The 115,343-nt window shown below is 28.3% G+C and carries 100 protein-coding genes and 1 other annotated feature (2 of these 101 cut by a window edge); of the genes, 81 read left to right on the top strand and 19 right to left on the bottom strand.

Features of this window, described 5'->3' with window-relative positions; all coding sequences use genetic code 11:
• The 4 genes from ACTG44_RS04935 to ACTG44_RS04950 all read left to right on the top strand — a co-directional run.
• On the top strand, positions 1–38 hold the 3' portion of the coding sequence (locus ACTG44_RS04935; RefSeq protein WP_479921405.1) for a 6-phospho-alpha-glucosidase. It extends 1,291 nt beyond the left edge of the window; 38 of the gene's 1,329 nt are visible here — the last part of the coding sequence; its start codon lies beyond the left edge, outside the window; its stop codon occupies positions 36–38.
• A gap of 294 nt (positions 39–332) precedes the next feature.
• Positions 333–1,187 (top strand): protein-ADP-ribose hydrolase, encoded by an 855-nt coding sequence (locus ACTG44_RS04940; protein ID WP_021383563.1) that lies wholly within the window; start codon positions 333–335, stop codon positions 1,185–1,187.
• Positions 1,188–1,362: 175 nt separating this feature from the next.
• Positions 1,363–2,343 carry an alpha/beta hydrolase gene (locus tag ACTG44_RS04945; RefSeq protein WP_479921406.1) on the top strand — a complete coding sequence of 327 codons (981 nt, stop codon included), beginning with the start codon at positions 1,363–1,365 and terminating at the stop codon, positions 2,341–2,343.
• Between the two features lie 201 nt (positions 2,344–2,544).
• Positions 2,545–2,988, top strand: a complete 444-nt coding sequence (locus ACTG44_RS04950; protein WP_479921407.1) for a hypothetical protein — start codon at positions 2,545–2,547, stop codon at positions 2,986–2,988.
• A gap of 164 nt (positions 2,989–3,152) precedes the next feature.
• Here ACTG44_RS04950 and ACTG44_RS04955 read toward each other — a convergent pair whose 3' ends face one another.
• Positions 3,153–4,082: a substrate-binding domain-containing protein gene (locus tag ACTG44_RS04955; protein WP_479921408.1), complete on the bottom strand. Its 930-nt coding sequence runs from the start codon at positions 4,080–4,082 to the stop codon at positions 3,153–3,155.
• A gap of 192 nt (positions 4,083–4,274) precedes the next feature.
• Between ACTG44_RS04955 and modA the strand changes: the two genes are divergently transcribed.
• From modA to ACTG44_RS04975, 4 genes are all read left to right on the top strand, one after another.
• Entirely contained in the window at positions 4,275–5,087 is an 813-nt protein-coding gene (modA, locus tag ACTG44_RS04960; RefSeq protein WP_479921409.1) for a molybdate ABC transporter substrate-binding protein, read from the top strand.
• 148 nt (positions 5,088–5,235) lie between these two features.
• The gene (gene modB / locus ACTG44_RS04965; protein ID WP_021383675.1) at positions 5,236–5,919 is read left to right on the top strand and encodes a molybdate ABC transporter permease subunit; all 684 of its coding nucleotides are present in this window, start codon (positions 5,236–5,238) and stop codon (positions 5,917–5,919) included.
• Positions 5,920–6,996, top strand: coding sequence for a sulfate/molybdate ABC transporter ATP-binding protein (locus tag ACTG44_RS04970; RefSeq protein ID WP_021383641.1), 1,077 nt, complete (start codon positions 5,920–5,922; stop codon positions 6,994–6,996). It begins immediately after the preceding gene.
• Positions 6,997–7,001: 5 nt separating this feature from the next.
• Positions 7,002–7,559 (top strand): sugar O-acetyltransferase, encoded by a 558-nt coding sequence (locus tag ACTG44_RS04975; RefSeq protein WP_479918286.1) that lies wholly within the window; start codon positions 7,002–7,004, stop codon positions 7,557–7,559.
• A gap of 211 nt (positions 7,560–7,770) precedes the next feature.
• On the opposite strand, the gene ACTG44_RS04980 is transcribed toward ACTG44_RS04975, so the two are convergent.
• From ACTG44_RS04980 to ACTG44_RS05010, 7 genes are all read right to left on the bottom strand, one after another.
• Positions 7,771–8,787, bottom strand: a complete 1,017-nt coding sequence (locus ACTG44_RS04980) for an ABC transporter substrate-binding protein (RefSeq protein ID WP_479921410.1) — start codon at positions 8,785–8,787, stop codon at positions 7,771–7,773.
• 31 nt (positions 8,788–8,818) lie between these two features.
• Complete coding sequence (locus tag ACTG44_RS04985) at positions 8,819–9,841, bottom strand: CD0873 family tyrosine ABC transporter substrate-binding lipoprotein (RefSeq protein WP_479921411.1); 1,023 nt, start codon at positions 9,839–9,841, stop codon at positions 8,819–8,821.
• A 139-nt stretch (positions 9,842–9,980) separates the two neighbouring features.
• On the bottom strand, positions 9,981–10,736 hold the full coding sequence (locus ACTG44_RS04990) for an ABC transporter ATP-binding protein (protein ID WP_021383597.1): 756 nt from the start codon (positions 10,734–10,736) through the stop codon (positions 9,981–9,983).
• Positions 10,723–11,625 carry an ABC transporter permease gene (locus ACTG44_RS04995; RefSeq protein WP_479918289.1) on the bottom strand — a complete coding sequence of 301 codons (903 nt, stop codon included), beginning with the start codon at positions 11,623–11,625 and terminating at the stop codon, positions 10,723–10,725. The genes ACTG44_RS04990 and ACTG44_RS04995 overlap by 14 nt, the downstream gene beginning before the upstream one ends.
• 792 nt (positions 11,626–12,417) lie before the next feature.
• Positions 12,418–13,455, bottom strand: a complete 1,038-nt coding sequence (locus ACTG44_RS05000; RefSeq protein ID WP_479918290.1) for an ABC transporter substrate-binding protein — start codon at positions 13,453–13,455, stop codon at positions 12,418–12,420.
• A 97-nt stretch (positions 13,456–13,552) separates the two neighbouring features.
• Positions 13,553–14,308: an ABC transporter ATP-binding protein gene (locus ACTG44_RS05005; protein WP_021383681.1), complete on the bottom strand. Its 756-nt coding sequence runs from the start codon at positions 14,306–14,308 to the stop codon at positions 13,553–13,555.
• Positions 14,295–15,197, bottom strand: a complete 903-nt coding sequence (locus ACTG44_RS05010; RefSeq protein WP_479918291.1) for an ABC transporter permease — start codon at positions 15,195–15,197, stop codon at positions 14,295–14,297. The genes ACTG44_RS05005 and ACTG44_RS05010 overlap by 14 nt, the downstream gene beginning before the upstream one ends.
• A gap of 801 nt (positions 15,198–15,998) precedes the next feature.
• On the opposite strand from ACTG44_RS05010, the gene ACTG44_RS05015 reads away from it, so the two are divergent.
• The 11 genes from ACTG44_RS05015 (at position 15,999) to ACTG44_RS05065 (ending at position 31,382) form a co-directional block, all read left to right on the top strand.
• The gene (locus ACTG44_RS05015) at positions 15,999–17,585 is read left to right on the top strand and encodes an NAD(P)H-hydrate dehydratase (protein ID WP_479918292.1); all 1,587 of its coding nucleotides are present in this window, start codon (positions 15,999–16,001) and stop codon (positions 17,583–17,585) included.
• Positions 17,586–17,766: 181 nt separating this feature from the next.
• Positions 17,767–18,213 carry an NfeD family protein gene (locus ACTG44_RS05020; protein WP_479919944.1) on the top strand — a complete coding sequence of 149 codons (447 nt, stop codon included), beginning with the start codon at positions 17,767–17,769 and terminating at the stop codon, positions 18,211–18,213.
• Between the two features lie 20 nt (positions 18,214–18,233).
• The gene (locus tag ACTG44_RS05025) at positions 18,234–19,277 is read left to right on the top strand and encodes an SPFH domain-containing protein (protein WP_021383684.1); all 1,044 of its coding nucleotides are present in this window, start codon (positions 18,234–18,236) and stop codon (positions 19,275–19,277) included.
• 771 nt (positions 19,278–20,048) lie between these two features.
• Positions 20,049–21,209 (top strand): glucose-1-phosphate adenylyltransferase, encoded by a 1,161-nt coding sequence (locus ACTG44_RS05030; protein ID WP_021383694.1) that lies wholly within the window; start codon positions 20,049–20,051, stop codon positions 21,207–21,209.
• 1 nt (position 21,210) lies between these two features.
• The gene (gene glgD, locus ACTG44_RS05035) at positions 21,211–22,341 is read left to right on the top strand and encodes a glucose-1-phosphate adenylyltransferase subunit GlgD (RefSeq protein WP_021383704.1); all 1,131 of its coding nucleotides are present in this window, start codon (positions 21,211–21,213) and stop codon (positions 22,339–22,341) included.
• 28 nt (positions 22,342–22,369) lie between these two features.
• The gene (glgA, locus tag ACTG44_RS05040; protein WP_479921412.1) at positions 22,370–23,812 is read left to right on the top strand and encodes a glycogen synthase GlgA; all 1,443 of its coding nucleotides are present in this window, start codon (positions 22,370–22,372) and stop codon (positions 23,810–23,812) included.
• 13 nt (positions 23,813–23,825) lie between these two features.
• Positions 23,826–26,246 (top strand): glycogen/starch/alpha-glucan phosphorylase, encoded by a 2,421-nt coding sequence (locus tag ACTG44_RS05045; RefSeq protein WP_479919945.1) that lies wholly within the window; start codon positions 23,826–23,828, stop codon positions 26,244–26,246.
• 4 nt (positions 26,247–26,250) lie between these two features.
• A complete protein-coding gene (locus ACTG44_RS05050; RefSeq protein WP_479921413.1) occupies positions 26,251–28,116 on the top strand; it encodes a glycoside hydrolase family 13 protein in 1,866 nt (621 codons plus the stop codon).
• Positions 28,117–28,356: 240 nt separating this feature from the next.
• Positions 28,357–28,995, top strand: coding sequence for a GntR family transcriptional regulator (locus ACTG44_RS05055; protein ID WP_021383687.1), 639 nt, complete (start codon positions 28,357–28,359; stop codon positions 28,993–28,995).
• 190 nt (positions 28,996–29,185) lie between these two features.
• Entirely contained in the window at positions 29,186–29,980 is a 795-nt protein-coding gene (locus tag ACTG44_RS05060; RefSeq protein WP_479918775.1) for a MerR family transcriptional regulator, read from the top strand.
• 97 nt (positions 29,981–30,077) lie between these two features.
• On the top strand, positions 30,078–31,382 hold the full coding sequence (locus ACTG44_RS05065; RefSeq protein ID WP_021383691.1) for an MATE family efflux transporter: 1,305 nt from the start codon (positions 30,078–30,080) through the stop codon (positions 31,380–31,382).
• 146 nt (positions 31,383–31,528) lie between these two features.
• On the opposite strand, the gene ACTG44_RS05070 is transcribed toward ACTG44_RS05065, so the two are convergent.
• Positions 31,529–32,860: an MATE family efflux transporter gene (locus tag ACTG44_RS05070; RefSeq protein WP_479921414.1), complete on the bottom strand. Its 1,332-nt coding sequence runs from the start codon at positions 32,858–32,860 to the stop codon at positions 31,529–31,531.
• The gene (locus ACTG44_RS05075) at positions 32,853–33,287 is read right to left on the bottom strand and encodes a MarR family winged helix-turn-helix transcriptional regulator (RefSeq protein ID WP_479921415.1); all 435 of its coding nucleotides are present in this window, start codon (positions 33,285–33,287) and stop codon (positions 32,853–32,855) included. The genes ACTG44_RS05070 and ACTG44_RS05075 overlap by 8 nt, the downstream gene beginning before the upstream one ends.
• Before the next feature lie 711 nt (positions 33,288–33,998).
• Between ACTG44_RS05075 and ACTG44_RS05080 the strand changes: the two genes are divergently transcribed.
• Genes ACTG44_RS05080 through speB form a run of 4 tightly spaced genes read left to right on the top strand, consistent with a single transcriptional unit; the run spans position 33,999 to position 37,701 of the window.
• On the top strand, positions 33,999–35,474 hold the full coding sequence (locus ACTG44_RS05080) for an aminotransferase class I/II-fold pyridoxal phosphate-dependent enzyme (RefSeq protein WP_479921416.1): 1,476 nt from the start codon (positions 33,999–34,001) through the stop codon (positions 35,472–35,474).
• Positions 35,475–35,532: 58 nt separating this feature from the next.
• Complete coding sequence (gene speD / locus ACTG44_RS05085) at positions 35,533–35,946, top strand: adenosylmethionine decarboxylase (RefSeq protein ID WP_003418655.1); 414 nt, start codon at positions 35,533–35,535, stop codon at positions 35,944–35,946.
• A 35-nt stretch (positions 35,947–35,981) separates the two neighbouring features.
• Positions 35,982–36,833: a polyamine aminopropyltransferase gene (gene speE, locus ACTG44_RS05090; RefSeq protein ID WP_479919949.1), complete on the top strand. Its 852-nt coding sequence runs from the start codon at positions 35,982–35,984 to the stop codon at positions 36,831–36,833.
• Positions 36,823–37,701, top strand: a complete 879-nt coding sequence (gene speB, locus ACTG44_RS05095; protein WP_479921417.1) for an agmatinase — start codon at positions 36,823–36,825, stop codon at positions 37,699–37,701. Before speE ends, speB begins: the two co-directional genes overlap by 11 nt.
• A gap of 173 nt (positions 37,702–37,874) precedes the next feature.
• Here speB and ACTG44_RS05100 read toward each other — a convergent pair whose 3' ends face one another.
• Positions 37,875–38,075, bottom strand: a complete 201-nt coding sequence (locus ACTG44_RS05100; RefSeq protein WP_003418660.1) for a cold-shock protein — start codon at positions 38,073–38,075, stop codon at positions 37,875–37,877.
• 466 nt (positions 38,076–38,541) lie between these two features.
• On the opposite strand from ACTG44_RS05100, the gene ACTG44_RS05105 reads away from it, so the two are divergent.
• The 37 genes from ACTG44_RS05105 to ACTG44_RS05285 all read left to right on the top strand — a co-directional run bounded on the left by ACTG44_RS05105 (position 38,542) and on the right by ACTG44_RS05285 (position 83,082).
• Complete coding sequence (locus tag ACTG44_RS05105; protein ID WP_479918300.1) at positions 38,542–40,032, top strand: 4Fe-4S dicluster domain-containing protein; 1,491 nt, start codon at positions 38,542–38,544, stop codon at positions 40,030–40,032.
• A gap of 267 nt (positions 40,033–40,299) precedes the next feature.
• Positions 40,300–41,796, top strand: coding sequence for a 4Fe-4S dicluster domain-containing protein (locus tag ACTG44_RS05110; RefSeq protein ID WP_021383683.1), 1,497 nt, complete (start codon positions 40,300–40,302; stop codon positions 41,794–41,796).
• A 162-nt stretch (positions 41,797–41,958) separates the two neighbouring features.
• Complete coding sequence (blaAHM, locus tag ACTG44_RS05115; RefSeq protein ID WP_479921418.1) at positions 41,959–42,873, top strand: AHM family subclass B3-like metallo-beta-lactamase; 915 nt, start codon at positions 41,959–41,961, stop codon at positions 42,871–42,873.
• A 119-nt stretch (positions 42,874–42,992) separates the two neighbouring features.
• On the top strand, positions 42,993–43,184 hold the full coding sequence (locus tag ACTG44_RS05120; protein WP_021383686.1) for a hypothetical protein: 192 nt from the start codon (positions 42,993–42,995) through the stop codon (positions 43,182–43,184).
• A 222-nt stretch (positions 43,185–43,406) separates the two neighbouring features.
• Complete coding sequence (locus tag ACTG44_RS05125; RefSeq protein ID WP_021383697.1) at positions 43,407–43,757, top strand: DUF6483 family protein; 351 nt, start codon at positions 43,407–43,409, stop codon at positions 43,755–43,757.
• 261 nt (positions 43,758–44,018) lie between these two features.
• Positions 44,019–45,524: a DUF1846 domain-containing protein gene (locus ACTG44_RS05130; protein WP_021383690.1), complete on the top strand. Its 1,506-nt coding sequence runs from the start codon at positions 44,019–44,021 to the stop codon at positions 45,522–45,524.
• Positions 45,525–45,914: 390 nt separating this feature from the next.
• Complete coding sequence (gene dinB / locus ACTG44_RS05135; protein WP_021383701.1) at positions 45,915–47,012, top strand: DNA polymerase IV; 1,098 nt, start codon at positions 45,915–45,917, stop codon at positions 47,010–47,012.
• A gap of 340 nt (positions 47,013–47,352) precedes the next feature.
• A complete protein-coding gene (locus tag ACTG44_RS05140; RefSeq protein ID WP_479919951.1) occupies positions 47,353–48,489 on the top strand; it encodes an ABC transporter ATP-binding protein in 1,137 nt (378 codons plus the stop codon).
• A complete protein-coding gene (locus ACTG44_RS05145) occupies positions 48,482–50,029 on the top strand; it encodes an ABC transporter permease/substrate-binding protein (RefSeq protein WP_021383707.1) in 1,548 nt (515 codons plus the stop codon). Before ACTG44_RS05140 ends, ACTG44_RS05145 begins: the two co-directional genes overlap by 8 nt.
• Positions 50,030–50,281: 252 nt before the next feature.
• Entirely contained in the window at positions 50,282–51,148 is an 867-nt protein-coding gene (locus ACTG44_RS05150; protein ID WP_021383688.1) for a cation diffusion facilitator family transporter, read from the top strand.
• Positions 51,149–51,288: 140 nt separating this feature from the next.
• Positions 51,289–52,431, top strand: a complete 1,143-nt coding sequence (locus ACTG44_RS05155) for an aldo/keto reductase (protein WP_479921419.1) — start codon at positions 51,289–51,291, stop codon at positions 52,429–52,431.
• A gap of 305 nt (positions 52,432–52,736) precedes the next feature.
• Entirely contained in the window at positions 52,737–53,957 is a 1,221-nt protein-coding gene (locus ACTG44_RS05160) for a DUF6080 domain-containing protein (protein WP_234781101.1), read from the top strand.
• A gap of 28 nt (positions 53,958–53,985) precedes the next feature.
• Positions 53,986–54,873 carry a decaprenyl-phosphate phosphoribosyltransferase gene (locus ACTG44_RS05165; protein WP_479918304.1) on the top strand — a complete coding sequence of 296 codons (888 nt, stop codon included), beginning with the start codon at positions 53,986–53,988 and terminating at the stop codon, positions 54,871–54,873.
• A 21-nt stretch (positions 54,874–54,894) separates the two neighbouring features.
• On the top strand, positions 54,895–55,524 hold the full coding sequence (locus tag ACTG44_RS05170) for an HAD family hydrolase (RefSeq protein ID WP_479921420.1): 630 nt from the start codon (positions 54,895–54,897) through the stop codon (positions 55,522–55,524).
• Positions 55,525–55,555: 31 nt separating this feature from the next.
• Entirely contained in the window at positions 55,556–55,993 is a 438-nt protein-coding gene (locus tag ACTG44_RS05175; RefSeq protein ID WP_021383745.1) for a COG2426 family protein, read from the top strand.
• A gap of 253 nt (positions 55,994–56,246) precedes the next feature.
• On the top strand, positions 56,247–57,614 hold the full coding sequence (locus ACTG44_RS05180) for an MATE family efflux transporter (protein WP_021383746.1): 1,368 nt from the start codon (positions 56,247–56,249) through the stop codon (positions 57,612–57,614).
• 210 nt (positions 57,615–57,824) lie between these two features.
• Positions 57,825–59,090 (top strand): 30S ribosomal protein S1, encoded by a 1,266-nt coding sequence (locus ACTG44_RS05185; RefSeq protein ID WP_021383773.1) that lies wholly within the window; start codon positions 57,825–57,827, stop codon positions 59,088–59,090.
• A gap of 117 nt (positions 59,091–59,207) precedes the next feature.
• Positions 59,208–59,927 carry a phosphatase gene (locus tag ACTG44_RS05190; protein WP_021383759.1) on the top strand — a complete coding sequence of 240 codons (720 nt, stop codon included), beginning with the start codon at positions 59,208–59,210 and terminating at the stop codon, positions 59,925–59,927.
• 20 nt (positions 59,928–59,947) lie between these two features.
• Complete coding sequence (locus tag ACTG44_RS05195) at positions 59,948–60,394, top strand: hypothetical protein (protein ID WP_021383765.1); 447 nt, start codon at positions 59,948–59,950, stop codon at positions 60,392–60,394.
• 156 nt (positions 60,395–60,550) lie between these two features.
• Positions 60,551–60,795: a binding site (T-box leader), on the top strand.
• 128 nt (positions 60,796–60,923) lie between these two features.
• The gene (leuA, locus tag ACTG44_RS05200) at positions 60,924–62,666 is read left to right on the top strand and encodes a 2-isopropylmalate synthase (RefSeq protein WP_021383762.1); all 1,743 of its coding nucleotides are present in this window, start codon (positions 60,924–60,926) and stop codon (positions 62,664–62,666) included.
• Positions 62,623–63,900, top strand: a complete 1,278-nt coding sequence (leuC, locus tag ACTG44_RS05205) for a 3-isopropylmalate dehydratase large subunit (protein ID WP_021383794.1) — start codon at positions 62,623–62,625, stop codon at positions 63,898–63,900. The genes leuA and leuC overlap by 44 nt, the downstream gene beginning before the upstream one ends.
• Positions 63,901–63,914: 14 nt before the next feature.
• Positions 63,915–64,406 carry a 3-isopropylmalate dehydratase small subunit gene (gene leuD, locus ACTG44_RS05210; RefSeq protein WP_021383791.1) on the top strand — a complete coding sequence of 164 codons (492 nt, stop codon included), beginning with the start codon at positions 63,915–63,917 and terminating at the stop codon, positions 64,404–64,406.
• A gap of 6 nt (positions 64,407–64,412) precedes the next feature.
• Positions 64,413–65,483, top strand: a complete 1,071-nt coding sequence (leuB, locus tag ACTG44_RS05215) for a 3-isopropylmalate dehydrogenase (protein WP_479919956.1) — start codon at positions 64,413–64,415, stop codon at positions 65,481–65,483.
• 282 nt (positions 65,484–65,765) lie between these two features.
• Complete coding sequence (locus tag ACTG44_RS05220; RefSeq protein WP_044212935.1) at positions 65,766–66,281, top strand: PaaI family thioesterase; 516 nt, start codon at positions 65,766–65,768, stop codon at positions 66,279–66,281.
• A gap of 351 nt (positions 66,282–66,632) precedes the next feature.
• Positions 66,633–67,709: a pyridoxal-phosphate-dependent aminotransferase family protein gene (locus ACTG44_RS05225; RefSeq protein WP_021383755.1), complete on the top strand. Its 1,077-nt coding sequence runs from the start codon at positions 66,633–66,635 to the stop codon at positions 67,707–67,709.
• Between the two features lie 226 nt (positions 67,710–67,935).
• Positions 67,936–68,877 carry a D-2-hydroxyacid dehydrogenase gene (locus tag ACTG44_RS05230; protein ID WP_479918310.1) on the top strand — a complete coding sequence of 314 codons (942 nt, stop codon included), beginning with the start codon at positions 67,936–67,938 and terminating at the stop codon, positions 68,875–68,877.
• Positions 68,878–68,907: 30 nt separating this feature from the next.
• Positions 68,908–70,158 carry a DUF1015 domain-containing protein gene (locus ACTG44_RS05235; protein WP_021383787.1) on the top strand — a complete coding sequence of 417 codons (1,251 nt, stop codon included), beginning with the start codon at positions 68,908–68,910 and terminating at the stop codon, positions 70,156–70,158.
• Positions 70,159–70,835: 677 nt separating this feature from the next.
• Positions 70,836–74,384: a sensor domain-containing diguanylate cyclase gene (locus ACTG44_RS05240; RefSeq protein ID WP_479921421.1), complete on the top strand. Its 3,549-nt coding sequence runs from the start codon at positions 70,836–70,838 to the stop codon at positions 74,382–74,384.
• 183 nt (positions 74,385–74,567) lie between these two features.
• On the top strand, positions 74,568–76,502 hold the full coding sequence (locus ACTG44_RS05245) for a YgiQ family radical SAM protein (RefSeq protein WP_479921422.1): 1,935 nt from the start codon (positions 74,568–74,570) through the stop codon (positions 76,500–76,502).
• 106 nt (positions 76,503–76,608) lie between these two features.
• A complete protein-coding gene (locus ACTG44_RS05250; RefSeq protein WP_479919959.1) occupies positions 76,609–77,604 on the top strand; it encodes an ABC transporter substrate-binding protein in 996 nt (331 codons plus the stop codon).
• Positions 77,576–78,361: an ABC transporter permease gene (locus ACTG44_RS05255; RefSeq protein ID WP_479919960.1), complete on the top strand. Its 786-nt coding sequence runs from the start codon at positions 77,576–77,578 to the stop codon at positions 78,359–78,361. Before ACTG44_RS05250 ends, ACTG44_RS05255 begins: the two co-directional genes overlap by 29 nt.
• On the top strand, positions 78,349–79,047 hold the full coding sequence (locus tag ACTG44_RS05260; RefSeq protein ID WP_479921423.1) for an ABC transporter ATP-binding protein: 699 nt from the start codon (positions 78,349–78,351) through the stop codon (positions 79,045–79,047). The genes ACTG44_RS05255 and ACTG44_RS05260 overlap by 13 nt, the downstream gene beginning before the upstream one ends.
• A gap of 121 nt (positions 79,048–79,168) precedes the next feature.
• Positions 79,169–79,639, top strand: coding sequence for a Cys-tRNA(Pro) deacylase (ybaK, locus tag ACTG44_RS05265; protein WP_021383743.1), 471 nt, complete (start codon positions 79,169–79,171; stop codon positions 79,637–79,639).
• Between the two features lie 198 nt (positions 79,640–79,837).
• Positions 79,838–80,677, top strand: a complete 840-nt coding sequence (locus tag ACTG44_RS05270) for a fumarate hydratase (protein WP_479921424.1) — start codon at positions 79,838–79,840, stop codon at positions 80,675–80,677.
• Positions 80,678–80,689: 12 nt separating this feature from the next.
• The gene (locus ACTG44_RS05275) at positions 80,690–81,238 is read left to right on the top strand and encodes a Fe-S-containing hydro-lyase (RefSeq protein WP_021383770.1); all 549 of its coding nucleotides are present in this window, start codon (positions 80,690–80,692) and stop codon (positions 81,236–81,238) included.
• Positions 81,239–81,304: 66 nt separating this feature from the next.
• Positions 81,305–82,486: an NAD(P)-dependent malic enzyme gene (locus tag ACTG44_RS05280; RefSeq protein ID WP_479918318.1), complete on the top strand. Its 1,182-nt coding sequence runs from the start codon at positions 81,305–81,307 to the stop codon at positions 82,484–82,486.
• A 215-nt stretch (positions 82,487–82,701) separates the two neighbouring features.
• The gene (locus ACTG44_RS05285; protein ID WP_479919962.1) at positions 82,702–83,082 is read left to right on the top strand and encodes a GNAT family N-acetyltransferase; all 381 of its coding nucleotides are present in this window, start codon (positions 82,702–82,704) and stop codon (positions 83,080–83,082) included.
• Between the two features lie 102 nt (positions 83,083–83,184).
• Here ACTG44_RS05285 and ACTG44_RS05290 read toward each other — a convergent pair whose 3' ends face one another.
• Positions 83,185–83,964 (bottom strand): class I SAM-dependent methyltransferase, encoded by a 780-nt coding sequence (locus ACTG44_RS05290; protein ID WP_021383800.1) that lies wholly within the window; start codon positions 83,962–83,964, stop codon positions 83,185–83,187.
• 295 nt (positions 83,965–84,259) lie between these two features.
• Between ACTG44_RS05290 and ACTG44_RS05295 the strand changes: the two genes are divergently transcribed.
• The 3 genes from ACTG44_RS05295 to ACTG44_RS05305 all read left to right on the top strand — a co-directional run bounded on the left by ACTG44_RS05295 (position 84,260) and on the right by ACTG44_RS05305 (position 85,844).
• Complete coding sequence (locus ACTG44_RS05295) at positions 84,260–85,144, top strand: AraC family transcriptional regulator (RefSeq protein ID WP_479919963.1); 885 nt, start codon at positions 84,260–84,262, stop codon at positions 85,142–85,144.
• A 124-nt stretch (positions 85,145–85,268) separates the two neighbouring features.
• On the top strand, positions 85,269–85,532 hold the full coding sequence (locus ACTG44_RS05300) for a zinc ribbon domain-containing protein (protein ID WP_021383769.1): 264 nt from the start codon (positions 85,269–85,271) through the stop codon (positions 85,530–85,532).
• 165 nt (positions 85,533–85,697) lie between these two features.
• On the top strand, positions 85,698–85,844 hold the full coding sequence (locus ACTG44_RS05305; RefSeq protein ID WP_479921425.1) for a hypothetical protein: 147 nt from the start codon (positions 85,698–85,700) through the stop codon (positions 85,842–85,844).
• Between the two features lie 97 nt (positions 85,845–85,941).
• On the opposite strand, the gene ACTG44_RS05310 is transcribed toward ACTG44_RS05305, so the two are convergent.
• The gene (locus ACTG44_RS05310; RefSeq protein ID WP_479921426.1) at positions 85,942–86,784 is read right to left on the bottom strand and encodes a CvfB family protein; all 843 of its coding nucleotides are present in this window, start codon (positions 86,782–86,784) and stop codon (positions 85,942–85,944) included.
• Positions 86,785–87,077: 293 nt separating this feature from the next.
• Here ACTG44_RS05310 and ACTG44_RS05315 point away from each other — a divergent pair, with 293 nt between their 5' ends.
• The 7 genes from ACTG44_RS05315 to ACTG44_RS05345 all read left to right on the top strand — a co-directional run bounded on the left by ACTG44_RS05315 (position 87,078) and on the right by ACTG44_RS05345 (position 94,818).
• Positions 87,078–87,812 carry a GntR family transcriptional regulator gene (locus ACTG44_RS05315; RefSeq protein ID WP_479921427.1) on the top strand — a complete coding sequence of 245 codons (735 nt, stop codon included), beginning with the start codon at positions 87,078–87,080 and terminating at the stop codon, positions 87,810–87,812.
• A 9-nt stretch (positions 87,813–87,821) separates the two neighbouring features.
• A complete protein-coding gene (gene nagA, locus ACTG44_RS05320) occupies positions 87,822–88,955 on the top strand; it encodes an N-acetylglucosamine-6-phosphate deacetylase (protein ID WP_479921428.1) in 1,134 nt (377 codons plus the stop codon).
• Positions 88,956–89,053: 98 nt separating this feature from the next.
• On the top strand, positions 89,054–89,803 hold the full coding sequence (gene nagB, locus ACTG44_RS05325; RefSeq protein ID WP_479918325.1) for a glucosamine-6-phosphate deaminase: 750 nt from the start codon (positions 89,054–89,056) through the stop codon (positions 89,801–89,803).
• A gap of 175 nt (positions 89,804–89,978) precedes the next feature.
• Positions 89,979–90,218, top strand: a complete 240-nt coding sequence (locus ACTG44_RS05330) for a hypothetical protein (protein ID WP_479921429.1) — start codon at positions 89,979–89,981, stop codon at positions 90,216–90,218.
• 575 nt (positions 90,219–90,793) lie between these two features.
• On the top strand, positions 90,794–91,510 hold the full coding sequence (locus tag ACTG44_RS05335) for a response regulator transcription factor (protein ID WP_021383749.1): 717 nt from the start codon (positions 90,794–90,796) through the stop codon (positions 91,508–91,510).
• Positions 91,500–92,987 carry a HAMP domain-containing sensor histidine kinase gene (locus ACTG44_RS05340; RefSeq protein ID WP_479921430.1) on the top strand — a complete coding sequence of 496 codons (1,488 nt, stop codon included), beginning with the start codon at positions 91,500–91,502 and terminating at the stop codon, positions 92,985–92,987. Before ACTG44_RS05335 ends, ACTG44_RS05340 begins: the two co-directional genes overlap by 11 nt.
• A gap of 217 nt (positions 92,988–93,204) precedes the next feature.
• Entirely contained in the window at positions 93,205–94,818 is a 1,614-nt protein-coding gene (locus tag ACTG44_RS05345) for a sensor domain-containing diguanylate cyclase (protein WP_479921431.1), read from the top strand.
• Between the two features lie 189 nt (positions 94,819–95,007).
• Here the strand turns inward: ACTG44_RS05345 and ACTG44_RS05350 are convergent, their stop codons facing one another.
• Positions 95,008–96,090, bottom strand: a complete 1,083-nt coding sequence (locus ACTG44_RS05350) for an immunity protein Imm33 domain-containing protein (RefSeq protein ID WP_479919969.1) — start codon at positions 96,088–96,090, stop codon at positions 95,008–95,010.
• 72 nt (positions 96,091–96,162) lie between these two features.
• Positions 96,163–97,719: a PucR family transcriptional regulator gene (locus ACTG44_RS05355; protein ID WP_479921432.1), complete on the bottom strand. Its 1,557-nt coding sequence runs from the start codon at positions 97,717–97,719 to the stop codon at positions 96,163–96,165.
• A 205-nt stretch (positions 97,720–97,924) separates the two neighbouring features.
• Between ACTG44_RS05355 and ACTG44_RS05360 the strand changes: the two genes are divergently transcribed.
• Complete coding sequence (locus ACTG44_RS05360) at positions 97,925–99,004, top strand: amidohydrolase family protein (RefSeq protein ID WP_021383780.1); 1,080 nt, start codon at positions 97,925–97,927, stop codon at positions 99,002–99,004.
• Positions 99,005–99,058: 54 nt separating this feature from the next.
• A complete protein-coding gene (locus tag ACTG44_RS05365; RefSeq protein ID WP_479918330.1) occupies positions 99,059–99,682 on the top strand; it encodes a hypothetical protein in 624 nt (207 codons plus the stop codon).
• A gap of 207 nt (positions 99,683–99,889) precedes the next feature.
• On the opposite strand, the gene ACTG44_RS05370 is transcribed toward ACTG44_RS05365, so the two are convergent.
• Positions 99,890–100,867, bottom strand: a complete 978-nt coding sequence (locus ACTG44_RS05370) for a CPBP family intramembrane glutamic endopeptidase (RefSeq protein ID WP_479918331.1) — start codon at positions 100,865–100,867, stop codon at positions 99,890–99,892.
• Between the two features lie 16 nt (positions 100,868–100,883).
• Positions 100,884–101,714: a MerR family transcriptional regulator gene (locus ACTG44_RS05375; RefSeq protein ID WP_479918332.1), complete on the bottom strand. Its 831-nt coding sequence runs from the start codon at positions 101,712–101,714 to the stop codon at positions 100,884–100,886.
• A 72-nt stretch (positions 101,715–101,786) separates the two neighbouring features.
• Between ACTG44_RS05375 and ACTG44_RS05380 the strand changes: the two genes are divergently transcribed.
• Together ACTG44_RS05380 and ACTG44_RS05385 are read left to right on the top strand one after the other, a co-directional pair.
• Complete coding sequence (locus ACTG44_RS05380; protein ID WP_479921433.1) at positions 101,787–103,514, top strand: ABC transporter ATP-binding protein; 1,728 nt, start codon at positions 101,787–101,789, stop codon at positions 103,512–103,514.
• 35 nt (positions 103,515–103,549) lie between these two features.
• Positions 103,550–105,412, top strand: a complete 1,863-nt coding sequence (locus ACTG44_RS05385; protein ID WP_479921434.1) for an ABC transporter ATP-binding protein — start codon at positions 103,550–103,552, stop codon at positions 105,410–105,412.
• A gap of 233 nt (positions 105,413–105,645) precedes the next feature.
• Here ACTG44_RS05385 and ACTG44_RS05390 read toward each other — a convergent pair whose 3' ends face one another.
• Positions 105,646–107,184: an amidase family protein gene (locus ACTG44_RS05390; RefSeq protein WP_479918335.1), complete on the bottom strand. Its 1,539-nt coding sequence runs from the start codon at positions 107,182–107,184 to the stop codon at positions 105,646–105,648.
• A 98-nt stretch (positions 107,185–107,282) separates the two neighbouring features.
• Complete coding sequence (locus ACTG44_RS05395) at positions 107,283–108,170, bottom strand: LysR family transcriptional regulator (protein WP_021383775.1); 888 nt, start codon at positions 108,168–108,170, stop codon at positions 107,283–107,285.
• Positions 108,171–108,276: 106 nt separating this feature from the next.
• On the opposite strand from ACTG44_RS05395, the gene ACTG44_RS05400 reads away from it, so the two are divergent.
• The 7 genes from ACTG44_RS05400 to ACTG44_RS05430 form a co-directional block, all read left to right on the top strand.
• On the top strand, positions 108,277–108,864 hold the full coding sequence (locus ACTG44_RS05400) for a LysE family transporter (RefSeq protein WP_479918336.1): 588 nt from the start codon (positions 108,277–108,279) through the stop codon (positions 108,862–108,864).
• A 398-nt stretch (positions 108,865–109,262) separates the two neighbouring features.
• Entirely contained in the window at positions 109,263–109,952 is a 690-nt protein-coding gene (locus tag ACTG44_RS05405) for a polyphosphate polymerase domain-containing protein (protein ID WP_021383737.1), read from the top strand.
• Between the two features lie 77 nt (positions 109,953–110,029).
• Complete coding sequence (locus ACTG44_RS05410) at positions 110,030–110,704, top strand: DUF4956 domain-containing protein (protein ID WP_021383793.1); 675 nt, start codon at positions 110,030–110,032, stop codon at positions 110,702–110,704.
• 16 nt (positions 110,705–110,720) lie between these two features.
• On the top strand, positions 110,721–112,661 hold the full coding sequence (locus ACTG44_RS05415) for a CotH kinase family protein (RefSeq protein WP_479921435.1): 1,941 nt from the start codon (positions 110,721–110,723) through the stop codon (positions 112,659–112,661).
• Between the two features lie 418 nt (positions 112,662–113,079).
• Positions 113,080–113,880, top strand: a complete 801-nt coding sequence (locus ACTG44_RS05420) for a transporter substrate-binding domain-containing protein (protein WP_479918338.1) — start codon at positions 113,080–113,082, stop codon at positions 113,878–113,880.
• A 9-nt stretch (positions 113,881–113,889) separates the two neighbouring features.
• The gene (locus ACTG44_RS05425) at positions 113,890–114,555 is read left to right on the top strand and encodes an amino acid ABC transporter permease (protein WP_021383742.1); all 666 of its coding nucleotides are present in this window, start codon (positions 113,890–113,892) and stop codon (positions 114,553–114,555) included.
• A 331-nt stretch (positions 114,556–114,886) separates the two neighbouring features.
• A protein-coding gene (locus ACTG44_RS05430; RefSeq protein WP_021383736.1) for a YczE/YyaS/YitT family protein crosses the window boundary here: on the top strand, positions 114,887–115,343 show its 5' portion. Its footprint extends 233 nt past the window's final position; only the first 457 of its 690 coding nucleotides appear in the window; it begins with the start codon at positions 114,887–114,889; the stop codon falls past the right edge of the window.

Consider the following 115,343-nt stretch of genomic DNA (forward strand, 5'->3'; position numbering starts at 1 on the left):
TAAAAGCAAATAAAAATTATTGGCCAGAACTTAACTAATAATAATATATGTTTTTTTAGAATATTTAATTTATAAAGGTGTTAGCTTTAGAAGCTTTCACCTTTATTATTATTTAAAAATTTTACTATTAAAGTAATAACAAGTTGCATATTATTTTTATAAAGGTTTCTATAAAATACTTAAAATAATTCTATATTTTGTCTTTAAATATAATAATATTAAAAAATTTACACTTTTAACAGGATTTATGTAAGTGTTTATAGAAATAAATAAATATGTACATAATACATAATTATTTTATAATCCTAAAATATGAGAATGGAGAGATGGCTATGAAGTGGAGAGATTATGCTGATGATGTAAATTTATTTGAGGATTTTGATAAAAGTATCAAGCCTCTAACTGACGAACAAAGAAAGAAAAATATAAACACTTTAATTGCATATTTTTCAAAAGAAGTTCCTTCTAAAATATACAATTTATCAAATGATGAAATTAAGCCTAGAGATATACTTAGAGGACTTTTGAATGTATATCCACCAAAAGAAATTGCTCCAGAAATACTTAGTATGTTACATAATTTATTATTAATTGAATGTGAAGAAAGAGAGTTAGTAGATGTAAATGATATAGAAGAAGTAGAGGAAGGGATTGCCATATGGAGAGGTAATATAACAAATTTAAAAGCAGATGCAATAGTAAATGCTGCAAATAATAAGTTATTAGGGTGTCTACAACCTCTGCATTTATGTGTGGATAACGAGATACATTCATGTGCAGGTCCTAGACTTAGAGAAGATTGTGATAAAATAATAAAAAAACAAGGCCATTTAGAATATACTGGAGACGCTAAAATAACAAGAGGTTATTGTCTGCCTTCAAAATTTGTAGTACATACTGTTGGTCCTATTGTATCTGGTGGTCAGCCAAGCAAAGAACAGGAAAAACAACTGCTTCATTGTTACAAATCATGCCTAAATACTATAAAAGAAATTGATGAAATAAAAAACATTGTTTTTTGTGGAATTTCTACAGGAGTGTTTGGTTATCCAAAAAAAGAAGCAGCTAATCTTGCTGTAAGCAGAGTGAGACTATGGCTAAAAGAAAATCCTGAGAAAAATTTGAAAGTTGTATTTAATGTTTTTACTGAAGAGGAAGAAGAAAAATACAGAAGAATATTTAAATAATATTATATAATAAAATTCTAAGAATATTTATTACATAATATAATAGTTTATTAAAATTAAATAAAGTTTGTAAATTTAGTATGTTAATAGGTATAATAGAAATGATAAGAGTAGTATAAGTAGTTATTCTATTACTTAAAAAATATAATATAGGAAAATTGTATGGTAAATAAAGATGAAAAATAATTTTAAAAATTATGTTAGTTTAAGGAGTAAGATTATAATTATATCAGTTGTATTTCTGTTAATTCTATTAATTGTATCTTATATATTTGGTAAATTAGTTTATGATAGTTCAGTTGGTTCAGAACAACTAATAAAAAAAGAAGATGTGATAAAAGTATTTTCTGAGAGAAAAGATAAACCACTAGAGAAATTAAAAAACTATAAGACAGATGAATTAATGATACAGAGTTCTAATAATTACAAACTTGAAAGTATTTTTATAACTTCAAATATAAAGACAAAAGATACTATTATACTTGTTCATGGAATAGGAAGTTGTCACTATGAAATGCTAAAGGTAGCATATGGATACTTAGATAAAGGTTATAATGTATTAATCTACAATCAAAGAAATACTGGTAATAGTGGAGGCGATAATTATACATTTGGACTTTATGAAAGGTATGATTTAGATAGTTTAGTTAAATTTGTAAAAAATAAATTTCCAGAGGGAAGACTAGGGATACATGGGTTTTCTATGGGGGCAGGAACAGCTGCTATGCATACAGAGATAAACCTTAGAAATAGAGACGTTGATTTTTATATACTGGATTCTCCTTATTCTAAAATGAGAGAAGCGATTAGAATGGGAGTAATAGAAAAGCGCATACCAAAGGTATTAGTCAACTATGTAATAACATGTGGAGATTTATATAATAAGTTCAAATCTGGATTTTGGTACAGTGATGTAAGACCAGATGAGGCAGTTAAAAAGTCTAATGCTCCTATACTATTTATACATGGAACAAATGATAATGTCTGTGATTATCAAAACAGCCAAAAAATGTATAATTTAGTTAAACACGATAAAAAAGAGATATGGCTTATAGAAGGTGTTGGTCATGTTGATGGATATGAGCATGATAAAACGGTATATTTCAATAAAATCTTTAAATTTATAGATAGTAATGTTGTTAATGATAAAAATTAGTTGTATATTAATAGCTTATTTATTTTGGCATTTAGCAAAAATAGATAAGCTATTTTTATGTTTAAATATAAATAATATTTAGTAATGTGAATTAATTTCTAGTAAAAATGAAAATAACTACCAATTAAATTCATTTATACCTCAAATGAAAGAGTTAGTATTATATTACAATAAAATCTAAAGAAAAGAGAGGTAATATATATGAAAAACAAAAATAATAAAGAAATGTTGAATATGAAGGTATTAAGAGTTTTAGGATTACTATTAATACTTTTTGATTATACAGGAGATACTTTAAATTTTTATAATTTCTTTGCTAAACCGTTGGTATCGGGGAGTTTATATCAGGTAGGGGGTACTGATTATATTGTATTTTTATTATTTATTGTAGAATGTATATACCTAGTTGGAAGATATATCTTAAAAGTTAAAATAAATTGGTGTAAAGTTACTGAAAATGAAAAGGATACCTTTATAAATAGCTTATTAGTTGAAAAAATACAAGAAGAAAGCAACATTGTATATAATGTATTAAATTCATACATATTGCCACATATATATAACCAAGGAAGAGTGTTGCTTGTTAGAGTACATCATATGTTAATCTATGTTAAGGAAAAGTACTATTATGTAAATATCTATTAATATAATAGTACTATAAAATTTACTATATTGAAATTTGTATTAGGTGTTAAAATAAATAAGGTGAATATTTTCAAAAATACACCAAAATCGCAATTTATTTTGTCCTCGAGTTATAAATTTTGCAAAAAATTATAAATCTTATAAAATAGATTGCGATTTTAATTCTATACTTCTGCTATGATTTTACCTGCATCAGTTAAATCATATCCACCAAGACCTTGAAGTTCAGCCTTAAACTCAGCTGAGTTTATTATGTTAATTATAGTTTGGTAGACTGGATTTTGTAAGTCTTCTTTTTTAATAACTAAATCATAACGTTCCTTGTGAAGAGGAATAAAGTCAATATTATTTACTTGTAACGCTGCTTTTTCATTCCCTAAACCAACATCAGCTATTCCACGAGAAACAGTACTTGCAACTCCAAGATGTGATAACTCTTCATTGTCATAACCCTTTATATGGTTACCATTAAAATTTAGAAGTCTAAGCTTACCATCAAGTAGAACCCTAGTACCAGCCCCCTTTTCTCTGTTGACAAGAGTTATGTTTGGTCTAGTTAAATCCTCCCAAGTTTTTATTTCTTTAGGATTGCCTTTAGCAACATAAAAACCTTGCATTCTATAAGCCAAATTTATAAGTACACATGGGATTCCTGGTAATAGTTTTTTAACAAAAGTGCTATTATATTCATCTGTTTCAAAATCCCATAGATGAGATGATGCTATAGAAACTCTACCATTATATAATTCATATAAAGCATTATAACTACCTATATAAGAGCGAAATGTATTTACTCCATCTAATTTTTTTTCAACAGACCTAGCTAAAATATCTAATATTACATCTTGACCAGAAATAATAACTTTAAAATTATTATTTATAGACATATTTTTATTGTTAAAATGTGTATCTTTTATTTTACCAGTCTTTTGACTGTTGATATATTCTTCAACATCTTTAATATCAACTCTTATTTTTTTTCCTACTTTATAAGAAGGAAGTTCACCTCTTTTGATTAATTCATATACAGTATTTTTTGTTATCTTTAATAATTCAGCTACCTCAACAGGCGTCAAAGATGATAATGAGTCCATAATACACCTCCATATAAGGTTATTTTAACATTAAAAAAAGAAAAATGTAGGAAAATATTTAAAAGTAATATAAATAATTTACTTGAAAATTTATTAGTAGGTATATATAATTAAGTTATACGTAACAAAACATGATAAAACATGATAAAACATATTAAAATGTGTATTAAATTTATAAAAAGGGAGATTGGTATGAAAAGAATATTGGGAATATTAGGGCTAGTTGCATGTTTAACTTTGGGGACAGTTGGATGCAATAGTAATGAAAGCAAGAAAGAGGATGAAAGACAAGAAAAAACAAATAAAAGTAGTGATGCAGTAGAGTTAAACATATCGGCTGCTGCAAGTTTAAAAGAAGCAATGGCAAAGCTTGAAGAAGAATACAAAAAAGTTGATTCAAATGTAAAACTTACAGTTAATTATGGAGCATCAGGTTCATTACAACAACAGATAGAACAAGGAGCACCATGTGATTTATTCATTTCAGCAGGTCAAAAACAAATGAAAGCTTTGGATGAAGAAAAGCTACTGGTTTCTGATACTATGAAAGACTTAGTAAAAAATGATTTAGTTCTTATTTCTTCTACTGACAGTGATGTGTCTAGTATGAAAGATTTGACATCGGATAAAGTAAAGAAAATTGCTGTTGGTGAAGCTGAAAGTGTTCCAGCAGGGAAATATGCAGATGAAGTATTAACTAATTTAGATTTAAAAGATAAATTAAAAGACAAGTTAGTATTTGCAAAGGATGTAAAAGAAGTTCTAGCATGGGTGCAATCAGGAAATGCTGATGTTGGATTCGTTTACTTTAGTGATACTGTTAATAATGATAAGATAAAAGTGGTTGAAAAAACAGATGAAAAAACTCATTCACCTATTACATATCCAGTTTCAGTAATTAAAGCTAGTAAAAATGTAGATGCTGCTAAGAAATTTGAAGAGTTTTTGTTAAGTGATGCAGGTCAAAAGATTTTTGAAGAATTTGGGTACAAAAAAGTAGAATAAGTTTACAAATAAGTTATGTATATTTAAGTATAAATTATATATAAATAAATGAAAATTGAAAATAATTGTATATTATAATAAAATGGAAATAGTGAAATTAATAGACATATTAATTTCACTATTTCCATTTAAGATTAAGGAGGGAAAGATGGGAACAGATTGGTCACCTTTATGGATATCACTTAAGACATCTTTTTTGTCAACAGTGATAACTTTTATAATAGGAATATTTGTGTCATATATTATGGCTAACTATAGAGGTAAATGGAAAGGTCTTATAGATGGGGTATTTACACTTCCATTAATTTTGCCACCAACAGTTGTAGGATTCTTTTTATTATTGTTATGTGGTAAAAATGGGTTTGTAGGTAAGTTTTTATTAAACTTTGATAAGACCTTGATATTTAGTTGGACAGCAACTGTAATTTCAGCAGTAGTGGTGTCTTTTCCTATGATGTATAGAACTTCAAGGTCGGCATTTGAGCAGATTGACAATAATATGTTGTCAGCTGCTAGGACGTTAGGTCTTAATGAATGGAACATATTTTTTAAGATTGCAGTTCCATTAGCATGGCCTGGAATAATTGGTGGATTGGTGCTGTCATTTGCTAGAGCTCTTGGAGAATTTGGTGCTACACTTATGATAGCTGGAAATATACCTGGAAAAACTCAAACTATGCCAATAGCTATATTTTTTGCAGTTGAGGGCGGAGATATGAATAAGGCTATGATGTGGGTTATGATTATTGTAGCAATATCCATAGCGATGATTTTATTATTAAATTATTGGTCTGAATTTCAGCAGAAAATTATAGGAAAGAGGTGTAGATAATTGAGCTTATATGTAGATATTGAAAAAGATTTATCCTCTTTTAAATTAAAGGTAAAAATTGAACAAGAAAAAGGAATTTTAGGTTTTCTAGGAGAATCTGGTTCTGGAAAAAGTATGACATTAAAATGTATAGCAGGGCTTGAGAAACCAACAAAAGGTAAGATTGTATTAAACGATATAGTATTGTTTGATTCTGAAAAAAAGATAAATTTGTCAACACAAGAGAGAAAAGTCGGCTTTCTATTTCAAAACTATGCTTTATTTCCACATATGACTGTAAGCCAAAATATTGAGCTTGGGCTTTTAAAACTGAGTAAGAGTGAAAAAAAAGAAATAGTAGAAAGATACCTGGACATACTTAAATTAAATGGATTTGAGGGGAGATATCCTTGGCAATTATCTGGTGGTCAACAACAAAGAGTGGCACTAGCTAGAGCATTAGCTACATCTCCAAATATATTACTTCTAGATGAGCCTTTTTCAGCACTAGACCATCATTTAAGAAGTAACATGGAAAAAGAACTTATGAATATGCTAAAAGACTACAAAGGAGATATATTATTTGTTACTCATGATATTGAGGAAGCTTATAGAGTTTGTGATGATATTATGGTATATAACAAAGGAGAAGGTCTTCCCAAAAGACCTAAAAAAGAATTGTTTGAATCTCCAAAGTATCTTATGGAAGCAAAGATAACAGGATGTAAAAATATATCTAAATTAAATAGGATAGATAAAAATACTGTTTATGCTACAGATTGGGGATGTGAGTTGACATTAAATAGAGTAATAGGTGATAATATAGAATATGTGGGAATCAGAGAGCATCATATTAATGTCTTGGATTCTAATGAAGATTTAAGTGGAAAGCTATGTTTTGAATTGATTAACATTATAGAAAATCCATTTACATATACTATATACGTTAGAAAACACGATTTATCTAACCAGTGTATGCCTATTCAAATAGAATTAGAAAAGAGTAAAATGAGATTTAAGAAGGGAGACAGCATTTATTTAGATTTTCCACAGGAATATTTATTTTGCTTTAGATACAATTATAACGAAAAGGAGTAAATTATATGACTGAAAAAGAAAAAATGTTGTCAGGGAAAGGTTACTATGCAAGTGATAAAATTCTAGTAAAAGAAAGAGAGAAATGTAAAAGATTAACTAGACTATTTAATAACACTTTAGAGGATGAATATGAGAAAAGAGAAGAAATTCTAAGCGAACTATTTGGTTCAGTAGGTAGTAAAATAAATGTAGAACAAAATATAAGATGTGATTATGGATATAACATCCATGTAGGTGAAAATTTTTTTGCAAATTATGATTGTATATTCTTGGATGTATGTAAAATAGAAATCGGTGATAATGTAATGCTAGCACCAAATGTTCAAATCTATACAGCCTATCATCCAATGGATGCACAACTTAGAAATTCTGGTATAGAGTATGGTTCTCCTGTGAAAATAGGTAATAATGTATGGATAGGTGGTGGAGTAATCATAACTCCAGGTATTACTATAGGTGATAATGTAGTAATAGGTGCAGGAAGTGTAGTGACAAAAGATATTCCATCAGATACTGTGGCTGTTGGAAATCCATGCAGAGTAATAAAGAAAATAGAGGAATAAATATTGATTATATAAATCTTGTAAAAATGAAGTCTATAAAAAGAAAGCTTATAAAAATAAATTAAGAGTGTTTACACATAATTTTAAATAGAAAATATATTAAAGTAAAAATATATGCCTGTTTCTTGGTTTAAAAAACTTATAGAAACAGGCATAGTAATTATAGAGAAAATATATTTAATTTTATATCGTTCAAACTAGAGTAGTCAAATTATTTATTTTCAGTCTTAACGTAAACTATATTATTGTCAGAAGGTTTATCTATAGAAAGTGCTTTTAATGTATCTTCATTAATAATTAAATTAGTTTCATCTAAACTTGTTATAGGCATATCTGAAACTTTAGATTCTCCTTTTAGCACTTTAACAGCCATCTCACCAGTTTTATATCCCAATTTTTCGTAATTTATACCTTGGCAAGCCAACGCTCCTCCTTTTACCATTCCTTCCTCTGCTGCTATTATAGGGACTTTATTTTTAGTAGCAAGTTGAGATACTATAGGCATGGAAGAAGCAAGTAAATTGTCTGTAGGAGCATAAATAACATCAACATTTCCCATTAAACTAGAAGCTGCTTGATTTATTTCACTAGAAGAACTAATTCCCTTTTCAACAATCTTAAGTCCTTTTTTATCAGCATATTTTTTCAGATTATCAACTTGAACTTTAGAATTTACTTCACTAGTATTATATATGACACCTATAGTTTTCGCCTTTGGAACGAGTACATCAAGAGCTTCCATACTTTTTTCAATTGGTGTAAAGTTAGAAGTTCCCGAAACATTTTTACTTGGCTTATCTAAAGAATCTGCAAACCCAGCAGAAACAGGGTCAGTTACAGCAGTGATAAGTATAGGTATATCTTTAGTTGCATTATATGCAGCTTGAGCAGATGGTGTAGATATAGCAAATATCAAGTCTTTTTTATCAGATACGAATTTACTTGCTATAGTCTGTGTAGTAGGCATATCATTTTGTGCATTTTGGTAATCTATTTCTATATTTTTACCATCCTTAAATCCATTATCTTCTAAAGCTTTAACAAAGCCTTCTTTAGATGCATCTAAAGCTTGGTGTTCAACTAATTGTGTAATACCAATTTTTTTTATATCATTGTTTTTGCTGGATGATTCATCTGAATCACCTTCATTATTCTTAGAGCAACCTGTAATGGTAGATATACTAAGAACACCAATCAAAGTTAAATTTATTAGTTTACTTCGTTTCATTTTGACCACTCCCTCAAAAAATCTATTATATCTATTCTTGCTTAGTTTTTACATAAGAAATATTATCATTAGAAGGTTTTTCCATGCCTAAAGCTTTTAATATATCTTCATTAACTATGATATCCGTATCATCCAATGTAGCTACAGGCATATCAGAAACAGATTCTCCATTTAAAATTTTAACAGCCATTTCACCTGTTTTGTAACCTAATTTTTCATAGTTGATACCTTGACAAGCAAGAGCACCTTTTTCGACTGGTCCAGATTCAGCAGCTATAACAGGAATTTTATTTTCAGTAGCTATTTTAGAAACTATAGGCATAGAAGAAGCTACTAAGTTATCTGTAGGAACATATAAGACATCTATTTTACCAACTAAACTAGAAATTCCTTGGTTGACTTCATTTGAAGTAGTTACACCCTTTTCAACAACTTTAAAACCATTTTTAGATGCATATTCTTTTAAGGCATCTACTTGAACTTTTGAATTAACCTCACTAGTATTGTACATAACTCCTATAGTTTTTGCATTAGGAGCAAATATTTTAAGAAGTTCTAAGCCTTTGTCTACAGAAACAAAATCTGATGTTCCAGATACATTTCCACCTGGTTTTTCAAGTGTTTTAACTAATCCAGCAGCAACAGGGTCGCTTACAGCAGTCATAAGTATAGGTATATCTTTAGTAGCATTGAAAGCTGCCTGAGCTGATGGAGTAGATATAGCAAATATTAAATCTTTCTTGTCAGATGCAAATTTACTTGCAATACTTTGTGTAGTGGGCATATCATTTTGAGCATTTTGGAAGTCTATATCAATATTTTCTCCATCTTTAAATCCATTCTTTTCTAATGCTTTTACAAATCCTGCTTTGGTAGCATCTAATGCTGGATGTTCAACCAATTGAGTTATTCCAATTTTTTTAACTTCTTTATTTTTAGAAGTACTTTCTTGTTTTGAATTACCAGAATGTCCACCTTGTGAACATCCTGTAAGCATAGACACACTAAGTGCACCAGCTAAAACTAAACTTGCCAATCTTTTTTTATTAATCATTTTTATATCCCCCTCAAGAATTTTGTTATTATATATGTTCATATATTCATATGAATTGTTGTAAAGTTAGCATAATTATTATATTTTTGAGTTTATTTTTAGAAATAAACTAAACTTAAATTAGTATAATAGATATATTTTAAACTGCATATTCAAATTTTTCTAAGATTTCTTCAACTGTTAATTGCTCTTTTTCTTTACCCTTTACATCTAAGACAACTTCACCTTTATGAAGCATTATTAGCCTATCACCATATTGAAGAGCGTGTTTTAAGTTGTGAGTAACCATAAGTGTAGTTATATTTTTTTCTCTTACAATTTTATTAGTCAACTCAATAACTTCATTTGATGTTTTAGGGTCAAGTGCTGCTGTATGTTCATCAAGTAATAAGACAGAAGGATTTGTCAAGCATGACATAATTAGTGATAGTGATTGTCTTTGACCTCCTGATAAAAACTGTACTTGAACATCAAGATATTTTTTTAAATCAAGAGATACTCCTTCTAATAAGTTTTCTAAGAAATCTCTTTTGTAACGAAGACATTTTCTTAAGTTTAATAATTTTCCCTTATTAAGAGCTAGAGAGAGGTTTTCTCTAACTGTCATAGAAGGACAAGTTCCTAGACTTGGGTCTTGGAAAACCCTACTTACTATTTGAGTTCTTCTATGTTCAGCTAAGTTAGATAAATTATGTTTATTTAATAATACTTGCCCAGAAGATTCTTTTATAAGTCCAGATATTATGTTTAGTAAAGTAGATTTACCAGTTCCATTACTGCCTATTATACTTACAAATTCGCCATCTTCTATATCAATTGATAAATTCTCAAATATAGTATTAGGTTGACCGTATGGATTAGGGAAACTTTTTGAAAGATTTTTAATTTGTAACATCTATAACACCTCTTTTTTCGGATTTATTTTTGGTACTAGCTTTGTGGTTGTTTTTTTTTAGTGAAATATTTAAGTTACCAGTAGCTAAGAAAGCTATTATAACTATAGCAGTTATCAGTTTTAAGTCGGTTGATAACATTCCTAAACTCATTGCAAAGTATATAGTGAATTGGTATATAAAAGAGCCAACGATTATTGCAGTAGTATCTTTAATAAAAGTGAATTTCTTAAATAATGTAATACCAATTATGATAGATGCAATTCCAAGAACTAAAGTTCCTATACCCATATTTACATCTGAGAATCCTAAGAACTGAGCCATAAGGCTACCAGATAAAGCTATAAGTCCATTTGAAATCATAAGTCCTAGTATCTTTATAGAGCCGATATTTATACCCAAAGATTTAATCATTTGAGAGTTATCGCCAACACCTTTTAAAGTGTATCCAAGACCTGTCTTTAAGAATAAGTCTAAGAAGACTTTACAGATAAATACAAACACCAAGGCTAAAACTATAGGCGATACTTCTCCATTGAATAAGTGCTTGAAACTAAATAGAGGGATATTTGATTTTCCCATTATTCTTAAATTGATAGAGTATAGCATCCCCATAACCAAAATACCAGAAAGCAAATTAGAAATCTTAAACTTAATGTGAAGAATTCCAGTAACAAGACCAGCAGTGCAACCGCATAAGATAGCCATTAGTGTTGCCACTACAGGGGAAATACCATTAGTAAGAGAAAATGCTACGATAGAAGCACCCATTGTGTAGCTACCATCAGCAGACATATCTGGAAAATCTAAGATTTTGTAAGTTATATAAACCCCCAGTGCCATAATCGATAAAATTAAACTTTGCGCCATTACAGATATAATACCTGACATAAATAAAACACTCCTTTGAAAATATTTTTATAATTTTAATTATTTGCTAATTTTGTGTATAAAAAAACCACATAGTATACAAAACTATGTGGTGAAAAACACGAATAAGCCACATAGTTTAATCTATGTGGCTCTTATATAGTTAAATGAAAACTCTATAAACAATATAGCCAACATAGATACAATCCCAAAATGTTAATAGTCTTAAGGGGCCTGTATCTATGTTAAAACGTAGGTACAAACCCTAAAAATAGTGGCTATAATAATAATATTTTTTATTGTTTAATAAAGTATTCATAATTATCTCTCCCTTTTAATATTTTAATTAGTCAGAAAATTATATGTATTCTCGACTTGTTATAAATTATAAATTATACAATAATAAAAGTCAACTGCTAAATTTAATTAAAATACTAAATAATGTATGCTTAGATAACTTTTAAATTAATGTAGTAATTGAAAGAAACGTTATCCTAGCTTTGGATTAATGTGGAAAATTTGTGAAAATATTTACTAAGCATAGAGTCTATATGTATATACATCCATACAATTTTATAAAAAAAAGCTGTCTAAAGAATATTAAAATTCTTTTGGACAGCTCAAGTTGTGATTAGAAAGTTATGTAACTTTCATAATCAGTCGTCAATATAGACGACTTTTATGGAAAATGAATAACTTTATATGCAATACTTAAATTGCTAAAATAAGCACAATTTTCAAAGGGTTAGGGTGGATAAGAGTACTTATTATATAAAGTTTTCATATTACCTACTTTGTTGAAATTAATAAGTGTTATTCTGCAGATTTTGTATTTTCATCTGACTTTATATACTTTATATTATCTGCTGATAACTTTTGCATGTCAAGTGCTTTTAGTGTATCTTCATTAATTATTATTTCAGTTTCATCTAACATAGTAACTGGTATATCACCAACAGATTTTCCTTCTAACACTTCAATAGCAAGTTCTCCAGCTTTGTAGCCTAGCTTTTCATAGTCTATTCCACAACAAGCTAAAGCACCAGAAGATACAGAGCCTTCTTCAGAAGCTATTATAGGAATTTTGTTTTCATTAGCAACTTTAGAAACTATTGGCATAGAAGAAACTATTAAATTGTCAGTAGGAACATATAAAACATCTATCTTGCCAACTAGGCTAGAAATAGCTTGATTGACTTCACTTGAAGAGCTAATTCCTTTTTCGACAACTTCATAATTATTTTTCTTAGCATAATCATGTAGAGAATCAACTTGAGTTTTTGAATTAACTTCACTAGTATTGTATATAACACCTATTTTTTTTGCTTTTGGAGCTAGTGTTTTAACTAATTCCAATGTTTTATCAATTGAAAGATAGTCTGATGTACCAGAAACATTTCCACCTGGTTTTTCAATAGATTTAACAAGCCCAGCTTCTACAGGGTCTGTAACAGCAGTCATGATTATAGGTATATCTTTAGTAGCATTATAAGCTGCTTGAGCAGATGGAGTAGATATAGCGTATATCAAATCTTTTTTATCAGATACGAATTTACTTGCAATACTTTGTGTAGTAGGCATATCATTTTGTGCATTTTGGAAGTCTATTTTTATATTATCTCCATCCTTATAGCCTTTGTCTTCAAGTGCTTTTATGAATCCTTTCTTTGCCTTATCTAGAGATGGATGTTCTACTAATTGAGTGATACCTATATTTTTTTGTTTATTGCTATCTGTTTTGCTCTTTTCATTAGAGGCACTAGAGTCACCATTTTGAGAACATCCAGTAAGCATTGATACACCAAGTACTCCTGCTATAATTAAACTTAATATTTTTTTACTTTTTATCATTTTATTTTCCTCCCTCAAAATTTAAATAATTATATTTGTTCATATATTCATATAAAAGATTATAAGTATACTTGCTTAAGACTAAGTTTCTTATTTCTTAAACTGCATATTCGAATTTTTCTAAGATTTCTTCAACTGTTAATTGTTCTTTTTCCTTATCTCTTACATCTAAGACAACTTCACCTTTATGAAGCATTATCAACCTATCACCATATTGAAGAGCATGTTTTAAGTTGTGAGTAACCATAAGTGTAGTTATATTTTTTTCTCTTACTATTTTGTCTGTTAACCCAATAACTTCATTTGATGTTTTAGGGTCAAGTGCTGCTGTATGCTCATCTAGCAAGAGAACTTTAGGACTTGATAAACTAGACATAATTAATGATAGTGATTGTCTTTGACCTCCTGAAAGATATTGTACTTTTATATCTAAGTATTTTTTTAAGTCTAAAGAAATTCCTTCAAGTAAATGTTCTAAGTCATTCGTTTTATGACGAAGACATCTTTTTAGGTTCAATAATTTCCCTTTATTAAGAGCTAAAGATAAGTTTTCTCTAACTGTCATAGAAGGACAAGTTCCAAGGCTTGGGTCTTGAAAAACTCTACTTACTATCTGAGTCCTTTTGTATTCGGCTAAATTTGTTATAGTATTATTGTCTAAAGTAATTTCACCAGAAGATTCTTTTATAAGCCCAGATATTATATTTAATAAAGTAGATTTACCAGTTCCATTACTGCCTATGATACTTACAAATTCACCATCTTCTATATCAATTGATAAATTCTCAAATATAGTATTAGGTTGACCGTATGGATTAGGGAAACTTTTTGAAAGATTTTTAATTTGTAACATCTATAACACCTCTTTTTTCGGATTTATTTTTGGTACTAGTTTTGTGGTTGTTTTTTTTTAGTGAAATATTTAAGTTACCAGTAGCTAAGAAAGCTATTATAACTATAGCAGTTATTAGTTTTAAGTCGGTTGATAACATTCCTAAACTCATTGCAAAGTATATAGTGAATTGGTATATAAAAGAGCCAACGATTATTGCAGTAGTATCTTTAATAAAAGTGAATTTCTTAAATAAAGTAATACCAATTATGATAGATGCAATTCCAAGAACTAAAGTTCCTATACCCATATTTACATCTGAGAATCCTAAGAACTGAGCCATAAGGCTACCAGATAAAGCTATAAGTCCATTTGAAATCATAAGTCCTAGTATCTTTATAGAACCGATATTTATACCCAAAGATTTAATCATTTGAGAGTTATCACCAACACCTTTTAAAGTGTATCCAAGACCTGTCTTTAAGAATAAGTCTAAGAAGACTTTACAGATAAAAACGAATACTAAGGCTAAAACTATAGGAGATACTTCTCCATTGAATAAGTGCTTGAAACTAAATAGAGGGATATTTGATTTTCCCATTATTCTTAAATTGATAGAGTATAGCATCCCCATAACTAAAATACCAGAAAGCAAGTTAGAAATCTTAAACTTAATGTGAAGAATTCCAGTAACAAGACCAGCAGTGCAACCACATAATATAGCCATTAGTGTTGCCACTACAGGGGAAATACCATTAGTAAGAGAAAATGCTACGATAGAAGCACCCATTGTGTAGCTACCATCGGCAGACATATCTGGAAAATCTAAGATTTTGTAAGTTATATAAACCCCCAGTGCCATGATTGATAAAATTAAACTTTGCGTCATTACAGATATAATACCTGACATAAATAAAACACCCCTTTGAAAAATATTTTTAAATAATTTTTTAAATTTAATTTTAAAATTGAATTTTGGTATAAAAAAACCACACAGTACATATAACTGTATGGCAAAAACACGAATGAGCCACACAGTATAATCCATGTGGCTCTATATTATGATGATAAAATAAAAACTTTAACAACAATTACTATAGCCAACACAGATACAATCCTTAAAAATCATAATCCTAAGGGGTTTGTATCTATGTCATGACAATTTGTCTTAACTTAGCTACAAACCCTAACTAAATTGGCTATTAAAAAATCGTACTTGTTTGTTTAATAAAGTCTTCATGTTTATCTCTCCTTTTAATTTAATAATTTTGAAAATTTTGTTTTCTATTTTGTATAGTAATTAGTTTAATACAGTAAAAAATAAAAGTCAACTATAAATTTTGAAAAATTGTTAAATTATCAGAAAATTTGATTTAAATAAAAAAATTTTTATGTGTGGAATATAGTAATATTCTTGATTACTATTTTCTAAATAAAAATAAAAAATATCAATAAGCAATAAAAGATTATAAAAAGTAAAAAATCTTTAGATGATTAGTTCAAATAGGCTTTAAACCAACATAATAACTCAAATTATGTGATATAATAAAATTAAATAATTATTTTAATTCAAAATTTTTTGTTATTTTAAATTGCTTTAAAATTTTAGCTTTAGTAATTTTATTATGACATTTATGATATTAAAAAGACTTCAATAGATATTTATCTGTGGATATTTAAGAAGTCTTTAACTTTATAGGAGTGATGATTTATGCTGATAGGTACATCTAATTTAAGTAAAAATGTTGATGCTGCATGTGTGGAAGAGTTGGGAATTCCAATGGTTGTATTAATGGAAAACGCTGTGATGTCTGCAATGAAAAATATGGATATAGATATATATAATAGTTATGTTGTTGTATGTGGTGTTGGAAATAATGGCGGAGATGGTCTTGGAATAGCAAGACATTTAAATACAAAAGGAAAAGATATAGAAGTATTTTTAGTTGGTAATCTTGAAAAACTAAGTGAATGTTCTAAAATAAACTACAACATACTTTTAAATATGGGAATTAATATTATAAATATTAATAAAAATGATTTAAATGAAAAAGAAGCTGGAAATACAAATGAAAAAGAAGTTGATAAAATTATTAAGGTTGAGAAAGAAAATATTATAAAAAATAAAAATTTAACAATATTTAAAAATACAATATCTAAAAGTGATGTTGTAGTAGATGCTATATTTGGGATTGGATTAAAACGAGATATAACTGGTATTTTTAAAGAAGTAATTGATATAGTAAATGATAACAGTAAAAATACATATTCTATAGATATTCCATCTGGTATAGATAGTGATAAAGGATATGTATTAGGAACTTGTATTAAAGCAAATAAGACAATTAGTTTTGAGTTTTATAAGAGAGGTTTTTTAAACTATGATACTAGTTCACTTATAGGTGATGTAATTGTAGAAAAAATCGGCGTTCCAGATTTTATTACAAGAAAATACCATGAAGATGAGTTCATAACTGATGAGAATTTTGTGAAAAATAGTATTAGAAGAAGAGATATACATGGCTTTAAAAGCGATTTTGGAAAAGTATCTATAGTTGCAGGTTCAAAAGGATTTTATGGTGCAAGTTTTATAGCAACTGAATCTGCTGTTAAGAGTGGAAGTGGACTTGTAACGTTAATTAGTGAAGAAGATGTACAAAACAAGGCATCTATTAGGCTTACAGAAGCAATGACTGCAAATTTTGAAGAAGAAAGATTAGATAAACTATTGAGTTCTAGTGATGCAATTGGTTTTGGTCCGGGAATGGGAGATAATAATCAAACATTTGATAAATTACTCAAAATAGTAGAAAATTCTAATTGCCCAATTGTATTAGATGCTGATGGATTAAACATTATGAAAGATAGATGTTATAGCTTTTTAGAATGGAAAAATAGATTCGTGATTACACCTCATCTGGGAGAAATGGCCAGGTTGACAGGAGACTCAATTGGGTATATAAGAGAACATAGAGTAGATGTAGCAAAAGAATTTGCTCAAAAATATAATGTTGTTGTACTTTTAAAAGGATATCAAACTGTCATAACAGATGGTAAAAAAACATATATAAATCCTACAGGAAATAGCTGTATGGCAACTGGTGGGATGGGAGATTGTTTGCTTGGTATGATTACTTCATTTATAGGTCAAGGTATGGATATATTTGAAGCTACAGTTAGTGGAGCATATATACATGGCTATATAGGAGATAAATTAAGTAAAAAGATGTATACAATAAATGCCACAGATTTAATAAGTAACATTTCGTTAACAATGAAGGAGTTTTTGCTTGGATAACAAATTATATTTGATACTACTTTGTAACAACTTTAACAAAGTATGTTGATATAATACTATTAAATTAATTTAAAATTAATTTATTTTATTGATTTAGAGTTTAAATTTATAGTTAAAAGCATTGTATAAACATAATATTTATATAGGGTTATATAATTCATATGAGAAGAGGGTAGATAGTATGAAGTTAATATGGTTGATAGTAGCAATCTTATTTGGAATAGCAGAAATGTTGACACCAAGCTTGACACTAATATGGTTTAGTGTAGGAGCGGTAATTCTTATATTTTTAAGTAGCTTTATAGAGAGTATATTATTACAAATTTTAATATTTGCAGTAATCTCTATAGCAATGTTGGTTGTAGCTACTAAAAAAATTGTAAAAAAAGATAAAGGATATAAGTCTAATACTAATTTACAAGCAATGATGTCTAAGAAAGGTATTGTTACAGAAGAGATTTCTCCAAATAACACAGGTCTAGTTGTAGTTGAACATGAAACATGGACGGCTATTTCTATAGATGGTGAAAAGATAGAAAAAGATGCCACAGTAGAAGTATTGAAAATAGAAGGGGTAAAACTAGTTGTTAAAAAAGTAAATGCTACAACTAGTGTTACGAATCAATAGAATAGAGGAGGATTTATAGTATGGGTACTAAAATTGTTTTAAGTATTGTATTAATTGTAGTAGTCGTAGCAATAAGTTTAACCTGCATAAGAGTTATAAAACAATCTAAAGTAGGTATAATAATGAGACTTGGTAAGTTTCAGAAAGTAGCAGAGACAGGTGTACATTTCTTAATACCATTTCTAGATAAAATGGCATATGTAATTGACTTGAGAGAAATCGTAATAGATTTCCCACCTCAGCCAGTTATAACTAAAGATAATGTAACTATGCAGATTGATACAGTTGTGTATTATAAAGTTACAGACCCAGTTAGATATGTATTTGAGATAGCAAATCCAATAGCTGCTATTGAAAACTTAACAGCTACAACATTAAGAAATATAATTGGTGAACTTGACTTAGATGAAACATTAACATCAAGAGATATAATAAATGTAAAAATGAGAACTATCCTAGATGAAGCAACAGATAAATGGGGAATAAAAGTAAACAGAGTAGAGTTAAAAAATATAATGCCTCCTCATGATATTCAAGTTGCTATGGAAAAACAAATGAGAGCAGAAAGAGAAAGAAGAGAAGCAATACTTCAAGCAGAAGGTAATAAATCAGCTGCAATATTACAAGCAGAAGGAGAAAAACAATCTGCAATATTAACAGCAGAGGCTAGAAAAGAAGCTATGGTACGTGTAGCAGAAGGTGAAAAAGAATCTGCTATATTGGTTGCAGAAGGTGAAGCTGAAGCTATAAGACAGACAGCTATTGCTAAGGCACAAGGTGAAGCTGAAATGATAAAGAGAACTCAAATGGCAACAGCAGAAGGTTTAAAACTAGTATTTTCAGCAATGAAAGAGTCTGATATTGATAATAATATTTTAGCATTAAAATCTATGGAAGCACTTGAAAAAATGGCTGAAGGTAAGTCAACAAAACTTGTTTTACCTTCAGAAGCAGTTAATTTCTTAGGAACATTTAAAGGTATAAAAGAAGTTATGAGTGATGATAACAAAGATATATTAGATGTAAAAGAAGTTCTAGGTGACAATGAGTCATTAAAAAAATAAAAGAGTTTTGTTATCGAAGGAAGGAAATGGAAATTAAAGGTCGAATTAATTAAATATAGCACAAAAATGCACGTTGAAAAGAAGAAGACTTATAGCTTTTTAAGTCTTCTTCTTTGTTTTTATTTAAAAAATGGTATTATAAAAATAAATTAACAGAATCTTTATACAATTTATACTTTACTAATATAAAAAGTGTTATATAATAATATATAAAACATGTAGGTAATGAGAATGATTTTAACTAATCATTTGTACTATTAGCATACATAGTTATAAAAGTATCAATGATACTACTAAGAAAACTAATAATTGAGTTGGAATTTCATAATTTATTGTTTAGATGACAAGAAAATAAATATTAATATAAAGATAAAATTGACTAGTGGTTATTTAAAAATTTTTATATAATTATTTTACAAAATTAGAATTATGTTTTACTATTATGAATTTAATAAATAAAAAATAAGTATGTTTATACAATATAAAAGATTTATAAAAAATGTTTTTTATGTCTATAAAATAAAATTTGTATTATTTTTTAACTGAGAATTGAATATTAATAAATACTATAGTCTTTATGGAAAATAATGTATACGTAGATAAGTCCATTATGGGGTATACATTATATCAATTGTATAGTTGGTATTATTTTATTTTTATTAAAGTATCGTTTTAGCAAGATTTATACACAGCATTTATTGACTGATAGAGTTTATAAAAGTAAAAATGCAATTATAAATATTAATTACTAGATGAGGGGAGTGTCATTAAATGAAAAAAGAGATGTTAGCTATGATTTTGGCAGGAGGTCAAGGTTCAAGGTTAGGAGTTTTTACAAAGAGAATTGCCAAGCCAGCTGTGTCATTTGGAGGCAAGTATAGAATTATTGATTTTGTGTTAAGTAATTGTTCAAACTCTGGTATTGATACAGTTGGTGTTTTAACTCAATATAGACCATTGATATTAAATTCACATATAGGTATGGGAAGTCACTGGGATTTGGACAGAATAAATGGTGGTGTATATGTTTTACAACCATTTATGAATGAAAAAGAGGGAAATTGGTATAATGGTACAGCACATGCAATATATCAAAATATGGATTTTGTAGATACTTATAATCCAGAATATGTATTGATATTATCTGGTGACCATATATACAAAATGGATTATAGCAAGATGTTAAAGTTTCATAAAGAAAAAGGCTCTAAAGCTACAATAGCAGTAATTGAAGTTCCTTGGGATGAGGCTTCTAGATTTGGAATAATGAATACAAATGAAGATTCAAGTGTCTATGAATTTGAAGAAAAACCAAGCGAACCTAAGAGTAATTTGGCATCTATGGGAGTGTACATATTTGATTGGAAAATGTTGAGAAGTTACTTTAAAGAAGCAGAAAAAAATTCAGAAATAAATTATGATGATTTTGGAAAAAATTTAATACCTAAAATGTTAGAGGATAATGTTGGAATGTATGCTTATCCATTTAAAGGCTATTGGAGAGATGTAGGGACTATACAAAGTTTATGGGATGCCAATATGGATATAATAAAATCTCCAGAAACACTTGATTTAGCAGACCCTAAGTGGAAGATATATACAAATACTATGGCGATGCCTCCACAATATATAGGTAAAAATGCAAATGTTCATAGATCAATGATAGCAGATGGTTGTAGGATTTTAGGTGAAGTAGGGAACTCTGTATTATCACATGGAGTTGTTGTTGGTAAAGGAAGTAAAGTAATTGATTCAGTAATAATGCCAAATGTTGTAATAGGTGAAAATGTAACTATAGAAAAAGCTATGATAGGTGAGTGTGCAACTATAAATGATAATGTTCAGATAAAAAATGTAAATAATGAAATAAATGTAGTTTCTGAGTATGAAAATATCGAACCTAGATGCGTATTAATAGAAGGAGGTCTTTAAGATGAGAAATGAATGTTTAGGTATAATAAATTTAAACAAAAAAGGAGACCCAGCAATAAACAAACTTAATTATGGAAGACCAATAGCATCTACACCAATAGCTGGAAGATATAGAATAATAGACTTTGCTTTATCTAATATGATAAATTCAGGAATCACTAAAGTTGGAATATTCGCAAAGGAAAAATACAGATCATTGACAGACCACATAGGTAGTGGGAAAGATTGGGATTTAAGTAGAAAAAAAGGTGGCTTATCAATTTTTAGTCCAGAAAACACTAAGTACAGAAATACTTATTCACATAGAGAAGGTGATATATACACTATCTTAGCAAATCTAGATTATATAGAAAAGAGTGAAGAAGAATATATTTTAATAGCTCCTAGTTATATGCTATGCAATTTAGATTATTCTCAGGCATTAGAATACCATAAAAAATCTCATAATGATATAACTATAGTATATAAAAATGTAAATAATGCAAATAAAGATTTTGCTGGTAATTTAACTTTAAATTTAGACAGTAACAATAGGGTAATAAATGTCGGAAATAATTTGGGTAAATTCCCTAGAGCAAATATATGTATGGAAACTTATATTATGAAACGTGAAGATTTTGTAGAATGTATATATAATATTGTAAATAAAGGCAATTATTGTTATCTAGAAGAATTCATTATTGAAGAAGCAGAAAATATGAAAGTAGGAGCTTATGAGTATACAGGATATCTAAAATGTGTAAATTCTGTTGAATCATATTTTGAAATGAGCAAAGATTTATTAAATTTAGAAATTGCTGATGAATTATTGTATTCTGAAAGAAAGATATTTACAAAAGAAAAGAATGAATCTCCTACAATTTATACAGATAGTGCTAAAGTAGAAAATAGTTTTATAGCATCAGGTTGCCTAATTGAAGGGACTGTAAAAGATAGTATTATATTTAGAAAGGTCAATGTTGAAAAGGGAACAGTTATAGAAAACTCAATAGTAATGCAAAATTGTGTAATAAAGTCAAATGTAAAATTATATAATGCAATATTAGATAAAAATACAAATATATCAAATGGAAAAGAGTTAAGAGGAGATGAAAAATATCCTCTTGTAGTAGAAAAGAATACAAGTATATAAATATATTTTTTAGAAGGGGGAATGACTAGTGAAGGTTTTTTATGTAACAGCAGAGTGTTGGCCCTTTGCAAAAACTGGAGGATTAGGAGATGTTTCTTATGCATTGCCTAAAGAATTAAAAAAAGAAGGTGTAGATGTAAGGGTTATAATGCCTAAATATTCAACTATACCAAGTTATTTAAAAGATCAACTAAAAGAAATAGCTGTGTTTAGTGTACGTGTTGGATGGAGAAATCAATATTGTGGACTTTTAGAAATGGAACTGGATGGTGTCAAATTTTACTTTATAGATAATGAATTTTATTTTAGAAGGGAAGACGAAAGAAAGAGTATATATGGATATGGAGATGATGCAGAAAGATATACTTTCTTTACAAATGCTGTTTTAGAAGCTATACGTAGAATTGACTTTTATCCAGATGTAATACATATAAATGATTGGCATACAGGCATGTTACCATTGATTTTAAAAGAGAGATATGCAACCCTTGAGGGGTATAAAAATATAAAAACTATGTATACTATACATAATCTGCAATATCAAGGTGTGTTTGATAAGTTTGTTTTAGATGATATATTGGACTTACCTCAAAAATACTTTGATAATGGAGATATAGAATATTATGGCTCAATAAACTTTATGAAAGCTGGAATAAATTTTGCAGATAAAATTATAACTGTTAGTCCTACTTATGCTAATGAAATACAAACACCATTTTATGGTGAACAATTAGATGGTTTGCTTAGAAAAGAATCAGGAAAATTAAAAGGTATATTAAATGGTATAGACTACGATTTAAACGACCCTGCAAAAGATAAAGACATATTTGTTCACTATGATGTAGATTCTATTGATAAAAAGGTAGAAAATAAATTGAAGTTACAAGATATTTTAGGGTTGAAAAAAGATTCGTCTATTCCATTGATAGGAATAGTTTCAAGATTAGTTTCTCAAAAAGGATTTGATTTAATAGCGTATATGATGCCTGAACTTATGAGAGAAGACTTACAAATTGTTGTTTTAGGAACAGGAGAACATCAATATCAATCAATGTTCAATTATTATGACTCTAATTTTTCAGATAAAGTATCAGCTAGAATTACTTTTAATACATCATTAGCTCAACAGATATATGCTGCAAGTGATATATTCTTAATGCCATCGCTATTTGAGCCTTGTGGTATAGGGCAAATGTTGGCTATGAGATATGGTTCTTTACCAATAGTTAGAGAGACCGGAGGACTTAAGGATACTGTAATACCTTACAATAAATTTACTGGTGAAGGTAATGGATTTAGTTTTAAAAATTACAATGCTCATGAGATGTTTTTCTGTTTGCAAAATGCAATCAAAGTGTTTAGAGATAAAGAAGAATGGACTAAATTAGTTGAAAATGCAATGAACACAGATAATAGTTGGAAAAAATCAGCTAAGGAGTATATAGAAACATATAGAGACATATGTGATTAAAGGAGTGGTTTTTTTGGTAACAATAAGCAAAAAGAAATTCAAGCAAAAATTTGAAGTGAAAATGTATAGCTTATATGCACAATCTATCAAGGAAGCTACTGATGAACAATTGTTAAATGCACTATGTAGTTTACTGAAAGATGAAATAGCAAAAAAATGGGTTGCTACAAAGTTAGACAAGAAAAAAGAAGTTTATTATTTTAGTCTTGAATTTTTGATAGGAAGACAATTAAAATCCAATTTACTAAATTTGAATATTGAAGAAGAAGTTAGAGAAGGTTTATCAGAATTAGGAATTAATTTGGATAGTTTAATTGAAGCTGAAACAGACCCAGCCTTAGGAAATGGTGGTCTTGGTAGACTAGCAGCTTGCTTTTTAGATTCTATGGCATCCTTGAATATAAGTGGTCAAGGGTATGGAATAAGATATAAATACGGTTTGTTTGAACAAAAATTTATAAATGGTTATCAGGTAGAAGTACCTGATAACTGGCTTACAGAAGGACGATATGCTTGGGAAACTGTAAGACCAAATGAAGCAACAATGGTGAAGTTTGGTGGAGAGGTGGAATTAGTTAAGGAAGGTAGTCATTTAAAAGTAATCCATAAAAACTACCTTCCTGTAATGGCAATGCCTTATGATATACCGATAATTGGGTATCAAAATCAATGTATAAATACTTTAAGATTGTTTAAAAGTGAGATACCAAAGAGAGATTTTGGTGAACTTACTTCAAATGCTCTAAATTATTCTGGTAGTTATGAAGAGGCTTTAAAACATAAGTATTATACTGAGGAAATATCACAGGTGCTATATCCAGATGATTCAAATTATGCAGGAAAGTTATTGAGATTAAAACAAGAATACTTTTTTGTGAGTGCAGGTATACAAGATATAATAAGAAAATATAAAAAGAACAAATTGGATATCAACAATTTATTTGATAAGGTAGCAATTCATATAAATGATACACATCCTACCTTATGTATACCAGAACTCATGAGAATTTTGCTTGATGAAGAAGATTTATCTTGGGATGAGGCATGGCAAATAACTAAAAAAACAGTATCTTATACTAATCATACTATAATGTCAGAAGCTATGGAAAAATGGCCTGTAAGTATGATGAAAGAGCTATTACCAAGAATTTATATGATAATAGAAGAAATAAACAGAAGATATGTAGAGGAATTAAATAATAAAGGATATGACCAAGATAGAATAAATAGAATGAGTATAATACACTGGGATAACATCAACATGGCAAACTTATGTATTGTCACAAGTCATAGTGTAAATGGAGTTGCTAAGCTTCATACTCAGATTCTTGAAACTGAGGTATTGAAAGATTTCTATCAAGATGAACCAAATAAATTTAATAATAAGACTAATGGAATTGCACATAGACGATGGCTTATAAGTTCAAATCCTCAACTTAGTAATTTAATTACAGATTTAATTGGTGATTCGTGGAAGAAGGATACTTTACAATTAAAGAATATTGAAAAATTTAAAAATGATTCTTCTGTTTTACAGAGACTTGATGATATAAAATACGATAATAAAGCAAATTTAGCAAAGTTTATAAAAGGTAAATATGATTTAAATATCGACCCAAGTTCAATATTTGATGTTCAAGTTAAGAGATTACATGCTTATAAAAGACAGTTGTTGAATATATTTAATGTCCTTCATATGTATCATGAGTTGCTTGATAATCCTAATTTAAATATTGACCCGAGAACTTTTATATTTGGTGCAAAAGCTGCACCAGGATATTATTTAGCTAAGTGTATAATTAAATTTATAAATTCTGTTGCAAGTACTATAAACAATGATGTTAGAGTAAGGGACAAGTTAAAAGTAGTATTTTTAGAGAATTATGGAGTATCATTAGCAGAGATAATAATACCAGCAGCAAATGTTAGTGAGCAAATTTCAACTACAACAAAGGAAGCATCTGGAACAAGTAATATGAAGTTTATGATGAATGGTGCTATAACTTTGGCTACACTTGATGGTGCAAATGTAGAAATATGTGAACAAGTGGGTAAAGAAAACATGTTTTTATTTGGGCTTAGTGCAGAACAAGTATTGAATTATAATAAGTATGGTGGATATTCTTCACTTGATTTATATCATTCTAATATGAATATAAAAAGAGTCGTAGATGATTTAATAAATGGATTTATTCCTAATCTAGGTGAAGAAGGAAGAAGTATTTATAATTCACTTACTACTTACAATGATGAATATTTTGTATTGAGAGATTTTGAAAATTATGGTCAAGCTCAGGCTGATATAAATAGATTATATAGAGATAAAGAAAAATGGAATACAATGTCTTTGATTAACATAGCTAACTCGGGATTTTTCTCTTCAGACAGAACAATTTCTGAATATGCAAAAGACATTTGGTTTAAAAGGGTGTGATTAGATGCAAGATATAATAGAATATAACTCTTGGGATAAAAATTTTAAGGCTCCGTTTGGAGCTTTAAAATTTGATGAGGAATTGACAATTTATGTTAAAGTAAATGAAGACTATAATGTCGATTCTATTTCCCTAGAAATAAATAAAGAAGAAGAAATGAGAACAATAACTTTAAATGAAGAATTCGGTAATGACAAACTTGGAAAGTGTTTTTGTTGCAAGATGGAAAGACTTGAAGAGACAGGTATTTATTTTTATTATTTTAAAGTTGATGTTGAAGTGGATGGTAATAAAAAAACTGTATTTTATGGAAAGAATAGAGAAAATGGATACTCTTGTGAGTATAATTATAATGATATTAATAAATATCAAATCACTGTTTATAAAGATTTCAAAGTGCCAACATGGTATAAAGAAGGAATACTTTATCATATATTTGTAGACCGATTTAATAATGGTAACCGAAATGGTAAGGTTGATAATCCTAAAAAGAATAGCTTTATATATGGTAATTGGGAAGATACACCTATGTACATAAAGGATAGTGAAGGTGATATTGTAAGATGGGACTTCCATGGTGGTAATTTAAAAGGTATAATTAATAAGCTTGGCTACCTAAAAAAACTAGGAGTAAGTATATTATATTTAAGCCCTATATTTGAAGCATCTAGTAATCATAAGTATGATACTGGAGATTACAAAAAGATTGACCCAATGTTTGGAGATGAGGATATATTTAAGGAGCTTATCAATAAAGCAAAAGAAAAAGATATATCAATAGTATTAGATGGCGTTTTTAGTCATACTGGAGCAGATAGTAAATACTTTAATATGTATGGAAACTATAATAGTCTAGGAGCATACCAATCAAAAGAATCTCCATATTATTCATGGTACATGTTTGAAGAATTTCCTCAAAAGTATAAAAGTTGGTGGGGTGTCAAGACATTACCAAATATAAATGAATTAGAAAATACCTATATGGATTATATAATATATGACAAAGATAGTGTTATAAATAAGTGGATAGATATGGGTGTTAAGGGTTGGAGATTGGATGTTGCAGACGAATTACCAACTAAGTTTATAAGAGAGTTAAAAAAGGAACTAAAAAAAGCTGACGATGATTCAATTCTTATAGGAGAAGTTTGGGAAGATGCATCAAATAAGATTAGTTATGGTCAAAGAAGAAGTTATCTATTAGGAGAAGAATTAGATTCTGTTATGGGATATCCTTTCAGAAACAACATGTTTTCTTTTCTAAAAGGAGAAATTAACTCATATGAACTTTGTAATAGATATATGGAGATTAAGGAGCATTATCCAAAAGAATCATTTAAGTCTAATTTAAATTTAATTGGTACACATGATGTTACAAGAGCTAAAACTGAATTAGGTGATGATGTGGATTTAATGAAGCTTGCAGTAGCTATACAGATGACATTTGAGGGTGTACCATATATATACTATGGAGATGAAGCAGGTCTTTGTGGAGGCGTTGACCCAGATAATAGAAGGACATATCCATGGAAAAATGAAGATGAAGATATACTTAGTTTTTATAAGGATATTATAAAAATTAGAAATAAAAATAAACTTTTAAACTCAGGAGATACAGAATTTATATATACTGGAAATGATTCTGTATTCGCTTTTATTAGATTTAATGAAAATAATGATAGAATATTAATTTTGGTAAATAGAAGTGAGAACACTGAAAGAATATCATTAAATATAGATGGTAGTTTTATTGAAGAAATAACAATAAAATATAGCCCTAAAAATGTAAATGATACAATAAATATTGAAAGTAATGAATTGAAAGTTGATTTAGAAGCTAAATCATTTGGAGTTTTTAGTGTAAATTAAATATGTGAGTTAAAATATAAATAGAAAGTAAAAATGTAGAAAAAGTTTTGATAAATCAAAACTTTTTCTACATTTTTTGTTTAAATTATTATAAAAATTTTAGTATTTTAAAATCTTACAAAGAAGTATAAAAAAATTGATAATTGTGATATTATATAAATTAGTAAGATAAAACGTAACCTCTCTACCAAAGTTGTAGGGAGATTTAACTTTTATAATCTTAATATGGAGGAACGTCTTATGAAGGTAGATCCACTTACAACTCAAGTATATGACTATATATCAAAGAAAATCCAAAATGGAGAGTATGAAGCTAATCAGAGAATTACTGAATCAGAGATTTGTAACTCTATAGGAGTTAGTAGAACACCAGCAAGGGAAGCACTAACGAGGTTGGCAGGTGAAAATTTACTAGAAAAGATACCTAATAAAGGGTTTGTGGTAAAAGAATTTCAAGAAAAGGAAAAACTAGATACCTACTCTGTAATTGGAGCATTGGATGCGTTAGCAGGTTCTTCAGCATTACAAAATTTAACTGAATCAGACTTAGTAAAAATGGAAGAATTAACAGAAATGATGACAATATCTATAAAGTATAAAAATTACAGTAACTATTTAAAATTAAGTAATGAATTTCATGATATATACATAGCTAAATCAGAAAATCAAGTGTTAATAAACTTATTGAATTCTTTAAGATATAATTTTATGTCAAAGTCATATACTAGTAATAATGAAGATGAGTTATATAAAATGTTGATATACAGTAATAATCAACATATTGAGGTAGTCAAATTTATGAGAGAAAATGATTTAGAAAATGTTGAAAGAATTTTGAGGGAACATTGGAAAACGATACCGATATCAGAGATGGAATAAAGAGAAGCTTTTACAAAGCTTCTCTTTATTTTTTATAGTATTTTACTGTTTCTTAAGTAATTATTAATGAAAAAATAAGCATAAAATTAATTAAAGATATAATTAATTTTATATTGCTGTTTGTATAGTAATATAGTATTATTTTAATGCAAAATATAAAGGGGGAGATTATATAAAAACATATTTTTCAATAGGTGAAGTATCTAAGCTTTTTGAATTATCAATAAAAACTTTGAGATATTACGATAAAATAGGTATACTAAAACCAGCATATGTAAATCAAGAAAATAAATATAGATATTATTCAAGAGAGCAGTTTATGAGTATAGATGTAATTAAGTACTGCAAGATTATGGGGATGACTCTTGAAGATATAAAAAAATTGATTGACTCAGATGGTTCAATAGAATCTATGTTGAATACAATTAATGAACAGAAAAAAATGATAGAAAACAAAATAAAAGAATTGTCATATGTAAAAAAATACTTAAATGATATAGAATCTAATGTAAATGAATTATTGGAATACGGTTTAAATCAGGTGTTTATAAAGTACAATAAAGAAAGAAAAGTAAGTGTATATAAGTGTGATTCAAAAGATGAAGTTGAGTTTGAGATGTATCTTAGACGTGTTATTTTACATATTCAAGATAAGTATAACGATGTCTATCCTATAATATCAGGTAGTATTTCTTATGAAAAAGTAATTAAGGAAGGAGATACATTATTGTATGATAACATAGTAGATTTTACAAGGAGAGACAATTATGAAAATGAATATATTTTGCCAGAAGGAGAATATCTAACTATCTTATATGATGATAATTGGAATAATGCATATGATTATTATCAAAAAATAATAGATTATACTAAGGATAACAATATAGAAATTGTTGGTGATTTTAATGAAATATGGATACTCTCTAGAGTAGACTCAGATTCAAAAGAAAAGACATTAGTTCAGTTAGAAATAAGAAAAAAATAGTATACAAAAAAACTTGACTCTCCCCTCAGAGGATATATTAATATTTTATATAGTGGAATAATAATTATCATAATAATATATAGAGGGGAGATTTATAATGATAAAAAAATTTTTAGAATATGCTGTACCATCAGCTCTTGCTATGTTTGTATCGTCATTTAATACTATATTAGATGGAATATTTTTGGGTAAAGGACTAGGTGATGCAGCACTTACAGCTGTTAGTATAGTGGTACCTCTTGTTATGGTATTTTTAGGGTTATCCAGTTTAATGGCAGTTGGAGGAGGAGCATTAGTATCAAAAAACTTTGGTTCTGGAGATGATGAAAGGGCTATAAATATATTTAGGCAAGTTATAAAAGTTTTAATATTGGGTAGTGTATCTCTTACAATATTTTGTATACTTTTTTCAAATCATATTGTTAGATTTATGGGAGCAACTGAAAGTTTGGTTGGATTATCTGCTGAGTACTTAACCTTTTATGCTGTTTTTTGTCTTCCAAACTTATTAGGACTTGTTTTCTGTAGCTTTTTAAGAAATGATGGAAGACCAAAACTTGCAATGATAGCCACTTTGTCAGGAACAATTTTTCATATAGCTTTGAATTATATATTTATATTTAAACTTGGATTTGGTATAAAGAGTGCAGCAATCGCAAGTGGATTAGGTCAGTTATCAACACTAATGATAATGCTACCTCATTTTGTATTTAAGAAAGGTAAATTGTCTTTTGGTTCAGTTAAAATAGAAAAAGATGTTTTAAAAGAACTATTTACAATAGGATTTCCTTCATTTTTTGCAGAATGTGCTTTTTCAATTATAATACTTGCACACAATATAGTTTTAACAAGAGTAGTTGGAGAGGTAGGTCTTTCAGCTTATGCTGTAGTAAACTATATAACTACAAATATTTATAATCTCCTAATGGGGATAACTTTGGGTGTTCAACCACTTATAAGCTATAATTTTGGTTCTAAAGAAAGTAATAAAATGTTAAGTTATTATAGTATGGCAACGAAGATGAGTATTTTTGTGTCTGTAATATTTACAATAGTGTGCTTCTTGTTTGGAAGAGATATTATAAAAATATTTACAAGTGATGAAGAAATTATTTTAATGGCATATATTGCACTTAATATGGCTAATATAGCTTACCTTATGATTGGAAAAAATTTAACAACAACTATGTATTATCAAGCAATAGAAATGCCAATACATTCTAATATTATAGGGGCTTTGCGTTCAATTTTGCTTTTACCTATTATATTAATTATTTTTTCTAAATTATTTGGAGTAAATGGAATATGGGTAAGTATGGCTATTTCAGAGCTTTTAACAGTTTTGATTATAAGTAAAGCAGTGAATATAAAGGAATGTACAAAAAATGCTATAAGTTTATAGCATTTAATATTATAAATTATATGAGTAAGAGTTGTCTTAAAGCTGACCTTTTTAATCAAATTTTAAGTTCAACTCTTTTATATTTTTTATAAAAAATTTCCTAATTCATACAACACTCAACAGGAATGTGTTATTTGATGATATATTTAAAGATAAGTATAGGTATCCTTTTTCTTAAATATATAAAATACTGCCACAATGAATCCAAGAACTTCTGCTACAGGAACTGCCATCCAAACACCAAATTCTCCAAATATATTAGGAAGAATAAGAATAGCACCTACAATAAAAATGAAAGTTCTTGAAAATGATATAATGGCTGATGTCTTTCCATCTGAAAATGCGGTAAACATTGCAGAAGCAAAAACTCCTAATCCCATAATAATAAAAGATAGGGAGTAAATAGAAAATCCATGAAGTGTAATATCATAAACACTACTATTTACTGGAGTGAAAATTGTGATTGCTTTTGTTACTGTCAAATGAATCAAAAAGTTTGCTAATACTGTACTTATAAGCAAAAAAACAATACTGTTTTTAAATATACTCTGTAACTGCTCTTTGTCATCATTTCCATATTTGAAACTTATGACAGGTGCAATTCCATTAGAATATCCAAAATAAAGAGCAGTGAATATATATTGAAAATAAAGTATGATTGTAATGGAAGCTACACCATCTTCTCCATAAAATTTTAATAGAACATAATTAAACAAAAAAGTTGTTACAGCATTTGCTAAATTTGTTACCATCTCAGATGAACCGTTTGTACAAGATTTTATAAGTACTTGCCAATCCATTTTAGGTTTTACAAAGCATAATGAATTTTTTTTAGATGTAAAGAAAAATAACAAGCCCACGATTGCAGGAATACAATAACTTATTCCTGTAGCAATTGCTGCACCATTTACACCTAGATTCAAGGGTGCCATAAAAATATAATCTAAGACAATATTTGTAATACCAGCTAATAAAGTAACGGCTAATCCTAATGTTGGTTTTCCTACTGTAACAAAGAAAGTTTGAAAAGCCGTTTGAAGAAAGAAAGCTGGAGCAAATGAAAATATAATTTTTGCGTAACAGATAGTTAAGGGAGACTGAATGGGACTTACACCTAAAAGTGAAATAATTTCATCAATGAAAACATTCCCTAGAATCGCAATCAAAATTCCTATCAAAACCTCTATAACAATTAAAAAACTAAGATTTTCCTGTGCCTCTTTTTGTTTACCTTCGCCTAATTTTCTTGCAACTATTGCACTACCGCCAGTTGCAATCATAATTGCGATTGCCATTTCAAAGCATATTGCAGGATAAAACATATTAACAGCAGATAAAGCAGTTGTGCCAATTAATTGTGATACAAACATTCCATCAACAATAATATACATAGATAAACTAATCATCATCACAATGTTAGGTATTGCAAATTGTAATAATGAACAAAAGGAAAACTTTTTAGCCAAAACATTATTCATTATCGATTTCCTCCTTGAGTAATTCATAATATTTTGTGTTACTCACAATTAGCTGATTTATCAATTCTTCACCTAATTCTTCCATTACATTTTCTTCCATTTGAAGTAATGGTTTTAATATTTCGCAAGCGAAATCACTTCCTTTAGGTGTAAATGTAATCAATCGTTCCCTTTTATTTTCTTCATTTGGAGTAATTAAAATATAGCCCTTTTTTTCAAAATCAAATAAAATTCCATGAACTGTTTGTTTAGGTAAAGCCCACCAATCACATATTTGTTTTTGAGTGCATGTCTTAAAATCGTACAAGGTATATAAAACAACCAAAGAATTGTAATTCAACTTATTCTTTTTCGCCCATATCCTATATAAATCCAATGTACTGCTTAAAGCAGAGTTTATAAGTCTGATTTGTTTTCTAATATCCATAACATCCTCCTAATAGTACTAATCGGTACTTTATGTAGTATAGTACTAATTAGTACTATTGTCAATAAGAAATAAAAAGAAACAAAAAATATCTTCCTTGACTATTTGTCATTCTAAATAAGGTTGTTTTGTCATATCAAGACACTTTTATTCGTTGTAAATCTTTCTTTTATGTTTCGTTGTTTTCCTAGTAAGTGTAGTACATATGTGAATAATCTTAATTTTGTATCTGTTTTTGTTTATAAGAATAGAATTTATTTCATCAAATAAAAAAAATTTAATAAATTTTAACAGCAAATAAAAATACAAAAATAGGAAATTTATTTAGTCTAACTAAACTAGAAATTTTGACATGTGAAATCAGAATAATATAAAAGTTTAGTAATAAAATACTTACAACTTAAAAATATTAAACTCAAAAGCTTAGTAAATCTCAAAAAAATAGAAATGCTAAAAAAATAAAAAACAAAAAAGTTTATAAATACTAATTTTTAAAAAAATTAATATAAACAATAAAAAATAAAAAAGTTTAAAAATATTGACATTACTAATGTGTGAGTTTTTGGATAGAGCCAAAAAAACACTTGTAAAAAGTCTTGGATATTAATATAATAAATATCATGAGTTTAATAAAAGTAAAAATAAAAAATAGAAATAATAAATAAAAATACAATAATTATTTTAATATAGAGAGGGGATGAATTCAAAATCATGGATAGTGAGTTTGCAAATGCGGTTGAATTAAGCTATGAATGTGCTCCATTATTAGAGTCTTTAAAGGAATACTCAGAAAAAAATATAGCTTGTTTTGATGTGCCTGGACATGTAAAAAATAGAGGTGTAGATATATTAAATAAATATCTAGGTGAAAATCTCATGAAAATGGATATAAATTCATCACCAACTATGGACAATGTATCTGCTCCAAATGGTGTTATAAAAAATGCACAGGATTTGTTGGCACAAGCATATACCGCTGATGAAGCATTCTTTATAACCAATGGTACAACTCAGGCAATACATGCAATGATTTTAAGTGTGATAAAACCAGGTGAAAAAGTATTACTTCCAAGGAATATACATAAATCAGTGATAAATGCACTAATACTCTGTGGAGGAATACCAATATTTATACAGCCAGAGTTTGATGAACAGTTAGGCATAAGTTTAAATATTACTCTTAAAAAAATTAAAGTAGAGATAGAAAAAAATTGTGATATAAAAGCATTGTTTTTCCTTAATCCAACTTATTATGGTGTTTGTGCGGACATTGAAAATATCATAGAGCTATGTCATAAAAATAATATTTTGGTGCTAGTGGATGAAGCTCATGGAGCTCATTTTCCATTCCATTTAGATTTACCTCCTTCTGCAATAGGCTTGGGAGCTGATATGGTAGCCGTAAGCATACATAAAACTGGAGGAGCATTGACACAATCTTCAGCACTTTTATTGAATAGAGATAATGTAAAGTTCGAAAAAGTTCTTCAATCAATAAACATGCTACAGTCAACATCTGCATCTTATTTGCTTATGGCAAGTATAGATGGTGCTAGAGCAAATCTAGTTGAGAATGGGGAAAAGCAACTATCAAAAGCATTAAACTTATCTAGGTATGCAAAATCTAGATTAAACAAAATTGATGGAATAAAAGTCTTATCTACTGAAATGTTAAAGCAAAAAGGTGCTAAATTTATAGACGAAACAAAACTATGTATAAACGTGAAAGAATTAAATTTAACAGGATTTGAAGTCTATGACTTATTGTATAAAAATTTTTCAATTCAAGTGGAATTAGGAGATTCATACAATATTCTTGCACTTGTGTCTATTGGAACGAACAAGTCTGATATTGATAGATTAGTGAAAGCACTTTCAATAATTGCAAAGGTCTATAGAAAGGAAACTGCATTAAATGAGTTTAATATGGTTCAAATAAACCCAACCATTAAGCTTAATCCAAGAGACGCTTTTTATGCACCAAAAGAAAGTGTAGAAATTGATTCGTGTATAAATAGAATTTGCGGAGAATCAATAATGGCATATCCACCAGGTATACCAATTGTTGCTCCAGGAGAATTGATAACAAAAGAAATTATGGAATATATTATCTTCTTAAAAAATAGTAATGCATATCTAACAGATGTGCAAGATAAAAACTTAGATAGAATACTTGTAATAAAATAAATTGATTTATTTAGAAAAGATAAGAATAGATTAAATATGTAGAGGAGTTGGGATTGAAATGAAATTTGAAACACTAGGAAGACATATACTAGTAGAATATTATAATTGTGATGAGAATGTACTCAAAGACCCACGTCTTATAGAAAATTTTATGAATGATTCAGCATTAAATGCAAAAGCTACAATCGTTGATTCTGTATTTCACCATTTTAATCCTTGGGGTGTTTCAGGTGCCGTTATAATTGCAGAATCTCATTTAACAATACATACTTGGCCTGAATATGGTTATGCAGCAGCGGATTTTTTCACTTGTGGTGATATAGACCCATGGAAAAGTTTTGAATTGTTAGAACAGCTTTTAAAGTCAGAAAGAAGTGAGTCTACAGAAATTCCAAGAGGTTTGACTACAAAAATAAAAAAATATTCAAAAAAAGATTTAGGTAAGATTACTCATAAACCAGAAGCAGTATAAATGCAGAATATATGAGAGAAAGTGAGGATTATTATATGGAACTTTGGTATACAGAAGAATGGACAGAGAATGTAAGATTTTCTATAAAAGTAAATAAACATTTGTTTGAGGGGAAGTCTCAATTTCAGAGAATAGATGTATTTGAGAGTGATGAATTTGGAAAGTTTCTAACAATAGATGGGTTAATGATGGTAACAGATAAAGATGAATTTATATACCATGAGATGATAACTCATGTTCCTATGTCTACAAATTTAAACATAAAAAAAGTATTAGTAATAGGTGGGGGTGATGGCGGAACTGTAAGAGAATTAAGCCGTTATCCACAAATAGAAAAGATTGATATGGTCGAAATAGATAAAATGGTTGTAGATGTATCTAAAGAGTATATGGATATATGTTCATGCAAATTAGATGATGAAAGAGTAAATTTATATTTTGAAGATGGTGTTAATTTTGTTAAATGTGCCTCTGATAAATCTTATGATTTGATAATAGTAGATTCAACTGACCCAATAGGACCAGGAGAAGGTCTTTTTTCAACTGATTTTTATAGAGATTGCCATAGAATACTGAGTGATGATGGAATTTTGGTAAATCAAAGTGAAAGTCCTTATTTTGATTTTAATGCTAGGGAAATGAAAAGAGCTAATAAGAAGTTAAAAGAGATATTTCCAATATCTGAAGTCTATCAAGCACATATACCAACATACCCATCTGGTCATTGGTTGTTTGGTTTTGCTTCGAAAAAATTTAGTCCAATAAAAAATCAAGATAGGGATGGATGGGAAAAATTAAATTTAAAAACTAAATATTATAATAGTAATATACATTTAGGTTCGTTTATGTTACCTCAATATGTAAAGGAGATGTTAGATGAACAATAATTTCTATTACATGAATACCTTTATGAGTATGGACAAAAATTATGAAGAATCTAATCTTATAGTATTTGGTGTTGGATTCGATGGAACTACTTCAAATAGACCAGGAGCTAGATTTGCAAGTGGTTCTATGAGAAAAGAATTTTATGGTCTTGAAACATATAGCCCGTTTTTAGATTTGGACTTGGAAGATTACAGTATATGTGATTATGGAGACTTAGAAATAAGTGTAGGAAGTACAGAAAAGGTATTAGAAGAAATATATATAGAAACATCTAAGATTGTTAGAGATTCAAAAGTTCCATTTATGATTGGAGGAGAGCATTTAGTTACACTACCAGCTTTTAAAGCAGTGTATGAAAAGTATAATGATATATATGTAATTCATTTTGATGCTCATGCAGATTTAAGAGAAGAGTATAATAATAGCAAAAATTCTCATGCAACAGTAATTAAAAGGGTATGGGATGTTGTAGGAGATAATAAAATATTTCAATTTGGTATAAGGTCTGGTACAAAAGAAGAATTTAAGTTTGCGACAGAACAAAAGCATACATATATGGAAATTGGAGGAATAAACACTTTTGAAAATATAATTAATATGTTGAATGGAAAGAACGTTTATTTAACTGTAGATTTAGATATACTAGATGCATCTGTATTTCCAGGAACAGGTACACCAGAACCTGGTGGTATAAATTATAGAGAATTTCAAGAAGTTTTTAGAATCATAAAAAACTCTAATATAAATATCGTTGGTTGTGATATTGTAGAGTTAAGTCCTGATTATGATATTACAGGTGTATCAACAGTTATAGCCTGTAAAATTTTAAGAGAGTTATGCCTAATAATATCTGATAAAATTAAATAGAGTAGTTTTTGATAGTAATATATTATAATAAAAGAAGTTATTTTAAAAAGATGTTTTGAATTGTCTTTTTTAAAGTAACTTCTTGTTTTTGTAATGTACTATAAGTATAATGAACAACAAAAAAGAGCCTACTATAGCTCCTTTTCTAAAATATATATATTTAAATTAAATAATTATATTCTATTCACGTTTTCAGCTTGAGGTCCTCTATTACCTTGAGTTATATCAAAGCTAACCTTTTCGCCTTCTTCTAAAGTTTTGTATCCATCATTTTGTATAGCTGAGAAATGTACGAAAACATCGTCTTCTCCTTCTACAGATATGAATCCAAATCCTTTTTCATTGTTAAACCATTTTACTATTCCGTTTTTCATTATAAGAAAACCTCCGCTTTATTAAAAAATACAAACTAAAAAAATAAGTCTGTTCTATTAATATAGCATAAATTTAAAATAAAAGCAACTAAAAATTTTAAAAAGATTAATTAATTTTAGAATTTAAAAAAAATTGTTAAATGATGCAAAAACAAGTAGTATAAAATCGTACAAAAATATGAATATAAGGAATAAATTTAATATCAAAAAATGTAATAAAAAGGAATGTGAGTAAAAAACAGAATTAAATTTTATAATAAAAAATATTATATATTCGATTGAAAATTTGAAATAAAAATAGTGAAATTTCAGAAATATCAATATTATTATATAATCAAATGAAAAAACGTTGTATATATTCGATAAAATAAAATTTAAACATATAATATTTTATGTATATATTAATAAAAGGAAATATTATGTTATAATGGTATCGTATAAAATCATTTACGGGGGTGGTATTAAAATGTTTCAATTTGAAACACAAATACACAAATTAAGACATGATGTTTTAACTGCAATAGCTAGACTTGGAAAAGATGATAACCTTACAAGAGAAGCAATGGATAATATTCAATATGAAATAATAAAAGGTGAGAAACCTACATACAGATGCTGTGTTTATAAAGAAAGAGCTATAATATCTGAGAGAGTAAATGTAAGTATGGGATTAGAGCCAGGTCAAGATAAGATAGATTTAGATACAATGGATATAGGAGAAGATGAACAAATTATATATATTTTGGAGGCTGCATGTGATAGTTGTCCAATAAATGAATTCACAGTAACTGATATTTGCAGAGGCTGTCTAGCGCATAGATGCAAAGAAGCTTGTAAATTTGGTGCTATAACACATGTCGGAGGAATGGCTTACATAAATCATGAATTATGTAAGGCTTGTGGAATGTGTAAAAAAGCTTGTCAATATGATGCCATCTCAGAGGTTGTTAGACCATGCAAGAGTGTATGCCCAACTAATGCCTTAGGATTTGATAGAGAGAATATGAAAGCTATGATACATGAAGATAAGTGTTTAAACTGTGGTGCATGTATGTCAGCATGCCCATTTGGAGCAATATCTGATAAAAGTTTGATAGCTCCTGTAGCTAGAAAATTAGTTCAAAACGAAAAAATGTATGCAGTAGTAGCACCTGCTATAACAGGTCAAGTTGAAGCCAATGTTACATATGGTCAAATAAAGAATGCTATAAAATCATTAGGATTTGTCGATGTACTAGAAGCAGCTTGTGGAGCAGATGCAGTTACAGTTCATGAAAGTTTAGAGTTTGCTGAAAGAATGGAAAAAGGAGAAGCTTTTATGACAAATTCTTGCTGTCCAGGATTTGTTGGTTACATAGAAAAGACATTCCCAAATCATGTAGGGAAAATATCTTCTACAGTATCTCCTATGATAGCTAGTGGAAGATTTATAAAAAGTTTTGAGCCAGATGCTAAAGTTGTATTTATAGGACCATGTACAGCTAAAAAAAGTGAGGCAGCTAAGAAAGAATTAAAAGGAGCAGTGGATTATGTACTGACTTTTGAAGAAATAATGGCATTATTTGAAGCATTTGATATAGACTTAGCTAAGTGTTCAAATGAAGATATAGATGATGCATCAATATTTGGAAGAGGTTTTGGAGCTGCTGGTGGTCTTACAAAAGCTATAGAGAATTATCTTGCTGAAAAAGGTATAGGTGTTAATTTTGAACCTGTAAAGATTTCTGGTTCAAGAGAAATCAAGAAAACTATGACTATGGCTAATTTAGGAAAATTAGAAGGTAATTTTATAGAAGGAATGATGTGTGAAGGTGGATGTATAAATGGTTCTGGTAAGTTCTTATCAGGTGCAAAGGTTAAAGCCACTTTTGATAGAAAAAATTCTCAATCAACTAAGAAGAGCGTTTTAGCAAATACAAAGATAAAAGATTTTAGTAAAATAAATTTAGAAAAATAAAAAGAGAAATACATATTATTAATAGAGTTGTTCTAAGTTGCAGTTTAACTTTTGGACGACTCTATTTTTATTTATATATTTGATTATTTAGTAATTTAAAACAAAAACTATATGCACTTAAAATAAAAATTACATATATAATATTTTGTATATAACTTAACAAAGTATATGCCTGTGTTATAATAATTTATGGAAATGAATAAAAATACAATATACATAATAGTAGAAATATAGCGAAAAAGATGTGATTTATGGGGAGGATTACTTATGTTTGAGTTCGAAACGCAACTAAAAAGGTTGAAGCATGAAGTTTTAACGGCAGTAGCAAGATTAGCGATTGAAGAAAAATTAACAAAAGAAAATATAGAAAAAATTCCATATGAAATAATTAAAGGAGAAAAGGCCAGATATAGATGCTGTGTCTATAAGGAGAGAGAAGTAGTTCTTGAAAGAGCACAACTTGCATTAAGTTTAACACCAAATAGTAAATATGGAGATATAAATCCTGATTTAGTTAATTTAGATACGGATGAGCAAATTATATATATAGTAGAAGCAGCATGTGATAGATGTCCAATAAATGAATTTACAGTTACAGAACTTTGTAGGGGATGTCTAGCTCATAGATGTAAAGAAGCATGTAAGTTTGGGGCAATTTCTTACATAAATGGAAGAGCATATATAAATCATGATTTATGCAAAGCTTGTGGAATGTGTAAAAGTTCATGTCAATACGATGCTATATCTGAAGTTGTAAGACCTTGTAAGAGTGTCTGTCCAACAGGAGCATTGGATTTTAATAGAAATACTATGAAAGCCATGATACATGAAGATAATTGTATAAATTGTGGAGCCTGTATGTCAGCATGTCCATTTGGAGCAATATCTGACAAAAGTTTGATAGCACCTGTTGCAAAAAAACTTGCAAAGAAGGAAAATATGTATGCAATAGTAGCTCCAGCTATAACAGGTCAAATTGATAGCAATATTACATATGGACAGTTAAAAAATGCTATAAAGTCGTTGGGGTTTGTAGATATGATAGAAGCTTCTTGTGGGGCAGATGCGGTTACAGTTCATGAAAGTAATGAATTTATTGAGAGAATAAAATCTGGAGATGATTACATGACAAATTCATGTTGCCCTGGATTTTTTAAGTACATAGAGAAGATGTTCCCTGATGAAAAAGATAAAATATCATCTACAGTATCTCCTATGATAGCAACAGGAAGATTAGTAAAAAAATTTGATTCTGATGCTAAAGTTGTATTTATAGGACCATGTACAGCCAAAAAGAGTGAGGCAACAGAGACATACTTAAAAGATGCAGTAGATTATGTGCTTACTTTTGAAGAGTTAATGGCATTATTTGAATCATTTAATATAGATTTATCAAAATGTTCAAATGAAGATATAAATGATGGGTCAATTTTTGGAAGAGGATTTGGAGCATCTGGAGGTCTTACTAAATCAATACAGAACTATATTACTGAGAAGGGAATTAGTTTTGATTTTGAACCTATAAAAGTATCTGGTCCAAGACAAATTAAAAAAACAATGACAATGGCTAAATTGAATAGACTAGAAGGTAATTTTATAGAAGGAATGATGTGTGAAGAAGGTTGTATTAATGGAGCTGGTAAGTTTTTATCAGGTGCTAAAGCTAAGAATACCTTTGATAGAAAAAATGGACAATCAACTAAAAAAAGTGTTTTATCTAATGATAAAATTAAAGAATTTGAAGATGTAACTTTAGAAAGATAGACTTAATTTTTATAAAAAGAGCAGTACAGTTTATAACTATATTGTTCTTTTTTTTAATGCCACAAATATGCCTAGAATTTGCCCTGTTTATATGTGTATTTTACTAAGTCAGGATTGTTATACTATAAATATGAAATAAATAAAATTTATAGGAGACTTTGGATGAAGAGAATAATATTAAGAGACATCATGTTTTTTGTTACTACATTATCTGTAATTGCAATATTATTGATTGTAGTAAATGTAACTACTAATGGTAAGATAAAATCAACAAGTGAATCTTATTTAAAGAGTGACAAAAATAGTGTAAGTCAAAATAATATTAAGAGTAGCACAAAAAATACTGCATTTAAGACTACTATACTAAGCACTGGTAAGTCAGACTGCATACTAATTGAGATAGGTGATAAAGTCATAATGATTGATACAGGAGAAGATAAAAATGGAAAACAAATAGTCGATAAATTAAAAGAAAAAGAAATAAACACACTTGATTATTTGATTTTAACTCATTTAGATAAGGACCATATAGGTGGAGTCGATAGTGTACTATCTAGTGTCAAAGTAAAGAATCTGATACAAGCAAATTATAAGAAAGACAGTAAACAGTATGATGAGTATACAGATTCACTTAAACAAGCTGATGTAGAACCAGTAGTACTGAAGGAAAAGATGAATCTTGAAATCAATAATGCAAAAATAAGCATACAACCAGCTTCAAAAAGTGATTATGAAAGTTCGAATGATTATTCAATAATGACTAGTATAAATTATGGAGAACACAAATTTTTGTTTGCAGGAGATGCAGAGGAAAAAAGGTTGGCAGAATTTATAAGTGAAAATACTTTGAAATATGATTTTGTTAAAATCCCTCATCATGGGAGATATGACAAATTAACTGAAGCATTTTTAGACTCTATATCCCCAGAATATGCTGTTATAACTTGTTCAGAGAAAAAAGCTCCAGAAGAGGATGTCTTAAAAATATTAGAAAAACTGAATATAAAAACATTTTTGACTTCTAATGGAGATGTAGTCATCAATAGTGATGGCAAGGTATTGAGTGTTAGACAATAATTTTTTTTAGAAAATCTTTGAAAAAATTTAAAAAAATCATTAGCAAATATTACCCCTTAAACATAGTATATTTTAGGAGCTGAAACTCCACATACAAAATAACTAGGAGGTAACATATTATGTTGGATAGATTTTTTGGTGAAGGCGGATTTGGCGGATGTGCTTGGTGGATAATAATATTATTCTTCTTATTCTTAGCATTCCAAGACTGTTGGGCTGAGATGGACTTATGTGCATGGATACCTTTCTTAATAGTATTATTAATACTTTGTGAATGCGGTGACGTTTTTGATGGAGGATGTGGATGCTAGAAAAATCAATTTAGATGATTTAACGAAGCTTATGGTGGGTATAAGTAAAATACCAAACCAATCACAATCTAGTGTTTGAAGGTAGTCGGAAATCCCCCGCTACCTTCTTTTTTTTATGTTTAAAATCTATTTTTGAATTATTTCATTTACATATAATAATTTTTACTATAAAGTCTGATATAATTAAAAAGAAAATAAATTTTATTTATAGGAGATGTAAAAATGGCTATAGTGGATAAGATTTTCAATGAGATAAAACTTATGGTCGCAAGACTTTTATTGGGAAAAAAATACAGTGAATATGAAGAAAAAGATTTAGTGTATAATACAGAAGAAGAAGTTATACTTATAACATTGAAGCGACTAGTTTTTCAAGGAAAAGTGAATGAAGCAGAAGAGATTTTATTTGATAAGGCTAACACTGTAAATACTGAAAATATGCAGTATATAGCAATAGAATTTTATACTATGCTTATGGAAAAAACTGATGAAGAATTAGAGGCTATGAATTTCTCTAAACAAGAAGTTTATCAAGGAATAGAAGATATTAGAAAAGTATTGAACTTAGAATAAAAGATATATGAGAATATTGAAATAAATTAATGATAAGGTGAGAATATTATATTTAGATATGTAGAATATAATATTCTTATTTTATTAGTTATATAGGTATATCTAAATTACAATAAAACTATCTTGAAAAAAATTAATCTTAATTGTATAATATTACTTTGAGTGAAAAAGTATTAACATTTTTTTATAAGATGTTTTACTAAAAAAATATATATAAATATACTGTTATCAATAAGAAATTTAATTTAGTGAGGTGTTAAGATGAAAGTAGGATTTGACCACAAAAAATATTTAGAAGAGCAGTCTAAATATATCTTAGAAAGAGTAAACAATTTTGACAAGCTTTATTTAGAGTTTGGAGGAAAATTGATGGGAGACCTTCATGCAAAAAGAGTACTTCCAGGATTTGATGAAAATGCAAAAATAAAAGTGCTACAACATATGAAAGAAAAAGTTGAAGTTGTAATCTGTGTATATGCAGGAGATATAGAAAGAAATAAAATAAGAGGAGACTTTGGTATCACTTATGATATGGAAGTTTTAAGATTAATAGATGATTTAAGAGGTTACGAGTTAGATGTAAACAGTGTAGTAATTACTAGATTTGAAGGACAACCTGCTACAACTGTATTTATAAATAAATTGGAACGTAGAGGAATTAAAGTCTATAAGCATTATCCAACAAAGGGATATCCGTCAGATGTTGAGACTATAGTTAGTGATGAAGGGTATGGGGCAAATGAGTATATAGAAACTACAAAACCAATAGTAGTAGTAACAGCGCCAGGTCCTAATAGTGGAAAACTTGGTACTTGTTTAAGCCAGTTATACCATGAAAACAAAAGAGGAAATGTAGTTGGATATTCTAAGTTTGAGACATTCCCAGTTTGGAATGTACCTGTGAAGCATCCTTTAAATATAGCTTATGAAGCAGCTACGGTTGATTTAAAAGATGTAAATATGATAGACTCATTCCATCTTGAAACTTATGGTGAAATGTCAGTAAACTACAATAGAGACTTAGAATTATTCCCAGTGCTTAAGAAAATAATAGAAAAGATAACTGGAAAAGAATCAATTTTCCAATCTCCGACTGATATGGGTGTTAATAGAGTTGGATTTGGAATAATAGATGATGAAGTAATAAGAAGAGCATCTATAGAAGAAATAATAAGAAGATACTTTAAAACTGCTTGTGAATATAAAAAAGGACAAGTTGACAAAGGTGCTTATGATAGAATGAAAATGATTATGGAAGAACTTAACCTAAAGCCAGAAGATAGAAAAGTTGTCTTACCTGCTAGAAATTACAGTAATAAATTAAAAGAAAATGCTGATAAGAATGATACTTGCCCTGTAGTAGCATTAGAGTTAGAGGATGGAACAATATTAACTGGTAAGGGTTCTGACTTAATGAATGGAACAGCAGCTGCAATATTAAATGCAATTAAACACTTAGCTAATATATCTGATGATATGCACTTAATATCACCTGTAATATTAGAACCTATTATAAATTTAAAAACAAAAACTTTAGCTAGTAGAAATGTGTCACTTAGTTGCCAAGAGGTTTTAACTGCACTTAGCATTTGTGCTGTAACTAATCCAACTGCACAATTTGCTATGGAAAAATTGGCACTATTAAAAGGGTGTCAAGCTCATTCTACTACTATACTAAATAGAGATGATGAACAAACATTTAGAAAACTTGGTATAGATGTAACTTGTGACCCAGAGTATCCTTCACAAAATCTTTACTATAGCTAAAATTATATAAAAAAATATGGGCTGTTTTAAAGTAATAGTTTGAGCAGTCCATTACAATTATAATAAAATCAGTAGGCTGTCTTATATAAGGCAGTCTTTTGTTTTTAAAACATCCCATTTAAATTAATATATATACTGTTATCCATAAGGAATTTTAAATTTAGTTCCTTGGAATACCTATTGTAAAGCTTTTATATAGTTTTTGCAAGTGTTTTTAAGGATTTTTTATAAATTATATTAAATTGGTTGATTATAGGATGCTTTATATATGGAAAATGTCAATCTATAAAGAGAATTATAAAAAAAAGAGCATAAAGAAACATAAGTTTGGTATAATTAAAAAGTAATCTAAATAAAATTAATATGTTTATATTTTAAAAGGTGATAAGGATGGAACTTCATAGAAAAATAATTCATATAGATATGGATGCTTTTTATGCATCTATAGAACAAAGAGATAATAAAAAATTAAAAGGAAGACCTGTTATTGTTGGTGGAAATCCACAAAGTAGAGGTGTAGTTGCAACCTGTTCTTATGAAGCTAGAAAATTTGGCGTACATTCAGCTATGCCATCAGCTGTAGCTTATAATAGATGTCCTTATGCAGTTTTTATAAGGCCTAGATTTGAAGTGTATAAAAATGTATCAAATCAAATAAGAGACATCTTTTATAGATATACTGATTTGGTAGAGCCGTTGTCTTTAGATGAAGCTTACTTAGATGTAACAAAAAATAAAAAAAATATTGATTCATCAATTGAGTTAGCAAAGCAAATAAAAAGAGATATACTTAGAGAAGTTGGTCTTACTTCTTCAGCTGGTGTTTCGTACAATAAGTTTCTTGCTAAAATTGCATCAGATTTAAAAAAGCCCAATGGGTTGACTGTAATAAATGAAAAAAATGCTCAAGAATTTTTAGATAAATTACCTGTAAATAAATTTTTTGGTGTTGGAAAAGTCACTTCAAATACTCTTAAAAATTTAGGTATAAAAACAGGATACGATTTAAGGTGTTTAAATTTATTTGAACTTGAAAATATATTCAAGAAAAAAGGTTATGAATTGTATAAATTTGCAAGAGGAATAGATGATAGACCTGTAGAGCCAAATAGAGTTAGAAAATCTGTTGGAGCTGAGACTACATTAAGTCATAATTTGGATATTGATGAAGAAGAAACACGCAATATCCTTGATGAACTTTGTGAAGAGGTATGTCATAGATTAAAAAACTCTGAAAAATTTGGAAAGACACTTACATTAAAAATTAAATATGAGGATTTCACACAGATAACTAGAAGCCTTAGCGTAGAACATTATATTGATGAATATAATGATATAAGAAGTTGTGTAGATAATTTATTAAGAAATGTTGAGATGAATAGAAAACAAATTCGGTTATTGGGAGTTACAATTTCAAACTTAAGTGATAAAAAAGAAACTTATAAAGATATTACATTATTTGAGTATATGGATAGTATTCAACCATAATTTTCTATTTAAATAAATTAATAGGCTATCTCAAAATAGAGATAAGCCTCTTTTTTATTGTTAAATGATGAAAATACATTTGATTTCATACAAAAAAGAGTACATCATGAACTGAAACATTCATTTTAAGACCCTCTTATGTTATTTTATGAGTATTTTTATTCTTTTTTTGTTTTTTAGATTATATAATACATAAATACGTTGCATCTGTAGCAATATTCAGACATATATTGACCTAAAAGTTGTACTTAGTTTACATAAAGCGAATAATATGATATAATTAAAAAAACAACTTATAGTATTGGTGAAGGTTGCTTGTCGATAGAGGGGATGATAAATTATGATAGAAATAAGAAATGTGACCAAGAAGATAGGAAATAATGTTATATTAGATGATATTTCTCTAACTGTAGAAACAGGTACACTGGTAGTTTTGATTGGTTCAAGTGGTTGTGGGAAGACTACAACTTTGAAGCTTATAAACAAATTAATAAAACCTACATCTGGTGAAATATATATTAATGGCAAACCAATTTCTCAGGAAAATGAAATAGAGCTTAGAAGAAAAATAGGATATGTTATACAGAACACAGGCCTATTTCCTCACCTTACAATAAAAGAAAATATAGAGTTAATTCCACGCCTAAAAAAGGAAAAGTCCGTTGAAGAAATTGAGAAAAGAACATTGCAACTACTTGAGATGGTAGGTCTTAATAGTGATGATTTTTTAAATAAGTATCCTTCAGAACTTAGTGGTGGTCAACAACAAAGAATTGGTGTTGCAAGGGCCATTGCGACTGATGCTGAAATAATATTAATGGATGAGCCTTTTAGTGCGTTAGATCCAATAACAAGGACATCTTTACAAGAGCAATTATTTTCTCTTCAAGATGAATTGAAAAAAACTATAATATTTGTAACTCATGATATGGATGAGGCTTTAAAGATAGCTGATAAAATTTGTATTATGAAGGATGGAAGAGTAGCACAATATGATACTCCAGAAAATATACTTAGAAAACCTGCAAATGATTTTGTAAAAGATTTTATTGGAGAAGATAGAGTTTGGGATAATCCAGAATATATAAAAGCAAGAGATATTATGATAAAAAATCCTATTGCCGTTACTTCAACGAGAACTGTAACTCAAGGGATAGAAATTATGAGAACAAGTAAGGTTGACAGTTTACTAATTATAGACAGAGCTAAAACATTAAAAGGCATTGTTACTGTAAAGGATATGAAAGACATTAATGATAAATCAATATTACTTTCTGATATTATGTCAAGAGAGCCTTTACATGTAAATGAAGGCGATAATTTAGTTGAGATACTGAATGTAATGAATCGTAATTCGGTTGGATATATTCCGGTTATTTCTGATGAGAATAAACTTGTAGGGCTAATTACTAGAAGTAGTTTACTTTCTGTTTTAAGTGAACAATTCCTAGAAATGGAGGTGAGTGTCCTTGGATAATTTTTTAAACTTTATACTATTACAAAAAGATAAGATTATAGAGCTTTTAATACAACATATGAGTTTAACAGTTACATCTATTCTGATAGCTATAATAGTTGGGGTTCCTCTTGGAATCATTATTTCAAGAGTCTCATCTCTTAGAAAAATAATACTTGGATTTGTAAACTTAGTCCAAGCAGTTCCATCTATGGCACTTTTGGGTCTTCTTGTACCCATACTTGGGATAGGAAGTAGACCAGCCATATTTATGGTAGTAGTTTACTCATTACTGCCAATTGTAAAAAATACGTATATAGGTATAACCAGTATTGACCCAGTGGTATTAGAATCGGCTAAAGGGATTGGTCTTACAAGAAATCAGACCTTATTTAAAATACAATTTCCTTTAGCGCTTCCTATAATAATGGGTGGGGTTAGAATCTCTGCAGTTACAGCTGTTGGTTTGATGACTCTTGCGGCGTTTATAGGTGCAGGTGGTTTAGGATATTTAGTATTTTCAGGTGTTCAAACTGTAAACAATAATATGATTTTGGCAGGGGCAATTCCATCATGTATAATTGCACTACTAGTTGATTATTTATTTAGTAAAATTGAAGTTGCAGTTACTCCAAAAGGATTAAATCCAAAAGCACCAAAGAAAAATTATATAGCACTTAAAGTAATATCTGTTGTAGTTGTAGTTTCAATGTTGTTTGTTGTTTTTAGTTCAAGTTTTTCAGGAAAGAAAGATACAATAACTATTGGTTCTAAAGATTATACAGAACAACTTATACTTGGTAATGTTTTTGCTGAATTAATAGAAAAAAATACAAATCTTAAAGTTAAGAAGAATTTAAATCTAGGTGGTTCGTCTGTTGCATTTAATGCAATTAAGTCTGGAGAGCTAGATATGTATGTAGACTATACAGGTACACTTTTGGTAAATGTAATGAAACATGCTCCAATTAAAGATGCTGATGAAGCATATAAGGTTGTAAAAGATACTATGGAAAAAGAAAATCAGTTAACTTTACTTGACCCTCTTGGGTTCAATAATACTTACACATTAGCCATGATGCCTGAGACTGCTGATAAGTATGGAATAAGCACTATATCTGATTTAACTAAATATAGTAAAGACCTTACTTTCTCACCAACTCTAGAGTTTGAAAATAGAGAAGATGGTCTTATAGGAATTGCTAGAGATTATGGCTTAAAATTCAAAGATGTAAAAGCAATGAATGGAAGTTTAAGATATACAGCTTTAGATAATAATGAATCTCAAGTTATAGATGCATTCTTAACTGATGGTCTTATTAAAAAGTTCAATCTTAAGATATTAGAAGATGATAAAAACTTCTTTGTACCATATTATGCAGCTCCATTAGTAAGAGAAGATACTTTAAAGAAATATCCTGATTTAGAAAAAGTAATGAATATGCTTTCAGGTAAAATAAATGAAGAAACTATGAGAGAACTTAACTATCAAGTTGATGAACTTGGTAAATCACCAGAAGATGTTGCTCATTCATTCTTAGTTAAAGAAGGATTAGTATAAAAAATTAATAGTTTATATCAAAACTTTAAGTTATAGATAATATTTTATATATTATCTATAACTTATTTTTATTTGTATCAAAATTATAACAATACTTTTTATTTATAATTAAGTTTCAAATTGAGTGAACAAGTACAACCAATTTTGAATATAAATATAGTAAATGTGCTTATATACAATTTTATTGTCTAGTTAATTAATATTGATACATAGTCTTTTTTCGATTAAATCGGAGGGAGGAGGTAGATTATTATGGATAATTATAAGAAAGTGAAGCAAGTATTATGGATAATTTTATTTGCTAATTTTGCAGTAGCGTTATTAAAAATCATTATTGGTAATCAAATCAAAAGTTATAGTATGACAGCTGATGGATTCCATTCTCTGTCAGATGGAGCATCAAATATAGTAGGTATCATAGGCATTTTCTTTGCATCTAAGCCAAAAGATAAAAATCATCCTTATGGACATAAAAAATTCGAAATTATAACTAGCTTATTTATTAGTGGTATGTTATTTGTTATAGCGATTAAGATAATTCTTAGTGCAGTATCAAGAATATCCAATCCAATTACACCTTCTATAACTATAGAAAGTCTAATTGCTCTAATCATTACACTTTTTATAAATATTTTTGTCTGTATATATGAATATAGGATTGGAACTAAATTAAATAGTTATGTTTTGATTTCAGATTCATTGCATACAAGAAGTGATATTTTTGTATCTTTAGGAGTGTTGATTACTTTAGTTGGTGTAAAATTAGGATTTCCAGTAATAATAGAATCTATAGTTCCTATTATTATTTCTGCATTTATAATTTACTCAGCTTATGGGATATTTAGACCATCTATTGGAATCTTAGTAGATAGAGTAGCTGTAGATGAGGATTATATAAGAGAAATTGTGTTTGAATTTAATGAAGTAAGAGATGTTCACAATATCAGAAGTAGGGGAAGTAAAAGCTCTATATATATTGATATGCATGTAATGGTTGACCCATTTATAAGTATAGAGCAATCTCATGCTTTAACACATAAAATCGAGAAACAAATACAAGAAGAGATTAATGAAAATGCGCAAGTAATAGTTCATATTGAACCTTTTTATAGCTTTTAATTTGATTAGAAAAGGTCAATTGTAAAAAATTATAATTTATAAAAAAAATATTATACCATAAATAATTTATAAAAAATATTTATGGTATAATATTTTTTATAAAGAAATTAAGTCTTAATATATCTAAGGAGGAATTTATAATGAGATACGTTGAATATGGCAAGACGGGGAAAATGGTTTCAGTAGTTGGTTATGGAGGATTAAGGTTTGATTTAGAGAAAAGCAACCAAGAAAATGCTGATTTAGTTAAATACGCATATGAAAAAGGTATTAATTATTTCGATACAGCACCAGGATATTGTGATGACAGAAGTGAAGATATATTTGGACTAGCTTTTAGACAAATGATAGATGAAGGTAAGACCGATTTTTATGTATCAACTAAAGAAAAACCGAAAGTATGCGATACATCAGAAAAAGCCATAACAGCAGTAAAAAAGTCAATAGAACGATTAGGCGTATCTAAAATAAATTTTTATCATGTTTGGAATATTAGAAAGATGGAGCATTATGAACTAGCTATGAGACCTGGGGGTCAATATGAAGGATTATTAAAATGTAAAGAAGAAGGATTGATAGACCATATAGTATTCTCATCACATCAACCAGGTGATGAAGTTATAGATATCCTCGATGAAAATAAGTTTGAAGGTGTAACTATGGGAATCAATATATTAAACTTTCCATATAGACTAAAAGGTGCTAAGTATGCTGTTGATAATGGATATGGTGTTGTAGCTATGAATCCATTAAGTGGTGGAACTATTCCAAAATACAATAAAGAGCTTTCTTTTCTAGCAAAAGATAGGGAAAGTACTATAGAAGCAGCTTTAAGATTTAATATAGGAATTCCACAAATAAACGTATCTTTGATAGGGTTTAATAAAAAGCAAGATATAGATGATGCATGTAAAATTGCGGATGAAAATAGAATTTATTCAGATGAAGATATACATGACATTGAAACAAGATTAAATCAAAATATGAATGAAATATGTACAGGATGTGGGTATTGTAAGGTATGTCCAAAAGGTATTAATACTCCAGCTTATATGCTTTTTTATAATGAAAAGCAGATGTTTAAAAAGAGTGATGAAGAGATGACAAAATTAGTTTATGGATTAGGGCATTGGAATTATACAATGAATAGTGATGCAAAAGCTGAAGAGTGTATATCTTGTGGAAAATGTGAAGTTGAATGTACTCAGCATTTACCTATAATTGATAGATTAAAAGAGATTAAAAAGTGGGAAGAAAATGGAGTTAATGATGTTACAGTATAATTAATTTATATCATACTTGAAATTTATTGTTTAGTAATATTTTAAAATATAATTTTAATATTTAAGGAGACAAGATATAATTTTGTCTCCTTAAATTATGTTTTTGTATTTTATAAAAATAAATACTATATATAGTATCTATTTAAATATAGCATTAATAAAGTGAATATTGTGGTTGTAAATAAAGAGTTATTCAATTACAATAAAACAAGTAAGGATATTATAAAGGGGAATTATTAAAATTAAAGGAATAAATTGTAGGTAGCAGCAAATCCTATATGATGAATGGATGGTGATATATATTGATGAGTAAAATATTAAAATACAAAAATGAGATGTTGTTGTTTATATTAGTTGTAATAACTTATCTAATAATAACTAAGATATTTTTTTCCAAGACTACTATATTTTATGACTTGAACAATACTTATGATGTATTGTTAGATACAGATACAGGTGTTTTATTCAATTTAAATGTATTTGCTATAAATCAAGATAATAGTAAACACATATTATTTTCAGCAATTATATCAATTTTTGCATATCCAATATACTTATTTTGTACTTCAATAGCAAATCCAGGGACAGCCGATTTTAATAGTGCTTATGGATTTGGATTAATTTGTCTACAAATAATAACTAGTGCTATGTCTATAACTTTAGTTTTTAATCATATTAAAAAGATAAAAATGCAGAGGTTAACTTTAATTTTACTTACTATGATAATGATATTTTCTTTCCCACAACTATTTATGACTTTAAATGTAGAGAGGTTTATATATAGTCAATTTTCATTAATATTTTTCATAGTTATTGCAAATAAGATGAAAGGAAAGTATTCTTATTTGGTGGAATTCGCTGCTATTCCTCTATTTGGAATAACTATTAGTAATATATATTTGTATTTTTTTAATATGATATTTGAATTTAAATTAAAAATAGGAAAAATGTTAAAACATTTAGCTACATTTATCTTAATGGCATACATTTGTGTAATTTCAACGAAATCTTATGAGAGTTTCATGAATCTTGGAAATGTAATACAGTATGATACTAAATTTATAAGTGGAGAACCAATTCTAGAAAAAATTGCAATGATTATAGAGAGACTACTATACTCAGTTTTTTATTTTCCTGGAGCAGCGTTAAAAAAAGGTCTATTTTTGCAAAATGGTGAAGTTTCAACAATACCAGTTATTCTTACATTATTAGCATTTTGTTTTTGTGTTTTATCAGTTATTGAAAACTCAGACAAAAGAGTACCTAAACTATGTATGGGAATAGTTATATTTAACTTAACTTTACATGGAATAATAGGATACAATCTAGTTAATTCAAGTATTATGGCTATAAATTTTAGTTTTGCAGTTATAGTTTTATTGGCTTACTTTACTAAAGCACTTAGAAAAAATGAAAAAAATATGTATAATATATTTCTATCATTGTTATTGGTTACTATAATAATCAGTAATGTAAATGGATTTATAGAAATTTTAAATATAGGAATAAAGTCATATCCTGTTTAAAAAATAATGTTGAAAGGGTAGTAAGTTTATGAAACAGACAAATACAAATATAAAGCTTCTTACTAAAATTTCAGATTATATAAAACTAATGAGAATAAAGCAATATATAAAGAATTTTTTTGTATTTTCTGCTATAATTTTTTCGAATAATATGCTAAATACAAATTTATTGTTAAAAACATTTATTGCATTTGTATGTTTTTGCCTTATGTCATCATCAGTATATGCATTAAATGATGCCATAGATATGGACAAGGATAAAAAACATCCCAAAAAACGCAATAGACCAGTTGCAAGTGGAAGAATAAGTAAAAGAAATGCTAATATACTATTTGTAATATTGGCTTTGTGTTCAATTTGTTTATCAACAGTTGTTAATTTTAATTTATCTATAATCCTTGTTCTTTATTTGATAAACAATATATTATATTCTCTTAAGTTAAAGAATATAATACTATTAGATGTGTTTTCCATATCTCTTGGATTTATACTTAGGGTCTATGCAGGGTGTGTAGCCATAAATGTCAACTTATCAAATTGGATAATATTATGTACCTTTTTCTTATCTTTATACTTAGCTTTTGGAAAGCGTAAAAAAGAAATAGTGACTTTAAGAGATGATGCAATTGAACATAGAAAGATATTAGAAGATTATGATATAGAAAATCTAAATCAAATGATGGTAGTAATGTTAAGTTCTACAATTGTATGTTATGCATTGTACTCTACAAGTAATCCAGAAAAGCCACATATGATATTTACAACCATATTTGTAGTTTATGGTGTACTTAGATATAATTATATAATTAATACTACAAATGAAGGGAATCCCACCGATATTGTATTAAAAGACAGTGCTTTAAAAATAAACGTAATATTATGGATAATTGCATGTTTTATAATATTAATTTTTTAGTGATAGGATGGGGAAATACTTATGAAAAAAAGTGTACTATTACTCGATATAGATTATACTGTTATAAATACTGATAGCATGTTAGATTTTTTTATTTATTCTTTAAAAAATAAAACATTTAAAACTATTATAAAGTTGCCATACATTATTTTTACTCTAGCTATGTATTTAATTAGAATAGTACCTTTGAAAAGAGCAAAAGAGGCAATCTTTCATCCAATAGTAGATTTTAGTGAAGAAGATTTAAAAATTTTTTTTGATGACTGTATAATGAAAAAAATTAACGAGTCTATGAAAAAAGTTATTTACAAAAACAAAGAAGAGCATAATGTTATAATTATGATAACAGCATCTCCATATGCATATATGAAATACTTTAAACATTATGGTTTTGCAGACGAGGTCATAGGCACTGAGTTATTTTACGAAAATTCAAGATATAAAAATCAATTCATTGGAGAAAACTGTAAGGGAATTGAAAAGATACAAAGAATAAAGACTGTGTTAGATAAGCTTGGGATAGAGATTGATTATGAAAATTCATATGCATATTCGGACTCTAAGAGTGATTTACCGATGCTTTCATTAGCTAAAAACGCATTTTTGGTTAGTAAAAAGAATGGTGAAGTTATAGAACAAATAAATTCATAACTTAATATCACTTAGAATAGGAGGGAATAGTTTGGGATATTTACACATATTAATTTTGTCTATGGTTCCTGTAACAGAATTAAGAGGAGCAATTCCTATAGGTATTGCAATGGGCTTAAATCCTATGTGGGTTTATGTATTTAGTGTAATTGGTTCTACCTTGGTATCAATTCCCTTGATATTAACATTTAGGCACATATTGCAATTTTTAAGAGGGAAAAAGCTATTTAAAGGGATTGCAGATACAATTGATAGGAAAATAAATTCAAGGATGAAAAAATTAAAAAGTGTTTCAATAATAGGTATAATACTATTTGTAGGGATACCACTTCCAACTACAGGAACATGGACGGCATCTGCTATAGCTTCTATATTAAAAATGAGAATAAAAGATGCTTTTATAGGAGTATTTCTTGGCAATTTGCTATCAGGAGTTATAGTTTCAGCTCTTTCTCTACATATAATATAAAACTATCCAAACAATATATTTGGATAGTTTTTTTGTGAGTAGATACAAAACTATTTTTAAAAATAGCCACAAAAACTGATGGAGTATTTAAATTCATTTAGCTCTAAAATGTTTACTATGGATAAAGAAATATAGTATAGTATTACTTGTGAGGAAAGTACTACAAATTTTCTTACAAGTAAAATAAAATTTTTATATGGAATAAGATTTCAATTACAATAAATTTTAATTAACAGAATAAGGAGGTTTTAAAGTGGAAAATTCAAACACTAATTTAGGCAATGAAAGTGTAGGAAAATTGTTATTTAAACTTGCTACACCCGCTATTATCGCACAAATTGTAAATGTTTTATACAACATAGTGGACAGGATTTTTATTGGTAGAATGGAAAGTGGAGAAGTTGCTATGGCAGGTGTTGGTGTAGCATTTCCAATAATAATTATAATAACTTCATGTAGTTATTTAATTGGTATGGGAGGAGGCCCATTAGCAGCCATAAAAATGGGTGAACAAGATAATGATGGTGCAGAGAAAATAATGAGTAATAGTTTTTCTGTACTAGTGATTTTAGCAATACTTTTAACTATAGGTTTTCAGATTGGAAAAGAGCCTCTGCTTTGGATGTTTGGGGCAAGTGAATCTACTATTGGATATTCAATGGATTATTTAAAAATTTATTTAATAGGTACAGTATTTGTTCAAATCTCATTGGGAATGAACACTTTTATAAATACCCAAGGATTTGCTACAACTGGTATGATTACAGTTGCTATAGGTGCTTTGATAAACATAATACTTGACCCAATTTTTATATTTGGTCTTAATATGGGTGTAAAGGGAGCTGCATTAGCTACTATAATTGCACAAGGTGTTTCTGCTATTTGGGTATTGGTGTTTTTATTTGGAAAGAAAAGTATACTTAAGATAAAAAAGAAGTATATGATACCTAAAGCAAGTATTATATTACCAGTCTTGGGGTTAGGAATATCTCCATTTATAATGCAATCTACAGAAAGTCTAGTACTTATAGCATTAAATAGTAAATTGCAGATGTATGGAGGAGATTTAGCGGTAGGCTCAATGGCTATAATGAGTAGTATAATGCAAATTCTTATGCTTCCTAATATGGGATTTACACAAGGAGCACAACCGATAATAAGTTACAATTATGGTTCAGGACAACTTGATAGAGTCAAAAAGACATTTAAATTATGTCTATTGTCATGTTTTACATATTCTACTATTTTGTGGATTCTACTTATGATGTTCCCTGCATTTTTTGTTGGTATATTTAATAATAATCCGCAGTTACTTAGCATGACTAGTTGGAGTATAAAAATATATTTTGCAGGTTCTTTTATGTTTGGAATTCAACTAGCTTGTCAACAAACATTTTTAGCACTTGGAAAAGCAAAGATATCTTTGATTTTAGCTCTTCTTAGAAAAGTTGTACTTTTAATACCTTTAATATTTATACTTCCAGCATTTTTTAATGAAAAACTTTTTGCAGTGCTTTTAGCAGAGCCAGTTGCAGATATAACAGCAGCTACTGTAACAGCAATCTGTTTCTTTGTATTTTATAAAAGTTCTCTATCAAAATCTAAAACAACAGAAGAATAGGATATATATAATAAAATTTCCATGAAAATATTTTAATAGATAAAAATTAGAATTTGTATTTTAATTTAATAAGATATTTTCTATAATGTATAAAGATATAAAGTCGAATTAATTTTAAAAATTACAGTAAGAAAAATGTAAGTATTTGCAATATTAATGGTATAATATTTACAGATATGATAATTAATAAGAGGAAAGGATGTTTATATAATGGAAAATGATTTAACAATGCAAGAATTACTTGACCAGCAAGAACAAGTATTCAGCAAAGTGAAAGTTGGAGAATTAATAACTGGAAAAATAACTGCAGTTAGAAATGATGAAGTACAATTAGGATTAGACTATGGGTTTGATGGAATAATACCTATAAGTGAATTAAACATAGAAAAAAATCAATATATAGAAGATTTATACCATATAGGTGATGAAATAACTGCTGTAATAACAAAAGTATCTCAAAAAGATGGGACAATAACTTTATCTAAATTACAACTTGATAAAAGAAATGATTTTGCTGAATTACAAAAAGCTTATGATGAACATAGAATAATAACTGTAAATGTTGAAAAAAATATAGAAAAAGGTGTGTTTGCTAATTACAATACATATACATTTTTTATACCAATTTCTCAACTTGATACAAAATTCATTACAGACACATCTAAATTTGTTGGACTTAACTTAGAAGTTTATATAAAAGACTTTGATATTAGGAAAAACAGACTTGTAGCATCTCATAGAGACGTATTACAAGAACGTATAAATAAAGAGAAAGAAGAAAGAAGAGCCCAAATTAAAGCAGAAAAAGAAGCTGAAAGAGCTAGAATCAAACAAGAAAGAGAAGAAGAAAAGGCTCGTATTAAAGTTGCAAAAGAAGAATTATTTAATTCACTTGAAGTTGGACAAAAAAGAGATGGTAAAGTAACAAAAATAATGCCTTATGGTGCATTTGTGGATATTGGTGGAATTGAAGGATTAGCACATATAAACAATTTAGCTTGGACAAGAGTTGAAAGTGTTGAAGAAGTTGTTTCAGAAGGTCAAGAAGTAGAAGTTTATGTGCTAGATGTAAATAAAGATACTAAAAAAATTGCATTAGCATTAAAAGACATAAATAATGACCCATGGGATTTAATAGCAAAAGAAGTAAAAATTGATGATGTTGTTAATGCTAAAGTTCTTAGAATAATAGAAAAGGGAGCTTTTGTTCAGATTAAAGAAGGTGTAGATGCTTATTTACCAATATCTGAATTGAGTGATACTAGAGTGGCTAAAGTTACTAATGTTGTTAATATTGGAGATGAAGTTAAAGTTAAAATTCTTGACTTTAAACCAAAGACTAAAAGAATGTTAGTTTCAATAAAAGAGGCAACTAGAGAGCCAGAAGAAGATATAACAGAATACTTAGAAGTAGAAGAATCTTTAGGAAGTATTGGAGAATTATTTAAAGATAAATTTAAAGATTTAGAAGTGTAAAATAATTGAAAATGGGGCTGTTTTAAAACATTACTCTGTCTATTATGACAGCTTTAGTTTTGAAATAGCCCTTTAGCTATCTACAAAAACTTATATAAGATGTTAGGAGGAAGTTTAATGAAAAAGTCTATTATAGATGTACATTGTCACACCTTAATAAGTGGACATGCACACAGTACTTTTAAAGAAAATGTTGAAGAAGCAATTCAGAAAAATATAAAATATCTGGGAATATCAGACCATGGACCTAATATGCCAGGAGGTCCACATCCATTTTATTTTTATAATTTACATCTACTTCCACGAAAAGTACAAAATGTAAGAGTTCTTAGAGGAATAGAAGGGAACATAATGGATTATGATGGAAATTTAGATGTTCAGGAAGATATGTTACAGCATCTAGACTATGTAATTGCAAGTCTGCATAGACCTTGTATAATTTCAGGAACAAAAGAAGAAAATACAAATGCTATTTTGAATGTAATGGATAAACCTAAAGTAAAAATAATTGGTCATCCAGATGATAGTAGATATCCTTTAGATTATGAATCTATAGTAAAGAAAGCTAAAGAAAAAAACATTCTTTTAGAAATAAATAATTCATCATTAAGTTCAAATTCTCATAGAACTGGAACTTGGGAAAATGCAAGTCACATGTTAATGCTATGTAAAACATATGGTGTAAGAGTAATTCTTGGTACAGATTCTCATATATGTTATTCTATAGGAGAATTTGAAAATGCAGAGAAAGTTTTAAAATCAGTAGATTTTCCAGATGAATTAGTCATAAATTATCATGAAGATGAAATTATAGAGTTTTTTGATATTAATTTTTAGAATCGTAGGAGTGAAAAATTTTGAGTAAAAACAAGTTTATCTATATGAATTATTATGACAATGGTTATTTTAAAAAAGGAATGGCTATATATATGGTCTTGGCACTTGTAATTTTAGCTACGATTTTTATATATTCAACGACAATCTTATACCTTTTATGTATAATAACAGCAGTTTTTCTTTTTAAACAAGGTCGTGATTTTTCAAATAAATATGAGGGAGAGGTATATCTTACTCTCGATAATCATTCAATATCAATAAATAATCAATATATATTCAGTATAAAATCTAAAAAAAATCAAAAGTTTAACTATAAAATAATAGAAAAAATAGAAGTGGCAAAAAAAATATTAAATATATATACTGATGATTCTAGTTACAAAATTAGATTGAGTGCATTGAGTGTAGAAGATGAAAAAAAATTATTGAATATCATAGAGGAAAAGATGAAAAAGTTTAAGGTATAATACTATACTATTTTCAATAGTTAGCATGGTTTATAAAATTACTTATCAAAAATAAAAAATAAAAAAACATAGATAATTATTTTTTTGTGTTGACAATACTTTTTAATGTGTATATAATAACTATTAAATCAAAATATTTAGAAAATTTAAATGATTAAAAAAGCGATGAATAGAAGTAGTAAGAACAATGAAACTTTCAGAGAGCTAAAGTGTGGTGTGATTTAGCAGTTGATAGTTCTGAACTTGTCTAGGAGCTGTTTCCAGGATTTAAGTCTTAGGATAATCGGAGTAATTCCACGTTATAGGAAATATAGTCATCAAGTATTGATTTTGGCTATTACTAAGAGAGCTTTTTATAAAGCTAAATAGAGTGGTACCGCGAGCAAAACCTCGTCTCTAATTTTATTAGAGATGAGGTTATTTTTATTCTAATGATAAAATTAACATTTATTCTTATGAATTAAATAGGGTAAGATTGCGTCGATATAAGGTATACTGGATACAAAAAAACAAAAAAGGGGGAAATAGCATGCAATATGGTAAGTATAAAAAATATGGTAAAATGCAAATAGAAAATCGTAAATGGCCAGATAATGAGATATTTAAAGCTCCAATTTGGTGTAGTGTTGATTTAAGGGATGGAAATCAATCACTACCAACACCTATGAGTGTAAATGAAAAAGTCAGAATGTTCAAAATGCTTTTGGATACGGGATTTAAGGAAATAGAAGTGGGATTTCCATCAGCATCAAATACAGAATATACATTTTTAAGAAAACTAATAGATGAGGATATGATTCCAGATGATGTAACGATACAAGTTCTTACACAATCTAGAGCCCATCTTATAGAAAAAACATTTGAATCAATAAGAGGATGTAAGAAAGTAATTATACATTTATATAATTCTACATCGGTTCTTCAAAGAGATGTGGTCTTTAATATGAGTAAACAAGAAATAATAGATATAGCAGTTGAAGGGGCAAAATTGTTTAATGAAGAAGTAAAAAAATACCCAGAGACAGAATTCACTTTTGAATATTCACCAGAAAGTTTTACAGGAACAGAAATGGATTATGCACTTGAAATATGTGAGGCAGTGATAGATGTTTGGAAGCCAACTCCACAAAAGAAGGTGATAATAAACCTTCCATCAACAGTGGAAATGGCAACACCAAATGTGTATGCAGACCAAATAGAGTGGTTTTGTGAAAATGTAAGTTGTAGAGATTCTATTATACTAAGTTTGCACACTCACAATGATAGAGGAACTTGTACAGCAGCAAGTGAACTTGGGTTATTGGCTGGAGCAGATAGACTTGAAGGTACTTTGTTTGGAAATGGTGAAAGAACGGGAAATATGGATATAGTAAATGTTGGACTTAATCTTTATACACAAGGGATAGACCCAGATTTAGATTTCAGTAATATTGATAAGATAAGAGAAATATATGAGGGATGTACAAAACTTATAGTGCATGATAGACATCCATATGCAGGTAATCTTGTACATTGTGCTTTTTCAGGTTCACATCAAGATGCTATTAGAAAAGGCATGATAGCAATGAAAAACAGAGCTGATGATTACTGGGAAGTTCCATACTTGCCAATAGACCCTCATGATATAGGAAGAGAATACAAAGAGATTATTAGAATAAACAGCCAATCTGGTAAAGGAGGAGCTGTTTATATAATGGAAACAGATTATGGATTTATGATACCTAAGAATATGCATTCTGATTTTGGAAATGTAGTAAAAATGGAATCTGATAGAATAGGGGAAGAACTTAGTAGTGAAGCAATATTTAACTTATTTAAGAAAGAATATATTGATGTTGAAAGCCCTTATAAAGTTAAAAAATATAAAATAAAATCAATGGATGAACTAAACTATGAAAATGATGACTCTAATGATACCAACATGATTGAGATGACTGCAAGAATAACTTACATGGGAAATGAACAAAGGATTGTTGGTGTAGGAAATGGGCCTGTAGATTCATTTAACAATGCATTAAAAGAATGTGGTATGAAAGATTACAAATTCAGATACTATTGGGAACATGCACTAGAAGAAGGTTCACATTCAAGAGGTGTAGCTTATGTAGGGATAGAACACAACGATAAAGTCTATTTTGGTGTAAGTATATCGGAAAACATAAATACGGCAGCTATTAATGCACTTATGAACGCAATAAATAAAAGTTATATTGAGGAGGAAGTAAAAGATGGGGATGACTATGACACAGAAAATCTTAGCCAAACATGCTAATTTAAATGAGGTTAAGAAAGGGCAGTTAATTGAAGCAGATTTAGATATAGTTTTAGGAAATGATATAACATCGCCAGTAGCTATTAGAGAATTTGAAAAATTAGGTATTGAAGATGTTTATGATAAGACTAAAGTAGTGATGGTTTTAGACCACTTTGCACCTAACAAAGATATAAAGAGCGCAGAACAATGCAAGTTTACAAGAAGTTTTGCAAAATCAAAAGGGGTTATAAATTTCTTTGATGTGGGAGAGATGGGAATAGAACATGTTCTTCTTCCTGAAAAAGGGATAGTAACAGCTGGAGATGTAATTATAGGTGCAGATTCTCATACTTGCACATATGGAGCATTAGGAGCATTTTCTACTGGTGTAGGTTCGACTGATATGGGAGCAGGTATGGCTACAGGAAAATGTTGGTTTAAGGTACCTGGAGCAATAAAATTTATTTTAAAGAATAAACCAAATAAATGGATAAGTGGTAAAGATGTAATACTTCATATAATAGGTAAGATAGGCGTTGATGGTGCACTTTATAAGTCAATGGAGTTTTGTGGAGATGGAGTAAAGTATTTATCTATGGATGATAGATTTACTATTTGTAATATGGCGATAGAGGCAGGAGCTAAAAATGGAATTTTTTCAGTAGATGACAAAACTATGGAATATATAAATTCACATAAGTGTACAACAATAACAAAAGATGTAAATGTATACGAAGCAGATAAAGATGCAGTTTATGATGAAGTATATGAAATTGATTTAGCTGAACTAAGAGAGACAGTAGCTTTTCCTCATCTTCCTGAAAATACTAAAACAGTAGATGAGATTGATACGGATATAAAGATAGACCAAGTTGTAATAGGCTCTTGTACAAATGGAAGAATATCAGACCTTGAAGTAGCATCTGAAATCATGAAAGGTAAAAAAGTTGCAGATGGAGTTAGAGTTATGATATTCCCTGGAACTCAACAAGTATATCTTGAAGCTATAGAAAGGGGTTATATCACTACTTTTATAGAGGCAGGAGCAGCAGTTTCTACTCCAACTTGTGGACCTTGTTTAGGAGGTCATATGGGGATACTTGCGTCAGGAGAAAAATCAATTTCAACAACAAATAGGAACTTTGTAGGAAGAATGGGTCATGTTGATTCAGAAGTATATCTTGCAAGTCCAGCCGTAGCAGCAGCATCAGCTATAACTGGTAAAATATCAAAACCATCAGATATAATTTAAAGGAGGTAAAGTTTATGATTGCTAATGGAAGTGTTTTTAAATTCGGTGATAATATAGATACAGATGTAATAATACCAGCTAGATATTTAAATATAGCTGACTATAAGGAATTAGCTATGCATTGTATGGAGGATATTGATGATAAATTTGTTTCTAAGGTAAAAAAAGGAGACATTATAGTTGCCACTAAAAACTTTGGTTGTGGTTCATCAAGGGAGCATGCTCCAATTGTAATAAAAGAAAGTGGAGTGTCATGTGTAATTGCGTCTACTTTTGCTAGAATATTTTTTAGAAACTCTATAAATATAGGGCTTCCTATACTTGAATGTGAAGAGGCTGCTAATAATATAGAAGAAGGAGATAATGTAGAAGTAGATTTTTCTACAGGTGTGATAAAAAATATAACAAAAGGAAAAGAGTATAAGGCGGAACCATTTCCTGAGTTTATGCAAAATATTATACTAAAAGAAGGCTTAATCAATTCGATAAAAGCAAACAGGGGGTAGTGGGGTATGAATTATAATATAGCAGTCATAAAAGGTGATGGTGTTGGACCAGAAATAATAGATGAAGGTATAAAGGTTCTAAATAAAATTTGTTGTAAATTTAACCATAGATTCGATTGTGAATATGTATTAGCTGGGGGATGCGCAATTGATGAAACTGGAGAAGCTTTACCAAATAAAAGTGTTGAAGTTTGTCGAAAAAGCGAAGCGGTATTACTTGGTGCTGTTGGCGGTCCAAAGTGGGATAAATGTAAGGGTGATATAAGACCAGAAGCAGGTCTTTTAAAGTTAAGAGAGTCATTGGGCTTATTTGCAAACTTAAGACCAGCAACAATGTATGAAAGTATAAAAGAAGCTTCACCACTTAGAGCAGATATAGTTGAGAAAGGCATTGATTTTGTTGTTGTAAGAGAGTTAACAGGGGGCATTTATTTTGGAGAACGTGGAAGAAAAATTATTGATGGCATTGAAAATGCTTATGATGTAGAGACATATAACGAAAATGAAATAAGAAGAATTGGTAAGAGAGCTTTTGAAATAGCCAGAAATAGAAAAAGAAAACTTATAAGTGTAGATAAGGCAAATGTACTTGAGAGTTCAAGACTTTGGAGAAGTATAATGGAAGAACTAGCTAAAGAGTTTGAGGATGTCGAGTTATCCCATATGTATGTTGATAATGCTGCTATGCAAGTTGTAAGAGAACCTAGTCAGTTTGATGTAATAGTAACTAATAATATATTTGGAGATATAATATCTGATGAAGCATCCATGATTACAGGTTCTATAGGTATGTTACCATCAGCATCACTTAGAGAAGATAGTTTTGGTATGTATGAACCAATACATGGAAGTGCACCTGATATAGCGGGAAAAGATATTGTGAATCCAATTGCAACTATTCTATCTGTAAGCATGATGCTAAGACACAGTTTTAACTTAGAAGAAGAAGCTAAGTGTATTGAAGATGCTGTGCAAAATGTACTTAATAAAGGATATAGAACTAGTGATATCTATAATGGCATGGGAACTGTTGTAGGAACGAAAAAAATGGGCGAATTAATAGTAAATGAAATATAGAATTATAATTTAATTTGTATAATATAAGTTGAATGTATAATTTGGAAAATTAGTAAAAAATCTATTATAATATAGTTTATCTTTAGAACACAATATAGTTTTAAGTAATTTTAATTACATAAAACTATATTGTGTTTTTTTAGAAAGTAATATATAAAATTAAAGTTCTAATATTTAAAATAGTCTATTTTTATTATTAGAAGTTTGCAGGGATTTAATTAATATTATATAATGTATTTTAGAATTATTTAACATTAAGCCACTATTAATGTAGGTTAGGAGATGGAATTTTTGGCAAAGTATAAGGTTTTAAAAAAGCAAAATAGTAGCAAATCTTGTTTAGTTTGTGGGACACAAAATGAACTAGGACTTAAAGCAGATTTTTATGAACTTGAAAATGGAGAACTTGTATCAATTTGTAATACAAAAGATTGGCATCAGAGTTATCCAGGAAGAGTACATGGAGGTATGTCTGCTGCAATATTAGATGAGACTATTGGAAGAGCTGTAAGTATAAATGATGACCAAATTTGGGGTGTAACAGTGTCTTTAGAATTAAAATATAAAAAGCCAGTACCAACAGATGCTACTATAAAAGTTGTTGGAAGAATAACTAAAGAGAATAGAAAATTGTTTGAAGGTACAGGAGAAATAATTCTACCAAATGGAGATATAGCAGTAACAGCAACAGGAAAGTATATGAAAATGCCTATTGGTCAAATTTCAGAAGGTGACTTTTCTAATGAAGAATGGTTTTTTGAAGAATCAAAAGAAAATGTAGAATATATTGAAATTTAATTAAAAAAAGTTTATATCTAAAAAAGATAAAATTAAAAAATTATATAAAAAATATAAGATAAAAATAAATTAGCTATACTAAAAAGATTTCTCTTAATAGCGTTAAATTTACATATCAAAAAAATTAATTTATATAGCTAAAAAGTCTATTTTTTTTGAGAGTATATTTCAGAATATTCAGACTTGTGATAATGCACGAAATGAATGATTTCATAAAATATATAATATAAATTATACATAAAAAATAAATTTTATGTTGACATAGTTAATTCAGCTTGATATTATAGTTATTAAAAATAAGGACAGTAAAAACGCTATCCATATTACAAACTAAAAAAGGGGGGAATTATAATGAGTAAGAAATTATTTATTCCTGGTCCTATTGATGTTAAAGAAGAAGTCTTGCAAAAGATGGCTACACCAATGATAGGACATAGAGGAAAAGATGCATCTGTACTCCAAAAGAGTATAAGTGAAAAAATGCAAAAACTATTCTATACAAACAACACGATACTTTTATCCACGTCATCCGGAACTGGTTTAATGGAAGGCTCCATTCGTTCCTGTACATCCAAAAAGGCAGCAGTATTTTCCTGTGGATCCTTTGGTGATAGATGGTACAAAATGGCAGTGGCTAATAATGTCCCAGCGGATATATTTAAAGTTGAATTAGGAGAGGCAACAACACCAGAAATGGTTGATAAGGTGCTTTCTACCGGAGAATACGATTTAATAACTGTAACTCACAATGAAACTTCAACTGGAATAAGAAATCCAATAGAAGAAATTGGAGAAGTTGTTAAAAAGTATAAAGATGTGGTCTACTGTGTAGACACTGTAAGTTCAGCCGGTGGAATAAAAGTCGAGGTTGATAAGATTGGAATAGATATTTGTATAACATCAGTACAAAAAGCACTGGGATTACCACCAGGAATGTCTATTTGCACATTTTCTCAAAAAGCAATCGATAGAGCTAAGCAAGTACCTTTTAGAGGAGTATATCTTGATTTGTTAGCAATGTATGAATACTTAATCAAGAAAAACTACCAATACCCTTCAACACCATCTCTTTCTCACATGTTCGCTTTAGATTTCCAATTAGATAATATATTAGATGAAGGCTTAGATAACAGGTTTAACAGACATGAAGACATGGCAAACTTAGTTAGAAACTGGGCTAAAAAACACTTCCAAATTTTTACCAATGAAAATCACTTATCCAATACACTTACTGTTATAGAAAATACTCAAGGTATTAGTGTATCAAATTTAAATTCAAAATTACAAGAACGAGGATTCCAGATAGCAAATGGCTATGGCGATTTAAAAGAAAAAACTTTTAGAATTTCACATATGGGTGACTATACTGTCGAAGATGTACAAGAATTATTAGATAATATTGATGATATATTAGGTTTTAATAAATAATATTATAAAATTATGTATATTTTAAGATAAATTTAGAATATATTTTATAAAAATTACATATTAAATTTTTAACAAAGAATAAGAAAATTTGATATGACTTTAATAAAAAATATTTTGAAAATTATATAAACAGAAAGTTAAACTAAATAAAGTGTTTTATGGATAAAAATACTTTAAAAAATAAAAATTGGGAAAATTAAGTGAATAAAAATTGGAGGAGTTTGTTATGTATAATATATTAATTACTGATGGAATAGAGAAAGAAGCAGCGAGAAAATTGAGAGAGTTAAATTTTAATGTTATAGAGCAGTTTTATGAAAAAGATGTTTTAGGAGATAAACTTAAAGATGTTGATGTACTTGTAGTACGTTCAGCTACTAAAGTTACTAAAGAGGTAATAGATAAAGCATTAGAGGGAAAAAAATTGAAGTTAATAGTAAGAGGTGGAGTAGGATTAGATAACATAGATGTTAAATATGCACAGGCTAATGGCATAAAAGTTATGAATACTCCAAATGCAAGTAGTATATCTGTTGCAGAACTTACAATAGGTCAATTGTTTGTACTTGCAAGATTCATAAATACTGCAAATGTAACTATGAGAGATGGAAAATGGGAGAAGAAAAAATATAAAGGTACAGAAATTAATGGAAAAACACTTGGACTTATTGGTTTTGGAAGAATTGCAAAAGAAGTTGCAAAGAGAGCCGAACTATTAGGTATGGATGTTATATATACTGACATAATGGGTGAAGCACAAGGCTTTAACAAATATAGATTCTGTGATATGGAAGAAGTTTTAGAAAAGGCAGATTTCTTATCTTTACACATACCATTTGATAAGAATAAGGGGGCAGTAATTACTGAAAAAGAAATAAACAAGATGAAAGATGGTGCTTATTTACTAAACTGTGCAAGAGGTGGTTTAGTAGATGAGAAAGATTTACTAAAAGCATTAGATGAAGGTAAATTATCAGCAGCAGCTATAGATGTTTATGAACAAGAACCTACATTAAATCTAGACTTAGTGAATCATCCAAGAGTTTCTCCTACACCTCATATTGGTGCATCTACAGTAGAAGCTCAAGAAAGAATAGGAGAAGAAATAGTAAATGTGATTCAAGATTTCTTTCTTGACTTCAACAATATAATAGAGGTAGCATTATAAAATATTTATATAATTAGGGGGAAATAAGTAATGGCAACGATTAAACCATTTAAGGCGGTTAGACCAAATAAATATATAGTAGATAAAGTAGCAGCACTTCCTTACGATGTTATGAATAGTAAAGAAGCTAGAAAAATTGCAGAAGGGAATCCATATTCATTTTTGCATATAGATAAATCAGAAATTGATTTAGATGAAAATATAGATTTATATGATGAAAAAGTTTATTTAAAAGCGCGAGAAAATTTAGATGAATTTCGACAACAAGAAATTCTAGTAAAAGATGATAAAGAGTGTATATATATATATAAACAAATCATGGATGGTAGAGCTCAAGTTGGTATAGTAGCATGTATATCAGTTGATGAAAGCTTAAATGGAACAATAAAAAAACATGAATACACTCGACCAGAAAAGGAAATTGATAGAACTAAGCATATAAAATACTGTGATGCTAATACGGGAACTATACTTGTAACTTATAAACATCAAAGATTAATAGATGATATAATCAACGATTTTATGGAGAATAATGACCCTTTATATGATTTTGTAACAGATGACAAGATAGAGCATACAGTATGGAAGATTGAGAATGATGATATAATATGCAATTTAGTAGATGAATTTGGAAAGTTAGATTATCTATATATTGCAGATGGCCATCATAGGACAGCTTCAGCAGAAAATGTAGCAAAAGAGATGAGAGCTAAGAACCCAAACTATACTGGAAAAGAAGAATTTAACTATTTTATAGCAATGATTGCACCAGATGAGAATTTAATGGTTTTAGATTATAATAGAGTTATCAAAGACTTAAATGGTTTAAGTGAGGAAGAATTTATAAATAAAATAAAAGAAAATTTTGAGCTAAAAGAAATAGAAGGAAAAGAAAAATATAAACCTGACAAAAAAGGAACTTTCGGAATGTATCTAGGTAATAAATGGTACAAAATGGAGGCTAATAAAAACTTATTAGAAATAGAAGACCCTGTTGATTCATTAGATATTTCTATATTACAAGACTATGTTATTGATGCTATTTTAGGTATTGAAAATCCTAGAGTAGATAAAAGAATTGACTTTATTGGTGGTATAAGAGGTCTTGAAGAATTAGAGAAAAGAGTTAATGAAGATATGAAGGTAGCGTTTGCAATGTATCCAACTAGTATTGAGGACTTGATAAGAGTAGCAGATGCAGGTAAGATAATGCCAGCTAAATCAACATGGTTTGAACCTAAAGTAAGATGTGGGCTATTTCTACATGAAATAAATGAATAATTAATAAAGGGCTAAGAAGTGAGAATTACACTTTTTAGCCCTTTTTTTATTGGAAATCATGCATCAAATATGAACATTAGGATATAATTTTTTCAATAATAGTTACCATTTTTTTAGAAATGGATAATTTTAACATATAGATGGTGATATTCTATGTTATAATTTAGAATGAAAAAATAAAAGGATATTATAATGTTCTACTAGAATTATTATCCGGAAACCTAAATTCTAAGTATGAATATAAAGTGTATGATTTTTGAATAAGGTTGAAATTTTATAAAATAGTGATAAATAAAAAAATGTATTTTAGGGGAGATAATACATATTATTTTTTTTGTATGAAATGAAGGGGATAGTAATTAATTAGAAAAGGAATGAATAATAATGAATATATTACATTATTAGCGTTGATATATTAAAAGTGAAGTTACAGTTTTAGTATTTATTAAGATTGAAGTATGAATGAAGGCTTTATAAATAAATATAAAGGTATATTGTTTAATTCTAATATAGGAATGCAGAAAATATTTATCGAAAAATCTTAAAAATAGGAGTGCATGCAAAGGTTTGCAATGTGAATAAAGAGCACTAAACTTTAGTTAAATGTTTCTTCTATTTTAAGATAACTTCCTACTGAAGAATTAAATAATATAGTTATATATAATGGGGATGTGAGTATGATGAACAGACTAAAACCAAGAGTTTTAGGTATTAGTATCTTGTTTATTATTATAATTATTTTAACTGGTGGTGCTATTTTTAAGTTTAAGTTTAAATTAGATAATAAGTTAAAAGAAACCACGCATATGTATTTGGCTGAGTTTACAGAACATAATATAATTAATCTTAAGACGAGGCTTAGTGGTCAATTTGACATGCTTGAATCCATTGCTAATTTCATTGGAAACTTGAACAATATAAATGATGAATTGGTAATTGATTTAATGGATTCTGGTGTAAAGCGAAGTTCTTTGATTAGAATGAATGTTTCTACATTAGATGGCAAAAGTTATTCTAATGATGGAATCATCAGTAATATTCAAGATAGAGATTACTTTAAAAAAGCTAAAAAAGGAGAAAGTAATATATCAGAGCCTTTAGAGTCTATTATTAATAAAAAAGAAATAATAGTTCTATCTACACCAATTTATAAAAGCGGGAAAATAGTTGGTGTTTTAAGTGGAGTTTATGATTCAACAAGGCTAAATGAGTTGTTAAGATTATCTGCATTTGATGAAAAAGCAGATGTTTTTATTGCCAAGAAAAATGGAGATATAATTGCTCAAAATATAAATGAAAATAGTCAAATGCTATCATGTATATTTAAGCTTTTTGACAAAGAGAATTGTGATGAAGTTGATTGTCTAAAAACGATAAAAGAAAATATGCAAAATAGTAAATCAGGATATTCTAATTATAATTTAGATAATAAAAAATTTATGTTAAACTATCAGCCACTTGGAATTAATGATTGGTATATTTTTTCTGTCGTACCAAATGAAATAGTATCTATTCAGTCAGAAAATATATCTTATGATGTATATGTATTTGCATTAGAAATACTACTAGTTATATTGATTTTTATAGTATACATAGCATGTATTATAAATAACAACACTAAGGCCATTGTAAATGAAAAAGAAAAATTTAAGGCACTTACTGATAATATACTTGGAGGGGTTAAAAACTGTCTTAAAGATGAGTGTATGACTATGACCTATGTAAGTCAAGGATTTCTAGAACTTACGGGTTACTCTAATGAAGATTTAAATAGCATATTTAAAAATAAATTCAAAGATATAATTTATAAAGAAGACATAGACAAGTTTAATTGTATTATTCTAAATCAATTAGAGAAACAAGATAGAATTGAAGTTGAATATAGAATTGTAAAAAAAGATGGAAGTATAATTTGGGTTTTAGAGAGAAGTAAATCTATAAAAGATAGTAAAGGAAATGAGTGTATTCAGGGTGTTTTAACTGATATAACAGAGCTTAAGAAAATACAGGAAGAGTTAAATTCAAAAAGATTTGAAATAGAAGCTATCAACAATAGTATTGTTGGTGGAATAGTTATAACTGAAATAAATGACGATTTTGACAGTATATATTTAAATGAGGGCTATTTAAATATGATTGGATATACACGTAAACAACTAAAAGATGAATTAAATAATAAGCTAATAAAACTGATTTTTAAAGATGATAGAGTAGCAATGATTGGTAGCATCAATGAACAGCTCAAAGTAAGTGATACATTTGAATGTGAACAAAGAGTTGAGAAAAGAAATGGCACGATTGTCTGGGTTTTATTAAAAGGGAGAAGAATAATTTATGAAAATGGAAAATCTGTATTGTGTAGTGTTATTGTAGATATTACTTCTGCTAAATTATTAGAGCAAGAACTTAAAAAAAATGAAGAGCGTCATGAGATTATTATAAAACAGACACAAAATATCATAGTAGAGTGGGATATAAAAAAAGACCAAATGAATATCTCACCAAATTGGTATAATAAGTTTGGTTATGACCCTATAACTGAAAACGCAACAAAAAATATAATTAAATCAGTAGATATATATCATGATGACATGAATAAGTTTATTTCATTAATTAAACTTACTTCTGGAGGTAGTGAATATGAAGAGTGTGAAATTAGACTTAGAATTAGGGATACTACTTATGCTTGGTTTAGCATAAAGGCAACAACACTTTTTGATGATAATGGAATACCTTATAAGGTTGTAGGAAGTTTGACTGATATTGATGAGTCAAAGAGAGAAGCTGAAAAGTTGAAAGAAAGAGCAGAAAAAGACCCTTTAACAGACTTATATAATAAAAAAGCATCCCAATCACTTATAGAAGAATACATAACATTAGATAAAAAAAGAAAAGGTGCTTTAATGATTATTGATATTGATGATTTTAAAGGAATAAATGACAACTTAGGACATTTATATGGAGATGCTGTATTAAGTGAAATTGCGAGTGATTTAATCAATCTATTTAGAGCATCTGATATAGTAGGAAGAATAGGTGGAGATGAGTTTATTGTTTTTATGAAAGATATTTCTGAAACAAGGGATATTATAAATAAAGCAGATGAACTGGTTAAAACTTTTGAGAGGTCTTTTATAGGGAAAGGGTACAATTATAAAATATCGTTGAGTGTTGGAATTGCGAGATTCCCACAAGATGGTATGGACTATATGCAGTTGTTTAGAAATGCAGATATAGCTCTTTACTCAGCTAAGGGAAAAGGTAAAAATTGTTATACATTATATGATAAAAGAATTTATAAAGCACAGTATATAACTAACACGAGAAATGCAGATGAAAATACCAATATAGAGAGGTCTTTTAAAGAACATATAACAAATTATATATTTGATATACTATATGAATCAAATGATATAGAAATGGCAGTAAATTTAATTCTAGATATTGTAGGTAGGTATTTTAATGTAAGCCGTGTTTATATATTTGAGAATTCAGATGATAATCTAGCTTGTAAAAACACATTTGAATGGTGCAATGAAGGTATAAGTTCAGAAATTGATAATCTTAAAAATATTTACTATGATGATTTAGGTAATTATCTTTTAAATTTTAATGCAGATGGATTATTTTATTGTAATGATATTGATAACTTAGGCAGTGATGAGAAAAAAATACTTAAGCCACAAGGTATACGCTCAATGTTACAATGTAAAATTTTAGAAGGAAATGAATTTAGAGGGTTTGTAGGTTTTGATGAATGTTCATACAATCGTATGTGGACTAATGACGAAGTAAATACACTGATATTTATATCTAAAATGATTAGTATGTTTTTATTAAAAATGCGCATGCAGAACAAACTAGAAGAGTCTTTAAAGATTCAAAAGTCTGTAATGGATAATATGGATATATGGGCATACGTTATTGATAAAAATACTTATGAATTGTTATTTGTCAACAAAAAAATGCTTGAGTCAGCACCAAATACTCATGTAGGTGATTTATGTTATAAGGCAATCTGGAACAATCAAAATGAACCTTGTAAAAAATGCCCTATGAGACATTTAAAAGATAGTGATGATACTTGTAAATCATTTATGCATAATAGAAAGTTTGATGTAAATGCAAACATAACTACAACTACTTTGAAATGGTTTGATGGCAAAGATGCATGTCTAATCTTTGGAAATGAAGTAAGTAGTATTGAGACTGAAGAAAATGTTTAAAATACTGTATTATAGATTACTTAAAATCACAATTTGAATTTATTAGACTTAAAATGTCTATATAAATCATTTAAGTTGTGGTTTTAAGTATTTTTTGTGATATAATTAAGCGTTAAGAACAAAATAGAAAGATACTTTTGTATGAAAAAATATTTGTTAAATATATATTAAGCAGGTGATAATATGGAAAATAAGTTTTTACCAATAAGTAAACAGGATATGATAGATAGAGGATGGGAAGAATTAGATTTTGTTCTAGTTACAGGAGATGCGTATGTAGACCATCATAGTTTTGGGACAGCAATAATATCCAGGGTTTTAGAAAATGCTGGCTACAAGGTTGGAATAATAGCTCAACCAGATTGGAAGACTACAGAAGATTTTATGAGGTTAGGAAAGCCTAGACTTGGATTCTTAGTCAATGCAGGGAATATGGACTCTATGGTTAACCACTATTCTGTTAGCAAAAAACATAGGGAGAAGGATATGTATTCTCCAGGTGGAAAAATGGGACATAGACCAGATAGAGCTACTATAGTTTATTGCAATAAAATAAGAGAAGCATATAGTGATGTTGCAATAATAATAGGTGGGATTGAAGCGAGTTTAAGGAGATTTGCACACTATGATTATTGGAGTGATAAGGTCAGAAAATCTATGTTAATAGATAGTGGAGCTGATTTATTAGTTTATGGTATGAGTGAAAAGCAGATTGTAGAGGTAGCCAATGCACTTAATGATGGATATGACCCAAAATATATTAGACATATTGATGGGACATGTTATGTTGCAGATACATTAGATGAAGTATATGATAAATATATATTAATTCCATCATATAAAGAAATATGTGAAGACAAAATGAAGTATGTAGAGGCTTTTAAAATTCAATATGATGAACAAGACCCATTTAGAGGAAATGTAATTGTTCAGCATCAGGGGAGTAAGTATTTAGTACAAAATAAGCCAGAGAAGCCACTTAGCAGAGAAGAATTAGACGAAGTCTATGGATTACCATACCAAAAGACATATCATCCTGTGTATGAAAAATTTGGTGGTATACCAGCGATAGAAGAAGTTAAATTTAGTATAGTAAGTTCAAGAGGTTGTTTTGGTAGTTGCTCATTTTGTGCAATAACATTTCATCAAGGTAGGGCAGTGCAAAGTAGAAGCGAAAAATCAATTGTTGATGAAGCGATAGGAATAACAAATTTGGATGATTTTAAAGGATATATACATGATGTTGGAGGGCCAACAGCTAATTTTAGAAGGCCAGCATGTAATAAACAAATTACTAAAGGTGCTTGCAAAAATAGACAATGTCTATCACCATCACCATGTAAAAATCTAGATGCAGACCATAGTGAGTATCTACACTTACTTAGAACTGTAAGAAAATTACCTAAAATAAAAAAAGTATTTGTGCGTTCTGGTATTAGATACGATTATGTAATGGCAGATAAAAACAATAAGTTCCTTAGAGAGTTGATAGAACATCATGTAAGTGGTCAATTAAAGGTAGCACCAGAGCATATATCAGAAGAAGTTTTAAAATATATGCAAAAGCCAGCAGGAAAAACTTATGATAAGTTTAGACAGAAGTTTTTTGCTATAAATGAAGAATTGGGTAAAAAGCAATATTTAATACCATATTTAATGTCTAGTCATCCTGGCTCAACATTAAACAGTGCTATAGAGTTAGCTGAGTATTTAAGAGATACTCATTATCAACCAGAGCAGGTTCAGGACTTTTATCCGACTCCTGGGACACTATCTACAACAATGTTTTATACAGGTATAGACTCACTTACAATGCAACCAGTTTATGTACCTAAGTCAAAACGTGATAAGGCGATGCAAAGAGCTTTATTACAGTATAGAGCACCTAGAAATTATGATTTAGTGTATTCTGCATTAGTAGAAGCAGGAAGAGAAGATTTAATTGGCTTTGGACATAGATGTCTAATAAAGCCAAGAGATGAGAAGCCTTATTTTAACAGAAATAATTCTAAGAAAAATACATCTAAAGGTGCAAATAAAAATAAAAGAGCTAATACAAATAACAAAACTAATAAGAATCAACAAAAAAATTCAACTAAAAAAAAGAAAAAATATTAGAATATAAATAAAAATATTTAAATAAGAAGGATAATTCGATAAATTAACAGAAATTAATATAAATAAATATAATTATTTTATAAGATGTTAGCTTTGGGAGGAAAAGATGAAAAAGTATATTTCTATAATATTGTTAGTAGTATTTGGGGTAGTTTTTTTGGGAGGATGTACATCAGAAAAAGGTAAATCTCCAAAAAAAGAGTTATCAGTTGTTAAAGAAGTAAAAGTGGCTGTTCCAGATGGATTACCAGCAGTAGCAATAGCTAAACTTGCAAATGAAAATCCAGAAATTAAAGAAGGCTACGAGACAAAGTATAGTATTGAGAAGACACCAGAGGCGATTTCTACTAGAGTGATGAAAAAAGATATAGATATAGCTATAGTTCCATCAAACATGGCTGCAATAGCATATAATAAAACTTCAGCATATAACATTGTTGGTACTGTAGGAATGGGTTCACTTTATTTAGTGTCAACAGAAAATATAAAAGACTATTCTGATTTAATTGGTAAAGAAGTTGGATGTACTGGTAAAGGACTTACTCCAGATATAACTATAAAGAGCCTTTTATTACAAAAAGATATAAGTTCTTCAGATATAAAATTCAATTATGTGAATTCAGCAAGTGAATTAGTACCATTATTGGCTACTGGTAAAATTACAACAGGTATTGTTCCAGAACCTGCACTTAGTGCCTTGATGTCTAAAAATCCAGATATAAAAATTATAAAAAGTTTAAATGACTCATGGAAGGAAGTAAGTGGTTCAAAAGATGGTTATCCTCAATCTACATTAATTGTAAAATCTGAGTTCTTAAGAGATAATAAAGATTTTGTGGATTCTTTTGTCGGTCAATTATCAAATAGTATAGATTGGGCAAATAAAAATCCTGAAGAATTAGGGGCATATTCTGAAAAAATAAAAATATCTACGGAATCCAAGATAATAGGAAAAGCTCTTGAAAGAGCTAATTTAAAATATATTCCAGTTAAAGACATGGTCAAAGACTACAAAAACTACTATGATAAATTGGCTGATTTTGATGATAAGACATTAGGAGGCAAAGTACCAGATGAAGCAATATACTTTGTTGAGAAATAAAAAAAATAAAGAACAATTTATAGATAAATTAGAGGTAACACTTTCTTGTGTTATCCTCTTATTTTTATGGCAAATTATCGCTTTAAAAGTTGATAATGACATATTTTTACCTACAGTAACTCAAGTATTTAATAGCATTAAAGAAATCATACTAAATTCTACTTTCTATATAGATGTACTTTATTCTCTGGGCAGATGTTTTTTTAGTTTTTTATTTGCTATGATTTTTGCTATTATACTATCAATAATGTCTTACTTAAGTAGGTTTTTTAGAAATTTATTAAAACCAATCAATGCTTTAGCACGTTCAATACCAACTATGATATTGGTAGTACTTGCACTTATCTGGTTTGAAAAAGATAGTACACCTTTTATAGTTGGCTTTGCTATAGTTTTTCCTATCTTATATGATAACGTTTTGGGAGCTATATTTAATATAGATAAGAACTTGTTAGAAATGGCAAGTGTGTATAAAATAAGATTTGTAGATAAGGTATTAAAAATTTATTTGCCAGCCATAAAATTTCAAATTATATCTATATTAGTATCAACCTTTTCTTTGAGCTTGAAAGTTGCTATAGCAGGAGAGGTGTATAGTCAACCTACATATGGTATTGGAACTATGATACAGACTGAAAAAATTAATTTTAATACATCTGGAATATTTGCATGGATAATTATTGTTCTTTTAATTTCCGCCATTTTGCAAATAACTCAAAAGTCTTTAGCAAGGAGAGCTTTTTTATGGAAAAGATGAAGCTAAGTATTGAAAATATAAATAAAAGATATGATAAGCATATTATATTTAAAAATTTTAATATTGATTTTTATGAGAATGAGGTTAATTGTATTCTTGGAAAATCAGGGTGTGGAAAAACTACACTTTTGAATATAATAAGTGGAATTATTAAAAATGATACTAACAATTTAAATATCAAAGACGAATTGAATAAAAGAGAAAGTAAATTGGAAGCTAGTTACATATTTCAAGATGATAGACTTATAGACTGGTTAACAGTAGAAGAAAACATAAAGATAGTCGTAAATAGATACTATAATAAAACTCAACTAAATAAAATTTGTGACGAGTATTTAGAATTGGTTGGAATTAGTGAATATAAAAAATTCTATCCTCAAATGCTTAGTGGAGGTCTTAGACAAAGAGTAAATATCGCTAGAGCTTTTATATATCCATCAAGAAATATTATTATGGATGAACCATTTAAATCTATTGATGCAAAAAATACACAAATTATAATGGATAATTTTAGAGATATACTAAAAAAAGAAAATAGAACTGTGTTATTTGTAACTCATAATATTGAGGAAGCATTATTTTTAGCGGATAGAATATTTATTTTAGGTGATTCTCCTATTAGAATAAAAAAAATACTAAAAAATTCTAAGGAATTGGAAAAAAATGAAGTTTTGAAGTTAATATAGAGTTATAATAATACTGTTATTTTAAAATATGCTTATTTAAAAGTATAAGACTACATTAAAATAGTACAGAATATTCGAAAAGATGTATAATGTTCGTATTTTATGAGAGGGAAGTGAATATATGGTTAAGACTAATGCTATGAGAATCTTAGATTCAAATAAAATTGATTATAAAGTAATGTCTTATGAAGTGAAAAGTGAACATGTAGATGGTGTTGAGGTAGCACATGATATAGGAAGAGATGTAAATGAAGTATATAAGACTTTAGTAACTCAAGGAGTTAGTAAGAATATCTATGTATATGTAATACCAGTACATGAAAACTTGGACTTAAAAAAGGCTGCAAAAGTAGCTAAGGAGAAAAGTGTGGAGATGATTCATGTAAAAGATATAAATAAGTTTACAGGATACATTAGAGGCGGATGTTCTCCTATAGGTATGAAAAAACTTTATAGAACTTTTGTAAATGAAAGTGCAAAAAATTTAGATACAATTATCGTGAGTGCAGGTAAAATAGGATATCAAATAGAACTGTCACCATTTGATTTACAAAAGCTTATACAAGTAGAATTTGTAGATGTAATAAAATAATAAAAATTACATAAAAAACATAGAGACTATATGCTTAATGATAAGAGTTATATTGTTTATAACATTAGTAATAACTCTGAAATAAATATTCAGTTACTTATATGTAATTGTACAAAAATATTGAGAAATTTTAAGAATAATGGTAAAGTGTAAGTATAATCACGAATATTTTTTATAAAGTAATGGAGGGATGTTCGCTTGAGAAAAATAAAGTCTGAACAAATTATTGAACATGTAAAAAAACTTTGTATAGAAGCAAGTTTATATTTAGGAGAAGATGTTTTAAGCTGTATAAAAGAAAGAGCTAAAAGTGAAAAGAGTGAAGTTGGAAAAAATATATTAAATATATTAGTTGAAAATGCTGAAATAGCAAAAGAAAAAAATATACCAATATGCCAAGATACTGGTATGGCTGTATTTTTTGTTGAATTAGGACAAGAGGTTGTAATTGAAGGTGATACGCTTACTGATGCTATAAATGAGGGAGTAAGACAGGGATATGAAGAAGGGTACCTAAGAAAATCTGTTGTAAGCCCAATTAGCAGAGTGAACACAAAAGATAATACACCAGCTATTATTCATTATGAGATGGTGAAAGGTGATAAAGTTAAAATAGAATTTGCAGCCAAGGGATTTGGAAGCGAAAATATGAGCAAGATGAAAATGTTAAAACCATCAGATGGTCTGGAAGGAATTAAAAAATTTATAATAGATACAGTTTCAGACGCTGGACCTAACCCATGTCCTCCTATGGTAATAGGAGTTGGTATAGGCGGAACTGTGGATAAATGTGCTCAAATAGCTAAAAAAGCACTTTTTAGAGAATTAGGAGAATTTAATAAAGATGAAAATATAGCTAAACTTGAAAGTGAATTATTAGCATCTATTAATAAGCTTGGAATAGGACCTCAAGGTTTGGGAGGTACTACAACAGCTTTAGGTCTAAATATAGAGACTTTTCCTACACATATAGCAGGTCTTCCTGTTGTTGTAAACATAAACTGCCATGCATCAAGACATAAAAAGGTAGTAATTTAGGAGGAAAATAAAATGATAAAGATAACTACGCCTGTAAGTGAAATTGATATAGCTAAATTAAATTGTGGAGATACAATTAGTTTGAGTGGTATACTTTATACAGCAAGAGATGCTGCTCATAAAAGATTGATAGAGTGTATAAATAAAGGAGAGGAATTACCATTTGATGTATATGGTCAAGGAATATATTATGTAGGTCCTACTCCTACAAAGCCAGGCGAAATTATAGGTGCTGCTGGTCCAACAACAAGTTATAGAATGGATGATTTAACTATACCTCTTTTAGAAAGAGGTCTTAGATTGATGATAGGCAAAGGAAAAAGAAGTGATGAAGTTATAGAAGGTATGCAAAAATATGGAGCAGTCTACCTTGCTGCGATAGGTGGAGCTGGAGCATATATTTCAAATTCAATAAAATCATGTGAAATTATTGCATATGAAGATTTAGGAGCTGAAGCTATAAGAAAGATTGTAGTAGAAGACCTTAAACTTACAGTAGCTATAGATAGCTATGGGAATAATATATATGAGCAAGGTCGAGCACTTTATGAATGTAAATAAAGTTTAGAAATTTATATGCATATCAAAATTTAAAAACAGTTGTATATATTTTAAGGAGGAAAATTGATGTATAAGGATTATGCAAAATTGGCATTAGAAATGCATGAAATTAATAAAGGAAAAGTAAGTGTAGAAAGTAAGGTAGAAATTAAAACTAAGGACGATTTATCAACAGCATATACGCCAGGTGTTGCAGAACCTTGTTTAAAAATACATGAAAGTCAAGATGATGTTTATAGATATACTTCTAAAGGTAATCTAGTAGCAGTAGTTAGCGATGGAAGTGCTGTGCTTGGATTGGGTAATATTGGTGCTGAAGCATCTATACCTGTTATGGAAGGTAAGGCTATATTATTTAAACAATTTGCAAATGTAGATGCTTTTCCAATTTGTTTAAAGACTAATGATGTAGATGAGATAGTTAAATCTGTTGAATTGATGGAACCAGTATTTGGAGGAATAAATTTGGAAGACATATCTTCTCCAAGATGTTTTGAGATAGAAGAGAGACTAAAAAAATCTTTAGGTATACCTGTTTTTCATGATGACCAACATGGAACAGCGATAATAGTTGCAGCAGCTATAATAAATTCAATAAAGTTAATTGAAAACAAAAAAATGGAAGATTTAGAAATAGTTATAAATGGAGCAGGAGCTGCTGGTATAGCTATAGCAAAGATATTACTTAATATGAATGTTAAGAATATAATATTATGTGATAGAAGTGGTGCATTAGAAGCTAGTATAGAAAATCTAAATTATGTTCAAAAAGAAATGTTGGAAGTAACAAATATAAGAAATGAAAAAGGTTCTTTAAAAGATATTATAAAAGGAAAAGATGTATTTATAGGTGTTTCAGGTCCAGGAGCTGTTACAAAGGAAATGGTTGAAAGTATGTCTGAAAAGCCAATAATATTAGCAATGGCAAATCCTACTCCAGAGATAATGCCAGAGGAAGCAAAATTAGGTGGAGCATTTATAATGGGAACTGGTCGTTCAGATTTTCCTAATCAAGTAAATAATGTATTGGCTTTCCCAGGAATATTTAGAGGGGCACTTGATGTTAAGGCTAAAGAAATTAATGAAGAGATGAAGATAGCTGCTGCATATGCAATTGCCAATACTATAAGTGATGAGGAAATATGTCCAGAGTACATATTACCAGATGTATTTAATAAAAATGTTGTAAAAAATGTTGCTGAGGCAGTTAAAGAAGCAGCTATAAAAACTAAAGTAAATAGAATATAATCTTTTTATAAACTTTATATATGATTTGTCTTATTTTTAAAAATATTTATAAATGCTCGTATATCCTTATTTTATTGGATATATGGGCATTTTTACTATCTAATGATACTCATTATATTTTGTCGTGTTGATTTTTATTGTTGTGCTTATATGTGAGTGATATAATACGGGTATGATAAAGTGAAAAATTTAAATTTGTGGAGGTGCAATAAATAATGGAATATAAAGTTAATGACCAAGAACTTAATGTATCAATATTTATACCATTCGTTAACAGAATATGGCCAGGTGATTATGATATGGATAAAACACAGACAGCATTATCGAAAACATTGAATATAACTGCTTATGATGATAAAGTGCTTGTGGGCTGCCTACGAATTCTTTCGGATGGCTATTATTTTGGAACAATTACAGAATTACTTGTTCTTCCAGAGTATCAGAAAAAAGGTATTGGCAGTAGACTTCTACAGCTTGCCAAAGAAAATACACCAACCATGTTGTACTTTGGTGCACAATCAGGAGTAGAAGAGTTCTATGAAAAAAACGGATGCCAAAGGAGCTTACAATCCTACACAATAAAAAAGAAACGATAGTTGGCAATTGAATTAGTCTTGATATGATGATACAAGATAAGGGAGATTACACAGCTAATCTGTGTATCTCTCTATCTTTATTAACACAAGTTATGATATTTACTATATACTTTTTCTTCCCAATATAAAAACCCAATTTTGATTAAAACATATGCCCTTATCATTTTGAAAAGGATAAAAGCCAGTTTTTCTCTTACCATTTATATCTTCCTGCATACAAGTGATAATCTTTTCTTTTGCTGTTTCATTGGTAAAGGTTAAGTCTAGCCAAGCCATTAAATTTTGCTCGATTTTCTTTGAGTCACATTTTTCTATGTGTAAACCATAATTTTCAAATAGTTTTTGCATTTCATCTCTACTTAAGTTTTTTACATGAGATGGGTCACGCAAAGTTTCAAGTTTATCCTCTATACTTCTCAATGTTTCGTGAGGAGCTTCCATGTCAATCATTATTAATTTACCATTAGGTTTTAATACTCTTACCATTTCTGAAAATGCAGTGCTTACGTTTGTGAAATGATGAAAAGCAAGACGAGAAAATACAATATCAAAACTGTTATCTAAAAATGGAAGTTCCTCTGCACAACCTTTCATAAAAAACATATTATCTAAGTGATTTTTATCTGCTTCTTTCTTTCCAGCTTGTAGCATAGATATTGTTGCGTCTAAGCATACTACTGCTTGTACAAAAGGTGAGAAGAAACGTCCACAAATACAAGTTCCCGAAGCTACTTCTAAAATAGTATCATGTTTATTGGGAGCTATATTGGACAGAGTATAATCTAAGTAATCTTGTTTTGAAAATTGTACAGTATCACTTTCAAAATTAGGGGCTTGTACATCGAAAGACTGATTAAGTATTTCTAAATTTGATGGTTTCATAGTGCGGTTCCTTTCTTATTTTCAATGTTAGTTTCCTCCTTATTTTATCTTTTTTAAATCTTTTTACAGACTATAATTTGTGTTCTTATTGATATTTGTTGACTGATAATGTAGTGTGTAAGAGAATAAATCTGTATCTATTTACATGTCTCCATATGTGAAAATCATAGTCATATCTTCATTGTTATATTGACTTTTATCATTGTTCATATTATGATTTTATCACGATAAACTTCAAAAAAATATTAAAAAAACACCAATTATTATCACAATATTACCAAAGGAGAGATGAACATTGGATTTAGAAAAAGAAAAATACATCAATTCCATAAATCTGAATATAAATACTGATTTTCCTTATCTTGCTCTTGATGTAGTCAATGACAAATCTTATCCGAAAAATCTCGGTTTTCAAGTCATGCATTGGCATGATGATTTACAATTTATATATGTACTGAGTGGAGCAATCGAAGTTACGACTCTTGATGACATTGTTCAAGTTAAAACAGGAGAAGGAATCTTCATCAACAAAAATGTTATACATCATGTAAAACGTATTAAAGATTGTCATTATAATAGTTTTATTTTTCCAAACTATTTTTTAGAATTTTATGCTGGAGCTTATGTAAAATCGTTTGTTGATAGTGTGGTAGAGAACGAACAATTTACTTTCTATCACTTTATACAGGGGAGTGTTTGGCATGACGAAATATTGTCTGTTTTGAGTCAATTAGCAGATATAGAAAATAATAAAACAGAATTTTATATATATGAGGTACTAGTTTGCCTTTCTTCTCTTTGGCTTACAATGATAAAGAATATTAATTTCCCAAAAAGAAAACAAAAAAATATAGTGAATATCCGTATACAAAAAATACTTCGATATATTGAAGAAAACTACTCAGAAAATTTAACCTTAGAGGATTTAGCAAAGAGTGCAAATATTAGTAAATCAGAATGTTCAAGATGTTTTAAATCCAGTTTAAATACTACACCATATAAATATCTAAATGAAATTCGTTTATTAAAAGCAACACAACTGCTGAAACATACAAATGAACCTATTGGTAATATAGCTGTAACTATTGGGTTTAACCAAATGAGCCATTTTGGTAAATGCTTTAAAGAAAAAACAGGATATTCTCCAAAAGAATATAGAGATATGGAAAACTTGAAATGAGTTTTTTATATGGAATAATTTTATTAGTTTTTTTATTTTTAATATGACATAATAATGTCATATTAGTCTTGATATAATTTGAATATGGTTAGGAGCCAAAGAAAAATATAAGGAGTGATTTAAAATGGAAGAAACTAAATTTTGCCAATGTTGTGCTATGCCAATGGGACAAACTGATGAATTATATGGGACAAATAAAGATGGAAGTAAAAGTACTGATTACTGTAGCTATTGTTTTAAAGATGGTGAATTTATAGCAGATATAAGTATGAAAGAGATGATAGAGGTTTGTATACCTCCTATGCTTGAAAGTAATAAAGGCATGACTGAAGATGAAGCAAGAACAATGATGAATAGTTTCTTTCCAACATTAAAACGTTGGAAGTAAATTTATACAAAATTCGTAGATAGCATAAAATTTATAAAAATTAATAATAAATATATTGATTCTGAATGCTGATTAGATTTATTTAAATAATGTATTAGGTCAGTTTACAAGGAAGTGTATGCAGAAGAATATAAAATATGATATTAACAACAAGTGGTATGCCTTATGGCATACCACTTGTTGTTGGCTGAGAGTTCAATTCTTATTGTATGGTTAAATCTACATTATCCTCAAACGGCAAAGCTTAAAATATGTCCTTTCTACGCTATTTATCTATCCATGTCTTTTTTACCTCAAGATTTATCTGATTAAGAATCTTTAGCCAATTATCAGATTAAAAAAGAAGTAAATATGAAATAGAAAATATCTTTCATTTTTACTTCTTTTTTTACAGTATAAAATTTTTATTCTACTTTAGATAAGTTCCTTCTTCATCTTGATAAATTAATCCTTTTTTCATAAGCACTCCAAGAGCACGTTTAAAATTTTTCTTGCTTGAATTAAATAATATAGAAATATCTTTAGGGTCAGACTTATCATTAAATCTCATATATCCATCAGAGCCTTCTAAATAACTTAAAATTTTATTTTCTAAAGTATCAAGTTCATCTTTTCTATTTCCTCTAGGAGAAAGTCCTAGTTTTCCATCTTCATATACCTTTATAACATGTAAATTTTCAAGAACATCGCCAGTTTTTAATTCAGTAAAGTATTCATTATGAAGTATTACACCAGCATATTTATTATCTACACATATCATGGCAGAATTATTAGTTTGGAATCCATATACAATTCCAGTTACAACATCTCCTACATTGTAAGTATGGTCTGTTGATAAATATGAATCTATATCTGTAGTAGCAGCAATTCTTTTACTTTTATCTAAATATATATAAAATAAATATTTTTCATCCCTAAATAATGGATAAGTCTTAGCTTTAAAAGGAACTAGTATATCCTTAGAAAGTCCCATATCTATGAAAGTTCCAACATCTGTATTGTCAACTACTTTCAAATGTGCTACATCTCCAACCTTAGCTAAAGGAGGTATTAAAGTAGCAGCAGTTCTATCATCAGAATCTTTAAATATGAAGACATCTACTTCATCACCTATATTTACTTCATTTTTTCCGATTAATCTATTATGAAGAAGTATATCGTCTTTTGTGTTATTAGTTTGTCCATCCAAAAAATATCCAAACTCAGTTTTTCTTTTCACTGTAAGTTTATTAAAATCACCTATGTTTATCAAATTAAAATCATCCTCTCATTTTATATTTATAATTTAGCCATAATATACTTATGTAGTAGTTTGTCACAGTATATGTATTAGTATTAGTGAAATTTGAAATAAATAATGTAGTTATTTATGCATTTTTCAATTCTCTAGCTTCCTATATAGTATAAACTCCAATTTCTTTTTTGTCTTTAGATTTTACTAAAATTTTTACAAAATAAGTTAAAAGTATTGAAATAAAATTTCTTTTAAAGTATAATTGGTATATACCAAAATTGGTATATACCATATCGAAAAGTGGTGATTATATGAAAATAGTAGATAAATCTAATAACATACCATTGCATACTCAATTAAGTTCAATAATAAGAGAAATGATAGAGACAGGTGAGCTTAAAGAAGGTGATGCAATAATACCAGAGAGAGAACTTTGTAACATACAAAATGTAAGTCGTATGACAGTAAATAAAACTATTGTTGGATTAGTTACAGAAGGTCTTCTTTATAGAGTACAAGGTAAAGGAACCTTTGTTGCAAAGCAAAAAAAGAAATACCAGTTTTCAAATGTAAAAGGTTTTACTGATGTTATGAAAGAAAAGGGAGTAAACATAAAAACGGATATATTATCCTTTGAGATGGAACTACCTGATGATTTAGTTAAAAGAAAGCTTGGAATAAATGACAACACCACAAATATATATAAGATTGTTAGACTTAGATATACTGATGGAGAGCCATTTGGATTGGAAATAGTATATTTATCAGAAGAAATGTGTAAAGGTCTTACAAAAGGGATATTAGATAATTCTTCATTATATGGAGTTTTAAATGAAAAGTATGGTTATAAGATACAAAAAGCTGAGCAAGTAATGGAGCCAATAATACTTTCAGATGAAGAAAGTAAGCTTCTAGAGACCGAAGAAGGCGCTTTAGCTCTTAAGCTCCATAGAAATTCTTATAATAGAGAAGGTAATCCAATAGAATATACCATATCAATATTTAGGACAGATAAATATCAATATGAAATAGTATTGAGTGAGTAGGTGAATAATATGAAATGTTTAATTAATGGAAAAATAATATTAAAGAATCAAATATTGGAAAATAAAGTACTAGTATTTGATGAAAAAATAATGGATATAACTGATAGTGCACCAAAAGATTGTGAAGTTATAGATGCTAATGGAAAGTATATATCTCCAGGGCTTATTGATATTCATATACATGGAAATATGGGAAAAGATACGATGGATTCGACTGATGAATCTATTGAAACAATTTCAAAATCAATAATGAGACATGGAGTGACTTCTTTTCTTCCAACTACAATGACTATGGATAAAGAACATGTTTATGATGCTCTTGAAGTCATTAAAAAAGCTCAAAATAGAAAACTTGAAGGAGCACAGGTATTAGGAGCACATTTAGAAGGGCCTTTTATAAATGAAAATTATAAAGGAGCACAAAACGAAAAATTTATAATAAATTCAAAATACGAATTTATCAAAGAATATAAAGATGTCATAAAAGTTATAACTTATGCTCCAGAAAAAGACATTGATTTTGATTTTACTAGGGAAATAAAAAGATGTACAGATATAGTGTTGTCTATTGGTCATAGTAATGCAAATTATGAGCAAGCTAAAGAAGCTATAAATTTAGGGGTAACAAATGTAACTCATATGTTTAATGCAATGACTGGTTTAAACCATAGAGACCCAGGGGTTGTTGGTGCTGCACTTACAACTAATGTATACAGTGAATTAATAGCAGATACAATCCATATAAATAAAGATTTATTTCAATTTATACTGAATAATAAAGGGAAAGAAAGATTGATTTTAATAACAGATTCTATAGAGGCTGGTGGGCTTGAAGATGGAAATTATGCTCTTGGAGGTCAGAAAGTCATAGTTAAGGGTAATGAGGCTAGACTTGAAAATGGAGCATTAGCTGGAAGTGTATTGCCTTTAAATAAAATGGTATTTAACTTCTTAGAGAATACAAATCTTAAGGTGAATGAAGCAATTAATTTAGCATCTCTAAATCCAGCAACGTCTTTAGGTATAAATGATAAAAAAGGAAGTTTAGAAATAGGTAAAGATGCAGATATAGCTGTATTTGATGAGAATTTGAATTGTAAGATGACTCTTTGTTTAGGTGAAGTAGTATATAAAAATATATAATATATAAAAACAAAATTTAAAGAAGATAAAAGTAACATAAAAAAGTAACAGTAAATTTATATCAATTAAAGTTTTAGCTAAAATTTAGGAGGAACAAAATGAGAGTATTAGTATGCAAAGATTATGATGGAATGAGTAAAAAAGCAGCTGAGATGATAGCAGCTCAAATAGTTTTAAAACCAAATTCAATATTGGGACTAGCTACAGGAAGCACACCAGTAGGTATGTATAGAGATTTAGTAAAGAAATATAATGATAATATAGTAGATTTTTCAGATGTAATTAGTTTTAATTTAGATGAATATTATAAGTTACCAGTATCTAATGACCAAAGTTATGATTATTTTATGAAAGAGAATTTATTCAATCATGTAAATATTAAGCCAGAAAATACCCATCTACCAAATGGGATGGCTGATGATATTGAAGAAGAATGTATAAATTATGAAGCTTCTATAGATGCAGCCGGTGGTATAGATGTACAAGTACTTGGAATAGGTCGTAATGCTCATATAGGTTTTAATGAGCCTGATAATAAATTTGCAAAAAGAACTCATGTAGTTGAACTTACAGAATCTACAATAGAGGCCAATGCAAGATTCTTTGAATCAAGAGAAGATGTTCCTAAAAAGGCTGTAAGTATGGGAATTGGTTCAATATTAAAATCTAAAAAAATATTACTTTTAGCTTCAGGGGAAGAAAAAGCTGATGCAGTATATAAAACTGTTTATGGAGATATAACTCCAGAAGTTCCTGGTTCTATACTTCAACTTCACAAGGATACTATAGTTATAGTAGATGAAGCAGCAGCAAGTAAACTGAATCCAAAAGATTATAAATTAGTATAAGAATAGAATATAACTTAAGTAAAAAATAGCTGTCTTTTAAATAATCAAATTTATTTAAAGACAGCTATTCTTATTTGAATTATTTAGTTATTACTTTTTACGAAAACTAGTTATCAAGAAGTATCCAAGTAAGATATTAAAAATTGTTATGTTCAGTGGTATTCGGTCAAGTATAATGAAATTTCCTATAATTGGAATATTTCCAACTGGAAATATAAAGATTAGCATAGGCATTAATGCTAGAAAAAAAGATGGAATACAGATAATAACTAATCTTGGAATATCAAGATACCAATTACCACTTTTTTTATATTCATTAATAAATAATTCAATGCCTAGTAATAAACCAATACCACCAGAGGAAATCAAATTAATAAAAACAAATTTTTTAAAGTCTTGTGTAAAACTGGTATGAATTTGCTGATAGTAATCAAAATTTAATTTAACAGCTAAAAAATACATGAGTAATAGAATAATTAAAAATAAAAAATATCTAAGAGCTTTTTTCATCTTAAATTCTCCTTTCATAAAGACTTTATCTAGTTTTATTCTGTTGAAATCTAGTTTTGCCAATGAGTTTAAGAAATCCATAAAATTAGTTGAGAATGGACTAAGTATGGCATATTAATAAATGTTTTTTATGCTTGAAGTAAACTGTATTATTTAATATAACTATAATATTAATTGTTTGAATATTCAATGAAAAGTTTTTTAAATAGCAATTTCGATAAAAAATGAATAAATATAGTTAAATATTGGATTATTGTTTTATGACATTTTGCACTGAATTTAATAAATTCTATAATAATTTGTCTTTGCCTTAAAATTGCCTTAAAATCTAAACAATTTTAAAACTAATGTACCATAAAAAACTGATATAATTTAAATATAGTAAAAAATAATATTTATCTTACATATTGGAATTTAATTGTTTAATCAATATATTTATACTATTTAATTTAAATTAAAAGTTTATTAGGGAGTGAGTGTATGAATAAGTTAATTTATATAGCAGACGATGAAGATAATATAAGAAATTTGGTAAAAACATTCTTAAAAAATGAAGGTCATGATGTTATGGATTTTAAAACAGGGGATGAACTTTTAGAGCAATTTAATAAAAAAGAGTGTGACTTAGTAATACTAGATATAATGATGCCTGGTTTAAGTGGCTTTGATGTATGTACGAAACTTCGTGAGAAGAGTACTGTTCCAATAATCATGCTTACTGCAAGAGATACAGATATAGATTATATTACAGGGATAACTTTGGGTAGTGATGATTATTTTACAAAGCCATTTAGTCCAATGTCTTTAGTTATGAGAGTAAAGTCTATATTTAGAAGGATAGAATTTGAAAAGAAACAAAATTATGATAAGTATGGTGATTCTGTCGATATGGAATTAAAATTTGGTGATATAACAATAAATAAAAAAAATAAAATCGTTACAAATAAAAGTGACAATATAGACTTAACACCAAATGAATACAATCTATTAACTTATCTGTTTGAAAATAGAGACAGGGCAGTTTCTAGAGATGAATTATTAAATAAAATATGGGGATATGATATAGAAGTTGAGACAAGAGCTGCTGATGATACAGTTAAAAGACTACGTAAAAAGATTTTAGATACAAATATTTTGATAGAAACTGTCTGGGGTTTTGGGTTTAGATTAAAGGAGAAAAATTCAGATGGAAAATAAAAATGATAAAAATACAGCAAATAAGATTAAATCTATATTTAAATTAAAATTTTCAAAGAAAAATATGAGCATAAAAACTAGGATTTTATTGAGTATACTGTGTTTAATAATTGTAGTATTTATGATAATATTAGTATCTTTTAATATATTGCTTGATACGTACATAAAAACAACTGCAAATGAAGAGCTAACAAAATCTACAGAAATAGTAGAACATATGGATAGCAATTTTAGACCTATTAAGCCTCCTCAAGATGATGGAAAGCTTCCTCCAAAAGCATTATCTAATTTTATGAGAAATGTACAAGATAAAGTTAGGATGGCAGAAACACAATCAGATGCTGATGCTATGGTGGTTGATTCAAAGTATAACTTGATATTTCCAACAAGAGAAGATGACTTTTTAAAGAATATTGATGAGATGGAATCTATTAAAAAGTGTATTCAAAATGAAAAACTGGATTTAAACTCAGATGAAAATACACGCATATCTACTGGAAGTAATGATTATTATATTTCAACTGTAAAAATAACTAGTATATATGGAGAACAAGATAAGTATTTAATTCTTTTTATAGATATATCAAAAACCTTAAATCTAGTCCAAAAGATAAACATTGTATTAATATTTGTAATGTGTTTTGCAGGTATATTAGCAATATTTACAGCTATAGTTTTATCTGAAAAAATTGCTAAACCTATAAAAGAGTTATGTGGTTTTGCAAAAAAAATGGGTCAGGGTGATTTTAGAAGGACTTACTTTGATTTTTCAGACAAGGAATTGGTAGAACTTTCAAATATTATGAATAAGAGTGCTGAATATCTTGATAAGTATGATAATGAACAAAAAATATTTTTCCAAAATGCTTCTCATGAGCTTAGGACACCACTTATGTCCATTAAAGGTTATACAGAAGCTATAAAGTATAATGTAATAGACAGCAAACATGCAAGTGATATAATTCTTGAAGAAAGTGATAGATTGAGTGATATGGTTGAAGATTTGTTATATATATCTAAAATTGATAATATAACTAAAGATTATGAACTCGTAGAATGTGATTTAAGAGAAGTACTTTCAAACTGTGGTTCTAGACAAAATGTAAGAGCTATGAATAAAGGTATAAGATTTGTTTATGAGTTTGATGAAGAAATGGTTTTATTTGAATGTGATGAAAAAAATGTATCCAAAGCATTTATGAACCTTATAGAAAATGCCTTAAGATACGCTAAGAGCGAAATTAAAATAGTATGTAAACATAATCAAAAAAATATAGTTGTTATAGTTGAAGATGATGGAATTGGGATTAATAAAGAAGATTTACCTCACATTTTTGAACGATTTTATAAGGGGGTTGGGGGTAATCATGGAATTGGATTATCAATAGTTAAATCTATTGTAAATAAGCATGGTGGACGTATATATGCGGAAAATGGTAAAAAAGGTGCTAAGTTTACTATAGTATTTAAGTTATAAAGATAATATAAAGAGATATTAAAGAAAATATGTCAATATTTGAAGTTGTTTTTTACATATATCTATTGTATACTGTTGAAAAAAGAACAATATTAAGCTGACATATATTATAATAGTTGACAATTAAAGTAAATGCTTAAATATATATTCAGAAAGGAAAAGTAAAATCTGAAGTGTATTTAGCTTAAGTAAGCTTCTTATTTTATAAAAAATATGTATGAAAGAACAACTGCTTTTTGATATTACAAATTTAGTAACTGTTATATTTGAAGCTTTTGTTGTCCATATGTTTTTATCAGATTTTTTAGGTCAGAAAGAAGGATATACAAGAGCTATAAGATATGCTAGATTGGGTTTTATAATATGCTTAGGAGTCTGTAATTTAATAACTTTAAATCCTGCAATCACAATACCTTTAATTTTTATTCTTATTTTTTCAGCATCATTTTTATATGAAGGAAATATACAGACACGATTATTTGCTACTGTTTTATTAAATGTATTCTTTATATTATCAGAAATTGTGGTTACAAGTATTTTTGTCTTATTTATAAAAGAAGGATTTGAAATAATGTTTGAAAACAATGGTATAAGAGTATTAGCCACAATTTTATCTAAAATCGTTTTTTTATTTATATGTAAGATTGTTTGTTTATTTAAAAAAGATGTACATTCAGATATGCCAATAAAGTATTGGATTATTTTACTTGCAATACCTTTATTTAGTTTATTTCTAGCTATTTCTATATTTGATATAAACAAGTTCTTTAGTTCTGAAAGTTTAAAATTTCTAAATTTAATATCAAGTATTGGTATTTTATATATTAATTTTATTGTATTTTATCTATTTAAATCTATTATAGATAAAACTAAATTATCTATGAAGTATGAAATACTTGAGCAAGAAATAATTCATAAGGAAGAATTAAGACTTAGTAATGAACGTTATAAGATTATTGTTGAACAGACTGACTCTGTTGTCTTTGAATGGAATCTTAAAGAAGATAAATCATTTGTATCTCAGGCCTGGACTGAAAAATTTGGATATAGCAGTAAATGTGAAAATCTTTTAAAAGAGATTAGAGATAAAGAATTAGTTCATCGTAAAGATTACAGTGTATTTGAAGATTTTCTTGAAAGTATTAAAGAAAATGACAAACATAATCAAGTAATATATCGTTTAAAAAAATCTAATGGCGAATACATTTGGTGTAGAACATCAGTAACAAAGATTTTTGATGATGAAAATAAACTTTTAAAGGTTGTAGGCGTGATTGTAGATGTAGATAGTGATATAAAAAAATATGAAGAGTTAAAAACTAGAGCAGAAAGTGATTCATTGACAAATATATATAATAAAGGTACATTTGAAAAACTAGTAGAAGAAGTTATATCTACAAATAAAAATAACAAGAAAGATGCATTATTCATTATTGATTTAGACGATTTTAAAGAAATAAATGATAATTTCGGGCATCCATTTGGCGATTTTGTGTTAAAAACTTTTGCTGAGAAGATACAAGCCAGTTTTGGTAATGAAGATTTAGTTGGAAGAATTGGTGGTGATGAATTCGTAGTATATATGCAAGATTATCATTCAGAAGTAAACTTGCATAAAAAAGCAAAAGAATTAAACAGAGTTCTTTATGATAATTATAATGACTTAAGTTTTAGTTTTGAGGCTTCTGTTAGTATAGGTATTGCAAGATATCCCCAAAATGGAAATTCATTTATAGAATTGTTCAAAAATGCAGATAGAGCACTTTATAATGTAAAAGCATCTGGTAAGAATTCTTATTGTTTGTTTGAGGAAGAACTATATATACAGTGAATTTAGAATATATAGTTTAAGTATATAGATAAATTATTAAAAAGTTGGCTCATGTAGCTGAATTTATAAACATTTATTAGCAAGGCTATGGTCATAAAAAGCATAGCCTTACTTTTCTATTCAACTAAGTATTATGTATTTTAAAAGGAGATTATTTAGTAAACCTAAATCGACAATAAGTTTTATAGCTTAAAAATATATTGGATTCATAAATGGTATTATGAGTTCTGTGACCTCTCCATATGCATCAAGTCCCCAATATCCACTGTAAATACCATCACCCATGCCACTTGTTAACATAATTAATCTATAGGGTGTTTGTGGCAATTGCCAAATCAAGAAATTGCCATCTTTATTCTGGATGTTTGGATACATTTCATAGCTTTTTTTAAAAAGTGCTGAAAAATAATCATGATATTTATTTTTATCTGGATTTTCATTTTGCCATTTTGTTGTAAAACTAGCATATTCCTTTGCAACTTTTGCGTCTGAAAAGCAAGCTAATCCTGTATCCACACCAAAAAAAGTCCATGCTCCTGCTTTTCCAAAGTCTTCGATTCCTTTTCCTTTTGGCATAGCAATTTCATATGTAATAGGTTGCTTGTCACTAATAATTAATCTAGCTGCTGCAATTCTAAGTCCAGCAATTTTAGAATGACAAATAGATATTTCTACAGAATAACTTCCAACTGGTATTTTTCTTTCTAAACAAGTTTCATACTCACTCCCTAAATATGCAAGAGGGTCTGCAAGGACAACTTCTCCGCTTGGAAAATCTGTTTCCCCCACGATAAATGGTTCAAGTTTGTCACTTTTTTGAAACAAGCTTTTAAAAAATTCTATTGGATAATTTTCCTGATTTAAAAATTTTAGGTTTTTTTCAAAGGCTATTTGTGCAGGATGCTTAACTGGTTCTCTAATTTCTTTCCTTGTGTTTGTGTCAATAAAATATTTTCCACTTTTATCAGAGCGAAATTCTAGGTCTGTTCCTATAGGCATATAAAAAATATTTAAAGTAGTTGGTTCAATATTAACAAGAGTATTGAAATCTACAATTGTCATGTTTTTAGGATTATCAACATACTCCTGTGTATCTGTATCTCCAAAAGCAATCCATCCATTTCCAAATTCACTGTCTTCTCTAAAAAGCCACTTCAATTTTGATGTTCCATTGAGAATTGATTTACTGACAATACAACCTCCTGCTCCAGTTATATACTGTTTCATTTCTGAGTTTTCGACATTTTGTTCCTTTTTACTAGATAATTTCATATAAATTCTCCTTACTTTTTATATTTGTAAAAGCACATACATATAAAAAATAAAAGCTATAAAGTATATAGTTTAATTATGTGTTTCATAGCTTTTATTTCTTGAGTTAATTTCAATCATTTTTATAGAAATATAAATCTGAAGTATTTCATCAGCATAGTCTAGTGTAATACCTGTGATTTCTTTTATCTTATTAATTCTATAAAACAGAGTATTTCTATGAATATTTAAGATTTTAGCAGCCTTGCTTGGTGAATTATTAAAGTATATATATTGTTTTAAGGTCTCTAATAAATTACAACCATTTTTTTTATATTCTTCAATTAGTTTGGTTACAGCTGGATGATTGAGGTCATATAAATCATAATTAGTACTAAGTAGCTCGTAGAGTATATATGGTATGCTTTTCCCAAATGGAGAAAAGTTTATATCATATTTTTGAGCAATTTCACTAGCTCTTTTAGCTTGAATATAATACTTCCAACTATCAGATAGCTTTGAAAATCTTGAACTTATTCCAGCATAAAGTGAATTTAGTTTTAAGTAATTAATAAATTCTTTATTCTCATTGTCAATTAAATTATGAATTAAAGAATCATTAATAAAAACGACTAAAGCAGATTTATGTACTACACAGTTATTAGATGGTATAAATGCACTTAAAGATTGCATGATAAAAGGAACTTTACTATCAAAATAATTGTTATCTTTGTTTACTATTACCATTATATTTAATGAATTTGACTTAGTCCAATTTAAATAATGGAATCTTTTGCTTATAGTATCATCATCTAGGTACTTTTTTTCCAACAAATCAGAAAGTATATAATTAGGAATAAGTTTTTTATCTATATTAAACAAATTATTTTTTTGTAGTTCTAGAGATAAAGCTTTATTAAGTGATTCTAATAATTTAAAGTGAAACTCATTAAGTGGTTTTTTCCATTCACAGATAGCTATATGAGCTACTTCAATTTCTTCTACACATACGGATGAGACTAATGTTCCAAGCCAGTTATCTGGTTTATTTTCATCTTTAGTAGATTTATTATAATGTATTTTTTTATGGATATTTTGATATTTTATGTAATTTATAGTTTCTTCGTCTAAATATTTATCTCCATTAGAATCCTCAGTAAGTTGTAATATATCACTGACATCATAAGAATAAGCTAAAACTTTGAAGCTAGAGTCACGAATTATTATAGGATAGCCGAATTCTTCATGTGCTATGTCGATTAAATATTGTATGCCTTTATTCTCAGAAACTACATCAAAAAACTTTTGAGAACATAAACTAAGATGTACTTCTTGATTCATGATATTTAACAATTCACCAAAAAGGTCATACTTTTCTTTTTTAGATTTTATGATACAAATATTTGGGTTTAAATTATATCTTTCTAAATCAATGTTAACTTCATTTTGTATAAAGATACCTAAAAAATTCATATTGGTCAAATCTACAGAAATATCTGTTATATTTCCTAAATATAAACATCCAGTATTAAATTCAGTTTGATTATTTTTATAAATATTTAAGCTAGTGATATCTATATATTCATCTAGAAATGGCTTTAATACTGAGATATATTGAGATATACCTTTCATTAAATATACTAATTTCATGGGAAACCTCCTCTTATTATATCTGATTGTACTATAACACAATAGATATAGTATATTTTACATCAAAGTTTAGATTCTAACACATAGTTTAAGCAAATTAATTTATATATAATTAGTTATATAAACTAAGAAAGCATCAAAGTAAAAAATTTTAATTAAATAAGAATAAGGTTTTTAGTAAATAAAAATAAAGGGAGTGTGGAGTATGGCAATAACTAAAATTACAAATATTAAAATATTTGATGGAGAAAAACTTTCAAAACAAAAGAGTATTGTAATAGAAGATGGAGTAATATCATCAAAAACAACTGCTGATATTATTATAGATGGGGAAGGATGTACCTTACTTCCAGGATTTATTGATTCTCATGTTCATTTAGATAGTATAAAAAACTTGGAGGATGCAACTAACTGGGGGATAACTACTATGCTTGATATGGCAACTAATAGCAAAGAGATAGTAGAATCTTTAAGAAATATAGATGGACTAACAGATATTCGTAGTGTATATGAACCTGTTGCACCAGCATCACACCCTCATCTTATGGGCATGGGGTTTAAAGATAGTAAAATACATACTATTAAAGATGCTGAACATTTTGCTAAGAAACAAATTAAACAAGGAGCAGATTTCGTAAAAATTATAATAGAAGACCCAAAAGCATCTAAAATAGCTTTTGATTTTGAGACAATAAAAAGAGTAGTTGAAATATCTCATGAAAATGGGAAAAAAGTATTTGCTCATGCACCTACAACTATAGCTTATGAATATGCAGAAAAAGCAAATGTTGATGTAATAAATCATATTCCTTTTATAGGGAAATTATCTGATGATGTAGTAAAAAGGATAAAAGAGAAAAATCTTATATCAATTCCAACTATAGTTATGATGGAAAGTATAATATCAAATATAAAAAAAGCTACAGGAAGAGAAGAGGTTAGGTTAGAAACAGCAATAGAAAATACAGCTACATTGAAAAAAGCTGGAGTGGTGATATTAGCTGGAACTGATGCAAATAATGATGAGAATTCTGTTAGTATAGTGAAACATGGGGAGTCCCTTCATCGTGAATTTGAATTATTAGTTAAGGCAGGTCTTAATACAATTGAGGTACTTGAGAGTGCAACAAGTTTGCCAGCAAAACTATTAGGTCTTAATGACCGTGGATTAATAAAAGAAGGAAAAAGAGCTGATTTAGTAATGGTTGAAGGTGACCCAATTAAAGATATAACAGCAACTAGAAATATAAAAGGTGTATGGATAAAAGGCAATAAAGTAAGATAGTAAACTGAGTAGTGTTAAAAATAAAAGAAATTTATGTTAAAGGAGATTGAGAACATGTTATTAAGTAGACCAGGAAAGAATTCTATGCAAGATATAGTAGATAAAAATAGTGTAAAAGAACTTATAGAATTTGAGAGATTTTGTAGGGATAATGCATTATGGGATGAAATGAAAAAATGCTTTGCAAAGGAATCTACTGTTTCAATATCTTGGTATCAAGGTAGTGGAAAAGGGTTTGTAGAAGAATCAAGTAAGATGAAATCTTATGCACCACATAAAATTTGTGATACATTAGTTTGGATAAATAATAATAAGGCAGTATCAATCACAATGGGGGCTATTCATATTAGAAATGAAATTGATGGAAATTTAGTTGAACTTCAGTCAGATGTCAAGTTTTTGTATAAGACTCAAAAGATAGATGATATATGGTATATAATATCTATGGATGCTATATATGAAAAAGATATAATTTTACCTGTTTATCAGGATGGAGATGTCAAAACTTCTAAGAAAGACATACAGGATTATAGACCTTCATATGCAAGTCTTTCTTATATGCTTAGTAAGGATGGATATAAAATAAATCAAGAACTTCCTGGAATAGATAGACCAGAAAAGGTTGATAGACTTTATAAAGATGCAGAAAAATGGCTATTAGAGAACTCTAGAATTTAGATTGTTTTAAATATAAATAAAGGGGGGTGTCTCAAAATGAACTTTTTAGTTTATGAGGCACTCTTCTTTGTATGAAATCAAATATATTTTTATCATTTCAACAATGAAAAAGAGACTTATCTCTCTTTTGAGACAGCCTCTTTTTAAATAAACTTTGTATATTTAAGATAATACTCTATAAAAAATTTATTTAATTTGCTATTTTTGTTACTCCTTTTTATATTCTTTTTTGTACTCTTTAGTAAAAATAAATAATGAAAGGAGTACAGAAAAAATTAAACAACCTAATATAATATTTGAATTAAGATTTGAAGAATTAAAATTTAAAAAGATATTATTCAAATCAGCATCTAAAAAAACTGTATTATTAATTAAATGAATTACAATACATGCCCATATATTTTTAGTTTTCATATAAACATAGCCTAAAAATATAGAAATACTAATTACAAAAAATAATCTAAGTAATATGCCTAAACCGTCTACATGATAAACTGTAAACCATAAAGGTATGTGCCATAGCTCCCATATAACCCCCAATAAAATAACTCCTATTCGTTTACCAAACTTTATCTGCATTTTTTCTTGAAGAAATCCTCTCCATCCATATTCTTCACCAAAAAAAAGAATACTTTGGGTTGCGAGATAAGGAATAATGGAAAATATGCTCATAAATAAATTAATAAAATTAATATCCTTACATCCTAACATTATAAATTTACTTAAATTAATTACTATTATAAAAATAAAAATATATTTAATAGATTTTTTTTCGTTTTTAAATGGATAAAGTTCTTTACCTTCTATACATACATAACATATAGTTGTAATACCAGCAAATAAAACTAAAATACCTATCCCTAGGTTTATAGTTTCATCATCTATTATTCGAAATGTTTTTAAAGTAACTAGAGATAAAGATAATAAAAAGTCAGCTATTATGACATAATTAAGTATGATATGTTTATCACTTTTCTTATATCTATAAATTCTTGCTATTGAAACTCCTGATGCTGGTAGTATAGTCATAAATATTACCATTATTTCTGGGTTCATATATTCTTTAAAGTAGAGAGGGATTCCAAATAATAGTGATATACCATAAGTGACTATAAAAAATATTGCGACTTCTATACTATTTATTTTTTTATCATTGTTTTTCTCAGCTATATTACTTTTTATCATAATAATTTATCTCCCTTTACATTTTAACTTCTGCTGAGATTTGAGTTAGATATTCATTAGAATCTCGTACACTTATGTCATATAGGAGATACTCTTCATAAACAAAATCTCCCATATATAAATTATTCTGATTAAAAAATTCTAAGAGTTTTTCATAAGTTTTATTAATAGTTTCATAACCTCCTTTATGGTAAGCAGTTACATAAAGCCCTTTTGGTTTGATTGATGTAGGATATTTCTTATAGTCTTTATTAACTTTTGTAAATAAATATGAATATGACTCAAAATCTCTATTCATTATATCTTCGCCTTTAATGATTGAACCAATCATACCATCATCACCTAAATCATAGTTATCCATAAAGTTAATACATTCATATAAAAAGTTTTCATCATCGTCTCCAAGAAAGGGTTCTTTAGAAGTAAGAGGCGTTTTGACTAAGTATTCTTCCTCATGTTCTTCTAAAATAATCGTATTTGCATCTATATTACAGGCCTTTTTAGTAAATGAAATAGTAGACTCCATTAAAGCCTTAATATTATTCAGTTTTTCAATTTCATTATTAATATCAATAGTTTTCTTTTCTAAAAGTTCAACTAGTAAATTAGGAGTTCGTTTATCTATATAAGTTTTAATTTCTTTTAAAGGCATTTTAATTTCCTTAAGTGAAGAAATTATACCAAAAATACTGAGTTGATGGTATGAGTAGTATCTATATCCGTTTTCCTTCTTTAACTCTGGAGAGAAAAGACCTATATCATCATAATGAAAAAGCGTCTTTTTATTGACTCCACAAATCTTTGCAAATTCTCCAGTTGTGAAATAATTTTTCGAAATTTGACTCATAATTAAAATTCCTCCTTGACTATCCTGTTACAGTATAGTTTATCATAATATTCTATAAAGGAGTGTGATTGTATGAAAAAATTAATTCGTTTTTTAAAACCATATAGAGTTTTAATTGTTACAGTGCTGATGTTTACATTTTTACAAACTCTTGGAACTTTATATATACCAACACTTACAGCAAATATAGTAAATAATGGTGTAGTAAAGGGGGACGTAGATTATATTGTAAAGACAGGTCTAATTATGTTGATAGCAGCAGGTATAACAGCTTTATCAGCTGTTTTAGTTTGCAAAGTATCATCAAATCTCTCATCTGGATTTTGTAGAGATATTAGAGAAGCAGTATTTATAAAATCACAAGATTTATCAATAAATGATTTTAATAAGATAGGTACAGCTTCAATGATTACTAGGAGTACTAGTGATATTACTTTAATAGGTCAATCTTTGTTTATGTTTATTCAATTGGTATTACCAGCACCAATTATAACGGTTTCTGGTTTATTCTTAGCATATTCTATAGATAAAGTAATGACAATTATTATTGTTACAGTAATGTTTCTATTCATGTTATCTGCATTTTTGGTTGGTAAAAAAGTTATCCGATTGTTTAAAATGATGCAAATAAAGATGGATAATATGAATAGAGTATTACGTGAAGTAGTAACTGGAGTAAGAGTTATAAGAGCTTTTGATAGAAGTCGTTTTGAAAAAAAGAGATTTGATAGAACTGCAATAGATTATTCTGAAACGGCAATTTCAATAAATAAAATATTTGCAGTACTTATGCCTGTTGTAATGTTAATAATGAACTTAGGTATAGTGAGTATAATTTGGTTTGGTGGTATGAGAGTAAGCAATGGAAATATGGAGATAGGTCATATAATGGCACTAGTTGAATATTGTATCCTAATATTATTTTATTTAATTATGGGAGTAATGGTATTTATGTACATACCTAGAGCAGGAGCTTGTGCAGATAGAGTAAATCAAATCTTAGATATAGAACCTGAAATTGTAGATGGAAATGGATATAAGGATATTACTTCAGAAAGAGGTCATTTAGTATTTAAAAACGTAACTTTTTCATATTCCCAGTCGGAGGAACCTGTTTTAAACAATATAACATTTGAAGCAAAATCTGGAGAAGTAACTGCAATTATAGGAAGCACTGGTTCTGGTAAATCTACTATTGCAAATATAATACCACGTTTTTTTGAAATTCAATCTGGAGAAATATCTATAAATGGTCAAGATATTAAGAACATGCCTCAAAAAGAGCTTAGAGATAAGATTGGATTTGTACCACAAAAAGCCTTTTTATTTAGTGGGACAATAGAAGAAAATATAAGATATGGAAAAGAAGATGCAAGTATTGAAGAAGTAAAGCATGCTGCAAGTATAGCCCAAGCTGATGAGTTTATTTCTGATATGGAAGATAAGTATGATTCATTTGTAGCACAAGGTGGAAATAACTTATCTGGTGGTCAGAAACAGAGAATATCTATTGCAAGGGCATTAGTTAGAAAACCAGAAGTATATGTTTTTGATGATAGTTTTTCTGCATTAGATTTCAAGACAGATAAAAGGCTTAGAAAAGCATTAAAGAATGAAATTAAAGATTCATCAGCTATAATTATAGCACAGCGTATAAGTACAATTATGGATGCTAATCAGATTATAGTTTTGAATGATGGAGAAATTGTAGGTATAGGAAAACATAAAGAGTTACTTGAAAATTGTGAAGTTTATAAGCAAATCGCAGATTCACAGCTTAGTAAAGAAGAACTTGCATAGAGTGAAGAATCAATCTGTGTATTTGGAGGTGTAATATGAGTGAAAAAATAACAGAAAAACAAGATGTAGAAGTACTTAGCTTTGAAGATGGTATGTCAGCAGAAAAAGCTAGAAATGCAAAAAAGACAACTAAAAGATTATTGAAATATATGAAAAAACAAAAATTTAAGTTATTAATGATTTTTATTTCAGTATTAATAAGTTCAGCTCTTACAGTTTTAGCACCAATGGTTATGGGAAAAGCTATTGACCAATTATTTAATGGGATTAAAACTGCAGTTCAAACAGGTACAAAGTTCAGTGTGAATTTTAGTACTATGGGAGGTATAATATCAATACTTCTAGGGTTGTATTTAATTAGTGCAGTATTTATATATATACAACAATATATTATGTCAGGTGTTGCACAAAGTTTAGTTCTTAACATGAGAAAAGATTTAAGTGATAAATTAAATAAACTTCCGCTTAAATACTATGATTCTCACAAAAAAGGGGAAACACTTAGTATAGTTACAAATGATTTAGAGAAGGTAGCAGATAGTTTACAAGAAGGATTAATGCAACTTATTACAGCAGTGGTCACAGTGATTGGTTCTATTGTAATGATGATAAGCATAAGTATACCACTTACAATAGTATCAGCTGTAACTTTGCTTGTTTCTTTAGGTATTACTGTTATAATTGCAAGAAAATCACAAACTAGATTTTCAGAAAATCAAAAATCATTAGGAGAATTAAATAGCAATATAGAAGAGATGTTTACTGGTCAAATAGTAGTTAAGGCATTTAGCAAAGAAAAAGATACTATAGAAAATTTCAAAGAATTAAATCAAAATCTTTATAATGCTAGTAGAAAAGCTCAATTTTCATCATATGCTATATCTCCAATTATTAGATTTATAAATCAAATTGGGTATGTTATTATAGCAGTTGTGGGTGGTGTATTTGCATCAACTGGAGCAATGACTCTTGGTAGTATACAGGCATTTATCCAATATGTAAATCAAGCATCAGAGCCTACTACAGAGATATCTTATATTGTAAATATGCTTCAAGCAGCAATTGCATCTGCAGAGAGAGTTTTTACAGTTATGGATGAAGTGGAAGAGATGAAGGACAAAGAAGATTCAAAAGTTATCAACATGCCTAAAGGAAAGGTAGAATTTGAGCATGTTAAATTTGGATATAGTGATGATTCTATTCTTATGAAAGATATTAATATTAAATTGAATGCAGGAGATAAAATTGCAATTGTTGGACCTACAGGAGCTGGGAAGACAACTCTTGTAAATTTACTTATGAGGTTTTATGAGATACAAGGTGGAAGAATTACTATTGATGGAGTTAATATAAAAGACTTAAAGCGTGGAGAGCTTAGAACTATGTTTGGAATGGTTCTTCAAGATACATGGCTGTTTAATGGTAGTATAAAAGAAAATATTGCTTATAGTAAGTCAGATGCTACAATGGATGAGATTGTAAAGGCAGCAAAATCAGCAAGAGTAGACCACTTTATAAGGACTTTACCTCAAGGGTATGATACTGTATTGACTGAAGATGCTTCTAATCTGTCTCAAGGTCAAAAACAACTTTTAACAATTGCCAGGGCAATACTTTCAGACCCGTCAGTGTTAATTCTTGATGAAGCAACCTCTAGTGTTGATACCAGAACAGAGGTTGAGATTCAAAAGGCAATGAACAACTTGATGAAGGGAAGAACTAGCTTTGTTATTGCACATAGATTATCAACTATTCGTGATGCAGATTTAATATTAGTAATGAAAGAAGGTAATATTATCGAACAAGGAAATCATAAGGAACTTATTGAAAATAAAGGATTTTATGAAGAACTTTATAATAGTCAATTTTCAAGTGAATATGATGAAGAAGTTGTATAATTAATAATATTATAATATAAGATTTTATATATAATTAGGATATTAAGAATTGTATTACAAGAAAAATAGAGATAATAAAAATTACTCCGATAATTAAAAGTAATTTTATTATCTCTATTTTGATTCTAAGTATATATGTTGAATCTTAATTAAAAAATATTGCTTAGTCAGTTTTATTTAAATCTAATATTTACATTCACATTTATAATGTATTAATTATATTAAAAACTCTTTTATGGAGTTAATCTTCCTCTAATATTTTTTTCAAAGCTATATCCAATATCTAAGACTTTTTTATCTTCACCATACAGTGTCATAAACGTAACTCCAATAGGAGCTCCCTTTTCGTCCAATCCAAATGGTACATTTAATTCAGGATATCCTGATGCTGATGCCATTGTAGAACCAGAGCTATCTAAAAAAACAATAACGTCCAAGTTTTTTTCTTTAAAAGTTTTATTAAGGACTGATTTCGCTTTCTGGATTGAATCATCTATTTTATTCATATTACTTTTTTCTACTTGATTAGCTTCTTCCAATAAGTCTTGGCCATATTTAATTCTTCTTTTGGAGTCAGCGTTATTAAATTCAATTAAGGCATTTAATTTTGTTATCGGCATATTATACTTATCAGCAAAGTCTTCAAAGTCTTTTTTAAAGGATAAATTGATAGTATTTATTATGCCAATTCCTTCTTCGTTGAGACTAATAGGCACAACAGTGACATTCATTTTTTCTAATTCTTGATTTAGATTTTTTAGCATTTTTTCATCATTATACTCATAGCTTAATAACCCAATCTTCATACCCTTCAGTGAGTTAATATCAAAGTCCAATGATATATTTTCATTTGAAATTGCATTATAAGCAATCGCTACATCTTGTACTGTTTTTCCTATTGGACCAGCTGTGTCAATTTTTTTGACTAGTGGCATAATTCCATCACTAGATATTTTGTCTCTAGATGGTTTAAATCCCACCACTGAATTTGCTGAGGCTGGAGCAACAATGGAACCATCTGTTTCTGTTCCTATGGAGATTGGAACTATATTTGCGGTAACAGAGACAGCGCTACCACTACTAGAACCAGATGGAGATATCTTTAAAGGGCCAAAAGGATTAACTGTCTGACCTTTTTTACCACTATATCCGCTAGGCATTATTCCTGAAATATAATTTGCGAATTCAGACAGATTATTTTTTCCCAATATAATAGCACCTTGTTTTTTCAAATCCTTTACTAAATTAGCATCTTCATTAGGAATAAAATCTGCAAAGGCAACAGTACCTGAACTTGTCGGCATATTAGAGGTATTAATATTATCCTTTAACATGACAGGAATACCAAAAAGTGGAGAAGGTATTATTTTATCTTGTGAAGACAATTTTAATCTCTCTGAATCCATAGTTCTGGCATCAGCAATTGCACCTGGATTTACTTCTACCACGGAATTATATCCATGTTTAATTTGGTCTATCATTTTAATTCTATAAAGATATATTGCTGTAATTTCCTCATAAGTTATTAGTCCATTTTCTACTGATTTTTGGATTTCATCAATATTTTTTTCAACTACATATTTTTCTTTATTTGCCATTATACTATCTATATCTAATTTACTCAATTGCTGATTGATAGATTTAATTATCTTATCATTTTGATAAGAAATCCATTCTTCTCCAGGTGGAATAACGTTTTTAATGTATACATATGCACAAATTAAAAGACTTGAAATAAATATGGTTATTCCAATAATAATCTTTTTTTTCATGTTCTACCTCCTAAACTGTATCTACTTTAATTGTTTATTAATATAAGTTACTATTTATCAATTTAAATACCAATATATATAAATAGAATTCACAAGCTCTATTTTTCATTTGCAACAACTAAATCAATAAATAATTGCATAAGTGGACTAATCCACTTATTTTTATGATGACCACATACTGAAACAATACTCTTATCATCTAACTCTGTATCTATTGCACATAGTTCTCCTGTTTTCAAATCATCTTCTACTGCAAACGTAGGGAGATATGATATTCCCATATCATTTTTGACTAAATTTTTAATAGTAGGTATACTCCAAAGTTCAATCGTATGGTCTAGAATAATATTCTTTTCATTTAAATATGATTCAAACATCTGTCTAAAAATGCATGCTGGTTCATCTATTATGAAAGGAATATTTAATTCTTGGTTTGGAGTAATAAAATCAGGGAATTGTTTTTTTACTTTTGGTGATGCAACTAGTGTTAAAGGTGATTCTCCAACAGTATAGGTAGAAATAGAATTTCCTAAGCCTCCAATATCTTTATAAAATATTCCTAAATCAATACTTCCTGCAAGCAAAGAATTTCTAATATCATAGCAATTCATTGAGCGAAGAAATAGTCGTGCATTTGGTGCCATTTCATGAAATTGTTTTAAGATAGAAGGCATTTTATAACAAATAAGAGTTTCTCCCATTGCTATATGCAAATCACCACGTAACTCAGATAAGTCAGTACCAAAATTCTTCATTTTATCAACAGAACATAGAACATCATCCACATAAGGTATTAGATTTTTACCAGCTTTAGTTAGAACCATTTTTCTTCCTATTTTTTCAAATAAATGTGTAGATAGTTCTTGTTCTAGCTGTTGTACTTGAAATGTTATTGTTGATTGTGTGTAATTGAGCTTATTTGCTGCTTTAGAAAAACTGCCTTCTTCTATTATAGTTTTAAAAGTTTGTAGGTATTTAAGATACATATTTAACCTCATTTCATTCAATATAATTGAAGTATAAATTTAAATATTTCGATTTTTTTTATGGTTTAATTTATAGTATTATAATATAAAAGGAGAGTGATTGCAAGTGTTGAGTGAAGTTTTATTATCTTTTTTACCATACGCATTTGTTACAGGTTTTACACCAGGACCTAATAATATCCTTGCGTTAAATACGATTAGTACTAATGGATGGAAAAAAGGGAAGTCAGTAGTTATAGGAATTGGCATGGGATTTATGTGTATTATGTTCATATGTGCTCTTGGATGCCTTGAATTATCAAAGTTTATACCAATGATTACTGGTATTATGAAGTACATAGGAGCACTTTATATTATTTGGTTAGCAATACAAGTAGCTAAGAGCAAACCAAACAAGGATAGTGATGTGAAGAAAGAATCCTTTTGGACTGGATTTATTTTGCAGTTTGTTAATGTAAAAATTATAATATTTGCTATTACTGTATATACAGGGTATGTAATACCTGTGTCACAGTCAGTTGAATATTTATTATCAGCAGCAGTTTGTAATAGTATTGTGGGCATATCTGGGACTTTGACATGGGCTCTAGCAGGAGGTATTTTACAAAAATATATAAACAAACATTACAAAGTAATTAATATCATTATGGCACTAGTACTTATTTGGAGTGCAGTAAAACTAATTTTAACATAACTGAGCATATAGGTAGAAATATATAAATTTAATTATTTAGTATTATAAATTTAGAAGATGAAACTATAGGTTATATAATTTTGAATAAGAAATTTTATTTTTTATTTGAAAGATTTAATTTATCTATAAGTAACATCTTCTTTTTTTGCTTCCTAAAACTACTATTTGTTAGTTATACAGAATCTAATACTATATAAAATTTAATTTACAGATGAAGATATAAGATATTATTAAAAATTAGATAAATAAATTCACATTTATTTTTTTATCTAATCTTATTTGCCACATATATGCCATAAAGATGCACTTATTTTACGGAGATTTAACAAAGTAAAGTGAAGTATACTCTAAATATAAAATAAATCAAACATAGTTAAATGAATTGAGAGGTGATAATAATGGATAAGAAGTTAAACTATAGATTTGAGATGAAACACAAAATAACTGAAGCTGATGTCCTAGCTTTAAAATCAAGACTTTATCCAATAATGAAGAAAGATAGAAACGCATCAAAAGATGGAAAGTATCTTATCAGAAGTTTGTATTTTGATACACCTGAAGATAAAGCGCTTTTAGATAAGTTAAATGGAGTTGCAATGAGAGAAAAGTTTAGAATAAGATTTTATAACAATAACCCTTCTTATATAAAGTTGGAGAAGAAAATAAAACATTATAATATGACATCAAAGCTATCAGCTAGTTTAACTAAAAAAGAAGTAGAGAAGATATTAAAAAATGACATTGAGTTTTTAAAAGAATCGACAAACTGCTTATTAAGAGAGTTTTACTTAAAAATAAAATGTGAAAGATTGGAGGCAAAAAGTATAGTTGATTATGATAGAGAAGCTTTTGTTTATCCGCTTGGAAATGTAAGAGTCACAATCGATAGTGACATTAAAACTTCTGTAAATTCAATAGATTTGTTCAATAAAGAACTGCCAACAGTATCAGTTATTGATGAAAATATGACTGTATTAGAAGTTAAATATGATGAGTTTATACCAGATTTTATAAAAGATTTGGTTCAGATTAATAAAACCACTTCTACAGCAGTTTCAAAGTATGCATCAAGTAGACTGTATATATAGGAATGGAATCTAAGTTTTATGTAAAAAGTGTTTAAATAAAATAAAAAAATTAAGAAACAGGAAGGATGATTTTAGTTATGACATTTAACGATATTTTTAAATCAAGTTTTATAGAAAATGTATCAGGTTTTTCATTTATAGATAGTGCTTTAGCTCTAGGTTCAGCATTTTTAGTAGGTTTGTTCATATATATGATTTACAAAAAGACATATATGGGGATTATGTATTCTCGACCATTTAATGTGTCACTTGTAGCACTTACAATGCTTACAACTTTCGTAATATTGGCAGTTACATCAAATGTAGTTTTATCTCTAGGTATGGTTGGTGCTTTATCTATAGTAAGATTTAGAACAGCAATCAAAGACCCAATGGATTTGGTATTTCTATTTTGGTCATTAGGTTCAGGTATAGTTTTAGGAGCAGGTTTAATTCCATTGGCTGTTATGGGTTCAATAATCATGGGATTGATTCTAATATTCTTTTCAAACAAAACAATATCTGAAACACCATATATATTGATGGTAAATTGTAATAATGAAAATTCAGAGGATATTGCAACTGACAAAATTAAAAAAGTATTTTCTAAGTATCAAATAAAATCAAAAAGTGTTACACCAGAAAAAGGTATAGAATTGGTATTTGAAGTAAGAATGAAGGATGGAGAAACAAGTCTTATAAATGACTTAAGCCAAGTAGATGGAGTTACTAATGCAGTTCTTGTAAGTTATAATGGTGACTATGTAGCATAGAGAGGAGTAATCTTTTATGAAAGATAAAAAATTTACCCTTCTTATCTCAATTATGATTATATTTTTATGTGCAGTAGTTGGAGTTTACAGTACATATGGTAGTAAAGGTGTTGATTTATATAGCAATGTATATATTGAAAAATATTTTGACAGAGACAAGGTTATGGAAGTTAATATAGAAATAGATGAAAGTGACTTGGAAGACATGAATGAAAATGCTATAAAAGAAGAATTTAAAGTTGCAAAAGTAACTGTAAATGGAGACGTATATGGAAACGTTGGTATAAGAACTAAAGGAAATTCAAGTCTTACATCTGTAGCAAATAGTGATAGTGATAGATATAGCTATAAGATTAATTTCGATAAATATAATACTAGTCAAAGTATGGAAGGTCTTACTCAATTAAACCTTAATAACTGTTATTCTGACCCATCTTATATGAGAGAATTTTTAACATATAGTGTCTGTGAGGATATGGGCTTAGCTACTCCAGAATTTGCATATGCTAAAGTTTCTATAAATGGTGAATATCATGGATTATATTTGGCAGTAGAAGGATTAAAAGAATCGTATCTTGAAAATAATTTTGGAGATGTAACTGGAGACTTATACAAATCAGATGAAGGAGCCTCATTACAATATGAGGGTGATGACCCAGATAGTTACTCAAATCTAATCGTTGAAAGTGATAAAAAAACAGCTGATTGGTCTAAAGTTACAAAACTACTAAAATCTTTAGATACAGGTGAAGATATTGAAAAATATCTTGATGTAGATTCTGTCCTCAAAAATATAGCAATAAGTACAGCTTTATTAAATCTTGATAGTTATCAAGGTAGTTTTGCTCATAATTACTATTTATATGAACAAGATGGAGTGTTTTCTATGTTGCCATGGGATTTTAATATGTCATTTGGTGGATTTAGTGGTTTTGGTGGAGGTAGTCAATCTATAGCTATTGATGAACCTACAACGGGTAATTTGGAAGATAGACCTTTAATATCTGCATTATTAAAAAATGATACATATAAAACTAAGTATCATGAATATCTAGAAGAAATAGTAACCAAGTATTTGGATTCAGATTATCTAGAAAATATGACAACAAAACTACATGATTTGATAGCATCATATGTAAAAGAAGACCCAACAGCATTTTATACTTATGAAGAATTTGAGAAAAATATAACATCTTCAATTGAAGATTCTAGTGATAATAAGGGATTTGGTGATAAAGAGTTTAATAATAATGATTCTAATAATAAAGATTCTAACAACAATGAATCCAATAACAATGATTCTAACAATAATAACTCTAACAATGAAAATAAGAGTTTTGAAAACAAAAGTAATGAAAAAGAAGTTAATGCTGAATTAACATTAAGCGAAGTCAAAACTAATACGGATAATGATACTCAAAATAATACTAAAGATAATAGTGAAAATGAGAATAATACAAATACCAATAAAGATGGAAACGATACTAATGAAAAGTCAGGAGGACCTATGGGCAAAGGTGGAAAGTCAATACCAGGAGTTTTAGAAGTTGCAGAAAATATGAGTAAAACTATAAATGCTCAATTAAGTGGAGAATCTTCTTCAACTAAGGAAACTTCTGATGATAATAGTTCAAGTGAAAGTAAAGACACAGAAAAATCTGATGAGAACATGGGTGGTATGCCAGAGCCACCTGAAGGTATGGATGGTAAAACACCACCAGGAATGGGAAATATGGATAAGGGTGATATGAATGGTAAAAATGGAGATATGAATATAGATAGAAGTCAAGGAAATCCAAAGGAAGCTGGAGGTTTTGGTAATAAAGGAGACGGCTCTATGAATAAAACAACAACATACTCTAAATTAATTTTAGGTGGAGCTTCAATGATAATCATGTCAGTTATGCTAGTAGGTGTATCAAAGATAAACCGAAGAAGATTTATAAAGTCAAAATAGATTAAGATACAAATAATATTGATACTGTTAAGTAAATATCTACTTAACAGTATTTTTTTTATTTTAATATCTTTGTTTTTAATAAAAAGTATTTTCTTATGGGTGTTAGATTAATAATCGTTGTAATTTCGTACATTTATAATTTTAAGAAGATATAGTAAAATTTAATTCTATTAAAAAAGTGCATAGAAAAAAACAATTAGACAAAGTATGAAAAGTATAATACGATTGTTTTGGGGTAAATGGAAAATAAACTTATATTTTGTAGAAATATCCATAAAAATGAATGTTTTAAATTTAACTTATATTAAAGTAAAAGGTTACATGTAAGTTGAAAAATTATAAAACTAAATCATGGTATATAAATAAAGTTTAAATTCATGTAAATAAAAATATCATCAAGTATGGAGGGATTTTAATGTATTGGAAAAGAGCATTAAGCTTATTAACATTAGGGTTAGTTATTTGTGGATTAACAATAGGTTGTTCAACAAAAGAAGAGGCTAAAAAAGAAGAAAAAAAGACTATTACAGTAGCCACAGGAGCAAAGTATTATCCGTTTAATTTTAGAGAGGACGGGAAAATGCAAGGTTTTGAAATTGATATATGGAATGAAATTGGAAAAAGATTAGATTCTGAAATTAAGTATGAAGTAAATAATGGAGATACAGGTGGGTTACTTGGAATGGTGGACAGTGGTAAAGCAGATACAGCAGCTCAACAAATAAGTATAACACCAGAAAGAGAAGAAGTATATGATTTTACAGTACCATATGCTTATAATCCTCTAATGATAACTATTAGACCAGAAGATAAAGACAAGATAAAAACTCTTGAAGATTTAAAAGGAAAAAAAGTTGAAGTTGGAGCAAATTCATCTGAAAGAGCAATAATGGAGGAAAAAAATAAAGATAATTCAATGGAACTAGTATTCAATGATGGAGCTGATTCATATGAAGGTCTTGAACTTGGGAGATCTGACGCAAGGATAATTTCTGTTTCTGCAACAGCTGCTAGAAATAAAAAAGCGGGTTCAAATTTCATATCTGTTGGAGAACCTATTTATGAAGAAATAAATGCGTATCCATTTAGAAAAGATGAAGAATCAAAGGCTTTAAAAGCTAAGGTTGATGATGCAATAACGGCTATGAGAAAAGATGGAACTCTTACTGAAATCTCTAAAAAATGGTTTGGAGAAGATATAACAATTGAGAGATAGGTGAATTTTATGAGCTTAGATGTATCATTCATGTTTAACATTTTGCCAGAAATATTTATAGCATCTAAAGAAACAATAATAATGGCTTTAATATCACTAGTACTATCTTTAATAATAGCAACTATAATGGCGTTAATAAGCTATAACAAAGTTAAAATATTAAATGAAATTGTTAAAGTTTATACCTCAATTTTTAGAGGTACACCACTGTTAGTTCAGTTGTATGCATTGTATTTTGGATTACCAAGAGCTATTCCAGCTCTTGTAGATATGTCTCCATTTACTGCAATGATAATTGCTTTATCAGTAAATATGTCTGCATATATGTCAGAGACTATAAGAGGAGCAATTTCTTCTGTAGATAAGGGACAATATGAAGCAGGAGCTTCCATTGGACTTACAAATGTACAAATATTTAGAAGGATAGTCATGCCACAGGCTATAAGAGTAGCTATTCCTGCATTATCTAATCACTTTGTAGATTTAATTAAAGGTTCCTCATTAGCTTTTACTATAGGGGTAATAGAAATAATGGCAGCAGCAAATTATAATGGTGGTAGTAAATATAAATATCTAGAAGCATTCTTAGTTGCAGGATTTGTATATTGGTTTATATTATTTGTATTTGGACTTGTTCAAAAGAAAATAGAAGCAAAACTAAATTCTGCATATTAATAGTATTACATAATAAAATAGAAACCATTTAAATAAAATTTCCTATTATATTTAAGTGGTTTCTATTTTATTGTTTTATTTATGGGCAATAAAGTAATAAAGACTTTTAAAATATAGAAAGCAATTTTAGAAATGCTAAAACTAGATAATCCATAATAAAAAAATAATTAAAAATTGTAACTAAATTGTAATAAAATGGTAGTTATTTAGCATAAAATGATGTATCATAGAAGTGTATTATAAAATTAATAAAGTAAGATTTTTTAAAAGAGAACTGCTGGCTTTTGATTTTTAAAGTGAGTAGTTAAATTATGTTTAGGAGGGGTAGATTTTGTTACAAAAAGTATTATGGAAATTTTTAAAGCTAGTAGCAGGTTTATTTATATGTTCAGTTGGTATAGTACTGACGATAAATTGTAACCTTGGTTTATCTCCTTGGGATGTATTTCATCAAGGTCTTTCAAATCATATAGGAATAACTATAGGGACTGCCTCTATAATTGTAGGCTCTATAGTAGTTATAGCTGATGTTGTTCTTGGTGAGAATGTAGGATGGGGAACTGTTTTTAACATGCTATTAATTGGATTCTTTATGGATTTACTTTTGTATAGTAAATTAATTCCAGAGGCTGATAGTTTATTTGTAGGAATAATTATGTTAATATTAGGATTAATTCTTTTGGCTATTGGAATGGTATTTTATATGGGAAGTGGTTTAGGAAGTGGACCTAGAGATGGTCTGATGGTTGCACTTCAAAAGAAAACTGGAAAATCACTTAACTTAATAA

It is taken from the genome of Clostridioides sp. LIBA-2809 (assembly GCF_056688965.1).

Coding starts and splice junctions, on each gene's coding strand:
- ACTG44_RS04940 (WP_021383563.1), top strand. CDS start 333: ATGAAGTGGAGAGATTATGCTGATGATGTAAATTTATTTGAGGATTTT.
- ACTG44_RS04945 (WP_479921406.1), top strand. CDS start 1,363: ATGAAAAATAATTTTAAAAATTATGTTAGTTTAAGGAGTAAGATTATA.
- ACTG44_RS04950 (WP_479921407.1), top strand. CDS start 2,545: ATGAAAAACAAAAATAATAAAGAAATGTTGAATATGAAGGTATTAAGA.
- ACTG44_RS04955 (WP_479921408.1), bottom strand. CDS start 4,082: ATGGACTCATTATCATCTTTGACGCCTGTTGAGGTAGCTGAATTATTA.
- modA (WP_479921409.1), top strand. CDS start 4,275: ATGAAAAGAATATTGGGAATATTAGGGCTAGTTGCATGTTTAACTTTG.
- modB (WP_021383675.1), top strand. CDS start 5,236: ATGGGAACAGATTGGTCACCTTTATGGATATCACTTAAGACATCTTTT.
- ACTG44_RS04975 (WP_479918286.1), top strand. CDS start 7,002: ATGACTGAAAAAGAAAAAATGTTGTCAGGGAAAGGTTACTATGCAAGT.
- ACTG44_RS04980 (WP_479921410.1), bottom strand. CDS start 8,787: ATGAAACGAAGTAAACTAATAAATTTAACTTTGATTGGTGTTCTTAGT.
- ACTG44_RS04985 (WP_479921411.1), bottom strand. CDS start 9,841: ATGATTAATAAAAAAAGATTGGCAAGTTTAGTTTTAGCTGGTGCACTT.
- ACTG44_RS04990 (WP_021383597.1), bottom strand. CDS start 10,736: ATGTTACAAATTAAAAATCTTTCAAAAAGTTTCCCTAATCCATACGGT.
- ACTG44_RS04995 (WP_479918289.1), bottom strand. CDS start 11,625: ATGTCAGGTATTATATCTGTAATGGCGCAAAGTTTAATTTTATCGATT.
- ACTG44_RS05000 (WP_479918290.1), bottom strand. CDS start 13,455: ATGATAAAAAGTAAAAAAATATTAAGTTTAATTATAGCAGGAGTACTT.
- ACTG44_RS05005 (WP_021383681.1), bottom strand. CDS start 14,308: ATGTTACAAATTAAAAATCTTTCAAAAAGTTTCCCTAATCCATACGGT.
- ACTG44_RS05010 (WP_479918291.1), bottom strand. CDS start 15,197: ATGTCAGGTATTATATCTGTAATGACGCAAAGTTTAATTTTATCAATC.
- ACTG44_RS05015 (WP_479918292.1), top strand. CDS start 15,999: ATGCTGATAGGTACATCTAATTTAAGTAAAAATGTTGATGCTGCATGT.
- ACTG44_RS05020 (WP_479919944.1), top strand. CDS start 17,767: ATGAAGTTAATATGGTTGATAGTAGCAATCTTATTTGGAATAGCAGAA.
- ACTG44_RS05025 (WP_021383684.1), top strand. CDS start 18,234: ATGGGTACTAAAATTGTTTTAAGTATTGTATTAATTGTAGTAGTCGTA.
- ACTG44_RS05030 (WP_021383694.1), top strand. CDS start 20,049: ATGAAAAAAGAGATGTTAGCTATGATTTTGGCAGGAGGTCAAGGTTCA.
- glgD (WP_021383704.1), top strand. CDS start 21,211: ATGAGAAATGAATGTTTAGGTATAATAAATTTAAACAAAAAAGGAGAC.
- ACTG44_RS05050 (WP_479921413.1), top strand. CDS start 26,251: ATGCAAGATATAATAGAATATAACTCTTGGGATAAAAATTTTAAGGCT.
- ACTG44_RS05055 (WP_021383687.1), top strand. CDS start 28,357: ATGAAGGTAGATCCACTTACAACTCAAGTATATGACTATATATCAAAG.
- ACTG44_RS05065 (WP_021383691.1), top strand. CDS start 30,078: ATGATAAAAAAATTTTTAGAATATGCTGTACCATCAGCTCTTGCTATG.
- ACTG44_RS05070 (WP_479921414.1), bottom strand. CDS start 32,860: ATGAATAATGTTTTGGCTAAAAAGTTTTCCTTTTGTTCATTATTACAA.
- ACTG44_RS05075 (WP_479921415.1), bottom strand. CDS start 33,287: ATGGATATTAGAAAACAAATCAGACTTATAAACTCTGCTTTAAGCAGT.
- ACTG44_RS05080 (WP_479921416.1), top strand. CDS start 33,999: ATGGATAGTGAGTTTGCAAATGCGGTTGAATTAAGCTATGAATGTGCT.
- speD (WP_003418655.1), top strand. CDS start 35,533: ATGAAATTTGAAACACTAGGAAGACATATACTAGTAGAATATTATAAT.
- speE (WP_479919949.1), top strand. CDS start 35,982: ATGGAACTTTGGTATACAGAAGAATGGACAGAGAATGTAAGATTTTCT.
- speB (WP_479921417.1), top strand. CDS start 36,823: ATGAACAATAATTTCTATTACATGAATACCTTTATGAGTATGGACAAA.
- ACTG44_RS05100 (WP_003418660.1), bottom strand. CDS start 38,075: ATGAAAAACGGAATAGTAAAATGGTTTAACAATGAAAAAGGATTTGGA.
- ACTG44_RS05105 (WP_479918300.1), top strand. CDS start 38,542: ATGTTTCAATTTGAAACACAAATACACAAATTAAGACATGATGTTTTA.
- ACTG44_RS05110 (WP_021383683.1), top strand. CDS start 40,300: ATGTTTGAGTTCGAAACGCAACTAAAAAGGTTGAAGCATGAAGTTTTA.
- blaAHM (WP_479921418.1), top strand. CDS start 41,959: ATGAAGAGAATAATATTAAGAGACATCATGTTTTTTGTTACTACATTA.
- ACTG44_RS05120 (WP_021383686.1), top strand. CDS start 42,993: ATGTTGGATAGATTTTTTGGTGAAGGCGGATTTGGCGGATGTGCTTGG.
- ACTG44_RS05125 (WP_021383697.1), top strand. CDS start 43,407: ATGGCTATAGTGGATAAGATTTTCAATGAGATAAAACTTATGGTCGCA.
- ACTG44_RS05130 (WP_021383690.1), top strand. CDS start 44,019: ATGAAAGTAGGATTTGACCACAAAAAATATTTAGAAGAGCAGTCTAAA.
- dinB (WP_021383701.1), top strand. CDS start 45,915: ATGGAACTTCATAGAAAAATAATTCATATAGATATGGATGCTTTTTAT.
- ACTG44_RS05140 (WP_479919951.1), top strand. CDS start 47,353: ATGATAGAAATAAGAAATGTGACCAAGAAGATAGGAAATAATGTTATA.
- ACTG44_RS05150 (WP_021383688.1), top strand. CDS start 50,282: ATGGATAATTATAAGAAAGTGAAGCAAGTATTATGGATAATTTTATTT.
- ACTG44_RS05155 (WP_479921419.1), top strand. CDS start 51,289: ATGAGATACGTTGAATATGGCAAGACGGGGAAAATGGTTTCAGTAGTT.
- ACTG44_RS05160 (WP_234781101.1), top strand. CDS start 52,737: ATGAGTAAAATATTAAAATACAAAAATGAGATGTTGTTGTTTATATTA.
- ACTG44_RS05165 (WP_479918304.1), top strand. CDS start 53,986: ATGAAACAGACAAATACAAATATAAAGCTTCTTACTAAAATTTCAGAT.
- ACTG44_RS05170 (WP_479921420.1), top strand. CDS start 54,895: ATGAAAAAAAGTGTACTATTACTCGATATAGATTATACTGTTATAAAT.
- ACTG44_RS05185 (WP_021383773.1), top strand. CDS start 57,825: ATGGAAAATGATTTAACAATGCAAGAATTACTTGACCAGCAAGAACAA.
- ACTG44_RS05190 (WP_021383759.1), top strand. CDS start 59,208: ATGAAAAAGTCTATTATAGATGTACATTGTCACACCTTAATAAGTGGA.
- leuA (WP_021383762.1), top strand. CDS start 60,924: ATGCAATATGGTAAGTATAAAAAATATGGTAAAATGCAAATAGAAAAT.
- leuC (WP_021383794.1), top strand. CDS start 62,623: ATGGGGATGACTATGACACAGAAAATCTTAGCCAAACATGCTAATTTA.
- leuD (WP_021383791.1), top strand. CDS start 63,915: ATGATTGCTAATGGAAGTGTTTTTAAATTCGGTGATAATATAGATACA.
- leuB (WP_479919956.1), top strand. CDS start 64,413: ATGAATTATAATATAGCAGTCATAAAAGGTGATGGTGTTGGACCAGAA.
- ACTG44_RS05220 (WP_044212935.1), top strand. CDS start 65,766: ATGGAATTTTTGGCAAAGTATAAGGTTTTAAAAAAGCAAAATAGTAGC.
- ACTG44_RS05225 (WP_021383755.1), top strand. CDS start 66,633: ATGAGTAAGAAATTATTTATTCCTGGTCCTATTGATGTTAAAGAAGAA.
- ACTG44_RS05230 (WP_479918310.1), top strand. CDS start 67,936: ATGTATAATATATTAATTACTGATGGAATAGAGAAAGAAGCAGCGAGA.
- ACTG44_RS05235 (WP_021383787.1), top strand. CDS start 68,908: ATGGCAACGATTAAACCATTTAAGGCGGTTAGACCAAATAAATATATA.
- ACTG44_RS05240 (WP_479921421.1), top strand. CDS start 70,836: ATGATGAACAGACTAAAACCAAGAGTTTTAGGTATTAGTATCTTGTTT.
- ACTG44_RS05245 (WP_479921422.1), top strand. CDS start 74,568: ATGGAAAATAAGTTTTTACCAATAAGTAAACAGGATATGATAGATAGA.
- ACTG44_RS05250 (WP_479919959.1), top strand. CDS start 76,609: ATGAAAAAGTATATTTCTATAATATTGTTAGTAGTATTTGGGGTAGTT.
- ACTG44_RS05255 (WP_479919960.1), top strand. CDS start 77,576: ATGAAGCAATATACTTTGTTGAGAAATAAAAAAAATAAAGAACAATTT.
- ACTG44_RS05260 (WP_479921423.1), top strand. CDS start 78,349: ATGGAAAAGATGAAGCTAAGTATTGAAAATATAAATAAAAGATATGAT.
- ybaK (WP_021383743.1), top strand. CDS start 79,169: ATGGTTAAGACTAATGCTATGAGAATCTTAGATTCAAATAAAATTGAT.
- ACTG44_RS05275 (WP_021383770.1), top strand. CDS start 80,690: ATGATAAAGATAACTACGCCTGTAAGTGAAATTGATATAGCTAAATTA.
- ACTG44_RS05280 (WP_479918318.1), top strand. CDS start 81,305: ATGTATAAGGATTATGCAAAATTGGCATTAGAAATGCATGAAATTAAT.
- ACTG44_RS05285 (WP_479919962.1), top strand. CDS start 82,702: ATGGAATATAAAGTTAATGACCAAGAACTTAATGTATCAATATTTATA.
- ACTG44_RS05290 (WP_021383800.1), bottom strand. CDS start 83,964: ATGAAACCATCAAATTTAGAAATACTTAATCAGTCTTTCGATGTACAA.
- ACTG44_RS05300 (WP_021383769.1), top strand. CDS start 85,269: ATGGAAGAAACTAAATTTTGCCAATGTTGTGCTATGCCAATGGGACAA.
- ACTG44_RS05305 (WP_479921425.1), top strand. CDS start 85,698: ATGGCATACCACTTGTTGTTGGCTGAGAGTTCAATTCTTATTGTATGG.
- ACTG44_RS05315 (WP_479921427.1), top strand. CDS start 87,078: ATGAAAATAGTAGATAAATCTAATAACATACCATTGCATACTCAATTA.
- nagA (WP_479921428.1), top strand. CDS start 87,822: ATGAAATGTTTAATTAATGGAAAAATAATATTAAAGAATCAAATATTG.
- nagB (WP_479918325.1), top strand. CDS start 89,054: ATGAGAGTATTAGTATGCAAAGATTATGATGGAATGAGTAAAAAAGCA.
- ACTG44_RS05330 (WP_479921429.1), top strand. CDS start 89,979: ATGAAATTTCCTATAATTGGAATATTTCCAACTGGAAATATAAAGATT.
- ACTG44_RS05335 (WP_021383749.1), top strand. CDS start 90,794: ATGAATAAGTTAATTTATATAGCAGACGATGAAGATAATATAAGAAAT.
- ACTG44_RS05340 (WP_479921430.1), top strand. CDS start 91,500: ATGGAAAATAAAAATGATAAAAATACAGCAAATAAGATTAAATCTATA.
- ACTG44_RS05345 (WP_479921431.1), top strand. CDS start 93,205: ATGAAAGAACAACTGCTTTTTGATATTACAAATTTAGTAACTGTTATA.
- ACTG44_RS05350 (WP_479919969.1), bottom strand. CDS start 96,090: ATGAAATTATCTAGTAAAAAGGAACAAAATGTCGAAAACTCAGAAATG.
- ACTG44_RS05355 (WP_479921432.1), bottom strand. CDS start 97,719: ATGAAATTAGTATATTTAATGAAAGGTATATCTCAATATATCTCAGTA.
- ACTG44_RS05360 (WP_021383780.1), top strand. CDS start 97,925: ATGGCAATAACTAAAATTACAAATATTAAAATATTTGATGGAGAAAAA.
- ACTG44_RS05365 (WP_479918330.1), top strand. CDS start 99,059: ATGTTATTAAGTAGACCAGGAAAGAATTCTATGCAAGATATAGTAGAT.
- ACTG44_RS05370 (WP_479918331.1), bottom strand. CDS start 100,867: ATGATAAAAAGTAATATAGCTGAGAAAAACAATGATAAAAAAATAAAT.
- ACTG44_RS05375 (WP_479918332.1), bottom strand. CDS start 101,714: ATGAGTCAAATTTCGAAAAATTATTTCACAACTGGAGAATTTGCAAAG.
- ACTG44_RS05380 (WP_479921433.1), top strand. CDS start 101,787: ATGAAAAAATTAATTCGTTTTTTAAAACCATATAGAGTTTTAATTGTT.
- ACTG44_RS05385 (WP_479921434.1), top strand. CDS start 103,550: ATGAGTGAAAAAATAACAGAAAAACAAGATGTAGAAGTACTTAGCTTT.
- ACTG44_RS05390 (WP_479918335.1), bottom strand. CDS start 107,184: ATGAAAAAAAAGATTATTATTGGAATAACCATATTTATTTCAAGTCTT.
- ACTG44_RS05395 (WP_021383775.1), bottom strand. CDS start 108,170: ATGTATCTTAAATACCTACAAACTTTTAAAACTATAATAGAAGAAGGC.
- ACTG44_RS05405 (WP_021383737.1), top strand. CDS start 109,263: ATGGATAAGAAGTTAAACTATAGATTTGAGATGAAACACAAAATAACT.
- ACTG44_RS05410 (WP_021383793.1), top strand. CDS start 110,030: ATGACATTTAACGATATTTTTAAATCAAGTTTTATAGAAAATGTATCA.
- ACTG44_RS05415 (WP_479921435.1), top strand. CDS start 110,721: ATGAAAGATAAAAAATTTACCCTTCTTATCTCAATTATGATTATATTT.
- ACTG44_RS05420 (WP_479918338.1), top strand. CDS start 113,080: ATGTATTGGAAAAGAGCATTAAGCTTATTAACATTAGGGTTAGTTATT.
- ACTG44_RS05425 (WP_021383742.1), top strand. CDS start 113,890: ATGAGCTTAGATGTATCATTCATGTTTAACATTTTGCCAGAAATATTT.